Source organism: Micromonospora sp. NPDC000089 (assembly GCF_042899365.1).
In the GTDB taxonomy this organism is placed as follows: Bacteria; Actinomycetota; Actinomycetes; order Mycobacteriales; family Micromonosporaceae; genus Micromonospora.
Genome location: NZ_JBIAZT010000008.1, coordinates 1 through 111,681, shown reverse-complemented (window position 1 = coordinate 111,681; position 111,681 = coordinate 1). Strand labels below are relative to the sequence as shown.

The window sequence follows — 111,681 nt, the reverse complement described above, 5'->3', positions numbered from 1 at the left end:
AGGGTGAACGGCAGGTGGGCGGCGGCCACCCGGGCCAGGTGCTCCTCGACGGCGGGCAGCGCCGACGCCGGGATCTCGGTGGGCCCGAGCAGGGTCACGTGCGCCGGCACGGCCAGCGGGTCGCCCGCCTCGACCCGGCGCCGGGTGAGCAGGGCGCCCCACGGCTCGGGGATGTCCACCGCGATCCCGATCTGGATCGGGTCGGCCGCACCCGGCGCCCCGGCCGCGCTCCGGGCCACCCGCGGGGCCGCCGACCCGGCCCGTCCGTCCTCCACCGGGGCCACTACTCGAAGCGGACCGGCGGGAAGAATCCGATCCGTTCGTACACGTCGCGCAGCGTCGGCGCGGCGACCGCCCGGGCCTTCTCCGCGCCCTGGGCGAGCAGCTTGTCCAGCTGCGCCGGGTCGTCGAGGAAGGTGCGGGTGCGCTCCTGGATCGGGGTGACGAACTCCCGGACCACCTCGCCGAGGTCCTTCTTGAGGTCGCCGTAACCCCTGCCGGCGTACCCGGCGACCAGGTCGTCGACGCCGCGGCCGGACAGCGCCGCGTAGATGGTGAGCAGGTTGGACACCCCGGGCTTCGTCTCGGCGTCGAAGACGATCTCGCGGCCGGTGTCGGTGACCGCGGAGCGGATCTTCTTGGCCGAGCGGGCCGGGTCCTCCAGCAGGTCGACGATGCCGGCCGGCGAGGACGACGACTTCGACATCTTCGCCGTCGGGTCCTGCAGGTCGGTGATCTTCGCGGTGTCCTTCACGATGTGCGGCGCGGGCACGGTGAAGGTCGGGCCGAACAGCGAGTTGAACCGCTGGGCCAGGTCGCGGGAGAGCTCCAGGTGCTGGCGCTGGTCCTCGCCGACCGGGACCGCGTCGGCCTGGTAGAGCAGGATGTCGGCGGCCTGCAGGATCGGGTACGTGAACAGGCCCACGCTGGCGCGCTCGTTGCCCTGCTTCTGCGACTTGTCCTTGAACTGGATCATCCGGCTGGCCTCGCCGAAGCCGGTGACGCAGCCCAGCACCCAGGCCAGCTGCGGGTGCTCGGGCACCTGCGACTGGACGAACAGGGTGCTGCGCTCCGGGTCCAGCCCGACCGCGAACAGCTGCGCGGCGGCCACCCGGGTGCGCTGCCGCAGCACCTTCGGGTCGTGCCCGGCGGTGATCGCGTGCAGGTCGACCACGCAGTAGAACGCGTCGTGGCTGTCCTGCAGCGCCACCCAGTGCCGTACCGCGCCGAGGTAGTTGCCGAGGTGGAACGAGTCGGCCGTCGGCTGGATGCCGGAGAAGACGCGGGGGCGGGCGGGTACGTCGGACATGCCGGCAATTCTGTCAGCAACCCCCGGCGTACGTCATGACGGGCCGGCGGGTCGACGCGCCGCCGGCCCGGCCGGGGCGGTGACCTCGCGTCGTTGCTCCGGCAGCCGGTCCGCGGCGACCGCCAGGCGGGACACCCGACGCCCCTCCAGGGCGAGCACCCGCAGCGACCAGCCCCCGCCGGGCCCGTCGGGCTCGGGGGCGCCGGGCGGCGTGACGGTCACCTCGTCGCCGGCCACCGGCAGCCGGCCCAGCGCGGCCATCACGAACCCGCCGGCCGTCTCGTACGGCCCGGTGGGCAGCTCCACCCCGGTCCGCTCGGCGAAGTCGGCGAGGTTGAGCCGGCCGTCGACCACGGCCGGCAGCCCGGCGTGGGCCGGCTCGGGCGCCGCGTCGTACTCGTCGTGGATCTCCCCGACCAGCTCCTCAATCAGGTCCTCGCACGTGACGATGCCGGCGGTGCCGCCGTACTCGTCGACCACCACCGCCAGGTGGTGTCCCTCCTTACGCATCTCGGTCAGCGCGGCGAGCACCCGCTTGCTGCCCGGCAGCCGCTTCACCTCCCGGGTCAGCTCGCCGACGGTGGTGCACGGGTCCAGGTCGGGGCGCAGCAGCACGTCGCGCAGGTGGACGAAGCCCACCACGTCGTCGTGGGTGCCGTCGATTACCGGGTACCGGGTGTGCGTCTCGGCCCGGACCAGCCGCCCGGCCTCGGCCAGGCTCAGCCCGGCAGCGAGGAAGACCACCTCGGTCCGGGGCATCATCACCTCACGGACCAGGCTGGCCCCGGCCACCAGCACCTCGTCGATGATCCGCCGCTCGTCCGGGTCCAGCACGGTGTTGGCGGCGACCAGATCGCGCAGCTCGTCCTCGCTGATCCGCTCCCGGCCGGCGGCCGGGCTGGCGCCGAGCAGGTGGGTGACCAGCCGGGTGGCGCCGTCGGCGGCGCGGACGACCAGTCGGGCCACGCCGCGGGCCGCCGGCCCGGGGGCCCGACGGGGTCGCCCCGGAGCGCGCCTCCGGGGCCCGGGACCACCCGCCTCCCGCACAGCTCCGATGGTAGAGGCACGGGCCAGGGTCGGTGGCCAATGTTTGGATCTGTTCAATCCTGAGTCTTTATGATGGAATGGCCGGCGGGGACGACGCCGAGCGTGGCCCCCGAGCGGCGGCCGTAGGGTGATCACGAACGGCCGCGGCGGGAGCGGCCGAGTCAGGAGGACGCGACGTGAAACTGCTCGTCACCGGGGGTGCCGGCTTCATCGGTAGCGTGGTGACCCGGATGCTGCTGGACAACGGCCACGACGTGACCGTCCTCGACGACCTGCGCACCGGTCACCGGGCGGCGCTCGCCCCGGAGGCGACCCACGTCGACCTGCCCGTCGACCAGGCCGCCCGGGTGCTCACCCCGGACGCCGGCTTCGAGGGTGTGCTGCACTTCGCCGCGCTGATCGCCGCCGGCGAGTCGATGGTCAAGCCGGAGCTCTACTGGCACGGCAACACGGTCAGCTCGATCGCCCTGATCGACGCGGTCCGGGCCGCCCGGGTGCCCCGGATGGTCTTCTCCTCCACCGCCGCCGTCTACGGCAACCCGGTCGAGCTGCCCATCCCGGAGACCGCGGTCAAGGCCCCCACCAACACGTACGGGGCCACCAAGCTCGCCGTCGACCACGTGCTCACCTCCGAGGCGATCGCGCACGACCTGGCCGCCGTGTCACTGCGCTACTTCAACGTCGCCGGGGCGTACCTGCGCGACGGGCTGGCCATCGGCGAGCGGCACGACCCGGAGACCCACCTCATCCCGATCGCGCTGGACGTCGCCGCCGGCCGGCGGGAGAAGCTCCAGCTCTTCGGCGACAACTACCCCACCGTCGACGGCACCTGCGTGCGCGACTACATCCACGTCGAGGACCTGGCCCGGGCGCACCTGCTGGCGCTCACCGCGGCGGTGCCCGGCAAGCACCGGATCTACAACCTGGGCAACGGCGCCGGCTTCACCAACCGCCAGGTCGTCGACGTGGTCCGCGAGGTCACCGGCCACCCGCTGCCGGTCGAGGTCGCGCCGCGCCGCGAGGGCGACCCGGCCGAGCTGGTCGCCTCCTCCGCGCTGGCCCGCGAGGAGCTGGGCTGGGTGCCGGAGAAGCCGACCCTGCACGACATGGTCGGCGACGCCTGGGCGTTCTACCGGGCGCACGTCCTGGAGCGGTCGTGACCGACGTCGCGGCCCGCGCCACCGCGCTCTTCTCCGCCGAGTACGGGGCAGAGCCCGCGGGCCGCTGGGCGGCTCCCGGCCGGGCCAACCTGATCGGTGAGCACACCGACTACAACGACGGCTTCGTGCTGCCCTTCGCGCTGCCGCTGCGCACGGTGGCCGCCGCCGCGGGTCAGGACGGCGAGCGCTGGACGGTGCGCTCCGAGCTGGCCGACGACCCGGTCTCCTTCGCCGCCGACGAGCTGGCCGAGCCGGGCCGGGTCACCGGCTGGGCGGCGTACGTGGCCGGGGTGGTCTGGGCGCTGCGCGAGGCCGGCCACGCCGTGCCCGGCGCCCGGATCGCGATCGCCTCGGACGTGCCGGTGGGCTCCGGGCTGTCCTCCTCGGCCGCGATCGAGGCGGCGGTGCTCGCCGCCCTGGTCGACCTCGGCGGACTGGACCTGCCGCCCGAGCAGCGACCGCGACTGGCCCAGCGGGCCGAGAACGCCTACGTGGGCGCGCCCACCGGGATCATGGACCAGTCCGCGGTGATCCGCTGCCGGGCCGGTCACGCGCTCTTCCTCGACTGCCGGGACGAGTCGATCGAGCAGATCCCGTTCGACCTGGACGCCGCCGGGCTGGCCGTACTGGTGGTCGACAGCCGAGCCCCGCACCGGCACGCCGACGGCGAGTACGCGGCCCGCCGCGCCTCCTGCGAGCGGGGCGCGGCGGCGCTCGGCGTGCCCGCGCTGCGCGACGTCGAGGTCGCCGACCTGGACGAGGCGCTGGGCCGGCTGGACGACGACGAGACCCGCCGGCGGGTCCGGCACGTGGTCACCGAGGACCAGCGGGTGCTCGACACCGTCGCCCTGCTGCGCGCCGGCCGGGTCCGCGAGATCGGCCCGCTGCTGACCGCGTCGCACGCCTCGATGCGGGACGACTTCGAGATCACCGTGCCGGAGATCGACCTCGCGGTCGACGCGGCGCTCGCGGCCGGGGCGTTGGGCGCCCGGATGACCGGCGGCGGCTTCGGCGGCTGCGTGCTGGCCCTGGTCGAGGCGGACCGCGCCGACGAGGTGTCCGCCGCCGTCACGGCCGCGTACGCCGACCGCGGCTTCACCGCCCCCGCCACGATCCCGGTCCTCCCCGCCGCCGGCACCACCCGCCTGGACTGAGGCTCTGCCGCCCAGGGCTCTCGCGCAGCCCCACTCCCCGGCGAGGCTGCGGGTCCGCCCCCGGGGCGGCGCGCCCGCAAGATCACGCTTCAACATGGATGTAGTGGCCTCGCCTTCACGGCGAGGCCACTACATCATGGATCGAGCGTGATCTTGGTCGTCGTGCCGAGAGCGGACGCGGGGCGGGCGGTCGGGGGTGGGGTCAGGCGGTGTCGACGATCATGCCGGCGCCGACCGTGCGGTTGGTCGTCTCGTCGATGATCACGAAGCCGCCGGTGGTGCGGTTGCGGCGGTACTCGTCGGCCAGCAGCGGCACCGTGGTCCGCAGCCGCACCCGGCCGATCTCGTTGAGCTTCAGCTCGCCGGCCGCCTCGTCCCGGTGCAGCGTGTTGATGTCCAGCCGGTAGTGCAGCCCGCGCACGATCGCCCGGGCCGACCGGGTGGTGTGCTTGATCGCGTACTTCCCGCCGACGCGCAGCGGGTTGGTCTCGTCCATCCAGCAGACCATCGCCTCGATGTCCTGCGAGACCGCCGGGGCGTTGTTCGGGCGGCAGATCAGGTCGCCGCGCGAGACGTCCAGCTCGTCCGCCAACCGGACGGTGACCGACATGGGCGGGAACGCCTCCGCCACCGGGCCGTCCGCCGTCTCCACCGCGGTGATCCGGCTGGTGAAGCCGGACGGCAGCACCATCACCTCGTCCCCCGGCTTGAGCACGCCGGACGCGACCTGACCGGCGTACCCGCGGTAGTCGGTGACCGTGGTGGACTGCGGGCGGATCACGTACTGCACCGGGAAGCGCACGTCGACCAGGTTCCGGTCGGACGCGATGTGCACCCGCTCCAGGTGGTGCAGCAGCGACGGGCCCTCGTACCAGGGCATGTTCTCCGAGCGGGAGACGATGTTGTCGCCGCGCAGCGCGGAGATCGGCACCACGGTCAGGTCCGGCACGTCGAGCTTCGCGGCGAACGCGGTGAACTCGTCGGCGATGGCCTCGAAGACCTCCTGCGACCAGTCCACCAGGTCCATCTTGTTCACGCAGAGGACCAGGTGCGGCACCCGCAGCAGCGAGCAGAGGAAGGCGTGCCGGCGGGACTGCTCGACCAGCCCCTTACGGGCGTCCACCAGGATCAGCGCCAGATCGGCGGTGGAGGCGCCGGTGACCATGTTGCGGGTGTACTGGATGTGCCCGGGGGTGTCGGCGATGATGAACTTCCGCCGCGGGGTGGCGAAGTAGCGGTACGCCACGTCGATGGTGATGCCCTGCTCCCGCTCGGCGCGCAGGCCGTCGGTGAGCAGCGCCAGGTTGGTGTACTCGTCGCCCCGGGCCGCACTGACCGCCTCGACCGCGGCCAGCTGGTCGGTGAAGAGCGACTTGGTGTCGTACAGCAGCCGGCCGATCAGGGTCGACTTGCCGTCGTCCACGCTGCCGGCAGTGGCGAAGCGCAGCAGGTCCATCGGTCGGGCCCCCGGCCCGGAGCCGGCCGGGGCCACGGTCTCGGTGCTCATCAGAAGTAGCCCTCCCGCTTGCGATCCTCCATGGCGGCCTCGCTGACCCGGTCGTCGCCGCGGGTCGCGCCGCGCTCGGTGATCCGGGTGGCGGCCACCTCCTCGATCACCCGCTCCACCGTGTCGGCGTCCGAGCGGACGGCCGCGGTGCAGGAGGCGTCGCCCACGGTGCGGTACCGCACCCGGGCCTTGAACCGCTCCTCGCCGGCGCGGGCGGGGAAGAACTCGTTCACCGCGTAGAGCATGGCGTCCCGCTCGACGACCTCGCGCTCGTGCGCGTAGTAGATCGACGGCAGCGGGATCCGCTCCCGGGCGATGTAGTGCCAGACGTCCAGCTCGGTCCAGTTGGACAGCGGGAAGACCCGGATCGACTCGCCCGGGTGGTGCCGGCCGTTGTACAGCGACCACAGCTCCGGCCGCTGGTTCTTCGGGTCCCACTGGCCGAACTCGTCGCGGAAGCTGAACATCCGCTCCTTGGCGCGGGCCTTCTCCTCGTCGCGGCGGGCGCCGCCGAAGAGCGCGTCGAAGCGGTGCCTCTCGACCGCGTCCAGCAGCACCGGGGTCTGGATCCGGTTACGCATCCCGTCGCCGGACTCCCGGACCAGCCCGCTGGCCAGCGCCTCGGGCACGCTCGCCACGATCAGGTGCAGGCCCAGCTCGACCACCCGCTGGTCGCGGTACTCCAGGACCTCCGGGAAGTTGTGCCCGGTGTCCACGTGCAGCACCGGGAACGGGATGTTCGCCGGGGCGAACGCCTTCTGCGCCAGCCGGAGCATGACGATGGAGTCCTTGCCGCCGGAGAAGAGCAGCACCGGGCGCTCCATCTCGGCGACCACCTCGCGCATGACGAAGACGCTCTCGGCCTCCAGCGCGTCAAGGTGGGAGACGCGGTAAGCCGCGGGGGCGGTCACGACGGGGTTCCGCTCATGAGATTCCAGACCTTTCCGGTCGGATACATCAAGAAGTGCGCCCAGGCTACCCGGAATGCCTCTGCAGCGCTGCAAGCAACCGACTGGCGAGATCCTTGCGGCAGACCAGCAGGTCAGGCAGGCGCGGATCCGCCTCGTTGTATTTCAGCGCAGAACCGTCGATCCGGGAAGCGTGCAGCCCGGTGGCCGTCGCCACAGCGACCGGCGCCGCCGAGTCCCACTCGTACTGGCCGCCGGCGTGGATGTAGGCGTCCACCTCACCGGTCACCACCGCGGCGATCTTCGCCCCCGCCGACCCCATCGGCACCAGCTGCGCCCCCACCTCGTCGGCCAGGTCGGTCAGGAACACCGGCGGCCGGCTGCGGCTCGCCGCCAACCGGATCGTCCGCCCGTCGCCCGCGGTCGCCACTCGCATCGGCGGGTACGCCGGCGGAAAGTCGGTGCCCAGCACCCGGTGCTGCGCCGGCAGGCCCACCGCCCCGGCGGTCAACCCGTGCGGGCCCGGCACGTGCCGCGCCCAGAGCGCGACGTGCACCGCCCAGTCGGTGCGGCCCTCCTCGGCGAACTCCCGGGTGCCGTCCAACGGGTCGATGATCCACACCCGGTCCGCGGTCAACCGCGACACGGCCCCGGCGTTCACCTCCGCCGCCCAGGCCAGCCGGGAGCCCTCGTCCTCCTCGGAGAGCACCGCGTCCCCCGGCCGCCACCGGGCCAGCTCCGTCCGGATCAGGTCGTGCGAGACCTTGTCCCCGGCCGACTTCAGCGCACCCGCGTCGGCGAAGCCCAGCTCGGCCCGCAGATCCAGCAGCGCCTGCCCGGCCCGCTCCGCCAGCCAGCGGGCGAACGCGCCGTCGATCATCGGAGGACTGCCCACGTACTCGCTCCCGTCGCCTCGCCGCGACCCACGTCGCCGCGATCGCCTCGCCGCGACCCGCGTCGCCGGCCGCGCCACGCCAGAAGCCGGAGCCTACCGGCCGGACCGCACGCCCCGGGCGTGCCCCGCCCGGTCAGGGCGCGTGGTACGCGTTCTGGGTGGGCTCCACGCCTTTGACGACCACCGATTCGACCACGTCGGCCGCCCGGTCCACCAGGAACTCCAGCTCCTTGCGCTCCGCGCCGCCGAAGTCCGACAGCACGTAGTCCGCCGGATCCTGCCGCCCCGGCGGCCGGCCGATGCCGAACCGCACCCGCACGTAGTCCTTCGTGCCCAACGACTTCGACATCGACCGCAGGCCGTTGTGCCCGCCCTCACCGCCGCCGATCTTGACCCGCAGCTGCCCGTACGGGATGTCCAGCTCGTCGTGTACCGCGATCACCCGGTCGGCGGCCACCTTGTGGAACTGGGCCAGGCCGGCGACCGGACCACCGGAGAGGTTCATGTACGTCAACGGCTTGACCAGCACCAGCTTCGGCCCGCCGAAGCCCAACCGCCCCTCGGCCACCTCGGCCACCGCCCGCTTGTGCCGGCCGAACCGCGCGCCCAGCCGGCCGGCGAGCAGGTCGGCGACCATGAAGCCGACGTTGTGCCGGTTGCCGGCGTACTCCCGACCCGGATTTCCCAGGCCGACCACCAGCCACGGCCCCGCCTCGTCCGTCACCTTCCCCACCTTCCCGCTCACGCCATCAGTGTCCCCGATACGCCGCAGGCGCCCCCGGGGAGTCCCCGGGAGCGCCCGCGTACGAGAATTCGAGCCGTCAGGCCTCGGTCTTGGCCTCGGCGTTCTCCTCGCCCTCGGCGGCGGCCGGAGCCTCCTCGCCCTCGGCGGTCTCCTCGCCCTCGGCGGCCTCCTCCTCCGGCGTCTCGATCTCCGGCAGCGTAGCCTCCAGCTGCTCGGCGGTCGGGGCGGCGGTCACCGCAGCCACCGGGGTGGACCCGTCGGTCGCCAGCTCCACGCCCGAGGGCAGCTCGACGTCGGCGGCGGTGACCTGGTTGCCGGCCTCCATGCCGTCGATCGACACCTCGAGGTGGTCCGGCACCTTGGTGGCGTCGGCGGTCACCGAGAGGGTGTCGTGCTCGTGCACGATCAGGGTGTCCCGCGCGGCCTCACCGGTCAGCTGGATCGGCACCTCGACGGTGACCTTCTCGCCGCGGCGCACCAGCAGCAGGTCCACGTGCTCGAAGGTGTCCCGGATCGGGTCACGCTGGATCGCCTTCGGCAGCGCCAGCACCTGGGTGCCGTCGCTCACCTCGATCGCGAACAGCTGGTTGGCGCCACCCTTACGGATCGCGGCGGCGAACTCCAGGGCGGGCAGCGCGATGTGCTTGGGCTTCTCGCCGTGGCCGTACAGCACGGCGGGCACCTTGCCGGCCCGGCGGGTACGGCGGGCACCACCCTTGCCGAACTCGGTACGGGGCTCGGCGCTGATCTTTACCTCGGACACGGGGAAACTCCTGATGCTTCTTCGCTGCGGCGGCTTGTCGACTGGCGGTGCTGGGGCGAGGGGCTCGCAGGGGCTCAAGCGTCATGAACGACTGCCCGGAGCACCGCGTCGATCACGGTGCCTCCGGTACAGGCGCTTCTCAGCAAGCCCGCCGGGCACCCTCGCCGTGGCAACCGCACCAGTCTACCCGAGCCGATTCAGCGCCCTCCAGCAGTCCCCACCATCACCGTTCCAGCACGCGCCCAGCGCGAAAAGAGACGCCCGGAACACCGGGGTGTCCCGGGCGTCCCGCTCAGCTCAGGCCACCGAACAGGGTGGTCACCGAGCCGTCGTCGAAGACCTCGCGGATGGCCCGGGCCAGCAACGGCGCGATCGACAGCACGGTCAGCTTGTCGAGCTGCTTCTCCGGCGGCAGCGGCAGTGTGTTGGTCACCACCACCTCGCTGATCGGGCTGTTCTTCAGCCGCTCGGTCGCCGGGTCCGACAGCAGCGCGTGGGTGGAGGCCACCACGATCTCCGCCGCGCCCGACTCCTTGAGGATGTCGGCCGCCTTGCTGATCGTCCCGCCGGTGTCGATCATGTCGTCGACGATCAGGCAGACCCGACCCTCGACCTCGCCGACCACCCGGTTCGCCACCACCTGGTTCGGCTTCATCGGGTCCCGGGTCTTGTGGATGAACGCCAGCGGGCAGCCGCCCAGCCGGTCGGTCCACCGCTCGGCCACCCGCACCCGGCCGGAATCCGGCGCCACCACGGTCATCGGCCGCCCCGCGTACCGGTGCTCCACGTACTCGGCCAGCACGTCCATCGCGAAGAGGTGGTCCACCGGGCCGTCGAAGAAGCCCTGGATCTGCGCGGTGTGCAGGTCGACCGTGAGGATCCGGTTCGCACCCGCGGTCTTCAACAGGTCCGCGACCAGCCGGGCCGAGATCGGCTCCCGGCCGCGGTGCTTCTTGTCCTGCCGGGCGTACGGGTAGAACGGCAGCACCACGGTGATCCGCTTGGCGGAACCCCGCTTCAGCGCGTCGATCATGATCAGGGTCTCCATGACCCAGGTGTTCACCCCGTGCGTGACGGACTGCACCACGAAGGCGTCCGACCCACGCACCGAGTCCTTGAAGCGTACGAAGATCTCGCCGTTGGCGAACTCGTACGCGTCGGCCGGCGTCGGCGCCACGCCGAGCACCTCACCGATCTCCTTCGCCAGCTCCGGAAAACCCCGTCCGGAGAAGAGCATCAGGCTCTTGCGGTTTTCGGCGACGATGCTGCCCATGGGCCCGTCTGCTCCCGTTGGTAAGTGGTGCCCGGCGGCGGTGGAGCCGGGGAAGAACTATTCGGTTGCAGTATCTCTCGCCCCGGCGGAGCCTCCCACGTTCCCGGCACCCCCGTGCGCTGGCTCACCCTCGCCCGTCGACGCGTCGCCCTCGGCCGCGCGCAGCGCCCGCTCGGCCGCCGCGGCGGACACCGTGCCGGGCCGCTTGCGGGCCACCCAGCCCTCGATGTTGCGCTGTGGAGCGCGGGTCACCCCCAGCGCGCCCGGCGGCACGTCCTGGGCGATCGCGCTGCCCGCCGCCACGTACGCCCCGGGGCCCACCTCGACCGGGGCGATCAGGCTGGTGTCGCAGCCCACGAACGCGCCCTCGCCGACCACCGTGCGGTGCTTGTTGACCCCGTCGTAGTTCACGAAGATCGTGGCCGCGCCGATGTTCGCCTTCGCGCCGATCGTCGCGTCACCCACGTACGTCAGATGCGGCACCTTGGCGCCCGCGCCCAGCTCGGAGTTCTTCACCTCGACGAACGTGCCGACCTTCGACTTCTCGGCCAGCCGGGCGGCCGGCCGCAGGTACGCGTACGGCCCGACGCTGGCGCCCGCGCCCACCTCGGCGCTCACCGCGTGGCTGCGCAGCACGGTCGCGGCCGGGCCGACCACCGTGTCGATCAGCGTGACGTCCGGCCCGACCACCGCCTCGGCGCCCACCGAGGTGGTGCCGCGCAGCTGGGTGTTCTGGTCGACCACCGCGTCCCGCTCCAGGGTGGCGGTGACGTCGATCCAGGTGGTGTCCGGGTCGAGGATGCTCACACCGGTGCGCATCCAGGCCTCGTTGACCCGGTCGCGCAGCAGCCGGCGCAGCCCGGCCAGCTCCACCCGGTCGTTGCAGCCCAGCGTCTCCACGTGGTCGGCCGCGACATGCACCGCGACCGGCTCGCCGGCGTCCCGGAGCAGGCCGAACACGTCGGTGAGGTACTCCTCACCCTGGTCGTTGTCGGTGGACAGCTTGCCCAGCGCGTCGCGCAGCCGGGCCACGTCGAACGCGTAGATGCCCGCGTTGATCTCGCGCAGCGCCCGCTGCTCCGGGGTGGCGTCCCGCTCCTCGACGATCTGCTCCAGCCGGCCGGCCGCGTCCCGGACGATCCGGCCCAGCCCCTTCGGGTCCGGCACCTCGGCGGCGAGCACCGTCGCCGCGGCCCGCTCCCCCTCGTGCGCCTCGACCAGCGCGGCCACCGTCTCGGCACGCAGCAGCGGCACGTCCCCGTTGATCACCACGACGGTGCCGGACGCCTCGGGCACCGCCTCCAGCGCCATCCGGACCGCGTGCCCGGTGCCGAGCTGCTGGGCCTGCAGCACCGGGGTCGCCTCGGGGGCGATCTCGGTGAGGTGCGCGCGGACCTGCTCCGCGCCGTGCCCGACCACCACCACGGTGCGATCCGCGGCCAGCGGCGCGGCGGCGGTCAGCACGTGGCCGAGCAGGGTGCGACCGAGCAGCGGGTGCAGCACCTTGGGCAGCGCCGACTTCATCCGCTTTCCCTCACCGGCAGCGAGCACGACGACGGAACGGAGGTGGGGCTGGGGCACGACGTGGCTCCCGTCGAGAAGGTGACTGTCTCGCGGTCATGCTAACCAGACTGCGCGGGCAGGTCGCCGCATACCCCGATCGGCGGTAAGCGGGACAGATGGCTCGGCCGCCAGGGTTCGAACCTGAAACACGGGTACCAAAGACCCGGGTGTTGCCAATTACACCACGGCCGAATGTGACGACAGACAGCTTAGCGTCTACGCCGGGTGTCCAACCCTACGTGATCTCCTGGGTCATGGCCGCCACGATCCCCTCGATCTTCCAGTACAGCTCCCGACTTCGTGGCACATCGATCACCAGACATCCCCGGTAATCGTCCCCGGTGTGGTGCCGAGTGGTCGGCCGGTGCCGTTTGAGCGTCGCCCGCCGGAACCGGTCACCCGGCAGATCGAGGGTCTCGGCCCACCACTGCTCGGCCGCCGTGGCATCGGCCGACTCGTGGATGCTCACCCGGTAGGTGGGCACGCTCCGATCGAACCCGCACAGGTCGAGAAATCGGAGGAACAGCCGCAGCAGTCCGGCGTCACTGTTCACGAACTGCACGTGGTCGTGCCGCCGCCAAGGCTTGGACTTGGTGCCCTCGCACCAGTAGAGGGCTGCGCCGAGTAGCAGCACTTCGCGGCCGGCGAGTGACCCCACCATTCGTCGCGTCTCCGCCCGCACCGCTGCCTGCGCGGCATCACGCTCCTGACGGTGGGCCGCCCACCGGGCGTCCGTCATCACCTTCGAGTGGGCTCGCCGCCGGGCGGCGGCCTCGTCGTCGGCGGCGAGCGGCAGGTGCCGGACCCACTGGTACGCGGTCGACTTCGCCACCCCGAGCCGGTCGGCGATCTCGTTCACCGTGCGGCCCTGCCCCCGCAGCTCGACGGCCGCGGCCCGCAGCTCGTCCTTCGCGTTCGGCCGCCGGGTCCACTCCGGCGGCGGCACCCCGCGCAGCAGCGCGTACACCCGGTTGCGGCCGAGCCCGGTGCGGGCCCGGATCTGCGCGACGGAGAGCCCCTCCCGCGCACGCAGTCGTCGCACCTCGTCGGCCATCGGATCGGTCACCGGGCGAGATTAGAACACCGGTACGACAGAACCGGGCAGTAACATCGTTGCGCGTGCTGGCAGGATGGCGCTGTGGCCGATCGGACGGCACGGCGGGCAGCACCATTCCACGACAGGGCGTCACCGCGCGCCGGCAAGGTGACGACATGACGGAGAGCCAGGGCGGCGACGGGCGGCGGCGCGCGACCCCGGCCGCCAAGCCCTCCCGGGTACGGATGTCCGCGGCGCAGCGGCGCGAGCAGTTGATCTCCATCGGGCGTCAGGTCTTCGCCGAGAGGGGCTTCGACGCCACCTCCATCGAGGAGGTGGCGTCCCGGGCAAAGGTCTCCAAGCCGGTGGTCTACGAGCACTTCGGCGGCAAGGAGGGGCTCTACGCGGTGGTGGTGGACCGCGAGGTCCGCGCGCTGCTGGAGCGGATCACCACCGCGTTGACCGCCGGGCACCCGCGGGAGCTGCTGGAGCAGGCGGCGATGGCGCTGCTGACGTACATCGAGGAGGAGACCAGCGGCTTCCGGGTGCTGGTCCGCGAGTCGCCGTTGATGTCCTCGACGGGCAACTTCAGCAGCGTGATGAACGACGTCGGCCACCAGGTGGAGCACATCCTGGGCGCCGAGTTCTCCAGCCGGGGGTACGACGCGAAGCTGGCCGAGCTCTACTCGCAGGCGCTGGTGGGGATGGTGGCGCTGACCGGGCGCTGGTGGCTGGAGGTGCGTCGGCCGCGTAAGGAGACGGTGGCGGCGCACCTGGTCAACCTGGCGTGGAACGGGCTGTCGCACCTGGAGGCGAAGCCCGGCCTGATCACCGCCCGCAAGCGGGCCTGACGGCCCGGGTCAGCGCGCGCCGGCCCCCGAGACCGGGTGCTGGCGGTTGGCCCGCTCGGCCTCGGCGTGCTCGTCGGTGCCGATCTTGTCGTACAGGCCGGTGGCGAGCAGGAGCAGCCCGAACAGCAGCGAGACGATCACCGTGGACATCGAGAAGTTGAGGAAGTTCGCCTGGGTCTGCAGCACGCACATCATGGCGATGCCGGTGACCATGAAGACCACGCCGGCGGTCAGGTTCATGTGGTGGCCCAGGTTGCCCCGGCGCGAGGCGCCGACGATCAGCACGATCCCGAACAGCACCGAGACCAGCGAGAACGCCAGGTTGGTGCGCAGCCCGAGCACCCAGTTGTTGTTCCGGTCGAACAGCGGGTCGCCGAGGGTCTGGACGACACCCCAGACGCCGAAGACGAGGATGTAGAGCCCGACCAGCCCGGCGAAGATCCGGTAGAGCGGCCGCGCCGGGTGGTTGACCGGGAAGTGCGCCATGACCCCTCCGTCCCGTAGGAGCAATTCAGGGCAATTCTCCCCCGGCCGGGCGGCGGCTGTCGGGCAAACGGCGGACGGCCCGGCACGAGGCCGGGCCGTCGGGCGGAGCCGTCGGAGGTCAGAGCACCAGGCGGGCCTTCTCCCAGGCGGACTTCTCCTCGTCGGTGCCGACCTTGCCGTACATGCCGGCGACCAGCAGGACGAGGCTGAGGGTCAGGAACACGATGACCGTCATGATGCTGAAGTTGACGATGTTGGCGTCGGTGCGGATGAACGCCAGCCCGGCCAGCCCGATCGCCATCATGGCGTACGCGAGCCACTGGTTGATCGCGACGTCGAGGTTGCGGCCGATCACGGTGCCCGCCACGACGGCGCCGCCCAGCAGGATCGACAGAATCGAGAAGCCGAGGTTCGTCCCCTGGCCGAACACCTTGGTGTCGTCCCGGGCGAAGATGTCGTTGCCGGCGCTCGCGACGATGCCGAGCACACCGAAGACCACCAGGTACAGACCGACGAGCCCGCCGATCGCCCGGTAGACCGGCCGCGCGGGGTGGTTGACGGGGGTGTGGGCCATGACTGTGTCTCCAACGCCGTACGGATGAGAGGTCACCGACGATTCTCCCGTACGCGGCGATGTGACGCCGCACACGGGGTACCCGGCGCCGGCGTCAGACCGGCGGGATCTCGTCGGCCAGGGCCAGCCAGCTCTCCTCGGTGCGCTCCCGCTCGGCGCGCAGCTCCTTGAGCTGCGCGTCGAGCTCGGCGACCCGGGCGTAGTCGGTGGCGTGCGTGGCGAGCTGGTCGAGCAGCCCGGTCTCCTTCTGCTCCAGCTTGGCGATCTGCCGCTCCAGCCGGCTGAGCTCCTTGCGCGCCTGCCGGGCCTCGGCGGCGGACATGCCGCCGCCGGTGTCGGGCTGCGCGCCGGTGGGGGCGGTGGCCGTCCGAGCCGGCTCCGCGCCGCCGGCCCGGGCGAGGTACTCGTCGACGCCGCCGGGCAGGTGCACCAGCCGCCCGTCGCCGAACATCCCGTACGCGGTGTCGGTGACCCGCTCGATCAGGTACCGGTCGTGGCTGGCCACCACGATGGTGCCGGGCCAGGAGTCGAGCAGGTCCTCCAGCGCGGCGAGGGTGTCGGTGTCCAGATCGTTCGTCGGCTCGTCGAAGAGCAGCACGTTCGGCTCACCGGCCAGCAGCCGGAGCATCTGCAGCCGCCGGCGCTCGCCGCCGGAGAGGTCGCCGACCGGGGTCCAGAGCCGCCGGTCGTCGAAGCCGAACACCTCGGCGAGCTGGGCGGCGGAGATCTCCCGGTCGCCGAGCTGCACCCGCCGGGCGACCTCCTCGACCGCCTCCAGCACCCGCAGGTGGCCGGGGAGTTCGGCGAGTTCCTGGGAGAGGAACGCCGGCTTGACCGTGGAGCCGGTGTGGAACCGGCCGCCGTCCGGGCCGGTGATGCCGGCGAGCATCCGCAGCAGGGTGGTCTTGCCGGCGCCGTTGCGGCCGAGGATCGCGATCCGGTCGCCGGGGCCGACCTGCCAGGTGGTGTCGTGCAGGATCTCCTTCGGCCCGGCGTGCAGCCGGACGTGCTCCAGGTCGTACACCTGCTTGCCGAGCCGGGCGGTGGCCATCCGCTGCAGGGACATGGTGTCCCGCGGCGGCGGCACGTCGTCGATCAGCGCGTTGGCCGCGTCGATCCGGAACTTCGGCTTGGAGGTACGCGCGGGTGGGCCGCGGCGCAGCCAGGCGATCTCCTTGCGGAGCAGGTTCTGCCGGCGCGCCTCGGTGGCGGCGGCGACCCGTTCCCGCTCGGCCCGGGCGAGCGTCCAGGCGGCGAAGCCGCCCTCGTACGCCCGGACGGTCTGGTCGGCGACCTCCCAGGTGGTGGTGCAGACCGCGTCCAGGAACCACCGGTCGTGGGTGACCACGACCAGCGCGCCCTTGCGGCCGACCAGGTACTTGGCCAGCCAGTCGACGCCGCCCACGTCGAGGTGGTTGGTGGGCTCGTCGAGGATCAGCAGGTCGGATTCGCGGACCAGCAGGGCGGCCAGCGCGACCCGGCGGCGCTCGCCACCGGACATCGGGCCGACCGGCTGGTCGAGGCCGAGGTGCGGCATGCCGAGGCCGTCGAGGATGCCGCGGACCCCGGCGTCGCCGGCCCACTCGTGCTCGGCGCCCATGCTCTCGCCGAGCCAGGCGGTGCCGAGCACCACGTCCCGGACGGTGGCCTCGGGGGTCAGGGTGAGGTTCTGCGGAAGCCAGAGCACCCGCAGGTCGCGGCGGTGGGTGACCCGGCCGTCGTCCGGCTCCTCCTGCTTGGTGAGCATCCGCAGCAGGGTCGACTTGCCGGCGCCGTTGAGCCCGACCACCCCGATCCGGTCGGCGTCGTCCAGACCGAGCGACACCTCGGTGAGCAACGGCCCCGCCGCGCCGTACCCCTTGGACACCCGGTCCAGGTTGACGATGTTGGCCATGTGCTCACCTCCCACGATGAAGGCGCCCGGGTGCCGGCCGCACCCGTGGACGCCGGGCCAAGGGTACGCGGGGCGGCGGACCCGTCCGGGTGGGGCGTGCGGTCAGACGACCCGGGCGCCGGCCACCGGGCCGTGGGCGACGCGGGCCTCCCGGCAGACGTCGGCGGCCTCCAGTTCGGCGGCGATCCGCTCGGCGTCGGCCGCGTCGGCGGCGAGGAAGACGCAGGTCGGGCCGGAACCGGAGACGATGCCGGCGAGTGCGCCGGCCGCCTCGCCCGCCTTGAGGGTGTCCGCGAGCGCGGGACGCAGCGACAGGGCGGCCTCGGTGAGGTCGTTGCCGAGGGTGGCGGCGAGCACCCGGGGGTCGCGTTGGCGCAGCGCGCCGAGCAGGGCGTCGGTGCTGCCCAGCGGCTCCGGGGCGGCCCCGGTGTCGCGTAGCCGGTCCAGTTCGCGGTAGGCGGCCGGGGTGGAGATCCCGCCGTCGGCGATCGCCACCACCCAGTGCCAGGAGGTGGGCCGGGCCAGCACCGGGCTGACCGCCTCGCCCCGGCCGGTGCCGAGCGCGGTGCCGCCGTAGATCAGGAACGGCACGTCGGAGCCGAGGTCGGCGGCGATCCGGGCCAGCTCGTCGCGGGACAGCCCGGTGCCCCAGAGCACGTCGCAGGCGACCAGCGCGGCGGCCGCGTCGGCGCTGCCGCCGGCCAGCCCGCCGGCGAGCGGGATGTGCTTGCGCAGGTGCAGCCGGGCGTGCGGCGGGACGCCGGCGTACCCGGCCAGGGCGTGCGCGGCCCGGATCACCAGGTTGGTGTCGTCCAGGGCCAGCTCGCCGGTGCCCTCGCCCTCCATGGTCAGGGTGAGCGTGTCGCCGCGGCGGGCGGTCAACTCGTCGTGGATCGAGATCGCGTGGTAGACGGTGTCCAGCTCGTGGTAGCCGTCGCGGCGCAGCGGCCCCACCCCGAGGTGCAGGTTGACCTTGGCGGGCACCCGGACCTTCACCGGCCCGCTGGCCCCACGTCGCAGCTGCTCGTCCTCGTCGTCCGGTCGCCAGGCCTCGGTCACGGGGCGATGTCCCGCACCCGCAGCCGGATGTCGAACGGCTTCTCCACGATCAGCTCCTCGGCGGAATCGGCGACCAGCTCGTATCGGCCGTCGACCAGGTCGTACGCGTACACGTGCAGCGGGTCCTGCTCGATCCGCCAGTAGTGCGGGATGCCCGCGTCGGCGTAGTCGGCGGGCTTCTCCAGCCGGTCCCGCCGCCGGGTACCGGGCGAGACGACCTCGACGGCGAGCAACACCTGCTCGGCCTCGAAGTAGTGGTGGTCGGCAACGACCGGAAGCTTCAGCAGGAGCACGTCGGGTTCGAAGGTGTTGCGATTGTTGATCGCCACCCCGACGGCGGTGGCCGGCGCGAACTCCGCGGGGGCGTGCTGCCGCAGCCATGTCCAGAGCAGGTTGCCGATGGTCTGGTGGCCGAACGTGGGGGAGGGAACCACGACAAGGACTCCGTCACGCAGTTCGACGCGGGGGGCGTCGTCGGGCAGGGCGAGCACGTCCTCGATGGTGTGGTTGGCCAGCCGCTGCCGGACGGGGTCGGGGCTCCACATGCCGTGGGCGGCGGGATCGATCGGCTGCGCGGTCACTCGTACACCTCCTCGGCGGGCACGGCGTCAGCCTAACCGGCGGCGGGTGCGGCGGCCGGGGCCGACGCGGCGATCGCGGCGAACTGCTCCACGGTGAGCGACTCGCCGCGGGCGCCCGGGTCGACGCCCGCGGCGGTGAGCGCGGCGGCGGCCCGGTCGGGGCCGCCGGCCCAGCCGGCGAGCGCCGCGCGCAGGGTCTTGCGGCGCTGCGCGAAGGCGGCGTCCACCACGGCGAAGACCCGTTCCCGGGGCACCTCGGGGCGGGGCGGTTCCCGGCGGGTGAAGGCGACCAGGCCGGAGTCGACGTTCGGCACCGGCCAGAACACGTTCGGCGGCACCTTCCCGGCCGCTCGGGCGCGGGCGTACCAGGCGAGCTTCACCGACGGGATGCCGTACACCTTGGAGCCGGGACCGGCGACGAGCCGGTCGGCGACCTCCTTCTGCACCATCACCAGGCCGTGCCGCAGGCTGGGCAGCTCGGCGAGCAGGTGCAGCACCACCGGCACGGCCACGTTGTACGGCAGGTTGGCCACCAGCGCGGTCGGCGCGGGATCGGCCAGCTCGGCGGCGGTGACCCGCAGCGCGTCGGCCCGGTGCACGGTGAGTCGGGCGGCGTCGGCGCCGGCGAACCGGGCGGCGGTCTCCGGCAACGCGCCGGCCAGCACCGGGTCGATCTCCACGGCGTGCGCGTGGGCGACCACCGGCAGCAGGGCCAGGGTGAGCGAGCCGAGCCCGGGCCCGACCTCCAGCGCGACGTCGTCCGGGGTCAGCCCGGCCGTGGTGACGATCCGGCGGACCGTGTTCGGGTCGTGCACGAAGTTCTGGCCGAGCTTCTTGGTGGGGCTGACGCCCAGCCGGGCGGCGAGTTCCCGGATCTCCGCCGGGCCGAGGAGACCGGTCACGCCGGGCATCCTCTCACCACGGACCGAAGGCGCGGTCGCCGGTCGCCGAGATCGCGGCGCAGAGCTCGTCCAGGTCGGCGCCGGTGGCGGCGGCGAGCGCCCGGACGGTCAGCGGGATCAGGTACGACGCGTTGGGCCGCCCCCGGTACGGCGTCGGGGTCAGGTACGGCGCGTCGGTCTCCACCAGCAGCTGGTCGATCGGGGTGAGCGCGGCGGCCTCGCGCAGCGCGGCGGCGCTGCCGAAGGTGACGGTGCCGGCGAAGCTGAGCAGGTAGCCGCGGCGCACGCACTCGCGGGCGAAGTCGGCGTCGCCGGAGAAGCAGTGCAGCACCACCGTGTCCGGGGCGCCCTCGTCGTCGAGGATCCGCAGCACCTCGGCGTGCGCGTCCCGGTCGTGGATGACCAGCGCCCTGCCGTGCCGCTTGGCGATGGCGATGTGCGCGCGGAAGCTCTCCTCCTGCGCGGCCCGGCCCTCGTCGCCGGTGCGGAAGAAGTCCATCCCGGTCTCCCCGACGCCGCGGACCCGGTCCCGGCCGGCGAGCGCCTCGATCCGGCGCAGCGCCTCGTCCAGGTCGGCCAGCCGGGGCGCCTCGTTGGGGTGCAGCGCGACGGTGGCCAGCACCGAGGGGTACCTCTCGGCCACGTCCGCGCCCCACCGGGAGGAGTCGACGTCGACGCCCACCTGGACCAGCCGGTCCACGCCGGCCGTCGCGGCCAGGTCGATCAGCCCCGCCACCGGGTCGCCGCCGGCGCCGGCCGGGGTGCCGTCTGCTCGCGACTGCGGGGCTCGCAACCCCGGCTCACTCCTCGCGCTTCGCGCGGGCACGCCGGCCTCACCGACGGTGATGTCCAGGTGGGTGTGGCTGTCCAGCACGGGGCGGGGCAGCGCCTCGGGGGCCGGCGGGAACTCCCCGGCCCGGCGGGCGGCGCGCTGCTTGCGGGATTCGGTGGGCTCGCTCATCGCGGCCAGCATCACACACGCTCACAGGGTCACGTTCCCCGACCGCCATCGACTGTTCATCAGTTCGGCACAGGGGGCGCTTAGCGTCCCGGGACGTGAGCGTCACCCCCCAGACCAGCGGCGCCGCGTCCGAACGGACCGGCCTGCACGTGACGTACGACGGGGCGGTGTACCCGGCGGAGGAGCACGCCCGGGGCGCCGCGTACGAGCTGTTCAGCGCGGACGAGGTGGCCGGCTTCGAGTGGGCGCCCCGGCAGCGGACGGCGCTGCCGTGGCGGAAGTTCGTGCACGTCACCGAGGTGAGCGTGGTGCACGGCGGGCAGGATCCGGCCGAGGAGCCGGAGGCGCCGCTGATGATGCCGGTGCACCGGGACCACGGCTGGCCGCAGGTGCACCAGCTCAGCCAGCAACCGGCGGCGGCCGGCGACCCGACCCTCGCGGCGGTGCGCCGTTCCGCCGTGATCCGGCGCGGCACCCGGATGGTCAAGGTGCTCTCCGCCCGGCAGCTGGCCGGCTACGTGCGGGGTTGGCTGCCGCACGGCTTCTGCTACCGCGAGCACGACGTGGCCCACCTGCGCACGCCGGCGTCGCTGGCGGTGCTGCGCGGCGACGGAACCGGCGGCCGGGACGGCACCGACATCGCGTACGTGCTGCGCTGGCGCGCCGCCGACCCGGCCGACTACGAGGTGCCGACCGGCGAGGCGCACCGGGGCCTGACGGCGTTGCCGCCGCGGGACCGGCTCGGCCCCCCGGTGTTGGGCACCGGCTTCGTGCCGAGCTCGGCGCAGCTGATCCCGGAGTACGTCACCCGGGACTTCGCGGACCTGCCGATGCCGGCGAACGCCACCCTGCTGGCCTACACGGCCGACGGGATGGAGGTCGTGCTCTACACGTACCAGGCGGAGCAGCGGGGTTGGCTGCGGATGGTGGGCGGGCAGTGGCGGCACCTGCTGGCCGCGGTGCCCGGCCTCTCCCCCGACCAGGAGTACGTGCCGACCGGCGACGCGCCGCGCTCGACCCAGCTGGTCGGCGGGTACGGCGGCAACGAGTACGAGGCGGTGGGCGACCTGCCCGGCGGGTTCCGGGTGCTGGCGATGACCCGGGCCGCCCGCTACCCGGTGGACTCGGTGGCCCGCCGGCTGCGGTACGCGTCCTGGCGGGGCGTGCCGTGCCTGGTGTTGCGGGAGGAGGCGGGCTGGCTGCGGATGCGGCTGTGCCGGCCGGATCCGGACGCGGTGGCGAACACCGGGGCGCAGTGCCACGAACGGGGCGTCTACGAGACCTGGGCACCGGGCACCGAGGTCACCGACGACCGGGTGGTGGACCTGCCGTACGCGCTGTAGACCGGTGGCATATCCGGGGGCGCCTCGGGAAAGCGCGGGCGGACCGATTCCCCACGCCTCAGGAGTACCGATGCCTTTCGTCACCGTCGGGGTGGAGAACTCCGCGCCCATCGACCTGTACTACGAGGACCACGGCTCCGGGCAGCCGGTGGTGCTGATCCACGGCTTCCCGTTCAACGGCGCGACGTGGGAGAAGGAGAGCAGGGCCCTGCTCGAGGCGGGCTACCGGGTGATCACGTACGACCGGCGGGGTTTCGGCGCGTCCAGCCAGCCCGCGTCCGGGTACGACTACGACACCTTCGCGGCCGACTTCGACGTGCTGATGACCGAGCTGGACCTGCGGGACGCGATGATCGTGGGTCACTCGATGGGCACCGGCGAGGTGACCCGCTACCTGGGCACGTACGGCTCGAGCCGGGTCAGCAAGGCGGTCCTGGCCGCTCCGCTGGCGCCGTTCCTGCTGAAGACGCCGGACAACCCGGAGGGCCTGGACAAGAAGCTGTTCGACGGCTTCCAGCAGGCCATCAGGGCAGACCGGTTCGCCTACCTGACCACCTTCTGCGACGCGTTCTTCAACTACTCGGAGAACAAGGGCAAGCTGGTCAGCGAGGACGCCTACCGGGGGCACTGGAACATCGGCGCGATGGCGTCGGCGAAGGCCACCCACGACAGCGTGGACGCCTGGCAGACCGACTTCCGCGGTGACCTGCCGAAGATCGACGTGCCGGTGTTGATCATCCAGGGCGACAAGGACAACGTGTTGCCGTACCCGGCGACCGGGCAGCGGTTGCAGCACATGCTGCCGAACTGCGAGCTGATCACCCTGAAGGGCGCCCCGCACGGCACGCCCTGGACGCACGCCGACGAGCTGAACAAGGCGATGCTGAACTTCTTCGGTCAGCGGCAGATGGCTCGCGCCTGACGCCCCGATCCGGCGACGGCGCGGCCCCGGTCCGGGGTCGCGCCGTCGCGGGCGTACGGGCTCAGCCGGCCAACCGGGCCAGCTCCTCCTCGACGATGGACGGGTCGAGCTTGCGGAACACCGGCTTCGGCGCGGCCAACGGCCGGCCCGCCTCGATCGGCACCGACTCCCAGCGCGCGCCGACCGTGTAGTCGCCGGTCAGCACCGGGTACGCCGGCCCGCCGTCCAGGTCGTCGACCTCCTCGAGCACCGGCATCGGGGCGTGCACCCCGACGCCGCCGAGCAGCTCGTGGATCTGCTGGGCGGAGTGCGGCAGGAACGGGGTGAGCAGCGTGTTGGCGTCGCTGACCACCTGCAGGGCGACGTGCAGGATGGTGCCCATCCGGGGCTTGTCGTCCTCGCCCTTGAGCTTCCAGGGCGCCTGGTCGGACAGGTAGCGGTTGGCCTCGGCGACCACCCGCATCGCCTCACCGATGGCCTGCTTCTGCCGGTGCCGGGCGATCAGGTCGCCCACCGTCGCGAAGCCGGCCTTCGCGGTCGCCAGCAGCGCCTCGTCCGCCTCGGTCAGCCCGGCCGGGTCGACCGGCGGGATCGCGCCGAAGTTCTTCGCCGCCATCGAGACCGACCGGTTGACCAGGTTGCCCCAGCCGGCGACCAGCTCGTCGTTGTTGCGTCGGAGGAACTCGGCCCAGGTGAAGTCGGTGTCGTTGCTCTCCGGGCCGGCGACGGCGATGAAGTAGCGCAGCGCGTCGGCGTCGTACCGCTCCAGGAAGTCGCGGACGTAGATGACCACCTTGCGGGACGAGGAGAACTTGCGCCCCTCCATGGTCAGGTACTCGCTGGAGACCACCTCGGTGGGCAGGTTCAGCCGGCCCAGCGCGCCCGGCTCCCCGTCGCGGGAGCCGTCGCCGGAGTAGCCGGACAGCAGCGCCGGCCAGATCACCGAGTGGAAGACGATGTTGTCCTTGCCCATGAAGTAGTAGGCCGGGGAGTCCTTGCCCTCCCCGTCGGTGGACCACCACCTCCGCCAGGCCTCCGGGTCACCGCTGCGGCGGGCCCACTCTATGGACGCCGACAGGTAGCCGATCACCGCGTCGAACCAGACGTAGATCCGCTTGTCGGTGCGGTCCCGCCAGCCCTCCAGCGGGATCGGCACGCCCCAGTCCAGGTCCCGGGTGATCGCCCGGGGCTGCAGGTCGTCCAACAGGTTGCGGGAGAACCGCAGCACGTTGGGCCGCCAGCCCTCCCGGGTGTCCAGCCACTGCCGCAGCACGTCCGCCAGCGCCGGCAGGTCGAGGAAGAAGTGCTCGGTCTCCACGAACTCCGGCGTCTCGCCGTTGATCTTCGACTTGGGGTTGATCAGGTCGATCGGGTCGAGCTGGTTGCCGCAGTTGTCGCACTGGTCGCCGCGGGCGCTGTCGTAGCCGCAGATCGGGCAGGTGCCCTCGATGTAGCGGTCCGGCAGGGTGCGCCCGGTGGAGGGGGAGATCGCCCCGGTGGTGACCTTGGGGACGATGTACCCGTTGCGGTGCAGCCCGGCGAAGATCTCCTGCACCACCGCGTAGTGGTTGCGGGTGGTGGTCCGGGTGAACAGGTCGTACGACAGGCCCAGCGCGCGCAGGTCCTCGGCGATCACCCGGTTGTACCGGTCGGCCAGCTCGCGGGCGGTGACCCCCTCGGCGTCCGCCTGCACCTGGATCGGCGTGCCGTGCTCGTCGGTGCCGGAGACCATGAGCACGTCGTGACCGGCCATCCGCATGTACCGGGCGAAGACGTCGGAGGGAACGCCGAATCCGGATACGTGGCCGATGTGGCGCGGGCCGTTGGCGTAGGGCCAGGCGACCGCGGCGAGAACGTGACTCATGGTCAGCAAGCCTAGTGACCGGCCCGGGGTGACCGCGAACCAATAGGCCGGGTCGCTCCGGGCGGGCGGGGAGTGGGCCGTTCGTCCGATTTGTCGCCGACACGCGGGCCGAGCTGCCGGAACCGTACTCCCGGCCGGTGTCCAATGACTGTCGTGACGGGCAGACGAGCGGGCCGCGACGAGCCGACCCCCGGTGCCGCACCGGGGTCCACCGGCGACCCGGACGCCGCCCGGGCCGGCGCGGTGGCCCCGCGCCGCCGCCGACCCGAGGCCGGCGAGGCGCCCGTCGAGGTCGAGCCGACCACCGGGGCGCCGGTCGACGCGGTGCCGCGCCGGGTCCCGCTGCGCCGGCCGCGCGGCGCACGTGCCGACCGGCCCACCGACGAGGGTACGTCCGGCGACCCGTTCTTCTGGGCGCCGATCGAGGAGGTGCACTGGGACGGCACGCCGCTGCGTGAGGAAGCGCGCCGCCGGCAGCGGGAACCCGAGGCGCCCGCGCGCCGTCGACCCCGACCGGTCCGGCCACCCGACCCGCGGCGGGGGCTCGCCGTGCTGCTGGCCCTCGGCCTGGTCGCGGCGTTCTTCGCCTGGGTGAGCGCCGCCCCGCTCTGGCTGGCCGTCGGGCACGGCACGACGGGCACGGTGACGCTCACCGACTGCACCGGGAGCGGGCTGGCCCAGCGCTGCCGGGGCATCTTCGCCGCGGAACGGGACCGCTTCCTGGTCCACGGCGTACGGGTCAGCGGGGTGCCGGCCGACCGGAACACCGCCGGCACGGCGCTGCCGGCGCGGATGACCGGCGACGGCGCCACCACCGCGTACGTCGACACCGGCGTGGGGCGGCACCTGCGCTGGCTGCTCGGCCTGGTGGCGGTGCTCGGCTGCGGTGCCGGGATCACCCGGTGGACCGGCGCGACCCGGCTGGCGGACCCGGTGCACCGGCGCTGGGCGGTGGCCGGCGGGTACGCCGGGCCACTGCTGCTCACCCTGGGTTTCCTGGCCGCCGCCTGGTGAGGACCGCGTCAGGTCGCGAGCCGACGGGCGCCCCGGGTCAGCTGTGCACGATCGTGTACACCTCCCGGCGGCGCAGCCCGTAGCCGGTGGCGACGTCACTGATCGCGTCCCGGCGGGACATCCCGGCGGCCTCCCGCTCGGCCACCGCCGCGCGCAGCGTGTCGTCGTCCGGCCGCTCGTCCGGGGTCTCCGGCGCCCCGGCCACCACCAGCGTGATCTCGCCGCGGGGCTGGACCGCCGCGGCCAGGTCGGCCAGCTCGCCGAGCGGCCGGCGGACGACCTCCTCGTACGTCTTGGTCAGCTCGCGGCAGAGCGCGGCCGGGCGGTCCGGACCGAACGCGGCGGCCAGGTCGGCCAGCGCGCCGGTGATCCGGTGCGGCGCCTCGAAGAAGACCAGGGTGCGCTCCTCGGCGGCGAGGGCCCGCAGCCGGGACCGCCGGCTGCCGGGGGTGCGGGGCAGGAAGCCCTCGAAGCAGAACCGGTCGCAGGGCAGGCCGGACAGCGCCAGCGCGGTGGTGACCGCGCTCGGCCCGGGGGCGGCGGTGACCGGCACTCCCGCGTCGACGGCGGCCCGGACCAGCCGGTAGCCGGGGTCGGAGACGCTCGGCATGCCGCCGTCGGTCACCAGGGCCACCAGGTAGCCGGCGGTGAGCACCTCGACCAGCTCCGGCGTACGCCGCTCCTCGTTGCCCTCGAAGTAGGAGACGATCCGCCCTCCGACGGTGACGTCGAGGTCCCGGGCCAGCCGGGTCAGCCGGCGGGTGTCCTCGGCGGCGACCACGTCGGCGCTGCCCAGCACCTCGCGGAGCCGGGCCGAGGCGTCCGCCGGGTTGCCCAGCGGCGCACCGAGCAGAACCAGCCGCCCAACCTCCGACATTTCGCCCACTATCGTGCACTCCTTCATCGACGGCTGTACCAATCTCGGGGACGGCGGGCGCCACCGGGCACCTCCGCAGCCTACGATCGCCGGGTGACGAGTGCGTCGACAGCGCAGAGCGCCCACGCGGACCGGCCCGACCAGGTGACGCCGCCCCCGGCCGGTGGCGGCGTCCCGGCGGTGGTGCGGCGACGGCTCGCCACCGTCGAGGCGCGGTTGGACGTCAACTCCTGGGTGGCCACCGCCGTGGTGGTGGGGATCGCCGCGGTGCTGCGGCTGGTCGGGCTGAGCTGGCCGAGGGGCAAGGTCTTCGACGAGATCTACTACGCCCGGGACGCGTACGGCCTGATCGACAAGGGCGTCGAGTGGAACTACAAGGACAACAACGCCTCGTACGTGGTGCACCCGCCGCTGGGCAAGTGGCTGATCGGGCTCGGTGAGTGGGCCTTCGGCTACTCCGACCAGGAGCTGAACATCTCCGTCCCCGGCCACCTGGTCACCCTCGACCCGGAGATCGGCTGGCGGATCGTGCCCGCGCTCGCCGGCATCGTCTCGGTGCTGATGCTGACCCGGATCGCCCGGCGGATGTTCCGCTCCACCACGCTGGGCTGCGCCGCCGGCCTGCTGCTCGCGCTGGACGGCTTCCACCTGGTGCTGTCCCGCACCGCCCTGCTCGACATCTTCCTGCTGCTGTTCGTGCTCGCCGCGTTCGGCGCGCTGGTGCTCGACCGGGACGCCCGGCGGCGGCGGTGGAGCGCCGCACTGGCGGCCGGGCTGGACCCGACCGCGCCGGGGCGGGCCGGGCGACCGGCCGGCGGCTGGCGGACCTGGCCGTGGTGGCGGCTGGCCGCCGGGGTGCTGCTCGGCTGCGCCTGCGCGGTGAAGTGGAGCGGGATCTACTTCGTCCCGGCGTTCGCGCTGCTGGCGCTGCTGTGGGAGGTGGGCGTGCGGCGCTCCGCCGGGGCACGCCGGCCGTGGCGGGACGCCCTGCTCGACGAGCTGCCCTGGTTCGCGCTCGCCGGGCTGCTGGTGGTCGGGACGTACCTGGTGAGCTGGTCGGGCTGGCTGCTCACCGACGACGGCTACTACCGGCTGGCCTCCCGCTACTCGACCACCCCGCAGCTGAGCGACACCCCGTTCCTCGGGGCGCTGAACAACCTGTACCAGTACCACCGGGCGGCGTTCGACTTCCACACCGGCCTGGAGACCCCGCACAAGTACCAGTCCTGGCCGTGGCAGTGGTTGCTGCTCGGCCGGCCGGTCGCCTTCTACTATTCCCCCGACGGCAACTGCGGGGCACCCACCTGCGCCTCGGAGGTCCTGCTGCTGGGCACCCCGCTGCTGTGGTGGTCGTTCCTGCCGGCCCTGGCGGGGCTGGCCTGGCTGGGTCTGGCCCGGCGGGACTGGCGGGCCGGCGCGATCCTGCTCAGCGTGGCCGCCGGCCTGCTGCCCTGGTTCTGGTTCGCGCTCGACGGCCGGACGATGTTTTCCTTCTACGCCGCCCCGGCGCTGCCGTTCCTGGTGCTGGCCGTGGTCTACGTGCTGGGCGCGCTGGTCACCCCGACCGCGCCGGCCGGCCCGGGGTCGAGCGGCCTGGCAGCCACCGGCCCGGTGTCCACCGACGCGACGGACGCCGGGCGGGAGGCGGTGGCCCAGCGGAGCGCCGACCGGCGGCTCGTCGGCGGCCTGGTCGTCGGGGCGTACGTGCTGCTGGTGGCGCTCTGCTTCGGCTACTTCTACCCGATCTTCGTCGGCCACCTGCTGCCGTACGACGACTGGTCGGCCCGGATGTGGCTGGACGGCCGCTGGATCTGAGCGGCTCGGGACCGGGTCGGGACATCGGAGACCGGGGCCGGCCGGGGCCGGGACAAAGGACCGGGAAATAGGGCGCGCCCCGATCGCCTGCCACGGGGGAAGCGGGCGATTGGGGCGCGCAAGAAGAGCTTAACCACGTCGCGCCACCCGCACAACGGGTGGAGTTGAGTCAGATTTCCGACCGATGCCCCAGGGTGCAAAGGTTTACATCCGGCATCTAACGGACGGTCATCCCGGCCGAACGGTGAGCCGCGCCGAGGGGCCGCCGACGCCCGCCCGAGGTCGCCCCGCCCGGCCCTCCACTATGGAGATCACTACACTTCGCGCCGTGATCAACCAGAGAAGATCAACAGCCGCGCTGATCGGGCTGCTGGCGACGACCGTGCTGGCCGGTCCCGCACCGGCCCGGGCGGACGACGAACCCCCCGCCGAGCCGCCCAAGGTGGAGCTGGTGCTCGACGTCAGCGGGTCGATGCGCGCCCGGGACATCGACGGTCGCAGCCGGATCTCCGTGGCCCAGCAGGCGTTCAACGAGGTGGTCGACGCGCTGCCCGAGCAGACCCAGCTCGGCATCCGGGTCCTCGGCGCCACCTATCGGGGCGAGGACAAGAAGCAGGGCTGCCGGGACACTCAGCAGATCGTGCCGGTCGGCCCGGTGGACCGTACCCAGGCGAAGGCCGCCGTGGCCACGCTCCGGCCGACCGGCTTCACCCCGGTCGGGCTGGCGCTGCGCGCCGCCGCCGGAGACCTGGGCACCGGCGCCACCGCCCGGCGGATCGTGCTGATCACCGACGGCGAGGACACCTGCGCGCCGCCGGACCCGTGCGACGTGGCCCGCGAGCTGGCCGCCCAGGGCACCAAGCTGGTGGTTGACACGCTCGGCCTGGCGCCGGACGAGAAGGTACGCCGGCAGCTGCTCTGCATCGCCGGGGCGACCGGCGGCACCTACACCGCGGCGCAGAGCGCCGACGAGCTGACCGGCCGGATCAAGCAGCTGGTCGATCGGGCGAAGGACACCTACACCGCCGCGCCGGCCGTGGTCGCCGGCCGACCGGAGTGCGCGGCGGCGCCGCTGCTGGGCCCGGGCGTCTACCGGGATCGGGAGGCGTTCTCCGAGCACCGCTGGTACCGGGTGCCGGTCGGGCCCGGTCAGGAGCTGCGCGCGTCGGTGAGCCTGGCGCTGGACCGCCCGGTCAACCCCGACCTCGGGGTGCTGCTGCGGGCCACCGCCGCCGACGGCCGGGAACTCGTCCGCGGGGTGGACGCCGCGAGCGGCCGTACCGACGTGGTGTCGGCGGGCCTGCGCTGGTCGGCCACCGAGGACGGCAAGGACGACCAGGGCGGCAAGGACGACCAGGGCGGCACGGACGGGGGTACGCCGAGCCCCGAGGCGAGCCGGCCGGCCGGCCCGGCCGGCACGGTCTGCCTGGTGGTCAGCAACTCGTTCGCGCCCCGGGCCGGCACCCGGGCCACCCCGGGCATGCCCGTCGAGCTGACCGTCGACGTGGTGGCCTCCTCCCCCGCGCCGGCCGCCCCGGACCTCGGGCGCGGCTGGGTGCTGCTCGCCCTGCTCACCGTCGCCGGCCTGGTCACCGGGCTGATCGTCGGCCTGCTCACCCGCTGGTGGGTCGCCACCTGGAGGCAGCACTGATGCGTACCCCGATCATCCGCGCCGCGGCGGCGCTGGCCGCCGCCGCACTGGCCCTGCTGGTCGCCCCCGCGCCGGCGTCGGCCACCGCGCCCACCCCGTCGCCCGGCGCCACCCCGGTCACCCGGGCCGGTACGTCGTTCCTCACCGCCACCGGCATCGCCGCCGGCCAACCGGTCCGGGTCGGCGCGTCCACCGGCGACTTCCTGTACTGGTCGTTCCCGGCGTCGGCCGGTCAGCGGCACGAGATCACCGCGAGCGTGGCGCTGCCGAAGGCGCGTACCGGCGCGGCGACCTGGACGGTGGAGGTCTTCGACGGGCTGCGCCGGCGGCAGGCCTGCACGGCCGGCGCGCAGACCCCCACCGTGGACGCCACCGCCGGCACGGTCGCCCTCGGCTGCACCCTGCGGCAGGTGCGCTCCTGGGCCGAGCCCTGGTCGGCCGACCCGCTGCCCGGCACCTACTACGTCCGGCTCTCGGTGACCGACGTGCCGGAGGCAGACCTCGGGCTCCCGGTCGACGTGGACCTGCTGGTCACCGCCGCGGGCGACGGGTCGCGCGACGACGGCGAGCTGCGGGCGCCGCTGGTGCCGAACACCAGGGCCGGGACGGTGCTCACCGGCGAACCGGCCGCCGCGCCGGCGGACGAGGACGAGGACGACCGGTTCGGCTGGCTGCCCGCGCTCGGTTCCCGCTGGGCGTGGAGCGCCGTGGGCGGTGTGTTGGCCGCCGTGGCCGGCGTGGTCGGCTTCGGGCTGACCCGCCGCCCGGGCCGGCCCTGATCGACACCGGTGGCCCGTCCCGAGGCGGGGCGGGCCACCGGCCGGCTCAGGACGTCAGCGGCCGGCGGGGCAACCAGCCGATGAACCGGCCACGCAGCGACGCGCCCTGCGCCGCCGGCAGGTCCGCGCTCGCCGCGGCCAGGCACGAGCCCAGGTAGACGCTGAGCGAGCCGCGGTCGGCCCGGTACTCGCTGAGCAACCGGGACCGCTTCGTCGCGCAGGGCCACTCGTCCCCGCAGGACCCGCAGGTCCAGCAGGGCGTAACCGGGACGTGCTCGTCGGGACCGGCCGGGAACGGTTCGGCGTCACCGATCATCGTCAGTTCCTCTCCAGCGTCTCCGGCCGCCGGGTGGCGAACCGCCCCCCGGCTGGCCCGGTGACCGGCAGGGCGCCCGGTCGGCTGTCCCGCGACGAGGTCGCGGAACCTTCGCATGTCACCTCGGTGCGGTACCTTGACCAGCCATGGCCCTGCCCCACCTCACCGTCGACCAGGTGCCGGCCCGGCCCTGGTCCCGTCAGCTGTCGCACCGGCCGCCCGGCGTCGACCCCGTCGGTGTGGTCGGCCGGCCGGTGGGGGTGAGCACGCAGGTCACCCCCGCCGCGCGGGCCGTCACCGTCGGGCAGCCTACGCCGCGAACCGGCGCCACCGGGGCCACACTCGCCGCCGAAACGCCGGTGCGAACCGGACGACGCGGAGCCGCCGGGTGCCCGAGGGTGAGCCGCCGACCGGAGCCGCCGGGGTCGGCCGACCGACTCGGCGCCGACACCGAGCGACCGTCGTCGTACCCGACGGGAGCGGGCGATGCGTGATCTGCTGCCGCCACCGGTCGTGGTGGTCGAGGCCGGGCCGGCGGACTGGGTCGGGGCGCTGCTGCCGGCGGAGGCGGCGGGGATCGGCGAACGGGCGGTGCAGGGCCGGCGCCGGGAGTTCACCGCCGGCCGGGTCTGTGCCCGGCGGGCGATGGCGGCGCTCGGGCTGCCCGCCGCGCCGGTGCTCGCGGCGGCGGACCGCTCACCGGTGTGGCCGGCCGGCGTGGTCGGCGCCATCACGCACACCGCCGGGTACTGCGCCGCCGCGGTGGCCCGCGACACCGACGTGCGGTCGGTGGGGATGGACGCCGAGCGGCACACCGCGCTGAGCCCCCGGGTACGCCGGGTCGTGCTGCGGCCCGAGGAGGAGGAACACCTGGCCCGGCTGCCGGGCGGGGCCGATTGGGCGGCCGTGGTCGTGTTCAGTGTCAAGGAGACCGTCTACAAGGTCTGGCACCCGGTGGTCCGGTCCTGGCTGGGCTTTCAGGACGCCACCGTGGAACTCGACCCGGACGCCGGCACGTTCACCGCCCGGATCAACCCGCAACGGGTCGCCGCGGCGGCCGTCACTGAGCCGCCGGCACTGGTCACCGGGCGGTTCGCGGTGGCCGACGGCCTGGTCCGTACGGCCGCGGTGCTGCCCCTCCGCTGACCGGTTGCGGGCACCCACTAGCGTCCAGGAGTTACCGACCTGTCGACGTGCCGAGGAGTACGGTGAGCCAGCCCCAGCCCCCCTACGGGCCGCAGGACCCCGACCAGCAGCCCGCGGAGCCCACGGAGCCGTTCCCCGCGGCCCCCACGCAGCCGTTCCCGGCGGCCCCCCGCCGCGCAGTCCCCGGCCGACCCGACGGCGCCCCTGCCCCCGGTCCCGGCCCCGCCGCAGAACCCGTACGCGCCGCAGAACCCGTACGCGCCGCAGAGCCCGTACGCGCCGCAGAGCCCGTACGCGCCGGCCGAGCCGACCGCTCCGCAGCCGCCGGTCTCCGGCGCGCCCCAGCAGCCGTACCCGCCGCAGAGCCCGTACGCCCCGCCGCCGGTGTCCGGCGCGCCGTACCCGCCAGCGGCCGGTGGGACGTACCCGCCGGTCTCCGGCGCGGGCTACCCGCCGGTCTCCGGGGCCGGCTACCCGCCGCCGCAGGGTGGGCCGTACCCGCCGGCGCCCGGCGCCCCGCTCCCCCCGGGATATCCGCCGGCCGCGCCGAAGTCGAACCGGAAGACCTGGATCATCGTCGGCGTCGTGGTGGCGGTGCTGGTGCTGCTCTGCTGCGGCGGCCTCGTCACGGCCGCGTTCGTGGGCGCGCACCGAGCCTCGGAGGCCGCCGACGAGGTCGAGCGGTCGCTGCCCAGCCCGCGCGGTGTGCCGGTCCTGCCCAGCGCGGGGCCGGCCACGGCGAAGCCGGACACCAACGGCGAGACGTTCAACATGAAGCCGGGCGAGACCCTGCGGATCGAGGACGAGGAGGGCACGATCGAGATCACCGTCCGGAAGTTCAGCACCTCGACCAAGGGCTGCCGCTCCTACGCGCCGGCACCCGACCGGGGCCTCTACCTGATCGCCGACGTGACGGCCACGGTGACCAAGGGCAAGGCGTCGATCAACCCGTTCTACTTCCAGTGGGTGGCCGAGGACGGCACCACGGTCAACGGGCTGGCCGGCGCGCTCTCCGGCTGCGGCGGCGACATGCTCGACTCCGGCAGCGGCATCCGGGCCGGCGGCAAGCGCACCGGCGCGGTGGTCTTCGACGTCAAGGACAAGAACGGGGTCGTGGAGTACCAGCACGACTTCGAGGCGGCCGGCTCCTGGAAGCCGTGACCGACGCCTGAACGCGGGCCGGCCCCCTCGACCGGGGGCCGGCCCGCGCTACGGCGGTGGGCCGCCCACGTGCAGCGGGCGACGCGGACGATCGGGTCGCCCTATCTGAGCGAACGGTCGGACGAGAGGGCGGGGACGGGTGGCGATCGGCGGTGCCGGATCTGGTCGGCCGACTGGGTGACGGTGAGTCGTTCGATGCCGTCGTCGGCGACTGAGCGCCGTCAACGACCCAGTGGCGACTGGGCGCCGTCAACGACCCAGCGGCGACTGGGCGCCGTCAACGACCCAGCGGCGACTGGGCGCCGTCAACGACCCAGCGGCGACTGGGCGCCGTCAACGACCGGAGCCGGCGCGGCGAAACCGGTGGCAGGTTGCGGACCGGCTCGCGACCCGCGTGGGGGCACTCCTTTCCGGACCGGCCTCAGACCCAGTAAGTGTCGTGCTCCACGAAGAACGCCGCCCGCTCGTCGTCGCTCATCGCGGCCAGGCCGGCCAGCCCCTCGAAGTACGCCTCGCGCGGCGCTCCCGGTGCGAACAGCAGCAGCATCGAGGCGGGCTCGCCGGACTCGTTACGGAACCCGTGCACCCCGCCCTCCGGCACGTACAGGAAGTCACCGGCGGTGGCGTCGACCCAGCGCTCCCCGTCGTAGAGGCGGACCGTGCCGGAGAGAACGAAGAACGACTCGGAGATGGACCGGTGGAAGTGCGGCGACGGGCCGCTGGGCGGCCCGGTGAAGTCCCACCGGTAGAGACCGAACCGGCCCGCCGTGCTCTCGCCGGTGGCCAGGTAGCTCGCGACACTCGCGGTCATCGGCAGCTCGGGCACCTGGTCGGCCCGGCGGACCCACGCGCTGACCTCGCCGTCCGCGCCGTGATAGCTGGCCGGTGGGTACGACATCCGTCCTCCTTCGCATCGGCGGGGGCGGTTGTCGCAGCGGACAGCTGGTCCCACCCCGCTGCGGTGGACGGTAGACCAGCCCACCGACAGGCGCGGGCGCCCGCGTACCCGGCGGTGTCCAGACCCGGCCGGTGTTTGGCGCGGCGGGTCAAGCGGTATCAGGTCCATCGAGAGGTCTCAGCCGCCAGCGCGGGACGGGGGACGGCATGGATTCCACTGTGCACGACGGAGCGCCCGGGCCGGACGGCCGGCGCCGCTGGACGCCCGCCGCCTCGCTGGCGCTGGCGGCGGTCTCGGTGGCCGTCGCGGTCGTCGGGGCGTACCTGCTCCGCCGGCCCGACGAGCTCGGTCGGTTCACCGGCCCCACGCTGTACGTGCTGGCTCAGCTGGGCCTGGCGTACGCCATGAACCGGGCGACCATGGCCAGGGCCGGCCGTTTCGCGGCCCTGGGAGTCCCGACGGCGTGGACCCGTCCGCCGGTGCGCGGGGTGGTGGATCCAGAGCTGCGCCGGTGGGAGAACACGATCCGGGGGCTGCGGCAGCCGGTCCAGGACGACGTCGACCTGGTCGTGACCGCGGCCCGGGCCCGGGCCGAGGGGCTGTCGCCCATCCTCGTTCCCGGCCTCCTCTCGGTGCCGGTGGGCGTCGTGGGACTCGCGCTCGGGCTGCGCGACGCCGCGGCGACGCTGTCGGCCCTACTGTTGCTCAACGCCGCCATCGGCGTGCTGCTGGGCGTGGCGACGGCACGCTACGGCGTGGACGGGCGGCGCGCCCGGGCCTACCTGGCCCGGCTCGCCCCGGACGGCACCGGGGTCGGCCCGAGGAGTTGATCAGCCACCCGGGCCGCGCCGCCGCAGCGGATCGCAAAAGGCCGTCTCCGACGAGCGGAAACGGCCTTTGAACTGGGTGGAGTTGAGGGGATTCGAACCCCTGACCCCCTCGATGCGAACGAGGTGCGCTACCGGACTGCGCCACAACCCCTCCGCCGGCGAACCGGCTTCGGTCCCACCCGGCTTTCACCGGGCGGGCCGGCGCCAAGACTAACAGCCCACCCGCGCTCCCGGCCAATCACCCCACCCTCCCCCGCCGATCTTGCGCTCCCCGACCCAGCGAAACGGACAGAACGCCCACCGGGCGCGTGATTCGTTTACGTCATCAGCTCCGTAGCGTCCCGAACAGGTGCCCAGCCGACGACCGCCCGGGGCCGGCCCACCCGGGCCAGACCACCCGGGCCGGACCACCCGGGCCGGCCAGCGGCGGCCCAGGGCGGGCGCGCCCAGGGGGCGGACCGACCGGCGGCGACCCGTGCCGGGCCAGCCGGCGGAGCCCGGCAGGACCGGACGCCGGGCGGGTCAGGCGGAGCCCGGCAGGACCGGACGCCGGGCGGGTCAGGCGGAGTGCGGGTTGCGGCCCGACTGGTACGGCCGCCCGCGCAGCCCACCGGAGCGCCGGTAGGAGACCGAGCCACCGTTGGCCGCGGCCGGCAGGTCGGCCGGGCGGTCCAGGCCCATCGCGGAGCGGCGTACCGCCTCACGCTGGGCCGCCAGCCGACGCTGCGCCTCCCGGCGGGCCGCCGCCCGACGGGCCTGCTCCCGCCGCACCTCGGCCTGCCGGGCCGCCAGCCAGGCCGCCTCCCGGGCCTGCACCCGCCGCCGCCGGCGCTCCTTCAACGCCCGGCCCCGCAGGTGTACGACGTACGCCACGAGCAGCGCCGCGGTCACCGAGAAGCCGATCCAGAACCCGGGGCTGACCACGATCACGCCGATCAGCTCGACGAGGTTGAGCAGCATCAGCGCGGCGAGCACCCGCCGCCGGCGGTAGACGGCCGGGGTGTGCCGGCTTGGCGGGGGCCGGCGGCGCGCCCGGCGGGAGGCCGGCGGGACCGCGCGCAGCCGGGCCGAGCGGCGGGCCGGGGCGGGCGGCGCGGAGACCGGCGCCCGGAGGTCACCGGCCGAGTTCTCGCTGAGGGTGACCACCAGCGACCGGGACGGGTTGACCGGTCGCCGTCCCGGGACAGTACGAGCCCGTCGACGGCGCTGGAGCACCCGCGCCGTCGACTGCGCCCGCTCCGCCACCAGCCGCTCGGTGGCGTCGTACCGGCGGACCAGCGCCGGGGCGAGGGCGAGCAGGCCGGCGGCGGCGAGGACGGCGAGGAGCACCGAGGTCGGCACCCTCACCCCTCCCGTCACCGAGTTCGGAGCAAGCACCAGAATGCCGCAGGATCTTCCCCGAATCGTCGCTCGGGGCGCAGATCCTGCGGTCGGGCAGCGCTTGCCGCAGCTTGCAGTTACTTGAGGTTACGGGCCGCCGACCGGGATCCCGACACGCCGCGCCGATCCCGCTCGTGGGACGGCTCACCCGGCGGCGCGGCGGATCCGGTGCCAGCGGGCCAGCAGACCGCCCTCGGCGGCCACTTCCTCGCTGGTCATCGCGTATCCGATGTGGTCCCGCCACGCGCCGTCGATGTGCATGTACCGCGCGTGGTACGCCTCCTCGCGGAAGCCCAGCTTCTCCACGACCCTCCGGGAGGGACGGTTCTCCGGCCGGATGTTGACCTCCACCCGGTGCAGCCCCCCCGGGCCGAACGCGTGGTCGACGGCGAGCGCCATCGCGGTCGGGATCACGCCCCGACCGGCCACCCGGGAGTCCACCCAGTACCCGACGTACCCGGAGCAGAACGCCCGGCGGACGATGCTGCCCACGTTGAGGTGCCCGACCAGCCGCTCCCGGCCGTCCTCGTGCAGGCAGACCGCGAACGGCATCCCCTCACCGGTACGCGCCGAGCGGCGCTGGTCGCGGTGCACGTAGCGGAACGCGGCCGGTGAGTTCGTCTCGTCCCAGCTGCCCGGCAGGTGCGCCTCCCACGGCGACAGCCAGGCCCGGTTGGCGCGCCGCACCTGCGACCAGGCCGCCGCGTCCGAGCGCCGGTACGGCCGCAGCACCACCGGCCCGTCCACCAGCACCACCGGCCACCCCGGCGGACTCCCGAACCAGCTCATTCGGTAGACCTTCCGCCCGAGACAGCGGCGGCGCAAGCCCTCACCGGCGGCGGTCCAGCAGCAGCACGTCCACCGTGGAGCCGGCCGCGGCGGTGGTCACCCGCTCGCCGAGCACCATCAGCCCGTTCGCCTCGGCCAGACCGGAGAGGGTGAACGGCCCGCCGGGCAGCGGCTGCACCGTGTACCCGCCGCCGCGCCGCTCCGCCACGTGCGCCGGCCGGAACTCGCGCAGCCCGCCGGGTGACGAGATGGTCTCCAGCAGGTGCGCGCGGACGCTGGGCCGGAACACCGGTTCGGCCCCGGCCAGCAGCTGGATCGCCGGCCTGGCCAGCACCTCGAAGCCGATCAGCGCGGCGCCCGGCTCGCCGGGCAGGCACACCACCGGCACCTCCTCGGCGCCGACCGTGCCGAAACCCAGCGAGGTGCCCGGGTAGAGCGCCACGTCGGTGAAGGTGACCGGCCCGGCCCGGCCGCCGTCGCGCCGGGAGAGGATCCGGCGCACCATGTCGCCCGGCCCGGTGCCGGTGCCGCCGGTGGTGACGATCAGGTCGGCGCGCAGCGTCTGGTCCTCCAGCAGGCCGCGCAGCCCCTCCGGGTCGTCGTCGCAGATGCCCACCCGGTACGCCAGCGCGCCCACCTCGGCGGCGGCCGCGGTCAGCGCGTGCGAGTTGGCGTCCACCACCTGCCCCGGCTGGCTGCCCCGGCCCACGTCGACGAGCTCGTCGCCGGTGGCCACGATGACCACCCGGGGGCTGGGGCGGACCACCACGTGCCCGATGCCGGTGGCGGCGAAGACGGCGACCAGCGCCGGGGAGACGTACGTGCCGGCCCGGGCCAGCAGGGTGCCGGCCGGCAGCTCCTCGCCCGCGCGGCGGACGCCGTACCCCCGCTTGGGGGTGCGGAAGATCTCCACCGCGGCCATGCCCTGGTCGGTCCACTCCACCGGCACCACCACGTCGGCGGCGACCGGCAGCGGCGCCCCGGCGGCCACCGAGAAGCACGAACCGGGGGTGAGCCGCACCGGCCGCCAGCTCGCCGCGCCCAGGTCACCGACTACGTTCAACCGCACGGTACGGCCGCCCGGCCCCCCTTGCGAGGGGACCGGGCCGTACCCGACGAGGTCCTCCCAGCGCGCGGCGTACCCGTCCACCGCCGCCTGGTCGAAGGCGGGGAACGCGTGCGGGGCGACGACGTCCTCGGCGAGGACGTTGCCGTGCGCCTGGGTGAGGTCGAGGTCGAGCGGAGGCAGCGCGCGCAACCTGCGCAGCACGCTGCCCAGGTAGTCGGCGAGCGGCGTCAGCTCGTTCGCGGCCGCCTCGGCGTCGGCCGTCGCGGTCATGTACGAGCGCCGCCCGCCGCGTCGGAGTTGACGAACTCGGCCAGCCACTTGCGGAACTCGGTGCCCAGATCCTCGCGGTCGGCGGCGATCTGCACCACGGTCTGCAGGTAGCCCAGCGGCTGCCCGGTGTCGTAGCGGGTGCCCCGGTAGACGATGGCGTGCACCGGCACCCCCTCGGTGCGCAGCAGCTCCATCGCGTCGGTCAGCTGGATCTCGCCGCCGCTGCCCGGCTGCGTCCGGCGGATCGCGTCGAAGATCCGGCCCGGCAGCACGTACCGGCCGAGCACGGCCAGGTTGCTCGGGGCGTCCTCCGGCTTGGGCTTCTCCACCATGCCGGTGACCCGGACCACCTCGGCGACGTCGCCGAACTCCGCCTCGGCGGGCTCCACCGACGCGATGCCGTACCGGCTGGTCTCGGCCGGGTCGACCTCGAAGAAGGCGAGCACCACGCCGCCGGTGCGGGCCTGCAGCTCGATCATGGCCGGCAGCAGCGGCTCGGACGGCTTGACGAACTCGTCGCCCAGCAGCACCGCGAAGGGCGCGTCACCGACGTGCGCCTCGGCGAACCCGACGGCGTGGCCGAGACCCAGCTGCTCGGGCTGCCGGACGGTGTGGACCGCGGCCAGGTCCTCGGTGCGCTTGACGGCGGCCAGCAGGTCCGGCTTCTTCGCCAGCCGCTCCTCCAGGTCGGGCCGGCGGTCGAAGTGGTCGACCATCGCCGTCTTGCCGCGACCGGTGATCAGCAGGACGTCGTCCAGGCCGGCCTGGACGGCCTCCTCGACGATGTACTGCAGCACCGGCCGGTCGACCACCGGCAGGAGCTCCTTCGGCACCGCCTTGGTGGCCGGCAGGAACCGGGTGGCCAGGCCGGCGGCGGGGATGACGGCCTTGACCGCGCGGGAACGACCGGTCGCGGCGGCCGTTGAGGGGTTCGCTGAGTGCTCCGACATGCCGCGAGACTATCGGCCACGGCTCTGCCGCGGCGGGTGAGGACCGGAAGACGCGCCGCCCGGCTGCGTCACACCGGCGGCGTGCCGGCCGCCCGGCGGCTCCTCGTCCGGCTCGGCCGCACCCCGGGCCGCCACGCCGGCCGGCCCGGCCCGGGGCAGCCCGTCGTCCGGGCTGACCGCCACGGCCGGCACGGCGATCTCGCACACCGCCGGGCCGGCCCGGGCGGCGGCCACCCGGTACCCGTCCCGGCCGGCGGCCTTGGCCGCGTACAGCGCCTCGTCCGCCGCGTCCAGCACCTCCTGGCCGGTGCTGGCGTGGTCGGGGTAGACGGCGATGCCGATGGAGACGCTCACCGGCACGGCGACCGGTCCGGCGTGCCCGTCGGCCCGGATCGGGGTCTCCCGGACCGCCGCGCCGAGCCGCTCGGCGACGATCGCCGCGCCCCGGGCGTCGGTCTCCGGCAGCAGCACCACGAACTCCTCGCCGCCCTGCCGGAAGGCCAGGTCCACCTCACGGATCTCGGCGCGTACCCGGCGGGCGAACTCGGCCAGCACCGCGTCCCCGGCGGTGTGCCCGTACGAGTCGTTGACGTTCTTGAACCGGTCCAGGTCGAGGGCGAGGATGCTGAGCATCCGGCCGAACCGGTTGGCCCGCTCGACCTCCCGGCGCAGCGACTCGCGCAGGTAGCGGTAGTTCCACAGCCCGGTCAGCGGGTCGGTGAGCGACAGCCGTTGGGCCTCCTCGTGCACCCGCACGTTCTCCACCGCCACCGCCGCGTGCCCGGCGAAGGTGCGCAGGGTGGCCAGGTCGTCGTCGTCGAACCCGTCCCCGCCCAGCCGGTCGTAGAGGGCCAGCACGCCGACCGCCGGCTCCCGGCCGGCCGGCTCCGCGCCGGGCCCGCGCGGCGCGCTGAACGGCACCGCCACGTAGGTCTCGCAGCGCGGCTCATCGCTCGGCGGGGAGGTGGTCGGGTGCCGCCCGCGCAGCGGCTCGCCGGTCGCCGCCACCGCGCCGATCACCCCGGCGCCGACCGGCACCCGCAGCGCGTCCGGCCCCGCCCCGGCCAGCAGCCGCCCGTCCAGCCCCTCGGCGCACTGCCCGACGAGCACGCCGGCCGGATCGAGCAGCAGCACCGCGCCGGCCCGCGCCCCGGTCGTGGCGATCGCGCTGTGCAGGATCACCCGCAGGATGCGCTGCAGGTCGTGGGTGCTGGCCAGGGTGTCGCCGAGCACCGCGAGATGCCCCCGCAGCTGGTCCCGGCTGGTGGTCAGGGCCGCCACGTAGCCGGCGGTCTCCCGGGTCATCCGGTTGAACGCGGCGGCCAGCCGGCCGATCTCGTCCCGGCTGCGCACCGGCACCCGGGCGGTCAGGTCGCCCCGGGCCACCCGGTCCACCGCGCCGGAGAGCTCGGCCAGCGGCCGGGCGGTGACCCGGGCCAGTCGCCCGGCGGCCACCACGGCGAGCGCGGCGGCGAGCAGCACCGCCCCGAGCAGGACGACGGCCAGCCCGGCGGGCCGCTCCCCGGCCACCGAGAGGACCAGGGGCAGCGGCTGCCCGACCGACGGGTCGAGCCGCCGGACGAACCGGCCGTCCGGCGTCCGGGTCACCCGGGTGCCGTCGGCGGTGCCCGCGGCCGCCAGCACCGCCTCGCGTACCCCGTTGGTCTCGGTGGTGTGGGTGACCCGCCGCGGCGCCGGCCCGGCGTCGAGCAGGGTGACCGCCACCCCGGTCGCGGCCGCCAGCCGGGTCACGAACGCCGGGTCGACGGCGAGGGCGGCGGCCACCGTGCCCAGCGCGGTGCCGCCCGGAGCACGCACCTCGACCCGGGCGCTCAGCGCCCGCACCGGTCCGTCCGCGGCGCGCGGCGCCGCGCAGTCCTGCCAGGGGGTGGCCGGCGCGCCGGGGCTGAGGTACGTGGGGTGGCCGGTGACGTCTTTGATCAGCACGGCCTCGGCGAGCCCCCGGCCGACGACCTGGTCGGCGGCGACGCTGCGGGCGGCGGCGTCGGTGCGCAGCGCGACCGCGTCGGCGGCGGCGCGCAGCTGCTGGCAGAGCGCGTCGATCGAGGTCCGCACGGCGGAGGCGGCGAGGCCGAGCCGCTCGGTGGAGCGACCGCGGTCTACGGCGGTCAGGGTGGTGCCGACGAAGACCGCGCCGAGCAGCACCGGGCCGAGCACCACCACGAGGAAGGCCGCCGTCAACCGCCCGCGTAGCGACACCGCTGCTCCCTGGGAGTTCCGCGCCCGTTCCTGCGATGCTGACACAGAGCCACCGCGGTACGAGCGATGCGTCAGGAGTGTTGCGTGCCGGATTTTTCTGATGGGGCGAACGCGACGCACGAGGCGAAACGCGAGACCCGGGTCGCGCTGCTCGCCCGCCGCCGGTCGCTGCCGGCCGCGGACCGGGCGGCCGCCGCGGCGCGCGTCCAGGCCGAGCTGACCGCCCTGGTACGCCGGCTGCGACCGATCCGGATGACCGGGTACGTCCCGGTCGGCTCGGAACCGGGCGGCCCCGAGCTGCCCGAGGTGCTGCGGGCCGCGTTGCCGGCCGACGCCGAGCTGCTGCTGCCGGTGCTCCGCGCCGACCTGGACCTGGACTGGGCCCGGTACGCCGGCCCGGGGTCGCTGAGGGCGGCCGGCCGTGGACTGCGCGAGCCGACCGGAGCGCCCCTCGGCCGCTCGGCGGTGGCCGGGGCGCGGCTGGTGGTCGTACCGGCGCTCGCGGTGGACCGGCACGGCCGGCGGCTGGGCCGGGGCGGCGGCTCGTACGACCGGGCCCTGGCCCGGGTGCCGGCCGGAACGCTGACCGTGGCGCTGCTGCACGACGGCGAGCTGGTGCAGGCGCTGCCCGCCGAGCCGCACGACCGCCCGGTGGGCGCGGTGCTCACCCCGTCGGGTGGCCTGCGTACGCTCGGCGACGCGCCCGGTGTCGCTCGCCACACGTCCGCTGGACGAACCCGGGCCCGATGACGCACCATTGGCACTCGAAGACGACGAGTGCCAACCCGGCCGTGCCAGATCCGGAGGAGAACGTGCCCACGTACCAGTACGCCTGCACCACGTGCGGTCACCAGCTCGAGGCGGTGCAGTCCTTCTCCGACGAGCCGCTGACCGAGTGCCCCGCGTGCGAGGGGCGGCTGCGGAAGGTGTTCAACTCCGTCGGCGTCGTGTTCAAGGGCTCCGGCTTCTACCGGACCGACTCGCGCTCCTCGGGTGGCGAGAACGGCAAGTCCGCCAAGCCGGCGGCCGCGTCGCAGGGCTCCTCCGGCGGTGACTCCTCGTCGAGCGCGAAGCCGTCCGGCGGTGGCTCGGGCTCGTCCGGCTCCGGTTCGTCCGGCTCGGGCTCGTCCGGCGGCGGCTCCGGGTCGTCCACCAAGGCCTCGGCCGGCAGCTCGTCCGGCTCCTGATCCCGTACGACCTCCGCCCCCGCCGCCTCACCGGCCGCGGGGGCGTTCGGCTTTCCGGCCGTGGCCGTAGCACGCCCGGCGGCTCAGCGGAGGTTTTCCACAGGCCCGGCGGTTGTCCACAGGCCCGGCCCGGCGACCTCGCCCCCGGGTGCCCACCCGCCTAGCGTGCGACGTCGAGATGCCGGGGCGGCCGGTGGTGACGCGGGGGTGGGGCGTGACGAGCGATGGTCGAGCGGGCACGCGGGCCCTACGGCCGGTGCGCTGGCCCCGCCGCCCGAGCGGCGGCACGCTGCTGCGCGCGGGGCTGGTGGCCGCGCTGCTGGGCCTGGCGGTGCTGATCCTGGACGCGCCGCCCGGCTGTCCCGGCCCGGACCCACGCTCCTCCGTCGGCGCCGGCTCGAACCCGACGACGGCACCAGGCCCGGCGAGCCGGACCGGTCCGCCGCGGGACGTCGCGCCGACAACGGGCGGCGGACCAGGGGCGGAGTCGGCGGCCGGGGGCGCGGCGCGGTCGGCGGCGCTACCGCTGCCGGCTGGCGCGGTCGGGCTGCCGGTGCGGCTGGCCGAGCCGGCGGCGCTGGCGGTGCTCCGGCCCGGGGCACGGGTCGACCTGCTGGTCGTACCGGCCGGGCGGACGGCCGCCGAGGCGACCCTGCTCGCCGCCGGCGCGCAGGTGCTCGACGTGCTGGGCGGGGACGGCACCGACGGGTCGGCCGCGCTCTACCTCGCGCTCCGGCCCGATCAGGCGCGGCGGGCGGTCGGCCAACCGGAGGGCAGCCGGTTCGCCGTGGTGGTACGCGGGTGACGCCGGCTGGTCAGTCCCAGTGCGGGGGGCGCTCGTCGAGCAGCCAGTCGTCGTTGCCGCCGGCGCGCTCGCCCCAGCCGTGGTCGGTGTCGTCGACCGTCTGCTCGGGCAGCACCACGAAGTCTTCACTCAGGTCGACGGCGCGGTCGTCGTCGCCGCGTACGTCGTCCGGGACCAGGTTCTCGGTGCTCACGAGCGGCAAGACTATCCCAGTCGGGGCCCGGGCCGCGGGATCGACCGCCGCCGCGTCGGCCGGCCGGAGGCGGCGCACGTTGGTAGCGTCGGACGGCGTGACGACGCCCCGCGACAGCGCCCCGGAGGACGACTACTGGCGACGCCCGGCCGATCCCGCCGGAGTCGGGGGCCGACCCGCCCCTGATAGCGAGGAGCGCCCCCCGCCCCCCGGGAACCCACCGGGCACCGAGCGTGCGCAGGGCGCCGGGGGCACGCCGGGCATCGGGAACCCGCCGGGCATCGGGAGCCCACCGAGCACCGCGAGCGCGCCCGCCACCGACGATCGTCCCGACGTCGGGGCCTCGCCCCGCGTCGACAGCCCGCCCCCTCCGGACAGCCGGGGTGCCGCCGCTCCCTCGCCGTGGGCGGCGCCGGCCGGCGTACCCGGCAGGCCGGTGACCGGTCCGGGGCCGGCGGGGACGGGCGGCGGCTATGCCGGACCGCCGCCGACCACCCCGCCGCCGGCCGGCTGGCGCACCCCGGTGCACCTGCAGCCGGCCCCGCCCCGGACGCTGCCACCGCAGGACATGACCGCGCTGGACGCCGCCGAGCAGCGCGCCCAGCGGCTCACCTGGACGGTCGGCGCGGTCGCCGGGGCGGTGCTGCTGGGGCTGTTCTGCCTGCTCTGCTCCCGGGTGCTCTTCTGACCGGGGGGCCGGTCGACCGAGCCGCTACCGGCGGCTCCGGCCGGCACGGTCAGAGCGTGTTGCCCCAGACCGCCTGCGCCCCGCTGTCGCCGGTCAGGTACGCGTAGACCAGCGCGAGGACGGCGAGCACCACGACGATGCCAATGAGCACCCAGGTGACCCAGACGGGCAGCTCGGGGGTGCGGATCCGAGGGCTGGTCAGCGCCAGCAACAGCAGCGCCGCCACGGCGAGCCCGACGGTGAACCAGAGCAGTTTGTCGCCGTACTCGGAATGTTCGTGGATCTTGGCGAGCAGCTCGGGCGGGTAGCCCTTCTTCTCCAGCGCCTCCTGGAACGCCTCGCCGGACTGGGTGGCCACGAAGGCCAGGATCGGGGTCACCACGGCGAGGATGGCGACCGCCCAGTCCAGCCGGTGCCGCCAGCGGGGCGCCAACCCGTACGCGGCGGACAGCACCGCCAGCAGCGGAACGAACACCACCACGGCGTGCACGATCAGGACATGGCCCGGCAGGCCGTTGATTTCCTTGAACACCGACACCTCCGACTGTGGAACCGCTGTTCCGCGACAAGCAGCGTACGACGGCTCGGGCCCGTGACAAGCCGCCAAACCGGTACACGCGCCCCGGACCGGTCCGGTTCACCGCGGCCCGGCGCGGGGCGCCCGTGGCACTCTTGGGGGGTGGACACCGACGACACCGGCCTGTTCGGTCCCGGCTCGGTCACCTGGAAGGTGCACGACGAACCGGTCCTGATCGTGGCCGGCCTGCGTTCGCTCTACCTGCAAGCCCTGCACCCGTTGGCAATGGCCGGGGTGGCGCAGAACAGCCGGTACAAGTCCGACGCCTGGGGGCGGCTGGTCCGGACCGCCACCTACGTCGGCACGGTCATCTACGGCAGCACGGCCGAGGCCGAGGCGGCCGGCCGGCGGCTGAGCGCCCTGCACGCCCGGCTGCGCGCCACCGACCCGGCCACCGGGAAACGGTTCCGCATCGACCGGCCGGACCTGCTGCGCTGGGTGCACGTCACCGAGGTGGAGTCGTTCGTCAGCACCGCCCGGCGGGCCGGCCTGTCGCTGACCGACGCGGAGGTGGACGGCTACTACGCCGAGCAGCGACGCGCCGCCGCCCTGGTCGGGCTCGACCCGGCCGAGGTGCCGGGCAGCGCCGCCGAGGTGGCCGAGTACTACCGGACGGTCCGCCCCGAGCTGCGGATGACCCGGGAGGCGGCGGAGACCGCGCTGTTCCTCACCGCCCCGCCGATCCCGTGGAAGCTCAGCACCCCCGCGCGGCTGGGGCTCAGCCTCGGGCCGCCGCGCTGGGCGTACCTGGGCGTGGCCGGCACCGCGCTCGGGCTGCTGCCGCCCTGGGCGCTGCGACTGTACGGCGGGCTCGGGCTGCCCACCACCGCGCTCTCGGCGGACCTGAGCGTGCGCGCCCTGCGCCTCGCCCTGGCGGCGTTGCCCCGCGACTGGCGGGAGGGGCCGATGCAGCAGGCCGCCAAGGCACGCGCCGCCCGGCTCACCGCCGAGACGACCGCCTGAGGTCGGTCACTCCTCGACCGGTACGGCGGGACGGTCCATCGCGGCCCACGGGTCCCGGCCTGGCGTCTGGGAGCCGGTCGGGCAGACGCGGCGGTAGTCGCACCAGCCGCAGCGCGGGCCGGCCACCGTGGGGAACGCCTCGTCCGGGTCGGCGCCGTCGGTGACGGCCCGTTCGGCGGCCATGATGTCGCGGGCGGTGTCCTCCGCCCGGGCGAGCTGGCGGGCCAGCGACTCCTCGGTGTGGTCGTGCCCGGCGACCGTCCCGGTGGGCAGGTGGTGCAGCTCGACCCGCCGGCACGGCCGGCGGAACGTCCGCTCGGCGGCGTACGCGTAGAGGGCCAGCGCCTGGGAGCCCCGGGCGTCGTCGCCGTCCAGGCCGGTGCGCCCGGTCTTGTAGTCGACGATGACCAGCTCCGGCCCGCCCGGCCCGGGGCGGGAGTCGATCCGGTCGGCCCGACCGTTGAAGGCCAGCACGGCCGTCCGGACCGCGACCACCCGCTCCACGCCCAGCGGGTCGGCGCCCGGCTCCAGGGTCGCGACGTACCCCTCCAGCCAGCTGAGCGCCCGCCGGTAGGCCGCCCGCTCCTGGTCGTCGTCGCGGTAGCCCTCGCGGACCCAGACGCCCTTGAGCAGGGCGGGCAGCGCCTCCGGCCGGCGCCGCTCGGCGGGCAGCGCGTACCAGTTCTTCAGGGCGGTGTGCACGCTCGCGCCGAGCGAGTTGTGCGCCCACGGCGGCCCCTTGGGCGGGGCCGGCCGGTCGACGTACGAGTAGCGGTAGCGGCGCGGGCAGTCGGCGTAGGCGCCGAGCTTGCTGGGCGTGCAGACGAAGAGCCGCTCGGGCATGCCCTCGAAGCCGAGCTGCTCGGGCTGGCCGGCACGGGGGCGGGGTGGGCCCGCGGATCGTCGCACGGTCCCGATCCTGCCATCCGGCTACGACATCCCCGGGCCGCCCCACGCCCGCCGAGGTCAGGCGGCGTTGATGTACTGGGTGACGAAGGCGGCCACCGCGTCGGCGATCAGCTGCACCGCGATCGCGGCCAGCAGCAGGCCGGCGATCCGGGTCAGCACCTCGATGCCGCCGGGGCGGAGGATCTTGACGATCCCGCCGGAGAAGCGCAGCACGACCCAGACCGCGACCATCACCGCGACGATGGCGACGGCGATCGCGGAGAACTGGTCGAACCCGTCGGCCCGCTGCACGAACAGCATGGTCGCGACGATCGCGCCCGGGCCGGCGAGCAGCGGAGTGCCCAGCGGCACCAGGGCGATGTTGGAGGTGACCTGCTGGCTGGGGTCGTCCGCCTTGCCGGTCAGCAGCTCCAACGCGACCAGCACCAGCAGCAGACCGCCGGCGGCCTGCAGGGCGGGCAGGTCCACGTGCAGGTAGTCCAGCAGCGTCTGACCGGCCACCGCGAAGACCACGATCACGCCGAGCGCCAGCGCGACCGCCTGCCAGGCGGCCCGGTTGCGGTCCCGGGCGGGCAGCGGCCCGGTCAGGGCGAGGAAGATGGGCATCATGCCCGGCGGGTCGACGATCACCAGCAGGGTCACGAAGACCTCACCGAAGAGCTTGAGATCCACCGGCCCACCGTAGTCGGGCCGCCGAGGTCGGATCAGCTGGAAGCGACCGGCGTCACCCCGGCGGCAACGATCCGCTCGTACGCCTCTTCAGAGGTGGTATGAGCACCCAGCCGGACGGTCTTGTGCGTGCCGTGGAAGTCCGACGAACCGGTCACCAGCAGGCCCAGGTCGGCCGCGAGCGCACGCACGTGCGCCGCCTCGGCCGGCGTGTGGTCCTCGTGGTCGGCCTCCAGCCCGGCGAGCCCGGCGGCGGCCAGCTCGGCGATCAGCTCATCCGGCACGATCCGTCCCCGCCGGCTCGCCCGGGGATGGGCGAAGACCGGTACGCCACCGGCGCCGCGGACCAGCGCGACCGCCCGGAACACGTCGATGTCCTCCTTGGGCAGCCGGTACCGCTCGCCCAGCCAGTCCGGCCCGAACGCCTCCGTGGTGGTGGCGACCAGGCCGGCGCGGATCAGCGCCGCGGCGATGTGCGGCCGGCCGACCGTGCCGCCGCCGGCCGCGGTGATGATCTCCGGCCAGCTGATGTCGATCCCGTCGGCGTTGAGCAGCCGCACGATCCGCTCCCCGCGCACCTCCCGGGCCGCCCGCACCCGGGCCAACTCCGCCACGAGTTCCGGCTCCGCCGGGTCGAAGAGGTAAGCGAGCAGGTGCAGCGGCACCGCCGGCTCCACGCCGTGCCAACGGCAGGAGATCTCCGCCCCGCGGACCAGGTCGAGCCCGGCCGGCAGGGCGGCGACCGCCTCGTCCCAACCGGCGGTGGTGTCATGGTCGGTGATCGCGACGACGTCCAGCCCCGCCCCGGCGGCCGCCCGGACCAGCTCGGCGGGGCCGAGCGTGCCGTCGCTGGCGGTGCTGTGGGCGTGCAGGTCGATCGTCGGGCGTGGGGTCATCGCCCGACGCTACCGGGTCGGCGCCGGCCGACGCCCGCGCCGGTCAGGACGCGAAGGCCACCACCACCGGCCGGCCGGCCCCGGCGACCAGGGTGGACGAGGCGCGCTCGCCGACCGGCACCCGGTCGGCCCGCAGCCGGGCCACCGCGCCGCTCCGGTCGACCCAGGTGGCGACCTGCCCGCCGTTCCAGGCCACGTCGCCGGTGATCGTCGGCCCGGCCGCCCAGGCGGTGGGGGTCGCCGGGGCCAGGTCGACCAGGACGGCGCCGTCGGCGCCGCCGATCCGCCCGTTCGCCAGCAGCCAGCGACCGTCCACCGAGACCTCACCGCGCCCGTCGGCCGCCAGCCGGGGGCCGCAGCGGGTGGTGACCGGGGTCAGGTCGGTCGAGAGCAGCGCGAGGCAGCCCTGCCCGCCGGCGACGCGGACCAGCCCGACCGCCCGGCCGTCGGGCCGTACCCCGTAGACGGCCAGCACCTCGGCGTGGCCGGCGCCCGGGGCCGCGCCCGGCCCCGGTCTCCACAGGGCGAATCCGGTGCGCCCGGCGCCCGCCGTGACCAGCACCCGGTCGCCGACGAAGCGGACCGGCGCCACGCCGGCCGGAGCGGTCACCTTGACGGTGGCGACGAGCTGGCCGCCGATCAGGCCGGCGGCGAACAGCCGGCCGTCGTCCCGCCAGGCCACCTGCCGGCCGTCCGGGGCGAGGGCGATCTCCTCCGCGCCGGCGAGCAGCGCCCGCGGGGTGCCGCCGGTCGGCACCAGCCAGAGGCTGCGGCCGGCGGGGGTGGGCGCGCCCACCAGCAGCCAGCCGCCGCCGTCGCGCAACCGCTGGGCCCGCTCGACCGGGCCGACGCCGAGCTCGTACCGCTGCCCTCCGGCCACCAGCGCGCCGTCCACCAGCAGGTCGGCGGTGTCCTCCTCGGGCCGGGCCGGCGGGGCGGGCGCCACCGGCCAGGCCGAGGCGGTGGTGTCCTCGTCCGGGTCGCCGATCACCACGACCGGCGCCCCGGTGCGGCCCGACTGGCCGCTCAGCTGGGCCATGCCGGCGGTGACCCCGACGGTGGCGACGCCGGCCAGGGCGAGGCCGGCCAGCGCCCGCCGGCGCCGCGTCCGGCGGGCCCGCCGGACGGCCGCACCGGCCGGGTCGGCGGCCGGCGGCGGGGGCACGGCGACCCGGCGGGAGAGGGTCTCCCGCAGCGCCCGCTCCAGGTCGTCCGGCGTCACTGCCATTGGACGCTCGGGGCCGTCGGTCCGGTTGTCGGACGTGGCGCCGTTCATCGGCTCTCCGCCGCGACCGCCGGGCCGGGCGTCGCCCGGGCCGTCCGGGGCCGGACCGCGGCGGGCCGGCCGACCGGCGGGGTGGTCGCGTCCGGTCCCGCCGGAGTGGACGGCCGGCTCGGCGCGGCCCGGTCGCCGCCCGGCGTCCGTCCGCCCGGCGCGGCCGTGGCCGCCCGTCCCCGACCGGCGGTACGCCCCGACGACTCGGGCCCCTCCGCCACGTCGAGCAGCGGCTGACCGCCGATGCGCCGGCGCAGCGTGGCCAGGGCGCGGGAGGTCTGGCTCTTCACCGTGCCGGGCGAGATCTCCAGCAGGGCGGCGGTCTGCGCCTCGGACAGGTCCTCGTAGAAGCGCAGCACCAGCACCGCCCGCTGCCGGGCGGGCAGCGCCGACAGGTGCCGCCAGAGCGCGTCCCGGTCGAGTTGGCGCTCGATCTCGTCCACCCCGGCCCGCTCGGGCAGCACCTCGGTCGGCCGTTCACCGTGCCAGCGCCGCCGCCACCAACTGGTCGACGTGTTGACCATGACCCGCCGGGCGTACGGCTCGATCGCCTCGATCCCGCCCAACCGCTTCCAGGCGAGGTACGTCTTGGTGAGCGCGGTCTGCAGCAGGTCCTCGGCGGTCGCCCAGTCCCCGACGAGCAGGTACGCGGTGCGCAGCAGGGCACCGGAGCGGGCCGCGACGAACTCGCGGAACTCCTCCTCCAGCGGATCCCGGCCGGCCACCGCTCACCTCCACCCCGTCCTGCCTGGCAGGGTGCCACGGCTGTGGCCTCCGGTCGACGGTGAAAGGTGTGCTGTGCATCCGATGAACGGACAGAAACCTTCAGGCGCCGTCGTCGGCCTTGGCCTCGTCCGCCTCCTTGCCCAACCGCGCCTCGACCGCCTGCGGCTCGTACATCTCCTCGACCACGCGCAGGTAGAGCTCGTTGGGGTTGGGCAGGTTCTTCACCTCGCGGAGCGCCTGCTCCTGACCGGCGGACTCCAGCACGAAGGTGCCGTAGTTGAGCGCCCGTCCGGTCGGGGTCTGCTCGTACTTCATGTCGGTGACCCGGACCAGCGGCATCATGGCGACCTTGCGGGTGACGATGCCGTTGACCACCATGACCCGCTTGTTGGTCAGGATGAAGCGGTCGTACCACCAGTCGGCGACCCGCCAGGCCACCCAGCCCATCACGGCGAACCAGAGCAGCACCGCGACCGTGGTGAGCGCCCCGACGTCCCGCCCGGCGAGGAAGCCGGAGAGATAGCCGAGGACGAAGGTGGCGCCCACGCCGACCAGGATCGGGGTGGACAGGTGGATCCAGTGCCGCTTCCACTCGCCGCGGTAGCGCTCGGTGGGGAACAGGTAGCGGGCGACCAGCGAGCTGGGCTCGTCCTCCAGCGGCAGCACCCGACGCGGGCCCAGCGGCATGCCGGAAGCGTCGACGCGCAGGCCGGCCAGCTCCTCCTCGGAGATCTGGTTGCCCTGGGGGCCAGCCTCCGGGTCGCGCACCCAGGACCGCCCGGGACGCCCCTCGCCGGCGTACCCGGGGCCGGCGCCGTAACCGGCGTCGTCCGACAGGGACGGGCCGTCGGAGAGACCCGGGCCGGTGCCGAGACCCGGCCCGTCGTCGGACCGGTAGCGCGGGATCGGCTCGGTGTCTCGCTCCCGGCGCTCCCGGTCGGGGTCGTCCGGGTCGAAGGGAGGACCGGCGGGGCTGCCCATCGCCGGGTCAGGCGACGAGGCTGGTGAAGAAGTCGCCGAAGCCCTGGGCGATGTCCATGATGCCGCCGCCGAGCGACTTGAACACGTCCGCCGCGGAGTTGGGCCGGTAGGCGACGAAGAAGATCAAGAACGCGACGAGGGCCCAGGTAAGGACCTTCTTGACCATAGCGGGCCATCCTCTCGCGCGGCGCCGGGTCCGTTTACCGCAGCGGCACCCAGAGTATCAGTACGGTGTCGTACAGTGAATATCTCGTCTGCGCCCGTTTCCCCGGCCGACCCGGAAGGGTTTCTCAGGCCCTTCCGTGCAGGTACGGAGACGGCGCGCCGTACACGAGCTCGGGCGGCGTCCACTCGGTGAGGTCGTGCAGCACGACATCTTCCGCGAGGAGGTGACCCGCGCTCGCCGGCCAGGCTATCGCATGGAGCCACATTCCCCGAGCCTCGCCGGCGTACGCGCTTCGATCCGTCGAAGAATTCACCAACCACAGTGGAGTCGGGTGCCCGCCGACCCGGATCCGGGCCGGCTCGACGTGCCCGGCCCGCCCTACGGGCGGCGCGGTCAACGCCTCGACGAGCTGCGGCCCCGGGTCCGGCCCGGGCACCCCGGCGAGCCGGGCGCCCAACCCGACCCCTGGCTCCTCCGCCACCAGGACGAGATCCGCCGGGCCACCACCCAGCGGCGCCGGCCCGGCGCAGGCGATCGCGGTGGCACGGATCCCGGCGGCGTCGTCCCCCGCCCAGGCCACCCCGGTGACCGTCCAGCCGGGAGGGAGCGGCCACGGGCACCACAGCGGCGGCGCCGGCCGCGGCGCCCCCGAGGTGGCGGCGACCCGGTCCACCACGCTCGCCACGATCTGGGCGTCGACGTGCTCGGGCACATGCAGCGGCGCCACCGGCCCGCACCGCACGCACCGCGACTCGCCGTGCATCAGGTCCGGCGGGCGCACCGCACCGGCACACCTCGGACAACTCACCACGACACTCACATCACCACCGTGGCCCCGTCCCGCCGGCCCGTCAAGCGAAAGCCGCCGTTCCCCCGCCGTGGCGACGCGCCGGGTCAGGCCGGTGGCGGCCCGGCGTACGCCCGGATCCAGGCGTGCATGGCGATGCCGCTGGCCACCCCGGCGTTGATCGACCGGGTCGAGCCGTACTGGGCGATCGAGAAGAGCTCGTCGCAGGCCGCCCGGGCCGGGTCGGACAGGCCCGGCCCCTCCTGCCCGAACAGCAGCACGCAGCGCCGGGGCAGGGTGCTGCTCTCCAGCGGCTTCGAGCCGGGCAGGTTGTCGATGCCGACCACCGGCAGCTCCCGGGCGGCCGCCCAGCCGACGAAGTCGGAGATGGTGGGATGGTGCCGCACGTGCTGGTACCGGTCGGTGACCATGGCGCCCCGGCGGTTCCACCGCCGCTGCCCGACGATGTGCACCTCGGCGGCGAGGAAGGCGTTCGCGTTGCGGACCACGGTGCCGATGTTGAAGTCGTGCTGCCAGTTCTCGATCGCCACGTGGAAGTCGTGCCGGCGCCGGTCGAGATCGGCCACCACCGCCTCCCGCCGCCAGTACCGGTAGCGGTCCACCACGTTGCGCCGGTCGCCCGCCGCGAGCAGGTCCGGGTCGTACCGCGGGTCGTCCGGCAGGTCGCCGGGCCACGGTCCGACGCCCACGTCGAGCTGATCGTCGGTCACGGTCAGCAGAGGGTACGGCCCGACCGGCCGCGCCCCGCCCCGGGCCGGTCACGGCAGCCCCAGCGCGTCCCCGAGCCGGCGCAGGAAGCGCAGGTCGGCCGGGGCCGGGGAGAGGGTGAGGGTGACCGGGCCGGTGGCCGGCGCGGCCCGGCACACCCGGACGGCCACCGACTGCACCCACTGCCGGTAGGCGGCCGAGTCCGCCGGATCGGCCCGCCGGCGCAGCACACGCTCGGCGGCCCGGCAGGCGGCCAGCACGTCGACCAGCTCGGCCTCCCGCCACTCCCCGGTGGAGGCGCCGTCGTGCCGGGCGTAGATGGTGGCGACCACGGCGCGCACCAGATCGCTGTCGAAGGCTCGACCGGCGGCCACGGCGTCCAGGCCGGCCAGCCCCGCGGCCACCCCCCGGGCCGGGCGCCCCGGCGCGGGCGAGGCGGCGGCCACCAGCACCCGGCCGGGCAGCGTGGTGAGCAGGTGCCACTCGGCGGCGGGGTAGGCGGCGGTGGTCATCGGCGCGGCGCGACGGCCGGCGGCGGGCGGCTCTCCGGCCAGGGAGTGGCTCATGGCTACCTCCGGCGCCAGCATATGCCGTGACGAGCGCGAAGGGGCCCCGTCCCACCGATGCCGGCGGGGCGGGGCCGAGGTGGTCCGGGCGGGGCGGGACTCAGCGGGGCTCGGGGAAGCTGGGCCGCTCCGGGTCGACGCCGTCGGGCACCGCCGCGGCGGCGTACTCCTGCTTGGGGACCATGACCTTGCGGCGGAAGACGCAGACCAGCGTGCCGTCCTGGTTGTAGCCGCGGGTCTCGACCGCGACCACCCCCCGGTCGGGCTTCGAGGCGGACTCGCGCTTGTCCAGCACGGTGGTCTCGCCGTAGATGGTGTCGCCGTGGAAGGTCGGCGCCACGTGCCGCAGCGACTCGATCTCCAGGTTGGCGATCGCCTTCCCGCTCACGTCCGGCACCGACATGCCCAGCAGCAACGAGTAGATGTAGTTGCCGACCACCACGTTCCGCTTGAACTGGCTCGCCGTCTCGGCGTAGTGCGCGTCCATGTGCAGCGGGTGGTGGTTCATGGTGAGCAGGCAGAAGAGGTGGTCGTCGTACTCGGTGACGGTCTTGCCCGGCCAGTGCCGGTAGACCGCGCCGACCTCGAACTCCTCGTAGTAGCGGCCGAACTGCATCCGGGCCCCCTTCGACTGCGCGGCGGTGACGTTCGGCACAGCATGACCTACCGCCGGGTAACGCGACGATCGGGCCCGGGACGGTGGGGAAATGTCACACCGGTCACATCCGGGGGGAGACGCAATGAGCGGCGGGGCCCTCCCCGGCACCCGCCGCCCACGCTCTGATGCCCAAGATTCTGCCCCACCACCGGGGCTGACGCCCAGAGACCGGGATCACATTTATCTTTTTGTAACATTACTCTTGGTAGTCGTCGCCCAGCCAGCGGGCGATCTCCGCAGGCAGGATAGCTGCTTGTCAACACTCAAGTTACCGAGCGGTATCGGTCAAACGTCCCGATCTCCCTGGAAACGCTCCCATCACTTCTGGTCACGCAATTGCGTCATGCATGTGCGGCCCGCACGGCAGGTCCGGACAGATGTCGCTCGATGGGGTTGATCGCCCACGAGCAGCCCGTCCCGGTTTCGGCCCGACCGGCCCGGGAATTCGACGGGGGCCGACGTGGTTCCACCGGACGAAAGCAACACGCGCTGATCGGAGAGAGCAATGGCAACCCTTGAGCTGACCACGGCCAACTTCGACGAGGTCACCGAGAGCGAAGGCATCGTTCTGGTCGACTTCTGGGCCGAGTGGTGCGGTCCGTGCAAGCGGTTCGCGCCGGTCTACGAGCGCTCCTCGGAGAAGCACCCGAACATCACCTTCGGCAAGGTCGACACCGAGGCGCAGCAGGAGTTGGGCGCCAAGTTCGACATCCGCTCCATCCCGACGATCATGGCGATCCGGGACGGCGTCATCGTCTTCGCCCAGCCGGGCGCGCTGCCCGAGTCGGCGCTGGAGAACCTGATCGAGCAGGTTGAGGCGCTGGACATGGACGACGTCCGCAAGCAGCTGGCCGAGCACAAGCACTGATCCGCACCGACGAACGGCCGGGCCCTCCACGGGGGAGCCCGGCCGTTCGTCATGTCGGCTTGCGCTTCACTCGTACGCATGTTCGAATGAGGGACATGCGCTGGGAGAACCTCTCCGCTCCCCCGGACGAGGGGCATCCCGACGGGCCGGCGCCGGCGACACCACCCCTGCCGCTGGCGCTGCCCGGCGCCATCGCCCGCACCTTCGACACCCCCGACTTCGCCGGCATGACCTTCTACGAGATCCGGGCAAAGTCGATCATCAACCGGGTGCCCGGCGAGTCCCAGGTCCCGTTCCAGTGGACCGTCAATCCGTACCGTGGATGCAGTCATGCATGCCGCTACTGCCTGGCCGCGGAGACGCCGATCCTGATGGCCGACGGGCGGACGAAGCCGATCAGCGAGCTGGAGCCCGGGGATCGGATCTACGGCACCGAGCGCCGCGGGGCGTACCGTCGCTACGTGATCACCACGGTCCTGGCCAAGTGGTCCACCGTCAAGCCGGCGTACCGGTTGACCCTGGCTGACGGGACGACGCTGATCGCCAGCGGCGATCACCGCTTCCTCTCGGACCGGGGCTGGAAGTACGTCACCGGCACGATGCAGGGCACCGGCCAACGCCCCTACCTGACCACCAACAACCGGCTCATCGGCACCGGCCGGTTCGCCGCCGGGCCCAAGGACTCGCCCGACTACCGTCGCGGCTACCTGTGCGGGATGGTCCGCGGCGACGCCCACCTCGGCACCTACCGTTACCCCACCGGGGTCGTGCACCGATTTCGTCTGGCGCTCGCCGACGACGAGGCGCTAAGCCGCACAGAACTCTTCCTCTCGGGTTTCGGCATCTCGACCAGTCGCTTCGCCTTCACGCCCGCCAGCCTGACCAGACGGGCGATGTCGGCCATCCGCACCTCACGACAGCCGGACATCGAGGCCATCACCGAGTTGATCCGGTGGCCTCAGCAACGGAGCGACGACTGGCGGCTGGGTTTTCTCGCCGGGATCTTCGACGCCGAGGGCAGTTGCAGCCAGGGCATCTTCCGCATCAGCAACAGCGACGACGAGATCCTCGGCCAGATCGCGGAGGCGCTCCGGCACTTCGGCTTCAAAGGAGTACTGGAGGACCCAGGCAAGCCAAACCGGGTGCGGCAGATCCGGCTGACCGGTGGGCTTTCCGAGCGCCTGCGGTTCTTCCACCTCACCGACCCGGCTATCACCCGCAAGCGGGACATCGACGGCGCCGCCCTCAAGTTCCAGGCCAATCTGCGGGTCACCGCCATCGAGCCGCTCGGCTTGGAGCTGCCGCTCTGGGACATCACCACCGGCACAGGCGACTTCATCGCCAACGGTGTGGTGAGCCACAACTGCTTCGCCCGCAACACCCACACCTACCTCGACCTCGACGCGGGGGCGGACTTCGATCGCAAGGTGATCGTCAAGGTCAACGCGGGTGAGCTGGTCCGCCGCGAGCTGGCCGCCCCGCGGTGGCGCGGAGCGCACATCGCCATGGGCACCAACGTGGACTGCTACCAGCGCGCCGAGGGGCGCTATCGGCTCATGCCGCCGATCATCGAGGCGCTACGGGACTTCGCCAACCCGTTCTCCATCCTCACCAAGGGCACCCTGATCCTGCGCGACCTGCCGTTGCTGCGGCAGGCCGCCGAGGTCACCCGGGTCGGCCTGTCGTACTCGGTGGGCTTCGTCGACGAGTCGCTGTGGCGCGCGGTCGAGCCGGGCACGCCGAGCCCGCGCCGCCGGCTGGAGGCGGTGCGCCGGCTCACCGACGCCGGCTTCGAGGTGGGCGTGCTGATGGCCCCGATCCTGCCCGGGCTCAGCGACGACGAGGAGTCGATCGACGCCACCGTCGCGGCGATCGCCGCCGCCGGAGCGGCCAGCGTGACGCCCCTGGCGCTGCACCTGCGCCCCGGCGCCCGTGAGTGGTACGCACGCTGGCTGGGTCGGGAGTTCCCGCACCTGGTCCCCCGCTATCGCGAACTCTACCGCTCCGGCGCGTACGCCCCGCAGGCGTACCAGCGGGAGCTGACCGCGCGGGTGCGGATCGCGGCCCGCCGGCACGGCCTGGAGCGCGGCGAGCGCGGCGACAACCGGCGACTGCCGGAGCCACCGGCAGCGCCCGCCGCCGAGCAGCTCTCGCTTCTGTAGCGCGCAGGGGCTAGCGTGCCGGCCATGCGGGGGATCATGGATGCGGCGCTGCGCCGGCAACGGATCGGTCTGGTGGTCGCGGTCGTCGTCGGGCTGCTGACCGGCGTGGCGGACCTCAAGGTGGGCGACATCGGTGGCCCGCTGGTGCTGCTGACCCTGGTGCCGCTGGCCGTCTTCTTCGGGTTCGCGATCCGCGACCTCCTCCGCTCCCCCAGTGCCGAGGAGCTGCGGGTCGACGAGCGGGAGCGGGTCTACTACGCCCCGCCGCGACAGACCATCGGCTTCATGACGGTCTTCGTCGGATTCGCGTTGTACCGGACCGTCGTCAGCGCGGGTGCGCCCGACCGCAGCACGCTCGACGTCGGGCTGGCCGTCATGTTCGCGGCGATCGCGATCTTCTCTGTGCTCCTGGGTTGGTTCGGGCTGCCGGGGATCGAGCTGACCACCGAGGGCATCACCCATAGCCGGCACGAACGACAGTGGTTCGTGCCATGGGCCGCCCTGGGTACCGACGGGCGGGTCGACGTCGGCTGGCGGTCAGGCAACCGGGTGATCTGGTTGCCGGTGGCCCGCCCCGAGCTGGTCCGCGCCGGTCGTGGTTGGGGTCGGGGCAGCAGGAGCGTGGCGGTGCGCGAGGTGGACGCCGCGCCCGCGCTGGTCGCCGGGGCGATCCGGCACTACCTGGCCCACCCGGAGCACCGCGCGGCCATCGGCACCGAGGCGGAGTACGCCCGGCTGCGTGCGGCGCTGCTCAGCGGCGGCTGACCGGCGCGGTTAGAGTCGGGGCGTGCGCAGCGCCCAGCAGATCCTCGCCGACTCCGCCGTGATCGCCGTCGTGGGCGCGTCCCGCGACCCGCGCAAGGCCGCGCACAGCGTTCCCTTCCAGATGCAGCGGTACGGCTGGCGGATCATCCCGGTCAACCCGAGCATCGACGAGCTGTTCGGCGAGCGGGCGTACCCGTCGCTGGCCGACATCCCGCACCCGGTGGACCTGGTCGACGTGTTCCGCCCGGCCGCGGACGCCGTGCAGGTGGTGCGGGACGCGGCGGCGATCGGCGCGCCGGCGGTCTGGTTGCAGCTCGGCATCGTGTCGGCCGAGGCCCGGCGGATCGCCGAGCAGGCCGGCATGGACTACGTCGAGGACCGCTGCCTGATCATCGAGCGCGCCGCCGGCAACCTCAGCCGCCTGCCCTGACCGCGGGTCGACCGCGCGTGACGGGCCCCACGCCGAGTCCGTTGTCGAGCCGGCGGGGTGTCTCAGATCAGTTGAGGGTCCAGAGCCAGATCTTGAGTGCGGCGGTCAGGGGCATCCAGACGAGGTAAGGCAGCAGCCATGCTGCCGCGGGACGGCTGTAGCGAGAGAACAGCCATGCCAGGGCGTAGACAGCGATCACGCCGTTGAGGTCCATCAGGGTCAGCACGCTGGGTTCTCCACCGACGAGCGAGGCGATCGGCAGGAACAACGCGCTGGAGATGTTCATGAGGGCGAAGGCGGTCAGCGCACCGCGCACGTCCGCGACGTGCCGCTGCTGCCACAGCCGCCAGGCAGCCATCCCGGATGCCGGATAGATGATCAGCCAGATGCCCGCGAACACCCAGTCGGGCGGCCACCACGCGGGGTAGGCCAGGCTGCCGTCGACGGACGGGTTGCCGCCGGTGACGGCAAAACTGATGGCGGCCGCGCCGGCTCCGACGGCGGTCACGGCGGCGACGAATCCCACCGGCGCGGCAGCGCGACGGATCCAGCTCGAGGTGGCGGCCGCCCGCGCGGGGTCGGCCGCGAAGGGCTTGTGCTGACTGAGGTCGCTGCTCATGGAATTCTCCCGATCACCACGTGTTTTGAACACTCGTTCAAGAGCTACCATGGCACGAGTTGTACGACCGTTCAAGTGCGAGAGAGGCGAGTCACGATGGCGCAGGCGAACGCAGCACAAGCGCCGGGTACGCGGGCCAGAGCGGCGTTGATCCAGGCCGCGGTGGACGCGATCGTGGCCGAGGGCTGGCAGGCGGCGGGGAGCCGATCGGTCACCTCCCGAGCCGGCGTCCCCCTCGGGGCGCTGAACTACCACTTCGGCAGCAAGGAAGGGTTGTTCCGACATGCAGCGATGCTCGAGATACAGGCCATGTTCGCGACGCCCTGGGCGTTGATCGCCGGCAGTCGGAGCATCGACGGGCTCGTCGAGGCGCTACTGCGGTGGAGCCGATCCCCGGACGTCAGCAGCCGCCAGCAGGCATTGTTGTTGGAGGCGATGGCGCAGTCGAAACGCGACGCCGACCTCGCGACCGCGCTGCAGGGCGGCCTGAGCGCCTTCCGCGACCAAGTGGCAGCAGCGCTGCATCGGCTCGGTGTCGTCCCAACCACGACAGAGCCGGAACCGACAGCGGAGGCCGCCGCCCTGGCCGCCGCCTTCACCGCCCACTGCAACGGACTGTGGTTGCAGTACGTCACCGAACCTCAAGCCCCCCACGAACCCGCAGCGGAACATGCCATCCGCGCCTGGCAGACAGCATTCCGACGGAGCGGCCCAGAACCCCGGACGCCGCTGCCGTAGGCGCGCGGTCGCGCCTGGGGCGGGACGGGTGGCAAGGGGTCCGTACCCTGCCGCCATGCCGCTGCTGCCCACGTTTCGCGTTCCCTCGGCCGGTGACGGGCTCTGGGGGCGGCGGTTGCTCGCCCTGACGGCGGCCGTGGCGGTGACCGTGCCGCTGGCGGCCGGGCTGCTCACGGTGCCCCGGGTGGCCTTCCACAGTGGTGGGCAGATCGTCGTCTGGCTGTTCGCCGGCGGCCGGTTGCTCACCGAACGGTGGCGGCCGCGGCGGGACGCCCGCCTGGTGTGGCGGCCGAGGATCGCGGGCCGGGACGCGGTGGAGCCGGGGTTGCTGGCCCGGCGGTCCCTCGCCGGCTGGGTGGATCTGCTGGCCGACCTGGTCGCGCTGACCGCGCTGGGGTTGGCGCTGACCAGCCTGCTTCCCGACGAGCCGCGCTGGGTCCGGGTGCTGCGGGTGGTGCTGATCGTCGCGATGGCGGCCGGCGCCGGCCGGAGCGTCTACCACGAGCTGCGGTTCACCGGGCGGCTGGCGATCACCGCGAGCGGCGTCCGGTACGGCCGGTACCGGTACCCGTGGGCGGACATCGACCGGGCCACCGTGCACCGTCGGGACGGCCGGGTCGACGGGGTGCGGCTGCGCCCGGTGCGGTGGGTGTCGCTGCGGCAGCCGCCGATGGTCGGCGGCCGGGACACCGCGGTGCCGGAGGAGCGGCTGGTCGCCGCGATCGAGGAGTTCCGAACCCGCCCGCACGTGCTGGCGGGCGGGTCGGTGACCGCGCCGGAGCCGACCGTCGAGGCGGCCGGCGGCTGAGTCAGAGCTTGTACTCCTTGAGCAGGCCGCGGGAGATGATGGTCTTCTGGATCTCCGAGGTGCCCTCGCCGATGAGCAGGAACGGCGCCTCGCGCATCAGCCGCTCGATCTCGTACTCCTTGGAGTAGCCGTAGCCGCCGTGGATCCGGAACGCCTCCTGGACGACCTCGGCGCAGTACTCCGAGGCGAGCAGCTTGGCCATCCCGGCCTCGACGTCGTTGCGCTGGCCGGCGTCCTTGAGCCGGGCGGCGTTGACCATCAGCGAGTGGGCCGCCTCGATCTTGGTGCCCATCTCGGCCAGCTTGAAGGCGATCGCCTGGTGCCTCGCCAGCGGCTGGCCGAAGGTCTTGCGCTGCTGGGCGTACGCGACGGCCAGTTCGAAGGCGCGGATCGAGATGCCGCAGGCGCGGGCGGCGACGTTGACCCGGCCGACCTCGATGCCGTCCATCATCTGGTAGAAGCCGCGGCCGACCTTGTCCTCGCCGCCGAGCACGGCGGAGGCGGGCACGGTCACCCCGTCGAGCACCATCTCGGTGGTCTCGACGCCCTTGTAGCCCATCTTGTCGATCTTGCCGGGGATGGTCAGGCCGGGCGCGGTCTCGCCGAAGCCCGGCTCCTTCTCCAGCAGGAAGGTGCTCATGTTGCCGTAGACCGAGTCGGCGCCGGTGTCGGTCTTGACCAGGGTGGCCACCACCGAGGAGTACGCCCCGTTGGTCAGCCACATCTTCTGGCCGTTGAGCACGTAGGTGTCGCCGTCCCGGACCGCCCTCGACTTGATCGCCGAGACGTCGGAGCCGCACTCGGGCTCGGACATCGAGAAGGCGCCGCGCACCTCGCCGGTCGCCATCCTCGGCAGCAGCCGCGCCTGCTGCTCCGGCGAGCCGTGCTGAGAGATCAGGTACGCCACGATGAAGTGGGTGTTCACGATCCCGGAGATCGACATCCAGCCCCGGGACAGCTCCTCGACCACCAGCGCGTACGTCAGCAGGGACTCGCCGAGGCCGCCGTGCTCCTCGGCGATGGTGAGGCCGAACAGGCCCATCTCGCGCATCCCGTCGAGGATGTCGGTGGGGTACTCGTCGGCGTGCTCCAGCCGCTGGGCGTGCGGGATGATCTCCTTGTCGGCGAACTCCCGGACCGTTTCCAGGATCGACCGCTGCACATCGGTCAGACCGGGCGTCTGGGCGAGTCGGGCCATCTCAGCCTCCGGGGATCGGCGCATTACTCATGGGTAACTGAACGCTCGGTCAGTATCGGCCTCCCGGCCGGCCCCGCCAAGGTGACCAGTCCACACAACCGCTGTGAAAAGGTTCACCGCTGCGGGTAGCGTCCGCAAGTGAGACCGAGATCCACCTGCGGCGGAGGGGGCGAACGACCGTGAGCCAGCCACCATCGGGCGACCCGGAGCAGCCGCCGTCGCCGTACGAGCGGCCGTCCGGCGACCAGTCGCAGTGGGGCCAGACCGGCGACCAGCCGCAGTGGGGGCAGCCGGGCGGGCAGCCGCAGTGGGGGCCGGGCGGTGACCAACCCCAGTGGGGGCAGCAGAGCGGGCAGCCCGGCGAGCCGTCGCCGTGGGGGCAGCAGAGCAGTACGGGGCAGCACGGTGCGGGGCAGCACGGCGAGCAGCCACGCTGGGGGCAGCCCGAGCAACCGCAGTACGGGCAACAGCCGCCCTACCCGCCGCAGGGCCCGTACGGGCAGTACGGCCCCCCGCCGGGCGGTGGCCCGAACATCATGGCGATCCTGTCGCTGGTCTTCGCCTTCGTCTTCGCCCCGGCCGGCATCGTGCTCGGCCATCTGGCCAAGCGGCAGATCCAGCGCACCGGCGAGGAGGGCGAGCAGCTCGCCACCTGGGGACTGATCCTCAGCTACGTCTTCACCGTGCTCGGCCTGCTGGCCTGCTGCGGCTGGCTCGGCTTCGCCATCTGGGCCGGCAACGACAACGGCACCCGCTACTGACCGCTCAGCGGTACTGCGCCTCGCGGACGCTGTTGCCGCCGTCCACCACCAGCATCTGCCCGGTGATGTACGACGCGGCCGGCGAGCAGAGGAACGCGATGGCGGCGGCCACCTCGTCCGGCATGCCGGGGCGGCCCACCGGCGTGCCCAGGCCTTGCTTGATCTCGGCCATCGTGGACGCGGCGGTGTAGATGGTGCCCGGGGCCACCGCGTTCACGGTCACCCCGTCGGCGATCATCTCCATCGCCAGGGCCCGGGTCAGCCCGACCACGCCCGCCTTCGCCGCCGCGTACGCCGCCTCGGTGGGCAGCGCGTTCACCGGGCCGGAGGTGGCCGCCAGGTTGACGATCCGCCCCCAGCCGCGCTCCGACATGCAGCTGATGAAGGCCCGGCTGCACAGGAACGCGGTGGTCAGGTTGCGGTCGATCTCGCCGCGCCACTCGTCGTGGCTCAGCTGGGCCACCGGTCGCAGCACCTCCGGGCTGGCCCGGCTGGCCAGGCCGGCGTTGTTCACCAGCACCTCGACGTCGCCGAGCTGCTCGGTGACCGCGTCGGCGAGCGCGCCGACCTCCGACTCGTCGGTCAGGTCCGCGACGAAGCCGGTCACCCCGAGTTCGCCGGCCCGCTCGTGGATCCGCCGGGTGGTGGAGACGATCGCGACCCGGGCACCCAGGTCGGCCAGCCGCCGGGCGGTCGCGTACCCGATGCCGTCCGGGCTGCCGGCCCCGGTGACCACCGCGACCTTCCCGTCCAACCGCATGGTGACCGGCTCGAACACCGGCGCCGGTTGGTCCTGGTCGCCGCGGGAGCGCCGGTCGGGCACATCCCGTCGTTGTCCGCCGGTACGCTCCGCGCCGCGCGCGTCGATAGCCATGCCGCGATCCTGCCCGGTCGAGGCGGTGTGGGCAACGCACCACCACGGGGGATTCGCCGCTGGCCCGCGCTGACTACCCTGACGGCGCACCCCCACGCGACGGAGAAGACGCATGACATATCCCCCGCCCTCCGGTGGCTGGCAGGACCCGGCTGCCGACCCGACGCTGCCGGTCAGCGGCCACCCGATCCCCGCCCAGCCCACCGGCGCCGACCCGTACGCCCCGGTCGACCCGTACGCCGGGCAGTCGGCCGCCACCGCCGACCCGTACGCCGCGCCGGGTTACCCGGCGGCCGGCGGCTACCCCCAGGCCGGCGGCTACCCGGCGGCCACGCCCGGCTATCCGGCCGGCGGGTATCCCGGATACGGCTATCCGGCGCAGCCGAAGACCAACAGCATGGCGATCGTCGCGCTGGTGCTGTCCCTGGTCGGCATCGCGTCCTGCATCACCGCGCCGGTCGGCGCGATCCTCGGGCACGTGGCGCGCAAGCAGATCCGCGAGACCGGTGAGGGCGGCGAGGGCATGGCGAAGGCGGCGATCATCGTCGGCTGGATCCTCACCGGCCTGATGCTCGCGCTGATCGCGGTCTACGTGGTGGTCATCGTGTTCGCCATCGCCGACTCCAGCAGCGGCAGCGGCAGCACCGGCACCTTCTGACCCGACGGGCCGCCGCCCCGGCCTCGCCGGGGCGGCGCCCGCTCACTCCGCGGGCGGGGTGAACGTCGAGGTACGGGTCATCCCGGCAGCCCGCCCCTTGGCCGAGATCACCAGCGCCATCTTGCGGGACGCCTCGTCGATCATCTCGTCGCCGAGCATCACCGCGCCGAGCTTGCCGCCCGCCTCCGAGGTGTAGTGCTCGTACGCGTCGAGGATCAGCTCCGCGTGGTCGTAGTCGGCCTGGGCCGGCTGGTAGACCTCGTTCGCCGCGTCGATCTGCCCCGGGTGCAGCACCCACTTGCCGTCGAAGCCGAGCGCCGCCGAACGCTTCGCCACCTCGCGGAACGCGTCCACGTCGCGGATCTGCAGGAACGGCCCGTCGATGGCCTGCTTGTCGTGCATCCGGGCGGCCATCAGGATCCGCATCAGGATGTAGTGGTACGGGTCGCCCGGGTAGTCGGGGATCAGCGCGCCGACCACCAGCGACTTCATGTTGATCGAGGCCATGAAGTCGGCCGGGCCGAAGATGATGGTCTCCACCCGGGGCGAGGCGGCGGCGATCGCGTCGACGTTGACCAGCCCGGCCGCGTTCTCGATCTGCGCCTCGATGCCGATCCGGCCGACCTCCAGGCCCAGGGTCCGCTCGATCTGGGTGAGCAGCAGGTCCAGCCAGTGCACCTGCTCGGCGTTCTGCACCTTGGGCAGCATGATGCAGTCCAGGTTCGCGCCGGCGCCCTCGACCACCTCGATCACGTCCCGGTAGGTCCACGGGGTGGTCAGGTCGTTGACCCGCACCACCCGGGTCTTGCCGGCCCAGTCGCCGTCGTTCAGCGCCGCCACGATGTTCTTGCGGGCGTCCGGCTTGGCCAGCGGGGCCACCGCGTCCTCCAGGTCGAGGAAGACCTGGTCGGCGGGGAGGCCCTGGGCCTTGCCGAGCATCTTGACGCTGGAGCCCGGCACGGCCAGGCAGGACCGGCGGGGGCGACCGACAGCGGCCATGGATGCGCTCCTTCCGGCGTCCGGCGGGCACGCCGACGCCACCTGGACATGACGGAAACTTAACGATCCCAAAGGGCGTCGTGGCCACACGGTAACCTCGTGCCGTGACCGGGGTGAATGGACCTGTGGAAGATCTCACTGGGCGGCGGACCGTGGTGGTGACCGGCGCCAGCTCCGGCATCGGGCTGGCCGCCTCGGTGGCCCTGGCCCGGCGGGGCGACCGGGTCGTGCTGGTCGGCCGCGACCCGGCCCGCCTGCAGGCCGCCGGCGACCGGGTACGCGAGGCGTCCGGCGAGCGCCCCGAGCTGTTCCGCGCCGACTTCGCCGTGCTGGACGACGTACGCCGGCTCGCCGAGCTGCTGCGCGCCGCGTACGACCGGATCGACGTGCTGGCCAACAACGCCGGGGCGATCGTGCTGCACCCGGTCACCACGGTCGACGGCTTCGAGCTGTCCATGCAGGCCAACCACCTGGCCCCGTTCCTGCTGAGCAACCTGCTGGCCGACCGGGTCGGCCGGATGGTGGTGACCGCCTCCGGCGCGCACCGCAGCGGCGTGCTGGACCCGGACGACCTCAACGCCACGCTGCGCGGCTACCGGTCGATGCGCGCGTACGGCACCAGCAAGCAGGCGAACATCCTCTTCACCGCCGAGGCGGCCCGGCGCTGGCCGGACGTGCCGGCGTACTCCTTCCACCCGGGCGTGGTTCGGACCCGGTTCGGCGCGGACAGCCGGCTGGTCGCCTTCGGCATGCGGTTCCTGCCGTTCCGCAGCCCGGAGCGGGGTGCCGAGACGCTGGTCTGGCTGGCCAACCAGGATCCGTCGCGGCTGGTGAACGGCGCCTACTACTACGACCGGCGGCTGCACCGACCGTTCCGCAAGGCCGCCGACCCGGCGCTCGCCGCCCGGCTCTGGGCGGCCAGCGCCAGGGCCGTCGGCCTGGCCGGCTGAGCCGATCGCTCCGAGGTGTCGACGCGGTGGCGGCGGCCGACCGGCTCGGGATCCGGGTCGTCCGGGTGGACGGCAGCCGGAGCGCCGACGAGGTCACTTCAGTGGTGGAGGAGCACTTCGCCGCGTTCCTCAGCCGGTGAGGTGCACCGGCACGCTGGTCACCACCACCCCCGGCAACGCCCGCAGCGCCCGCCGCAGCCGATGCTCGGTGCGACTGTGCAGCGGCCGGTGCCAGCGCCGGCGCAGCACCACCTCCGGCACGATCACGGTCAGCACCAGCTCCGGGGCGGTGTCCCGCAGCGCCTCCAGGTAGTGGGCGAGCGGGCCGATCACCGCCCGGTACGGCGAGACGATGGTCTCCAACCGGACGTGGTCGCCCCACGCCTGCCACTGCTCGCGGAACCGCTCGGCCTCCGGCTCCTCCGGCGCGATGTGCAGGGCCAGCGTCGGCCGACCCAGCGACACCGCGTACGCCAGGGCCCGCAGCGAGGCCCGATTGAGCCGGGCCACCGGCACCACCACCAGGTGCCGTACCTGCTGCGGCAGCTCCTCGCCCTCGGTCGGCGTGGGCGTCCCGGCGGCGATCGACGCGGGTGGGGCCCGCAGCGCCAGCGCGGCGTGCAGGGTCCGGTAGTGCCGCTGCACCCGGTGGAACAGCAGCACCAGCAGCGGCACCGCGATCACCACCACCCAGGCGCCCTCGGCGAACTTGGCGACCGCCGCGGTGAGCAGCACCAGCCCGGACAGCGCAGCTCCCACCGCGTTGACCGTCGCCCGGCGCCGCCAGCCCGGCCCGCGCCGGCGCCGCCAGTGCACCACCATGCCCGACTGGGAGAGGGTGAAGGCGAGGAACACCCCGACCGCGTAGAGCGGGATCAGCGACTGGGTGTGGCCACCGAAGGCGACGAACACCACCGCCGCGGTGCCGGCGAGCGCGACCAGGCCGTTGCTGAAGGCCAGCCGGTCCCCCATGTGCAGGAAGCGGCGCGGCGCGTGCCCGGCCCGGGCCATGAAGAACAGCAACCGGGGGAAGTCGTTGAACGCGGTGTTCGCCGCGAGCAGCAGGATCAGAGCGGTGGCGGCCTGGATCAGGGCGTACCAGGGGCCGGTGGGAAAGGTCGTCCGGGCCAGTTGGGACAGCACGGTCTCGCCCTGTCGTGGCGCCAGTCCGTCGAGGTGGATCAGCACGACCAGCCCGGCGAAGAGCACCACCAGCATGCCGACCATCCAGCCCAGCGTGGTCCGCGCGTTGCGCCACTCGGTGGGGCGGAACGCCGGGACCGCGTTCGACACCGCCTCGATGCCGGTCATGGACACCGCGCCGGAGGCGAACGCCCGGAGCACCAGCAGCAGGCCGAGCCCCTCCGCGGCGGGCAGCGGTGGCGGCGGCACCGGCGCGAAGCCCCGGCCGGCGGCGCGCAGGTAGCCCACCGCGAGCAGGGCGGCCAGCGCGACCACGAAGGCGTACGTGGGGAGCACGAAGAGGTTGCCGGCGGTGCGTACCCCGCGCAGGTTGCCGGCGAGCAGGGCCACGATCACCAGCACCCCGAGCGGCACGGTGAGCGGGGTCAGCCCGGGCAGCGCCGAGGTGATCGCGCCGACCCCGGCCGCCACCGACACCGACACGGTCAGCACGTAGTCGAGCATCAGCCCGGCCGCGGCGGTCAGCCCCGCTCCGGTGCCCAGGTTGTCCCCCGCCACGATGTACGACCCGGCGCCGTGCGGATACGCGGGGATGGTCTGCCGGTAGGAGACGCCGACCGCGATCATCAGCAGCACCAGCCCGGCGGCCAGCGGCAGCGAGAGTCCCAGCGCGCCCCCGCCGGCCAGCACCAGCACGGTGAGCATCGCCTCCGGCCCGTACGCCACCGAGCTGAGCAGGTCGGACGAGAGGACCGGCAGCGCCACCAGCTTGCGCATCCGCTCGTAGAGCACCGCCGCGCTGCTCAGCGGCGGCCCGAGGACAACCCGGCGCAGCCGGTGCCGGGCCCGACCGGGCCGGCTGGCGGACTGGTTCGCCGGTTCCGTGGCGACCAGTTCGTCGGGCTCGGCGCGGCGGAACAACGCGATGGGGGCGAGCCGTCCGAAACGGGTGGGGGCGGGGCGGGCGCCGGACCGGCCGAGGGCCGGATCGACCGGCAGCTCACCCGCGGGCCCGACCCGCCAGCGTTCGCCGATCCGACGCAGCGTGCCCAGCTCGGCCGGGTCGAGCGGCGGGAACTCGGCCGATGGGGTGACGACCGTGCCGGTGTCCGGCTCGTGCTGGTCACGCCCCGCCATCGCCCCACCTTTCCCTCCCCCGCACTCTCACGTGACCGGGACGGTCGCGGCGGTGGAATCGGCGTACTCACGCCGAAGGAGCCCGACCGGCGCGGGCCGCGCCGCCACCGCGGACGCCCGTCGCGGCGGTCCCGGGCGGGGTCCCCGTGGGCGGGGCCGCCGGGCTACGTCCGCCCGGACCGGTAGGGACGTCGGTCGCCGGGTGGGGCGGCGTCCGCCGGGGAAGGGGCCGTCAGTCGGTGGGTGGAGCGGCGTCCGGGGGCACCGGGGCCGGGGTGGCGCGGGAGCCGCCGAGCACCACCACGGCCACCCCGACCAGCAGCAGCGTCAACCCCGGCAGCGCCCACGGCCGGGGCAGCTGACCGAGCCAGGCCCAGGCGATCAGCGCGGCGCCCGGCGCCTCGAGCAGGATCAGCACGCTGACCGTGGTCGCCGAGACCCGGTGCAGGGCGTAGTTGAACATCGAGTGCCCGAGCAGCTGGGCGCCGGCCACCAGGGCCAGGATCGCCAGCCAGGTGCGCGGGTCGTAGCCGTGCAGCCGCACCCCGCCGACCAGGCAGACCACCAGCAGGATGGCGGCGCACACGCCGTAGCAGATGGTGGTGTAGGTGGCGGTGCTGATGGTGGCCCGGGCCCGCTCGCCGAAGGCGGTGTAGATCGCGGCGAACATCCCGCCGGTCACCGCCAGCAGGTCCCCGGCGAACGCCCGGCCGGAGACCGCGACGTCCGCGCCGGAGGCGAGCGCGGCGCCGGTCACCGCTACGCCGATGCCCACCCAGGCCTGGTACGGCAGGTGCCGGCCCTGCCACCGGGCGATCAGCCCCTGCCAGACCGGCTGGGTGGCGCCCAGCGCGGTGGCGGCGGCCACCGAGGTGAGCTTGGCGCTGGGCATCCAGGTGGCGAAGTGCGCGGCCAGCGCCACCCCGGACAGCGCGCAGTAGAGACCCTCCCGGCGGCCGGCGCCGACGGTCAGTGACCGGAGTTCGGGCCGCCGGCGGGCCAGCGAGAACGGCCCCAGCACAGCGGTGGCGAGCAGGTTACGCCAGAACGCGATGGCCAGCGCCGGAGCCGCCGCGAACGCCACCAGCGGGGCCGACGACGACACCGCCGCGACGGCCAGCACCAGGATGCCGGCGGTCAGCGGATCCACCGAACGGTGCTGCGGAGCAGGAGACACGGAGAGCAATCCTCACACATCGGGGGGCGGCACGGACGGTGGCGGTGCGGTTACGATCACGTGCGTCCGCGCCGACGACCCTCGACGTCCGGAGGCGCCATCCGCATGCCCCGTTTCCAGGCGGTGCTGTTCGACTTCTTCGGCACCCTCACTCAGGGTGTCCGTCGGGGCGCCGCCCACCGCGCCACGGCCGAGCTGCTCGGCTGCCCGCTCGATGCCCTCGCCGCGGTGCTCGACCGCAGCTACTACCAGCGGGCCGCCGGCCGCTACGGCACCGCCGAGGCGACCCTGCGCTGGGTCTGCGCCCAGGCCGGCGTGCATCCCTCCGACGAGGCGTTGCGCGCCGCGGTCGCCTCCCGTCACCGGGCGGTACGCGCCGACACCCGACTGCGCGCGGACGCCGTACCCACGCTGGCCGCGTTGCGCGCCCGGGGCGTCCGTACCGCCCTGGTCAGCGACTGCACCCACGAGCTGCCGGCCTTCCTGCCGCAGCTGGCGATCGCCCCGCTGCTCGACGCGCGGGTCTTCTCCGTCCAGGTGGGCCGGTGCAAGCCCGACCGGGCGCTCTATCTGGCCGCGTCCCGTCGGCTCGGTGTCGCCCCGCGCGCCTGCCTCTACGTCGGCGACGGCGGCAGCCGGGAGCTGACCGGCGCCCGCCGGGCCGGGATGACGGCCGTCCGGCTGGCCGCCCCCGATCTGGCCGGACATCTCGTCTTCGACGCGGAACGCGGCTGGGAGGGCCTGGTGGTCCGCTCGCTGGGCGAGGTCGTCGAGCTGGTCGACCCGGTCCCGGCCGGCCGCTGAGGGACGGCCGGCGCGGCGGGTCGGCGGTCAGCCGCGGCGGCGGACCCGGTGCAGCCGGAACGGTTTGCGGGTGGCCCGGACGACCGGGGCGCCGCGCGGCGGCTCGGCCAGCGCGCCGTCCGGCAGGGCGGCGCCCGCGTCGGGGGCGCCGGCCGGCGTGAGCCGGGTGAGCGCGCAGTCGTCGGCCGCCCAGCGGGCCACCAGGTCGGCGGTCGGGCCGGGCGCGTTGAGCCGCTTCGCGGCCACCAGCGGGGCGGCGTTCTCCCAGCCCTCGGTGCCCGGCCGCACCCGGGTCACCCGAGCCGGCCAGCTGACGATCCGGCCGCCGTGGTCGCCCCGCAGGCTCACCCGGGCGTCGGTCGCGTCCGCCAGCCCGGGCGCGGCCTGCTCGCCGGGCCCGCTCACCACGAACAGCGACCCCTCCAGGGGTACGCACCACAGCGCCCGCGCCGGCCCGTCGGCGACGCTCACCCAGGCGATCGCGGCCTTCTTCATCGCCTCGTCGACCAGCGGCGTCGTCTCGGGGGCGTCCAGCTCGTCCGTCACACCGGCATCCTCTCGTACCCGCGCCCGCCCGTCCCGCCGACGACGCGGCTCGCCGGGTGGTGGTCGGCCCCCGGCGCGTGGCCTCACCCGACGAACGGCGGGACCATGATCTCGCCCCGGGCCACCGGCACCACCTGGCCGGCGACGGTGGCGCCGACCGCCGCCCCACCGAGCGCGGTCACCGTGCAGGCCAGGTCGGACGGCCGGTGGATCTCCACCCCCTGACGGACCGCGTACGACGAGGTGCCGTCGCCGGGCAGCAGCCCGCTGGCGACCAGCCAGACGCCCAGCCCGAGGGCGGCCGAACCGGTCGCCGGGTCCTCCGGGACGCCCAGCCCCGGCACGAAGACCCGGGCGTGCGCGGTTTGCGCGTCGGCGTCCCAGGAGAAGACGCTGACGTGCTCCACCCCGTACCGCTCCGCAGCCGCCGCGTTCACCCGGGCGCGGGCCACCGCGTCCGGGCGTACCGGGAGGTAGGGGAACTCCAGCCCGCAGCCGGCCACCCGGGGCGCGGGGCCGGCGTGGTCGGCGGCGGTGAGGCCGGCCATCTCCAGCAGCGGCTCCGGGTCGAGCTCGGGCCCGAGGGTGGGCGAGCCACCGGTCAGCGTGGCGCCGCCGTCGGTCACCTCGATCGGCAGCACCCCCGCGCCGCACTCCTGGGTGATGCTGCCCACACCGAACATCCCGCGCCGGCTCGCGGTGACGGCGGCCCCGACGCTCGGGTGCCCGGCGAACGGCAGCTCGTCCGCCGGGGTGAAGATCCGGGCCCGGTAGGTCGCGCCGACCTGCGTGGGCGGCAGCACGAACACCGTCTCGGACAGGTTGAACTCCAGCGCCAGCGCCTGCATCTGCTCGGTCGCCAGCCCCTCGCCGCCGAACACGACGGCGAGCGGGTTGCCCGCGAACGGGCGGTCGGTGAAGACGTCCACGATCTCGTAGGCCAAGGTCGACATGGTCCTAGACACTAGGCCCTTAGGCTGGTGCCCGTGAGCACGCCGAACCGGGTCTACATCGCACGACTCGCCGGAGTCGCCGTCTTCGACCCCAACGGCGACCAGGTGGGGCGGGTCCGCGACGCCGTCGCCCGGATCCGGCCGACCCAGCGCCCGCCCGAGGTGGTGGGCCTGGTGGCCGAGATGCCGATGCGCCGGCGGATCTTCCTGTCCATCAACCGGATCACCTCCATCGACGCGGATGCGGTCGTGCTCGGCAGCGGCACCCTCAACCTGCGCCGCTTCGAGAAGCGCCCGAACGAGCTGCTCGTGCTCCAGGAGCTGCTGGACCGCCGGGTCCAGCTGGATCCCGGCGGCCAGCCGGGCAGCGTCGTGGACGTGGCGATGGAGTGCAGCCGGGGCGGCGAGTGGTCGCTGGGGCGGGTCGCCGTCCGCGAGCAGGCCAGCCGGCTGACCCGGCGCGGCCACCTGCACCAGGTCGAGTGGGACCGGGTGCGCGGCCTCAGCGGCATCGCCGACAACCGGGGTACGGCCAACCTGCTCGCCGTGCTGGAGGACATGCGCCCGGCCGACCTGGCGAACGCCCTCCAGGACCTGCCGGACACCCGCCGCAACGAGGTGGCCGCCGCCCTCGACGACGAACGCCTCGCCGACGTGCTGAGCGAGCTGCCCGAGCACGACCAGGTGGAGATCCTGGCCGCGCTGGACCGGGAGCGCGCCGCCGACGTGCTGGAGGAGATGGACCCGGACGACGCGGCCGACCTGCTCAACGAGCTGCCGCCGCCGGAGCAGGACGTGCTGCTGGACCTGATGGAGCCGGGCGAGGCCGACCCGGTCCGCCAGCTGCTGAAGTACACCTCCGGCACGGCCGGCAGCGTGATGACCTCGGAGCCGGTGATCCTGCCGCCGGACGCCACGGTGGCGGAGGCGCTGGCCCGGATCCGGGAGGAGCAGCTCTCCCCGGCGGTGGCCGCGCAGGTCTTCGTCACCCGCGCCCCGCTGACCACCCCCACCGGCCGCTACCTGGGCATGGTCCATTTCCAGCGGCTGCTCCGCGAGCCGCCGGCCGACCTGCTCGGCGGTGTGGTGGTCAACGACATCGACCCGCTGCGGGCGGCCACCCCGCTACCCGAGATCACCCGCCGGATGGCCACCTACGACCTGGTCGCCATGCCGGTCGTGGACGGGAACAACCGGCTGGTCGGCGCGGTCACCGTGGACGACGTGCTGGACCACTCGCTGCCGTCGGACTGGCGGGACCGGGACTCCGCCCCGGCGCCGACCACCGACGACGGGGCGGACGACGCGGATGGCTGACCAGCGGCGGGCCGAGCGGCTGGACCAGCCGCGCGAGCCCCGGGGCGTGAGGTTGCCCCGCTTCGACCCGGAGGCGTTCGGCCGGTGGTCCGAGGGCATCGCCCGGGGCATGGGCACGGCGAACTTCATCGTCTACATGACGGTGGTCATCGCCGCCTGGTTCCTGTGGAACACCCTGGCCCCGCCGAACCTGCAGTTCGACCCGTACACCTTCACGTTCCTGACCCTGGTGCTGTCGTTGCAGGCCTCGTACGCGGCGCCGCTGATCCTGCTGGCCCAGAACCGGCAGGCGGACCGGGACCGGGTGTCGCTGGAGGAGGACCGGCGACGGGCGACCATGCAGAAGGCGGACACCGAGTACCTGGCCCGGGAGATCGCCGCGCTGCGGATCGCCATGGGCGAGGTGGCCACCCGGGACTTCCTCCGCTCCGAGCTGGCCCGGCTGGCCGAGGAGCTGGACGAGGCGACGCAGCGCCGGCAGAAGCTGGAGCGCCGGCAGCAGGAGCGCGCCCAGCGCAGCGGGGAACCGCTCGACGAGCCGCGCGACGACCTGGACGGCGACTTCTCCCCCGGCGGCCGGCCGGACGGCCTGGCCCGGGACGGCCGAGCGGAGGGCTGACCCCGGCCCCGGGCGGGCGCGCCGGGTGGTCCGTCCGCGGCCGTCCGGTTCCGCCGGATGGCCGGCGGGCGTCATCGTTTCGCTCACACCGGGTGCCGCCAGCGGCGGGAGCGGATACCGGCCGACGTAGCATTGCGAGCATGTCAGCACCCGTCAGCACCATCTCCGACGCGATTCAGGCCGCCCTGGCCACCGTCAACGACCCGGAGATCCGCCGGCCGATCACCGAGCTGGGCATGGTCCGCTCCGCCGAGATCTCCGACGACGGCGTCGTCCGGGTGGAGCTGCTGCTGACAGTCGCCGGCTGCCCGCTGAAGGACAAGCTGCGCACCGACATCACCGCCGCCGTGGCCGCCGTCCCCGGCGTCACCGGGGTCGAGATCGACTTCGGCGTGATGAGCCCGGAGCAGCGCCAGGGCCTGCAGGCGAAGCTGCGCGGCGGCGGCGCCACCGAGGAGCCGGTGATCCCGTTCGCCCAACCCGGCTCGCGGACCCGGGTGTACGCGGTGGCCAGCGGCAAGGGCGGGGTGGGCAAGTCCAGTGTCACGGTGAACCTGGCCGCCGCGTTGGCCGCCCGCGGCCTCTCCGTCGGCGTGGTCGACGCGGACATCTACGGCCACTCGGTGCCCCGGATGCTCGGCGCGGACGGCCGTCCGACCCGGGTGGAAGACATGATCATGCCGCCGCAGGCACACGGCGTGAAGGTGATCTCGATCGGCATGTTCACCGCCGGCAACGCGGCCGTGGTCTGGCGCGGCCCGATGCTGCACCGGGCGCTACAGCAGTTCCTCGCCGACGTCTACTGGGGCGACCTGGACGTGCTCCTGCTCGACCTGCCGCCGGGCACCGGCGACGTGGCGATCTCGCTGGCCCAGCTGCTGCCGAACTCCGAGATCCTGGTGGTGACCACCCCGCAGGCCGCCGCCGCCGAGGTGGCCGAGCGGGCCGGCGCGATCGCCCTGCAGACCCACCAGCGGGTGGTCGGAGTCATCGAGAACATGTCCTGGCTGGAGCTGCCGGACGGCTCCCGGATGGAGCTCTTCGGCGCCGGCGGCGGGCAGTCCGTGGCCGAGTCGCTGAGCCGGACGATCGGCGCCCAGGTGCCGCTGCTGGGCCAGATCCCGCTGGACACCCGGGTCCGTGAGGGCGGCGACGCCGGCAACCCGATCGTGCTGGCCGAGCCGGAGTCCCCGGCCGCCACCGCGCTGGGCTCGATCGCCGACCGGCTGGCCCTGCGCCGCGAGTCCCTCCTCGGCAAGCCCCTCGGCCTCAAGCCCACCGCCCGCTGACCTCAGCCAACCTCTCTCTGCCGCCGCCCCTCGGGCGCGGGGGGGGGTCAGGTGGCGTCGTCGTAGCTGGGGCGGGGAGCCGGGGCGCTGGGGGCGCCGCCGGTGGTGGTGGCGGGGCGGCGGGGGGTGCCCCGCAGGTTCGCGGCGTCGGCCACCGACTTGAGCTCTCCGTGGACGTCCGTGACGTCGGCCCGGAGGTTGTCGTAGACGCCCTGCAGCGGCTTCCGGATCGCCTGCTCGTCCTCCTCGCTGAGCAGGTGCTTGCGGATGAACGCCTTCGGGTGCAGGTCCTCCAGCTGGATGTCGGTGCCCAGCTCGCGGCTGAGGTCGCCGGTGGCATTGCGGGCCATGTTCCGCAGGTTGCGCACCATCCGGAGCCCGTCATTGATCACCGCGGGCAGCCGGTCACCGAAGATCAGCAGCGCCAGGAGCAGCAGAGCGCCGACCTCCCACATGTTCAGGTTCTCGAACACCGCTGGTCCTCCTCTGGGGGCGTCAGACCAAGACTACGCACGTCGGACGGCGCGCCGGGAGGGGGTGACCGGCCCTCACTTGGCGTCCGCGGCGAGCGTCACCGAGGCGTTTTGCTTGTCCGCGCCGCGGCGGTACTCGATCGTCACCACCGAGCCGGGCGCGTACTTGCGGACCAGGGCGATCAGGTCCGTCGGGTCGGTCATCGGCCGGCCGTTGAGCTTCAGGATCACGTCCCCCGCCCGCAGGCCCGCGCCGGCCGCCGGCCCGGCCGCGTCGACCGACGCCAGGCGTACGCCGGAACCGGCCGTGGTCGCCGACCCGACGCCGCCGACCTGGGCGCCGATCACCGTACGGCGGGCCTTGCCGGTGCCGATGATGTCCTGGGTGACCCGCTTCGCCTGGTTGATCGGGATGGCGAAGGCGAGGCCGATGTTGCCCGCCTCCTGCCCCTCGGAGACCAGCGACTTGATCGTGGAGTTCACCCCGATCACCCGGCCCGCCGAGTCGACCAGCGGGCCGCCGGAGTTGCCGTGGTTGACCGCCGCGTCGGTCTGGATCGCCGCGTAGTACCGCACCGGCCCGCCGGGCTCGCCGGCCTGCATCGTCCGGTCCAGCGCGCTGATGATGCCGGCGGTTACCGTGTTCGCCAGGGACAGCGGCGAGCCCATGGCGAGCACCGGGTCGCCGACCGCGAGCGCGTCCGAGTCGCCGAACTCGACCGGGCGCAGCCCGCTGCGGTTGTTCACCTTGATCACCGCGATGTCCGACTCCGGGTCCTGACCGACCACGGTCGCCGGGGCGGTGCTGCCGTCGTTGAAGATCACCGAGGCCTTGCCGGGGCCGCCGGAGACCACGTGGTCGTTGGTAATCACGTGCCCCTCAGCGCTGACGATGAAGCCGGAGCCCTCGCTGGTGCCGGCCAGACTGGCCACCCGTACGGTGACCACGCTGGGCAGGACCTTCTCGGCGACGCCGGCGAGTGACTCGGGGCGGCGCTGGGCCAGCGCCGGCGCGTCCGTGGGCCGGGCGCCGAGGGCCACCCCACCGGCGGCGCCGCCGCGCACCGCGAAGGCGTACCCGAGGGCGCCGCCCAGGCTGCCCGCGAGCACCGCGACGATCAGCGGGATCACCAGCAGTTGGCGCAGCGGTGGCCGGGTCGCGGCGTCCGGGTCGGTGACCGGCTCCGGCGCGGTGCCGGGTGCCGGGGCGGTCGGCACGACCACCGCGGCCGGCGCGTACGGGTCCCGCCAGGGATCGGCGAGCGCGTCGGACCACCACGGCGAGGACGCCCCGCCCGGAGCACCCGCCGTCGGCGGACCCCCGGTCGGCGGTCCCGCCGATCCCGCGCTGCCGTCGGGCCGGCGCCAGTCCCAGCCGTCGGTCACGTCGGTGCCTCCCACATTCGTCCCCGGCCTCCCCGGTCGCGGCGGCAGGGGAACCGGCGCGGAGCGAGGGGTACCGCATCCAGGATTGCACGGATGCGCCGAGTCGACTCGGCTCTTACCCGGCGTGATCGTCGTCGGTGGACGCGCGGCTGCACGCTGCGGGCGCCGCCTCTAGGCTCATACCGCCAACCCGCCCCTCGCAACACTCCGCCGCCCGGAGGTGTCCCATCGCCACGGTCGCCAGTTCCGGCCATCCGACGGCACAGGCGCTGCAGCTCGCCGAGTCGTACGTCGGCGAGGACCTCGTGCTGCGCACCGCCCGCAGCCTCGCCCGCGAGGTGGGGCTGGAGGCGGTCGCCCCGGGGGCCGGCGCGGCGTTGCGCCTGCTCGCCGCCGCCGGCAACGCCCGCGCGGTGGTGGAGATCGGCACCGGGACCGGGGTGAGCGGGGTCTGGCTGCTGCGCGGGATGCGCGCCGACGGGGTGCTCACCACCATCGATCTGGAGGTCGAGCACCAACGGATCGCCCGCCGGATCCTGCTGGAGGCCGGCTTCCCGCCCGGCCGGACCAGGATCATCACCGGGCGGGCGCTGGACGTGCTCCCCCGGCTCGCCGACGGGGCGTACGACCTGGTCTTCGTGGACGCCGAGCCGGCCGGCTTCGCGGCGTACGTGGACGCCGCGCTGCGGCTGCTGCGGCCCGGCGGGGTGCTCGCCCTGCACGGCATCCTGGCCGGCGGCCGGATCGGCGACCCGGCCGCCCGCGACCCGGACACGGTCACCGTCCGGGAGACGATCAAGGCGCTGCGCGAGTCCGAGCACTGGACGCCGGCCCTGCTGCCGGTCGGCGACGGCCTGCTGGCGGCGGTCAAGTGCTGACCGCCCGGCCGACAGCTCAGTCCAGCGTCGCCAGCCAGCGCAACAGCCCGCGTACGCCCCAGCCGGTGGCCCCCTTCGCCAGCTCGGCGTCGTCGCCGTCGGCCCAGGACGGCGCGGACATGTCGATGTGCAGCCAGCGGTCCCGCAGGTCGCCGGTGAACTCGCGCAGGTAGAGCGCGGCCAGCACCGAGCCGGCGCCCTGGGCCGGCGAGCTGTGCAGGTCGGCCAGGTCGCTGCCGAGGTGCTCGACGTAGTCGGCGGGCAGCGGCATCCGCCAGGCGGCCTCGCCGGCGCTGTCGATCGCGGCCAGCAGGTCGGCGGCGAGCCGGTCGTTCTCGCTGTAGAGGGCGCCGTGCCGCTTGCCGAGCGCGACCGCGTTGGCGCCGGTCAGGGTGGCCAGGTCGACCAGCAGGTCGGGCCGCAGCTCCGCCACGGCGTACGCGAGGGCGTCGGCGAGCACCAGCCGGCCCTCGGCGTCGGAGTTGGTGGTCTCGCTGGTCACCCCGCCGTAGTGCCGCACGACGTCGCCCGGGCGGAACGCCGAGCCGCTGACCATGTTCTCGGCCAGCGGGGCCAGGCAGGTGATCCGCACCGGCAGCCGCAGCGCGGCCGCGCCCAGGGTGGCCGCGACGACCGCGGCGGCGCCGGCCATGTCCTTGCGCATCAGCTTCATCGCCGGCACCGGCTTGATCGAGATGCCGCCGGTGTCGAAGGTGATCCCCTTGCCGACCAGGACCACGTGGGTACGCGCGTCGGCGGGCCGCCACTCCAGCTCGACCAGGCGCGGGGCGCTGGCCGAACCGCCACCGACGGCGAGGATGCCGCCGAAGCCCTCGGCCGCCAGCTCCTCGGGGCCGCGGACCCGCAGGTGCAGGTCGGGCTGGTCGGCCGCGGCGGCCGCCACCTGCTCGGCGAACCACTGCGGGTTCTTCACCGAGGAGGGGGTGTTGGTCAGGTCCCGGGCCAGCGAGGTCATCCGGGCGGTGGCGCCGGCGGCGTCGAGCGCGCCGGCGTACCCGTCCGGGTCGGCGACGAGCAGGTCCACCTCGGCGAGCGCGGGCGGCTCGGCGTCGGTCATCCGGAACCGGTAGCCGCCGAGCAGCAGCCCCTCGGCGAACGCCCGGACGGCGTCCTCACCCAGCCCCGGCGGCAGGGCCACCGTGACCTGCGTCTCATCGGCGGCGGCCCGGCTCAGTGCTGCCCCGGCGGTACGCCAGGCCCGGTCCGCACCGTCACCGACGCCGAGCAGCACCAGCCGGCCGGGGGTGCCGGCCGGGCGGAGGTGGATCAGGGTCTCGCCGGCCCGCCCGGTCGACCGGGCCACCGGCAGCAGCGCGGTGGCCTCGGCCAGCACCTCCGGCGGCACGGCCGGGCCGGTCGACGCCAGCGTGGCCGGAGATTCCCCGGACGCCGTCGCGGAAGAGTCGCCGGACGCGGAGACGGGCAGGACGAGGGTGTCGAGCCGGTCGGTACCGGCCGTCAGACGGATCGCGAGCACGCTGGACCGTACCTCCGGAAATGATCGTGGTGCGGGAGGTCGGCGCTCCCGCGCGGCGTAGGACGGCCCTGAGCCACCGGCCTCAGCCGGTGGCTCAGGGTCTGACGAACCGTCCCTGCGGCGGATGCCGCGTGAACCGTCGATCGCTCAGCCGGCGGCCGCCTTGAGCGCGTCACCGAGCGCGTTGGCCTCGTCGGGAGTCATCTCGACGACGAGCCGGCCACCGCCCTCCAGCGGGACGCGCATGACGATGCCCCGGCCCTCCTTGGTGACTTCCAGCGGACCGTCGCCCGTCCGCGGCTTCATCGCCGCCATGTTGTCTCCCCTCAGACCTGTATCAGGGTCGGTGGGTTGCCCCACAGCCACTTCGTCACGACCACCCGCAAGGTGCACGGAGGTGTCGACCAACGATTTTCCCTGATGAACACCGCCGGACCCAAACCGAAGCAGCATTGATGTAACAGCATCTAGCTTATCTTGGATAGGCCTGTCACAATGTGCGGTCATGCAGGCACGGTCGGCACTCTTCGACCTGTACGGCGACCACCTCCGGTCCAGGGGCGGCCGCGCACCGGTCGCCGCCCTGGTCAAGCTGCTGGCACCGCTCGGGGTGGCGCCCCCGGCGGTGCGCACGGCGGTCTCCCGGATGGTGCGTCAGGGCTGGCTGGACCCGCTCCGGCTGGCCTCCGGACCGGGATATTCGATCACACCCAAAGCGGCCCGCCGGCTCGACGAGGCGGCGGCCCGGATCTACCGCACCGGCCGGATCAGCTGGGACGGCCGGTTCGACCTGTTGGTGCTGCAGACCCCGACCGCCCGCCGGGACCGGCAGCGGCTCGCCGCCAACCTCGGCTTCCTCGGCTACGGCACGCTGGACGAGCACACCTGGGTGGCCACCCGGGCCAGCGAGGACGTCGACGTCCTGCTGGAGGAGGCCGGGGTCAGCTATGAGCGGTTCACCGCCGCGCACGCCGCCGGCACGCCCGGCGCGATGGGCGTCGTCCGCCGGGCCTGGGACCTGGTCGAGATCGGCCAGGCGTACGAGCGGTTCGTCGCCGAGCAGCGCCCGTTGCTGGCCGGGGTGACCGTACGCAGCAGCGACGAGGACGCGTACGCGGCCCGGTTCCGGCTGGTGCACGCGTGGCGTACCTTCCTCTTCCGGGACCCGCAGCTGCCGCCGGCACTGCTGCCCGAGCGCTGGCCCGGCACCGCCGCGGCCAGCTTCTTCGACCGGCACGCGGCCCGGCTGCGGCCGGCCGCCGACCGGTACGTCGAGCAGTGCCTCGACGCCGGCAACCGCCTCGCCCGACAGAAGGGTCGTTAGAACCGTGACCGAGCCGCTGCTCGTCGACCGCACCGACGCCGTGGTCACCCTGACGTTGAACCGCCCCACGGCGATGAACTCGCTCGACGTGCCGCTCAAGGAGGCGCTCCGGGACGCCCTCGCGGAGTTGGAGACCGACCGGTCCTGCCGGGCGGTGGTGCTGGCCGGTGCCGGCAACTCGTTCAGCGCGGGTCAGGACCTGCGCGAGCACGTGCAGACCCTGGAGTCCTCCGCCGCCAACCCGCTGGACACCGTCCGGGCGCACTACAACCCGATCGCCGCCCGGCTGGCGAACCTGCCCAAGCCGGTGGTGGCCGCGGTGCGCGGGATGGCCGCCGGGGCGGGCGCCTCGCTGGCCTTCCTGGCCGACTTCCGGATCGGCGGGCCAAAGACCCGGTTCCTGATGGCCTTCGCCGGGGTGGGGCTGGCCGCCGACACCGGCGCCTCCTGGACGCTGCCCCGGCTGGTCGGCCACGCCAAGGCCGTCGAGCTGCTGATGCTGGCCGAGCCGGTGAGCGCCGAGGACGCCTGCCGGCTCGGGCTGCTGAACACCCTGGTCGACGACGACGAGAAGGTGCTGCCCACCGCGCAGGAGCTGGCCGCCCGGCTCGCCGCCGGGCCGACCGTGGCGTACGGGGCGATCAAGCGGCAGCTGTCCATCGCCGACGCCGGCACCCTGGCCGACGCGCTGGCGGCCGAGGCGCAGGCCCAGGCGATCTGCGGCGCCACCGCCGACCACCGGGCCGCCACGGCGGCCTTCGTGAACAAGCAGAAGCCGGTCTTCGAGGGGCGCTGAACGCGTTCCGCACCGCGGCCTGACACTCCTCGAACATCGGCCGCCTAGCCTCGGCGGCATGACTGACCGGGAAGCGGTGGCGCACCTGCTGCGCCGCGCCACGTTCGGCCCCACCGCCGAGGAGGTCGACGCCGCGCAGCGCGACGGTGTCGACGCCACCCTCGACCGGCTGCTCGCCCCGGTCGGCACCGACCGGGGCGCGGCGGCCACCCCGCCCCCGTCGCTCGGCGCCGACCCGTACGCGAGCCTGCCGAAGCAGCCCAGCCGGGAGGACCGGCAGCGGGCCAACCAGCAGCGGCGGGCGCAGGTGCTGAAGCTGACCGACTGGTGGCTGGACCGGATGGTCGCCGCCGACCACCAGCTCACCGAGAAGCTGCTCTTCTTCTGGCACGGGCACTGGGCGACCAGCGTGCAGAAGGTGAAGTCCGCCGGCCTGATGCTCGGCCAGCTGGAGACGCTGCGGACGCACGCCGCCGGCCCGTTCGGCGCGCTGGTCGCCGCGATGGTCCGCGACCCGGCACTGATCGTCTGGCTGGACGGCCAGAAGAACACCCGCAAGGCGCCGAACGAGAACCTGGCCCGCGAGCTGATGGAGCTGTTCACCCTCGGCATCGGCAACTACTCCGAGGCCGACGTGAAGGCCGGGGCGCGGGCGCTGACCGGTTGGACGGTGGACCGCCGGACCGGGGCGGCCCGCTTCCAGGCCAACCGGCACGACCCGGCACCCGCCACCATCCTCGGCGTGACCGCCCCCTTCGACGCCGACTCGTACGCCCGGCTGCTGGCCGACCGCCCGGAGGCCGGCCGGTTCGTCGCCGCCCGGCTCTGGTTCCGCTTCGCCGGCCCGGCGGCGCCCGCGCCGGACGGGCTGGCCGGCCCGGACACCCGGGCCACCCTGCGCACGGTGCTCACCGCCGGAGCGTTCGGGCAGACCCGCGACACGCTGGTGAAGCAGCCGGTGGAGTGGACCGTCGGCGCGCTGCGCCAACTGGGCATCCGGCCCTCGGCGTTGACCGAGCAGCGCCGCCGGCAGCTGCTCGCCGGGCTGAACGGAATGGACCAGGTGCCGCTGCGGCCGCCCAGCGTCGGCGGCTGGCCGGCCGGCACCGCCTGGCTGAGCACCTCCTCGCTGCAGGCCCGACTGCGCACCGCCAACCTGCTGGCCGCCGCCGTGGCGCCGCCCGTGCTGGCCCGGCTCACCGCCGCCCCGCCCGCCGGCCGGCCGGACGCGCTGGCCCGGCTGCTCGTCGTCGACCGGTGGAGCGACCGCACCCGCGCCGCGCTGACCCCGCTGGCCGGCGAACCCCGCAAGCTGCTCGCCGCCGGGCTGGTCAGCCCCGAGTACACGGTCAGCTGACCGGGAGGGACGACACCGATGGACACCGTGACCCGACGCCGGTTCCTGATCGCCAGCGGGGTGGCCGGCGCGGCCGCCCTCGCCGCCGGGGCCACCGCGTACGGCCTGGACGACCTGCTCGCCACCGCCGGCGACCGGGACCCGGACGCCCGCACCCTGGTCCTGGTCACCCTGTACGGCGGCAACGACGGCCTGAACACCGTCATCCCGTACGCCGACCCCGCGTACCGGGCCGCCCGACCGGAGCTGGCGTACCAGCCGGAGCAGGTGAAGCGGCTGGACGACACCGTCGGCCTGAACCCGGCCCTGGCCGGCCTGCACGGGCTGCACGAGGCCGGCCGGCTCGCCGTGGTCCGCGGCGTCGGCTACCCGAAGCCGGACCGCAGCCACTTCCGGTCGATGGACATCTGGCAGACCGCCCAGCCCGACCGCCCCGGCACCACCGGTTGGCTGGGCCGCTGGCTGGACCGGGCCGGCGGCGACCCGCGGCTGGCCGTCTCGTTCGAGCCGGCGTTGCCGCCGCTGCTGGCCGGGGAGCGCAGCGCCGGCGCCGCGGTGCCGGTGACCGAGCGCAAGGCCGCCAAGGGGCTCACCGACGCCACGCTGGCCGCCTTCGCCGCCGCCGGCGCGGACGACACCCCGGCGCGGGCCCGGGCCGCGGCGTGCTTCGCCGACCTGCGCTCGGTGGACGAGATGATCCGGGACGTCCGCGACGGCGGGGCGGGCGAGCCGGACCCGGACGGCGAGCAGGCGCCGGCCACCGCGACCGGCGGGGCGCGTACCCCGCTCGACGCCCAGCTCGACCTGGTCGCCCAGTGCGTGGAGGCCGGGGTGGCGACCCGGGTGTTCTCGGTCTCGCTGGGCGGCTTCGACACCCACGCCGACGAGCGGCAGCTGCAGGAGGTGCTGCTCGGCCAGCTGGACCGGGCGCTGACCGGCTTCGCCGAGCGGATGTCCCGCACCGAGGCCGGCCGGAAGGTGGTGGTCGCGGTCTACTCCGAGTTCGGCCGGCGGGTGAAGGCGAACGCGTCGGACGGCACCGACCACGGGACCGCCTCGAACGTGCTGCTGCTCGGCCCCGGGGTGCGCGGCGGGGTGTACGGCGCCGCGCCCAGCCTCACCGACCTCGACGACGGCGACCTGAAGTTCACCGTCGACTTCCGGGACGTCTACGCCACCCTGCTGGAGTCGGTGCTGGAGACCGACCCGGGGGCGGTGCTCGCCGGCTGGCGCGGGCGGCTCACCGGCGTGCTGTAGGCCGGGCCGGTCAGTCGTCCTCCTCCGGATCCTGGTTGGCCTCGGCACCGAGCACGAACGCCTGCATCGCCAGCTCGTCGCCGGACGGCGAGACGAAGGCCGGCAGCTCGGCCGGGCCCAGCTCCTGCACGTACGCCCAGAACAGCCGGACGGCCTCGGCCCGCGACTCCGCCTCGATCGGCAGGTCCAGGCTGACCAGCCAGGTGCGGCGCGGGGCGGGCGGGCCGAGCCGCTCGGTCAGCTCGCGGTAGGCGGTCGGGTCGAGCGGGGTGACCGGCCCGGTCAGCTCGACCCGGTCGGCCGGCGCCGGCGCGTCGAAGGACCGCCGGGTGTACGCCACCAGCACCGAATCCGCCCCCGCCCGGGCGACCCGGCCGAGCGCCACCAGCCGGGGCGGCGCCTCGACCAGCACCGCCACCGGGTCGCCCACGCCCGGGCGGGGCCCGTCGGCCGGGGCGGGCAACTCGACGGTGTCGTGGTGGACGAGGCGCTCGGCGTCGTGCCGCCCGGCCGGCAGCAGCACCGCCCAGGCGCCGTCGCCCCGGGTGCCGCCCGCGTCGAGGGTGCCGCCGGTGCGGTGGTCGGTTGCGGTCATGCCCCCATCCCATCACGGGCCGGCGCCGGCGCGACGTGGCAGCCCGCGAGGTGGTCGTCCACCATCCCGGTGGCCTGCATCAGCGCGTACGCCGTGGTGGGGCCGACGAAGCGGAAGCCACGCTTCTTGAGCGCCTTGGCCAGCGCGGTGGACTCCGGGGTCAGGGCGGGCACCTGGGCGAACGCCTCCGGCCGGGCGGCCCGGGGCGGCGGAGCGTACGACCACAGCAGCGCGGAGAGCCCCTCGGGCAGCTCGGCGGCGGCGCGCGCGTTGGCGATCGCCGCCTCGATCTTGGCGCGGTTGCGCACGATGCCCGCGTCGGCGAGCAGCCGGGTCACGTCCGCCTCGCCGTAGCCGGCGACCCGGTCGACCCGGAAGTCGTCGAAGGCCAGCCGGAACGCCGGGCGCTTGCGCAGGATGGTCAGCCAGGACAGGCCGGACTGGAACGCCTCCAGGGTGAGCCGCTCGTAGAGGGCGTCGTCGCCGTGCAGCGGCCGGCCCCACTCCTCGTCGTGGTAGACGGCGTAGTCGGGGGTGCTCGATCCCCAGGCGCAACGGGGCAGGCCGTCGGCACCGGTCACCAGGTCAGTCACGGCGTCCAGGCTAGGCCAGACGGGTGACAGCGAGCCGGCTTCAGGGCAGGCGGCCCTGCTCGACCAGCCGGGCGAACTTCTTCAGCGCCAGCGTCAGGCTGGCCTTGGAGCCGGGCCAGAGCAGCGGCCAGGCCACCCGGCCGGCCGGCCCGCCGGGCAGGTGGAACCACTCGTGCCAGACCACCTGGGTGCGGTCCCGGGCGAGCGGGGTGCAGCGCATCACCCCGGGGCCGCGCAGCAGCTTGCCGCAGTGCACCACACCGACCTCGTACGGCGCGTCGACCCGGACCACCCGCATCTCGTCCCGGACCACGGCCGGCCCGAGCGCGGTGACCGCCTCGACCAGGCTGCCCTCGCCGCCGTCGCCCTCGACCACCCGCACGGTGGTGAACGGGATCCAGTCGGACTGCCGTTCCCAGGCGGTGAGCGCGGCGAAGACCCGGGGCGCCGGGGCGTCGACGATCACCGTGGCGGTGAACTCGCCCGCGCCGGGCTGGGCCGCCTCGTCCAGGCCCTCGCCCTGGCCCGGGCGCTCGCCGGCCGGGCCGGTCACACCGCCTCCGTGCGGGCCACCGCGCCGGGCCGCTCGTCGATGCGGGCGTCCGCATCCTCGTCGTCCTCGTGCTCGGCCCCGGCCGCAGCGGCGTCGCCGGACGCCCCGGCGCCGGGGTGGCCGTCGCGGGCCGGGTCGAGGGCCGGCCGCAGCGGCTCCACGCCGTCCGGCGGGGCCGTCGCCCCGGTGTTGGTGTCCCGGGGAGTGCCGGCATCGACGGCGGGCGCGGCGGCGGCCGGCGGGCGCGGCGGGCGCGGCGGCAACCCGGCCGCCGGATCGGGTCGGGCCGGGCCGGCGTCGAGCTCGGCCGCGTCGCGGGCGTCCGACGAGCCGGTGTCGTCCGTCAGGTCGATCAGCCCGGGCACGCCGCCGGCCGTCGCCGGGGCGGTAACGGCCGCCGGGGCGGGGGTCGGCCCGGCGGCCGCCTCGCGCGCCCGGCGCAGCGCGTCGGCCTCCTCGGCGCGCCCCTCGCGCAGCGCCGCGATCTCCGCCTCCAGCACGCCGATCAGCTCGGACTTGTAGCCGATGTCGTACGCCGCCCGGCGCATCGCCTCGTCGACCTGGGCCATCCGGTAGCCGCGCAGCGCGGTGTCGAAGCGGACGTCCCCGACGTCCGCCTCGCGCAGCGGGCGGGTGCCCGGCAGCGGGACGGCGCGACCGTCCGGCTCGGCCGGCGCCAGCCCGGGATCACGCCCGGACACCAGCACCGTCACCCCGAACACCACCGCCGCCACGGTCAACGCGACGACGAGCACGAGCAGAAGCTGACCCATGGACAGATCGTGGCACGGGGACCGGCCCCGGAGCGACCCCAACGGCTCGGCTCGTCGTCGGTTGCCGGTCACGTACCGCCCGGCCGGCCGCGCGGACCACCGGATAGCGTCGTTCCCGGCCGGGCCAGCCGGCCGGCGACGGGTGGGAGGCGGCATGGCCGGGGTGCTGCGGCTCGGCAGGCGGACGTTCGCGCCGGGCGAGCCGGCGGTGATGGCGATCGTCAACCGGACCCCGGACTCGTTCTTCGACCGGGGGGCGACCTTCGCGCAGGACAGCGCGCTGCGCGCGGTGGAGCGCGCGGTCACCGAGGGCGCGGAGATCATCGACATCGGCGGGGTGAAGGCCGGCCCGGGCGACGAGGTGGACGTGGCGGAGGAGATCCGCCGGACGGTGGACACCATCGCCGCGGTGCGGGCCGCGTTCCCGGATGTGGTGATCTCGATCGACACCTGGCGGGCCGAGGTGGCGGTGGAGGCGGTCGCGGCGGGCGCCGACCTGCTCAACGACACCTGGTCGGGCGCGGACCCGGCGCTCGCCCGGGTGGCCGCCGAGACCGGCGCCGGGCTGGTCTGCTCGCACGCCGGCGGGCTCACGCCGCGGACCAGGCCGCACCGGGCGGCCTTCACCGACGTGGTCGCGGACGTGGTCGCGACGGTGACCGGGCTCGCCGAGCGCGCGGTGGCCCTGGGGGTACGCCCCGACGGCATCCTGATCGACCCGGCGCACGACTTCGGCAAGAACACCCGGCACTCGCTGGAGATCACCCGCCGGCTGGGCGAGCTCACCGACACCGGTTGGCCGCTGCTGGTGGCGCTGTCGAACAAGGACTTCATCGGCGAGACGCTCGACCTGCCGGTGCCGGAACGGCTGGAGGGCACCCTCGCCGCGACTGCGGTCTCCGCCTGGCTCGGCGCCCGGGTGTTCCGCGCCCACCAGGTGCTGCCCACCCGTCGGGTGCTGGACATGGTGGCCGCGATCCGCGGCGACCGCCCGCCCGCCGCCACCCGGCGCGGCCTGGCCTGAGCGCGCGGCGCGGGTCAGGTCCAGCGGAGGATGCGCTTGCGCCAGGCGTAGAGGATGCCGAGGGCGACCACCGCCACGAAGACGGCCATCTCGGCGACCGTGACCAGCCCGAAGCCGGGCCGGTCGAAGACCACCGCCCAGGGGAAGAGGAAGACCGCCTCGACCGCGAACAGCACGTAGAGGTAGGCGTACACGTAGTAGCGGATCTGCATCTGCGCCCAGTCGCCGCCGACCGGGTCGAGCCCGCACTCGTAGCTGCTCCGTTTGCCCGGGGGATCGGCCGGACGGCCGGGACGTAACATCCGGTTGGCCGAGAACGCCGTAACAAAGAAGAGCACGGCGGCGAGCAGCAACAGCCCGAGCGTCGCGTACGAGCCCAGGTAACCGGTCACGGTGGATCAGCCTACCGAACCGGCCTGGAAACCGGACGCGGGCGACCGGAGAACCGAACACGTTACGAAACTGTTTCCGCACCGGACTGGTGCCCCGAGGCGACCGGCACCGAATAATGAAGCCTCGCTCAGAGTCACGGAGGACAGATGGCCCGCGTCGATCCAGGCGCCCCTCGACGGTTCGCGGAGCTGCGCACGTCCTCGCTGATGGCGGCGGCTCTCGCGGTGGGTGTGGCGGTGGCGTCGGCGGTCGCGCCGGGGCTGGCCACGGCGGCGCCCACGGCGACCTCGGTCGTCACCGTGAGTGCCGGGGAGAGCACGCCGGCGGGTGACCCGACGGACCAGAGCACCCCGCCGGTCGTGCCGACCACCTCCGAGCCGGATCCGACCACCGCGCCGCCCACCCTGCCTCCGGATCCCGATCCGACCACCACGACGGTGGCACCCACCACGGCCGCGCCGACGACGACCGCGCCCGCCGACCCGGTGCCGACCACCACCAGCGCGCCGACCACCACCAGGGCGCCGGCCCCGGTGCCGAGGCCCACGACCTCAAGTAGCCGGGTGGGCCAGGCCCCGCCGCCGGTACTGCCCGCGCCGCCGGGCGCGGGCCAGGCGCCCGGCCCGGCCCCGGCCCGCACCGGCGTCCAGGTGACCACCCAGGACGTCGCGCTCACCCCCGCGTACTGGAACGCCGCGACCACGGTGACGAGCCTGCGGGTCACCGTGGCCAACACCGGCGGCGGCACCGAGCAGGTCCGGCTGAGCTACACGCTGCCGGCCGGGCTGACCGACGCCGGCACGCCGGGTTGCGCCGCGTCCGGCGGCGGGCGGTGGCGGTGCGGCGAGTGGACCACCGCGCCGGGCGCGAAGTTCAGCAGCCTGATCCGGGTACGGGTCAGCGACGCCGCCTGGCGGCGGATGCCGCTCAGCGGCGCGGTACGGGTGGTGGCGACCGGCGCGAACGGCGTCGCCGAGGACAACGAGGGCTTCGCGGTGCTGTTTCCGCCCGGCCCGCCGGTGCCGGGGATGACGCTCGGCGCCGGCCAGGTGGCGTTCGACATCGGCGGCGGCCCGAGCACGCTCACGGTGCGGCTGGGCAACACCGGCAGGGTGGACGCCGCCGGCCGGGTCGAGGTGGTCCTGCCTACCGGCGTGACCGTGCCGCAACCGCCCGCCGGTTGCGCGCCGGCCGGGCCGACGCGTACCCGATGCGAGGTGGGCGTCCTGGCGGCCGGCCGGACGGCCACCCTGCGGCTGCCGGTCACCGCCACGCCCGAGGCCCAGCGGGAGGCGCCGCTGGCCGGCGCCGTGGTGGGTCGCCTCGATCCGCGCAGCGGCCCCACCCGGCAGATGCAGATGAGCTTCAAGATCACCGCGGCGGCCGCGTTGGCCACCCCGCCGGTGGCCACCCCGACCCCGACCGGTTCGCAGGGCGTGATCGCGGTGGCCGAGCGGGCCGGCGACGGCGGCGGGCTGAGCTCGGCACAGCGGATCGCGGTCGCCCTGATCGCCGTCTCCGCGCTGCTGGTGGTGCTGGCGCTGACGCTGGCCACCAGCTCGCTGCGGCGCCGGATGGGCGGGCCGGTCATCGACCCCTCGGCCGGCCCGTCGGCGTCCGACTGACCCACCCGACCGCCGGGCTCCGGCTCGAGCCGGCGCGCCGGTTCGAGCCGGAGCCCGGTGATCTGGATTACGGCGGCCGCCATCAAACGCCACACAACGGGACAAAATCTCACCACCTGACTTACTAGTCCTCGGACCTCCACCAAGGATGCCCAACGTCTCGACGTAGGCTCTGAGGTTAGAAACGACCACGGTGGATCGGCGCAGTGGCCGAAGGTGGGTCCCGTCAGCGCGAGGAGTGAGCCGGTTTGCGAGCCCCGCAGTCGCGAATGAAGGTGTCACAGTGACCAAGCAGATCCGTCAGCTCGACCGGGTGGTCATCCGGTTCGCCGGCGACTCCGGCGACGGCATGCAGTTGACCGGCGACCGGTTCACCTCCGAGACGGCGCAGCTGGGCAACGACATCTCCACGTTGCCCAACTTCCCGGCCGAGATCCGGGCGCCCGCCGGCACCCTGCCGGGCGTGTCGAGCTTCCAGGTGCACTTCGCCGACTACGACATCCTGACCCCGGGTGACGCGCCGAACGTGCTGGTGGCGATGAACCCGGCGGCGCTCAAGGCGAACCTGGGCGACCTGCCGCGCGGCGCGGACATCATCGTCAACACCGACGAGTTCACCCGGCGCAACCTGGCCAAGGTGGGCTACGCGACCAGTCCGCTGGAGGACGACTCGCTCGCCGGCTACGTCGTGCACCCGGTGGCGCTGACCTCGATGACGGTCGGCGCGCTGGCCGAGCTGGCGGTGTCCAAGAAGGACGCCGAGCGGGCCAAGAACATGTTCGCCCTCGGCCTGCTGAGCTGGATGTACTCCCGCCCGTACGAGTCGACGCTGCGGTTCCTGGAGCGCAAGTTCGCCTCCCGGCCGGAGCTGGTCGCGGCGAACGTGGCCGCGTTCCGGGCCGGCTGGAACTTCGGCGAGACCACCGAGTCGTTCTCGGTCCGGTACGAGGTGAAGCCGGCGAAGATGCTGCCGGGCACCTACCGCAACATCACCGGCAACGCGGCGCTGTCGCTCGGCCTGGTGGCCGCCGGCGTCCGCTCCGGCCTGCCGGTGTTCCTCGGGGCGTACCCGATCACCCCGGCGTCGGACATCCTGCACGAGCTGAGCCGGCACAAGAAGCTCGGCGTGGTCACCATGCAGGCCGAGGACGAGATCGCCGCGGTCGGCGCGGCGCTGGGTGCCTCGTACGGTGGGTCGCTCGGCGTGACCACCACCAGCGGCCCCGGCGTGGCGCTCAAGAGCGAGACCATCTCGCTCGCGGTGGCGCTGGAGCTGCCACTGGTCATCGTGGACGTGCAGCGGGCCGGCCCGTCCACCGGCATGCCAACCAAGACCGAGCAGGCCGACCTCAACATGGCCCTGTACGGCCGGCACGGCGAGGCCCCGGTCGCGGTGATCGCGCCGAAGTCCCCGTCGGACTGCTTCCACGCCGCGCTGGAGGCGGCCCGGATCGCGCTGACCTACCGCACCCCGGTGCTGCTGCTGTCGGACAACTACGTCGCGAACGGCTCCGAGCCGTGGCTGCTGCCCGAGGTGGACAGCCTGCCCGACCTGCGGGTCGAGTTCGCCACCGCGCCCAACGGCGAGGACGGCACCTTCCTGCCGTACCTGCGCGACCCGGAGACGCTGGCCCGGCCGTGGGCGATTCCGGGCACGCCCGGCCTGGAGCACCGGATCGGTGGCCTGGAGAAGGCCGACAAGACCGGTGACATCTCGTACGACCCGACGAACCACGACTTCATGGTGCGCACCCGGGCGGCCCGGATCGAGGCCATCGGAGTGCCGGACGTCGAGGTGGAGGACCCGGACGGCGACGCCCGGGTGCTGGTGCTCGGCTGGGGCTCCACGTACGGCCCGATCGGTGCGGCCTGCCGCGGCGTGCGCCAGCGCGGGCTGTCGATCGCCCAGGCGCACCTGCGGCACCTGTCGCCGATGCCGGCCAACCTCGGCGAGGTGCTGCGCTCCTACGACCGGGTGGTGATCCCGGAGATGAACCTCGGCCAGCTGGCCCAGGTGATCCGGGGCCGGTACCTGGTCGACGCGATCAGCTACAACCAGGTCCGCGGCCTGCCGTTCACCGCCGCCGAGCTGGAGACCATGCTGGAAGAGGTGCTGAAGAATGTCTGAGCCCGTCGCCCTCAAGCTCACCGCGAAGGACTTCAAGTCCGACCAGGAGGTGCGCTGGTGCCCCGGCTGCGGTGACTACGCGATCCTCGCCGCGATCCAGCAGTTCATGCCGGAGCTGAACATCCCGCGCGAGAACACCGTCTTCGTCTCCGGGATCGGCTGCTCGTCGCGCTTCCCGTACTACATGAACACGTACGGCATGCACTCGATCCACGGCCGGGCTCCGGCGATCGCCACCGGCCTGTCGGTGTCCCGCCCGGACCTGTCGGTGTGGGTGGTGACCGGTGACGGTGACGCCCTCTCCATCGGCGGCAACCACCTGATCCACGCGCTGCGCCGCAACGTCAACCTCAAGATCCTGCTGTTCAACAACCGGATCTACGGCCTGACCAAGGGGCAGTACTCCCCCACCTCCGAGGTCGGCAAGATCACCAAGTCGACGCCGGCCGGCTCGGCGGACGCCCCGTTCAACCCGCTCTCGCTGGCGCTCGGCGCGGAGGCCACCTTCGTCGGCCGGACCATCGACTCGGACCGCAAGCACCTGCAGTCGGTGCTGCGGGCGGCCGCGGAGCACCAGGGCTCGGCCTTCGTGGAGATCTACCAGAACTGCAACATCTTCAACGACGGCGCGTTCGACCAGCTCAAGGAGCCGGCCACCCGGGACGACTACCTGATCCGGCTGGAGCACGGGCAGCCGATCACCTTCGGCGCGCAGGGGCAGTTCTGCGTGGTCCACCCGCCGGGCGGCTTCGGCCTGGAGGTGCGGGAGACCGCCGCCACCCCTTCCGGTGACATCGTGGTACACGACGCCGGGGTCACCGACCCGGCGTACGCCTTCGCGCTGTCCCGGCTGCCGGGGCTGGACCTGCGCAACACCCCGATCGGCGTGTTCCGCAAGGTGTCCCGCCCGTCCTACGACAGCGTGGTGCAGGAGCAGGTGGCCGCCGCGAAGGCGACCGTCACCGACACCCCGGAGCAGCAGCTCGCCGGGCTGCTCGCCAGCGGCGACACCTGGACGATCATGTGAGCCGGCACTGACCCGACGGCGGCACCCGCCGAGATCTCGCCTCACTTTCACGTGAAAGTGGGCGGGGGCGGGGCGGGCGGGGCGGGGCGGGGTTAGGACGCCTGCGTGTTGGCGGTGGGGCGGTCATCGCGGACGTGGACGAGCATGTCGCCGGTCTCGATCACCGCGCCCGCCTTGTCCGCCAGGGTGACCACCTTGCCCCGCCGGACCAGCGCGATGACCAGGGACTCCAGCTCGCGGGGGGACTTACCCACCTCGTGCCGGTCGGCGGAGCGCATCGCGAGCGCCATGCCCTGGCCCGGGGTGAGCAGATCCTCCACCACGTCGATCAGCGGCGGCGCGGAGGTGGACAGGCCGAGCAGCCGGCCGGCGGTGGCCGACGAGACGATCACGTGGTGCGCGCCGCTCTGCTTGAGCAGCGGGGCGTTCTCCGCCTCGCGTACCGCGGCGATGATCCGGACCTGGCCGGCGGTGAGCTGCCGGGCGGTGAGCGCCACCAGCACCGAGGCGTCGTCGCTGTCGGTCGCGATGATCACCGCCTTGGCGTTGCGGATGTGCGCCTCCTCCAGCACCGAGGAGCGGGTGGCGGAGCCCTCGATGGCGACCAGCCCGGCCGAGGTGGCCTGCCGCAGGGCCGTGCCGCTGCGCTCCACCACCACGATGCGGGACTTGTCCAGGCCGTTCTCCAACAGGGCGGAGACCGCGCTGCGGCCCTTGGTGCCGTAGCCGCAGATGATGACGTGGTCCTTCACGGTCCTCCTCCACCGCGACAGGCGACGGCCGGTCCGGTACTGCTCGGTCAGGACTTCCAGGGTGGTGCCGACCAGGATGATCAGGAAGATCACCCGGGCCGGGGTGATGAAGATGACGTTCACCAGCCGGGCCGACTGCGCGAACGGGGTGATGTCGCCGTACCCGGTGGTGGACAGGGTGACCACTGCGTAGTAGGCGCAGTCGAGCAGGGTCAGGCCGTTCTCGTCGACGTCGCGGTAGCCGTCCCGGTCGAGGTAGACCACCAGGACGGTCAGCAGCACCAGGCCGAGGGCGGCGGCGAGGCGGAGACTCAGGGCGCTGAGCGGACCCCGCCGCTGCGCCGGGAAATGGATCACCGTCGGTTCCGCTCCGCCTGGGTCGCCTGCACGACCACAACATAGCGGTTGGCGGCGCCACCGCACTTCCAGGCCGGTGCGCCGGGCCCGGACCGGGCATGATGGAGAGGTCCGGGTACGCCGACCGCGAGGAGGCCCGCATGTCGCTGCTGCGCCGGGTGATCGGTGGCGTGCTGCGCCGGGTACGCCTGCGCCAGGGCCGGACCCTGCGCGAGGTGGCCGAGGCGGCCGGAGTGTCGCTGCCGTACCTGTCCGAGGTCGAGCGTGGCCGCAAGGAGGCCTCCTCGGAGGTGCTCGCGGCGATCTGCCGCGCCCTCGGGATCAGCCTCTCCGAGCTGCTCGAACAGGCCCGCGACGACCTGCGTCGGGTCGAGCCGCGGATCCCCACCGCGCCGCGCGCCGCGCTGGCCCGGCTGGACCGGCTGCCCACCGCCCGCGCCGGCAGCGGCCCGACCGCCCGGACCGGCCCCCGAATCGTGCCCACCAGCCGGACCAGCGCCACCGGCCGGACCGCCCCGACGATCCGGATCGGCTTCCACCCCCAGGACGGCACCGAGCCGGTGACGGCAGCCGTCGATCCGATCGTGGTCGGGCACGCGACGGCGCCGCTGCTGCGGCTGGGCGGGTCGATCCTGCACGTCGGCGGTCCGACGTCGCCAGTCGGGTCGACCGTGGGCGGGGTGGGGCTGCGGGTCCGGCTGGTCGCCTCCGCCCCGGCCGGGCGCCCCGGCCCGCGTACCGCCAGGATGCTGGCCCGACGACGGGCCCGGGCGGGCCGGCGGCGGCTGACCGCCGGCTAACCGGGCCGGTTCTGCCCACGGCCGATCTGCCGGCGGCAGAAACGTGCGGGCCGCCGGGCCGCGTGGGCGCAGGCTGGAGCCGCCGGTCCCCGGGCGTCGTGGTCGCCCGCCGGCACGCGGAGGGCGGTGGCCATGAGCGGGTACGGCGTGTGGATGCTCGAGGGCGGGCAGCCGTCGTTCGGCGACCAGGTGTTCGAGCGGCTGCTGCGGGAGCGGATCGTCTTCCTCGGCACCGAGGTCACCGAGGCGAGCGCGAACCAGATCTGCGCCCAGATCCTGCTGCTGGCGGCGGAGGACGACGAGCGGGACATCTTCCTCTACATCAACTCGCCGGGCGGCTCGGTGAGCGCCGGGATGGCGGTCTACGACACCATGCGGTACGTCAAGAACGACGTGGCGACGCTGGCGCTCGGTTTCGCCGGCTCGATGGGGCAGTTCCTGCTCTGCGCCGGGGCGGCCGGCAAGCGGTTCGCGCTCCCCCATTCGCGGATCATGATGCACCAGCCGTCGGGTGGGATGGGCGGCACGGCCGCCGACATCACCATCCAGGCGGAGAACATGCTGCATGTGAAGCGGACCATGCAGGAGCTGATCGCCCGGCACGCCGGCCGGACCCTGGAGGAGATCCAGCGCGACTGGGACCGGGACCGCTGGTTCACCGCCGAGCAGGCTCGCGACTACGGCCTGATCGACGAGGTGATCAGCCGCGCGGACCAGCTCGGCGGGTGACAAGACGGCGGCCGGCGGGACGGATCCCGCCGGCCGGCGCTCGCGCGTCGGGTCGGGGCAGGTCGACGAAGGCCGCCGAGGCCCCGCGCGCTGTGGAGACAACGCGGCACGGCATGCCGGACGCGCCCCCTCGATCGCGTCCGGCCAGGTCACGGCCCCCCGTGACCCGGGGCCCTCGACACACGGGCAGCCTATGCCGGCCGGCGTGGGGCGGGTGGCCCGCGACGGCGCAGCGCTTTCCGACGAATTCTCGTTACATCGCGGTGCGGCGACCGCCCGCCGGCGGCCGCCGCACCGCATCGGGCTCAGGCCGGGTACTCGACCACCGGGCTCGTGCCGTAGCCGCCGACGACCGGGGTGCCGGCCTCGTTGATCGTCCGCTCGATGCCACCGCTGCCGTCGAGGAAGACGGTGACCATGTCGTGGAAGCGCACGCCCGGTCGGCGCGGCGCCTCGATCGCCCGGTCGCAGCGGATGTCCACGCCCTGGTTGAAGTACGAGTACACGCCCAGCCCCCACGCCTCGTGGGTGGCGACCCGATCCTCCACCTTGTACGACGCCCAGCCGCGCCCGGTGGGGCTGGTCCAGGCGGCCTGGCTCGGCGGGTCGTAGGGCAGTTCGCTCTGGTAGAAGATCGTCCGCCCCCGCTGGCCGACCCAGACGGTCTGGTACCGCTGGTAGTGCTCGACGAAGAGCCCGTACGCGGTGACGTCGTCGCCGGTGACCAGCACGCCGGTGTCGGCGGTGTTGACCGTCCAGCCGATGCCCTGGCCGTGGTCGCCACGCCAGGCCCAGGCGTTGTCGATCAGCGTGTGGTCGCTGTGCACCGCCAGGCTGGTGCGGGCCCGCCCGACTCCCGGGCCGCCGACCCGGATGAAGACGTCCTGCACCGAGATCGGGTCGTGGGCGTGGCCGCGGTGGGCGTGCTCCGTGCCGATCTCCACCAGCACCCGCGACTCGCGCTCACCGGCGTCGACCAGCACGCCGGCGATGCGTACCCCGTCCACGTCGGCGACCCGCAGCGCCGCGTCGCCGCCGGTCGGGGCGAGGCTCGGCATGCCGAGGCCTAGCACCACGGTGCCCGGGCGGTGCACCCGCAGCGCCCGGTCCAGCCGGTAGACGCCCGGGGTGAGCAGCAGGTGGCGGCCGCGGGCCAGCTCTCGGTTGATCCGCTGGGCGTCGTCGGTCGGCCTGGCGATGAAGAAGTCGCGCAGCGGTAGCGACCGGGTCGGGGCGGCCCCGTCCGCCCAGGTGGTGCCCGCGGTGTTCCGGCGCAGGCCGGGCACGGCGACCCGCCAGCGGCCGGCGGCGTCGACGAAGAGGTACGGCTTCTCCCGGACGACCGGGCTGGTCGGCAGGGTGGTGTACGGCGGGTTCGGGAAGCCCTGCGCCGGGGCACCGAGCACGCCGGAGAAGACCTGGTTCCACACCCCGTTGGTCCAGTCGCCGCCGAGTTCGCTGTCCCGGGTCAGCCACTGCTGCTGGGAGCCGTTGATGGTGATGCCGTCCACCTTGGAGTCGGCGATGAAGCCGCCGCTGGAGTAGCCGCCGTTGCCCGGCTCCAGCCAGAGGATGCCCTTGACGTGCACCCGGCGCATCGGCGACGCCTGGGAGACGGCCCACTGGTTCGACCAGTCGGTGGGGGTGATGGCGAGGTTCTCCACCGAGCGCCAGAAGTTGGTCAGCGCGGAGACCCCGGCCGGGGAGTTCGGGTCGGGCTGACCGACCACCCGGACCGCGCCGTGGATCTCCACGTCGTCCGGGTGCTCGCCGAGGCCGGCGACGGTGGTGTAGTAGCCCAGCCGGGCGTTCACCTCGTACCGGCCGGGCTTGAACAACACCGCGTACCGGTCGGCGCCCATCTCGTTGCGCTCCTGCCGGGTGAAGAGCCGGTCCACGGTGGACTGGATCTCGGCGGCCGGGGTGCTCGGGTCGTAGACGAAGACGTTCGGGCCGAAGTCCGGCTTCTCGTCGTGCTCCTCGGGTCGGGCGGGCGCGGCGGAGGCGGCGGTCGGGGCGAGGCCGGCGGCGGCGACGGCGCCGGCCGCCAGGGCGAGCAGTTGCCGGCGGGACGGGTGGAGTTCGGAGGTCATGGGGCCTACCTGTCGGCTGGTGGGCTGCCCGCCGCGGGCCGGGAGAGCGCTCTCTCGATCACGTGGCGGGCGGTCCGGGTGACGTGCCAGGGGAATGACCTGTTTCTACCCCGCCGCGGCCGTTAACGCCAGAGTGCGACCCGGCGTCGTGGGCCCGGCCGGGCCGCAGCGCTCAGCCCAGTTCGACGTCCGCCCAGATGGCGGCGTGGTCGGAGCCGGCGTGCACGGCGGCGGTCATCGTGTCGTACACCGGCCAGAGGGTGCCCCGGCGTCCGCCCCACACCCCGGTCCGGAAGATGCCGCCCGCAGTGACCCGGCGGAACAGCGACGGCGAGAGCAGCACATAGTCGATCTTGCAGCGGGCGGTGCAGTAGCCGTACGTGCCGGGGCGGCCGGCGTCGTCGAAACAGGGGTGCTCGGCGACGTCCCGCAGGTCCGTGTCGCCGAGCAGGGGCGCCAGCGGTGCGCTGTCCGGGGTGTCGTTCAGGTCGCCGAGCACCGCCACCTCGGTCAGGCCCTCGGCGACCAGCCCCCGGTAGATCTCGGCCACCCGCCGGGCCTGCCGGCGACGGATCGCGTCGGAGGCGACCTTCCCGCCGTACCCCTTGCTCTTGAGATGGTTGACCAGCACGACCAGCCGGCCGCCGGCGGGCAGCGCGAAGTGGTACTCCGGGCAGTCCCGGCTGAAGACCCGGCCGACGTCGTCCACGTCATCCACGTGGCTGCGCTGGCGGATCAGCGGATAGCCGGCGGCGGCCAGCACACCGACGTTGATCCCCCGCTCGTCGTTGCCGTCGATCACCATCACCTGCGGATACCGTGGCTCGTCCGCGACCGTCAGGCTGGCCTCGGCGAACCGCTTCAGGGCCAGCCGGCTCTCCGCCTCGACCACGCCCAACAGGTCGGCGGCCACGTCGTTGATCACCCGAGCGGTGTTCAGCATGCCCCGCTCGGCCACCCGGCCGGTGGTCAGCTCCACCCAGCCGATCCAGTCCGCCCGGCCGTCGGCGACCACCTCCACCACGCCGGTGCGCCGCGCCCGCCGCAGCAGCCGGCCGCGGTTCTGCCGCAGGCGCGCGAAGCGGGCCACGTCCCCCCGCAGCAGCCCGAGCCGGCGCAGCTGCCGCAGGATGTCGACCTTTACCTCGGCGGTGTAGTCGGGCTCCTCCAGCAGTTCACAGATCCGCTGGTACGCCTCGAGCACCGGCCGGCCCGCCGACCACGTCCGCTGGTCGAGGGCGCGCGCCCGGTTGAACAGGTTCTCGACGTTGTAACTGGCGATCCGCATGCCGGACTCCCTCGCCTGTCCCCCCATTGTCGACCGACCGTGGGGGTGGCGGACAGCGTGGAGACGAAATCCCGGTGTCGGATTCCCGGGGCGGCCGGGGTGCGGTGTCGGGTGGCCGGTCCACACCCGGCCGATCTTGTAGCCTGTCGCCCCGACGTGAGCATCTGGAGGAGTTGTGCACGAGGGGCCTTACTTCGTGGTCGAGCGGCACGGGCAGGCAGCGATCTCCACCGGAGAGATTCAGTGAATACCGCGGTGGCCGCGCATCGGCAGGTACGAGCTGGCGGTCTTTCCGGAGGCCCTGGCCTTCCTCCACCCCGGCGCGGCACAGGGGCCGCGTGACGAGGGCCAAGGTGGCGAGGCGCCCGGGCTCGGCGCGGGCACGCACGCCCGGAAAGGCGGATCAGTGATCGGTGATCAGTGCTGTGACCTGGTGCCCCCGGCAGGATTCGAACCTGCGACACACGGTTTAGGAAACCGATGCTCTATCCCCTGAGCTACGGGGGCGCGAGGGCCCAGTCTAGCGACCCGGGGGTTCACCTGGGGTGGCAGGGAGTGGCACAGGTTCACCCACGTTCCTCGGACCCCCGTTCGCCCAGCCCAGGACCGCACCCGGAGCACACGAACGCCGGTTTGCGACAGGCGGTCGGTCGCGGTGACCCGCGTTGGCACGGGCTGACCCGGGTTGGCATCCGCTGGAGAGCACACGCCGAGCACATCACGCAAGATCATGACCGGGACCGGACGTCAGTCCAGTCGCCGCGACTTGTCGCCGGAGGACCTGCAGCCCAGCGACTGACCGAAGCTGTTTGAAGTTCAAAGCCGGTGCTGCTCCCAATGCAGGTTGAGTCACCCGCGGGTGTCAGCATCGAGCCGGACGGCCAACTTCGACGCAGGCCGATGGCGGCTGTCGTAATGGTTCCTCAACCGGCCGCGCTCACGCCTCCCGCGCGCCCGGCGAATACGACCCCTTGAAGGGGCGGGCGCGACCCGGATGGCGGGGTCGGGAGCGGCAGGCGGGACCGCTCGCGCGGTGCCCACCTGCCGCATCGACCCATGTCGGTCACCTGATGTTTATCGGTTCGCTCACGGATTCAGGTACAGGTATCCGTTGAGGGCGTTGTTGCCCTCGTTGCTCTCGACGACCGCGCTGGCGTAGTCAGCGACAAAGTTGTAGGAGTACTGACCGGCGGGAAGCGCTGACGGGTAGAAGAAGACCGTTGCCGTGCCTCCCGGCGCCAGACCGTAGAACGTTGCCGGGCCGATCTCGTGCCACTGACCGCCATAGTTGAGCTTGGCGCTGACGAGGAAGCCGGGAGCATTCGCGGTGCCCTGGTTCTTGATCTTCCCCTCGATCCTCTTGCTGCCCTCGTTCCAGGTCAGGCCGCCGTCCCATGCGAGGTCCGGCTTGGGCGTCGGAGCCGGCGGAGTCGGGGAGGTCGGGGGCACCGGGGGCGTCGACGGGGGCGGCGTGGGCTTGGGACCAGCCTCCTCGACGTAGTACAACATGAACTGCTGGTTCCATGCCCCCGTCAGCGTCGACTTGGGGTAGATGACCACTGGCGCACCGGCCTCGACCGAGTTCCAGGAGATGTCCCAGACACGATTGGAACCCTTGGCACGCCACGCCCACCACCCGTCCGCCTGATGCTCCGGCCAGAAGAGGAAGCGGTCGTCGATGGGGTCCGTGAACGGGCTGGTCGGCCACGAGTAGCAACCGTCCAGGACGAGGTTCCACGTGAGGGAAGGCCGATGATCGGCGGCCAGACACTGGCTGTAGGCGCCCTTGCGATGGAACGTGTAGTACTGGACGCCGTCGGCGAACCTGTCGAGCACCGGGCGCCAGAGCTGATTGGCGCCGCCGTGATAGGGCCACTGACCGATCTGGACCTGGTTGCCGGAGTAGGCGTTCTCGCCGTTGGGGATGTCCAGGACACCACCGGAGTTCCTGGCGATGATCTTGTAATAGGCGTCATCCCGCCACAGCGGAGTGTACGGATTGGTCCACGAGGTGGAAGCGGCCTCCGGAGCGACCGATGTCGCTCCAGCCGAAGCGGAAGCGGCCGCTGCGGCCGGTGACACCCCGCCGCCGACAGACAATGCGGCGAGTAGACCCATCATGGTCAGGATTTGCCAGCGCGAACGTTTGTTCACTCGTCAGTTCCTTCCGATTGACTGATGTCCAGCGAGACGACAGGCCAGCCGCACCGACCCTCCGGGGCGTCCGGTGGCCGTCGTTCAAGCTGTTAAGCGATACGTCCACACGTAGCCGACCGGTTCTCCGGCGCCTCTCCGGCCCGAGGCTGGCCCCGGAGGCCCTCGACACAGGGACGATGACTCGGACGCGCTCGGACGCGCCACCGGTTCGGAGAGGTTGTCGATTGGCGAGAGTGATCATGATGGCGGATTTTTCGGGCCGGGCTTCGTAGTCGCGGACGAAGCGGCGGTGGTAGACGACACTGTTCTCGCTGCCGCAATGCCCTACGAGCCGACGTCCGGTCGGACCACCCGTCGGCGGGGTGGACGTCATGGCGCTGCCGCGGCTGGCCGTGCGTCGGCAGATCGCGTAACGACAGCGGTTGGCGATCGGCCGCGCGCTGCTGCGTGACCCACGGGTCTGCTGCTCGACGAGATGACGGCGCATCTCGACGCCCGCGGTTAGGAGAAGTTGCTGCGCGTCATCACCGAGGCATCCGCCAACCGCGCAGTTCTGTTGTCGCGCACCGACTCTCCACCGTTACGATGGCCGACCAGATCGTCGTGCTGGAGGACGGTCGGGTGCACGCCATCGGTCGACACGACGATCTCCTGGAGACCGACAGCCTCTACCGCAAGCTGGCCAGGACGCAGCTCACTCCGGCCGAGAACACGTTCGAGCACATCAGCCGTGACCGACATGCGGGCCCCGATCGACATCTCGATCGAGACGGCTGACGACCCGGTGACCCTGGTTGCCCGCGACTCGCACGCCGAGCACACCGCCGAGGTACGGCGATCCCGCAGGGGGAGGTGGTCCGGCACGTCCCCATCGGCAGCAGGTCCCGTGAGCACCTCACGATGCTGCTGGAGGGCGGCCCATCGAACTCCACCCCGGCCCCGGCAAGCTGACCCGGCGCCAATCGCGGCTCAACTGCGCACGAGCAGGTCGGAGGAGCCCACGTGGACACGGTAGGTGTGCGGTCCGGCCACCTGAATGTTGCCGACAGCAGCATGCCTGCTCTGTCGCTGCAGCGACGTGACGGTGACGATCTCCCCGCTTTCGCCGAGCAGCCGGTAACCGACGCGGAGCTCTGCCGCCGCGCTCCACCCTCCCCGATCGGCCACCCAAAACTGATGGTGGGCCGTCGCCGTCACGTACCCGGTGTCCGTGCCTACCCGAACGATTTCCTTGATTCCATTTCCGGTGACGATCCCCAGGACAGGCTGTCTCGATGCGACTCCCGTCTGCGGGTCTGTTCCGATCACCTCGTCTCCCGCCCGGACCTCGCCGATGGATCGGTAGGTCCGGTCCGCCATCAACACCTGCGTCTCGAGGGTGAAGCTGTTGCTGCCGCCGGGGAAGCAGGTACCGGTCGGGCAGGCTCTCGCTATCGAGCTCGCCTCACCGGTGCTCACTGCCGAGTGCAGGCCAGCGGCGAGGGCGGCGACAGCGGCCAGCGCCGCGTATGCCATCCGATGACGATGCTTGGGCATGGACACTCCTGTTCTCAGCACGCGATCAGGTCGACGATCTCCGTGTTGCTTCCGGTCAGCATTACGCCCCGCTTCGCTGATCGGTTCGGCGGCTATGGAGTTGATCTTCTCCTGACGAATCACAGGCCATCCTTGTACCCGAGCCTGCTCCATCGGTAGGGCTGATGATGCCCGACAGAACAGAACCGAAGATGTTCTGACGTACGTACCGCAGGAGAGCCACCGCCAGCACCTCTTGGAGGAGAACCTTATGAGTGAGCATCTCCCCGGTTCGGTCGTGGATCCCGCGCTGGTCGCCGAGGCGGTCGAGGTCGCGGCGCATGATGCCGGGTTCTCCGGTGTGGCTTCAGTCGATCTGGATGGCGAGTCGGTCTACCGGGCCGCATTCGGGCTGGCCCAACGTGGGCATGAGGTGCCGAACTCGGTCGACACCCGTTTTGCCGTAGCCAGCGGCGGCAAAGGCTTCACCGCCCTGGCCGTGGTGCGCCTGATCGAACAGGGCCGGCTCACACGGGACACCACCGTCCGTTCGGTGCTCGGTGCCGAGCTGCCGCTCATCGCCGACGATGTCACCGTCGAGCACCTGCTGGCGCACCGCTCCGGCATCGGCGATTACCTGGACGAGGAGACCCTAGACGACGTCGCCGAATACGTGCTCACGGTGCCGGTGTACCGGCTGGCCGAGACTGAGGCGTTCCTCGCCGAGCTGGACGGTCGTGCGACCAAGTTCCCCGCCGGGACCGACTTCAGCTACTGCAACAGCGGTTACGTCCTGCTGGCCCTGATCGCGGAACGAGTGACCGGCACCGGCTATCACCAGCTCGTCGACGAACTGGTGTGCCGGCGTGCCGGGTTGGTGGACACGGGGTTCCTTCGTTCGGACCAGCTGCCCGCCCGCACCGCTACCGGTTACCTCGTTCGTGACGGGCAGTGGCGCAGCAACGTCCTGCACCTACCGGTGCGGGGCAACGGCGACGGCGGCATCTACACCACCGCCGCCGACATGAGCAGGTTCTGGCGGGCCTTCATCTCCGGCCGGATCGTCAGCGCGGAATGGGTCGCCGAGATGACCCGCCCGCACAGCCTGGTCCCTGCCGAGAAGCTACGGTACGGCCTCGGGTTCTGGCTCGACGAGACCGGCCCCCAGGTGATTCTGGCCGGCTTCGATGCTGGCGTCTCCTTCAACAGCACCCATGATCCTCGCACCGGTCTGACCTGCACCGTCTTGGGCAACACCGACGACGGGGCGTGGCCGGTGGCACGCGCCGCCCGCTCCCTACTGAATCTTTCCGGGCTCTAGGAGTTCCTGACGAGGTCGTACGAGGTGTCGGTGCTCGATGATGCAGACGGCGAAGCCGAGGAAGGCTTCATGCATGGGCATCCCGGCATTCCCACCGGATGGGTAGCCGGTCGGGGCGCAGGAGGGGTGGTCCGGGCCCGCCGCCGATGGCCGGATCGGCATTGCCGCCGGCCAGCGTGACCGCGAGGGGATCCCACCGGCGTCGGTGACGACATGGTGTTTCGAGCTCGGTCGGCGGGGGGTGTTTCTATGGGTTTCGTCAAGCGGGGACGAGGCTGGTTGGGCGTGGTTAGTAGGGGATCTTGTCGCGGAGCATGGCGAACAGGACGTCGCAGCGGCGTCGGGTGAGGCAGATGAGGGCGGCGTTGTGGCGTTGCCTTCGGCGCGTTGCGGTCGTAGTAGGCGCGGCTGCTGGGATCGGCAGGGGCATCGAGGTCAGGACAGGGGCAAGAGGGTGCGCATCATGCATCCCCTCGACCTCTTTGGCGACCTGGTGGCGCTGGCGCAGGACGTCGCGGAGGCTGTCGGCCAGGCGGGGCAGGATCGTCTCCGCAGCCTGAGCGCCGGGAACGGTGACGGTCTGCTCGTCGAGAGCGGTCTTGATCTGCTCGACCAGCCGCTCACCCATGTGGGGCGCTTGGGCGCGGACGCGCTGCATATCCAGCGCGAGCAGGCCCGCTGGCTGGTCGAGAAGAAGTTTCGGTCGTCAAAGGTAACCAGAAACGTTTATACCGGCAGGTCAAAGCCTTGCCATGGGCGAAGATCCCCGTCCTAGACCAGACCCACGACCGTGGGCACGGCCGTCACGACATCCGCCGACTGCAGACGGTCGCCCGCCTCGGCCCCTCACCCTGGACCTCCCGCACGCCACTCAAGCCCTACGGATCCGACGCCGCCGCTACAACCCGGCCGCCGATCGCTGGTCCGCCCGTCACCGTCTATGCCATCACCAACGTCACCGCCGAGCAGGCCGGACCCGGCTGAACTGCGCGACCTTGGGAACCGGTCTGGAGTATCCCGCCGTATCGCATCGCAACGGGCGATGCCTGGACCGCTCATATGCAGAAAGGGCCTGTATAAATGATTGACAACGGCATGTCGCGGCGGTTGCTCCTCAAGGGAGGTGCGGCGGCCGCGGCGGGTCTCGGCATCGCTGCGGCGGGAGGCATGGGCTCGGTGCCCGCACATGCGGCAGGAGACCTGCCGATCTGGACGATCAACGCAGGAGGATGGCCCCTCGAGATGGCCTTCTACAGGCGGATGCCGGGCCCCAGAAGCGACCTCGGGCCGACAAGCCCGACCGGTGGGTTCTTCGCCAACGTCCGCAATGCGGGCACGGGCGCATGGGAACCCGTTCTGGCATTTCAGGACAAGGAGGCCGGGCTCAACTTCTGCCGGGTCATTCTCTTCGCCGACGGCACACTGGAGAAGTTCCAGATCTACCGGACGGGTGCCATCGGTCCGAAGGGGCCGAAGGGCTATTGGTTCGAGATCTTCCCCCTGAGCAGCGGCAGTAACGCGTTCCGCCTCGGCTCGAGCTATCCCTGGGAGGTCACCGGTGGGTGGAGCCCGACCGGAGGCGCCTGGAACGTCACGATCGACTTCGAGAAGAGGTGGCTGGTGAACCGGGGATCCCTGGCCGCGGGCCAGAAGATCAACAGCTGGAGCGTGTATACCGACGACCAGCACCCCGGAGGGACGATCTCCAACTTCTCAGAATACCACTGGTACACGGCCGGCTCGCTCAGGCAGACGTGGATGGCCACGAATCTAGGCGGGCTGCCGACCGAGGCCTCGGCCGTCGGCTGGACCCGCGCCGGATTCAGCAAGTACGGAGTCATCGCCAGCGACGGCCGCTGGCGCAACAACTACTGGCAGCGGCCGCTGTCCTTCGTGCGGGCGCTCGACCACCGCTTCTACAAGTTCGAGTACTACACCGGCAACGACAACGTCGACTGCTGGACGAACGGCTCGAACTCGTCGACCGTGCACTGGTACTCCGACACCGCCGGATACATCGGTCAGGGATACTTCGAGGACAACGACCACGTGGCGGTCTGGTGGCGGCAAGGCACTGCGGTCCGGATCGACGCGGTGAAGTTGCCCCCGCTGGGCAACGACCAGGGTCAGTTCTTCTCCTGGCGGACCAACGCCTACCGCGACACCCCCGGTTCTCTCACCAACATGTTCGACTCCGCCAACTACAACCGCCTGCAGCGTCCCTGACGAGATCCGTGCGACGGGGGTTGGGCCACGGCCACTGCCGCGACCAGCCCTCTCCGCGCATGACGATCCCGTCACGCGAGACCAGCGCTCGCCGGTCAGGCCCGGTAGCGGAGAGGTCGAAGCGCTCGGCTGCTCTCCGGGAGGACGCCCGTTCGAATCTGGCCAGACACCACTTCGGGTGAATGCGGCAGGCGAGCGTGCGCCTGCCGCATTCACCCGCTGATCGCAGAGCGCCGCCGCCCGCGGTGAGCGTTTCAGCGGCCGCGACTGCGGAGGCGGCGCAACACGCGGACATCGTCGAAGCCGACGGTACGGGCGACCGCCTCGACCGTGACTCCCTGCTCGATGAAGCTGGTCGGCTCGGAAGGTAGCAGTTGGGCCGGTCGACCCGGAGGTGTTTGGCCGAGACTTATCTGCATCCCCGACCCGGGCGGTCACCCCCAGACGGGGCATGAGCACCAGACTCTGCCTCGCCGGTTCATCCCTGATGGTGCTCTTCGATCGCCGGAGATGGCTCCACCAGCGTAATGGATCACCCTGGTCGCTGATGGAGTGCCCGTGCGAGCCGGCCTACTCCACCCAGTCGCCGCCGCACATCACCCGAACCATGTTCAGGTCGTCGCCCAGCAGCCCCAGGTCGGCGCGCAGGCCGGCCCGCAGCGCTCTCAGCCGGTCGCTCAGCCCGGGGGCGCGGGCCGGGGTGGTGGCGGCCATGCGGCAGGCGTCCAGCAGTGTGATGCCCGCGCCGACGGCGTGCCGCAGCGCGGCGTCCATGGTGAGCATGCTGCCGGCGATTACACCGTCCCGGCTGAGCCGGGCCTCGCCGCCGGCCACGGTGACCGCCTGGCCGCCCAGCTCGTAGTCGCCGTCGGGCATGCCGGCGAGGCCCCGAACGTGGTCTGCGAGCTGGTCGCCGACGCGACCTGCGTGTACGCCTGCGGGGGTCTGAACCGCCCCCCGAGGAGGAGTAATGATCGAGTGTGAAACGGTGGGATCGACGGCCAACGCGATTTGCAGCTGGATCCTGCGGCTACTCCCGGACACCAGCAGACCAGAACGGTTGGCGGCCGCCCCTACCGGCGTGGTGGGCGTCGCCGAGGCGGTCCACCTCGCCGCCCACGGCTTCGTACCCGGCCGCTCCGCACACACCTTCGCCGCCCAACCACGCCGCACAGCCGGTCGTCGTCCGGATCGACCTGCTCGCCTTCTTCGCCCACGTCCCCGCCCCCTGGCCTCGTCGCGACTGGGGTATCCCACCAATGCTCGCGGCGTGCCGGGCCCGGCGCAGTCGCCGTGGCGCTGCGGCGCCTGGTCGGGAGTACCGCTGCAGGAAGCGGTGCAGACACCGATGATCCTGGCTGAAGACTGGGCCGCCTCGCGCGTTGATGGGATCTTCTTCGGCCGATCAGGAAGCGACTCCCGGCGCCGGAGCGTGCGAGGAGGCCAGCTCAGGGATCACTCGGCCTGCAATCAGATGGCCCTGTAAGAGGCTGCTCTCCGCGTAGGCGCCGGTGCGCCCTGGTCGCGCGCCTGAAACTCCGCATGATTGACGTAATGCCGGGATCGGGTTCGTGATCCTCGCCTACGTGGTGGTCAACGCCACCATCGCCGCGCTGCGTTTACCACATTCCTGCTACCTGCGCACGACCAACCGTCGGTGCCGCTGCTGCAGCACCGTCGTCAGCGAAGACCTGTGGGCTGGAACCGGCTGAACGCAACGTGCGTGTACGTCTCTGGGATTCTGGACCGTCGCCCCGAGGAGGAGCAATGATCGAGCGTGAAACGGTGGGGTCGACGGCCGACGCGCTCGGCAGCTGGGTCCTGCGACTGCTGCCGGACACCAGCAGAGCGGAGCGGTTGGCAGCCGCCCTGCGGCGCGAACTGGGGCAGGACGTGCAGCCCATCACCGCAGACGGTTGCCGGCGGATCGAACAGGTTTGTCATCGCCACTCGCGGCATCTGACCCTCACGTTCGACGAAGCAGGCTCTTTCGAGCCGGACTGTGACAGACCGACCGGCTGGCCGCCTTACGACGTTTCGTCGATCCAGCAGCGAGGCGGCGGGGTGACCTCTGTGAGCCGTTACGGTGAGGTGGGGGTGCTTCGCATCGATAGCCTGGAGCCCTGGGAACACGCGAGCCACTACGTCCGCTCCGCCACCGGGTTACTGACTGGTTGCCGAGGTGTGGTCCTCGATAACCGGCGAAATGGCGGCGGTGAGATGGACACGCTGGCGGCGTTGGCTGGCGTCATCCTCGGTCAGGAGTCGACGTTCCTGGCCACCGTCACCTCGAAGAACAAGGTCGATCAGTTGTGGACGCCGCTGTTGGGGGATGCGGCGGCACGGGAAGGTCTCCCGGCAGCGGTGGTGATCAGCCAACGGACGTACTCGTCGGGGGAAGCGCTCGCCTACATCCTGCAAAATCGGGGGATTCCTGCGGTTGGTCAGCGAACTCCCGGCGCCGCCGACCACGTCGTGCCGGTCCGGGTCTCACGGCACGTCGAAGCATTGGTTCCGTTTGCCGTCGTTGCTGACCCCGTGACAGACGGCAACTGGGAGGGCGTGGGCGTAGGCCCAGATGTGGAGACCGCGCCGGGCGAGGAGCTTGCGGCGGCGATCGCCCTGGTGGAGTCATCGATCCGCGAACGCGAGTGATCATGCGCCGAGCCCGCGGCGGTCCCATCTATGCACCTCGGGCACATTCCCCCGCAGGACGATCCGGGCCAATGGTGGAACGGGGCCGTGGACGGTGGCCGGGGCGCGTACGCGGCGGGGGCGTTACATCCGGGGCACGCCGATCCGGATCCGCCCCCGCTCCATCGATGAGTTGGCGTTCTACCACTCCGGCGGGCTAATGGTTCTCCGACAGAGCATCCAGATGCGGCGCTATCAGCGATGAGACTCCATCAGCCAAGACCGTCGGAGCACCCGTCAGCGAGGTAGCCCTTCGAGGTACGCCGCGATGAGGCGGTTCGTATCTTGCGGCGCGTGAACGTGCGGCCAATGCCCGACAGTTGGCAGGCTGGCCCCGCGTACGCCTACTGGCAGTCGGTCAAGCTTCATCGGAATGTTCGCCCGTATGTACAACGTAGGCACTGTGAGGGCACGCAAGGGGGTGGCGCTGTCATAGGTGAACGTGCCGCCGACGATTTCCTGCACCGCAGGGCGTGGCACCCGGGCGAGACGGGCCAACACGGTCGTGCGCCACTGCGCGCTGTCCGCGTCGGTGAAAGTCGCGGTGAAGAACCGGCGGATGGCGGCCGGACCTAACGGCGTGCGCAGGATGGCCAGCGGCAGGCGGGCCAGCAGCCGTAGCGGCTTCGGCAGCAGCACGGGCGTGTCGAGTAGGACGAGGCCAGCGACCAGGCCAGGGTGATGCACGGCGAGGGACAGCGCGACGAGGCCACCATGGCTGTGGCCGACCACCCCGCACCGCTCGATGCCCTCTTTGATCAACAATTCGGCCAGCCGGCGCGCCTGCCCGTCCACGCTCAGATCGCCGTCTCTGAACGGCTCGATCGCGCGCACGAGTCGGCCGGGCGAGAAGTGCTCGACCTGGGCAGCGAACTCGTCGACGCTGCCGGCCAGACCGGGCACAAGCACTAGTGGGTATTGGTTCACAAGACTCAGTATAGTATCACTTTACCGAGTATGCTAACGGTATGCCGTCTTCCCTACGTCGCGACCAGGCGTCCATGACCCGCCACCGCGTCATGGACGCTACCTACGCGCTCCTGCTGGAGGCCGGTTACGCCGGGACCACCATGACGGCGGTCGCCGAGCGCGCAGGCGTGGCGGTGCCGACGGTCTACAAGGCCTTTGGCACCAAGGTCGAGCTGGTCAAACGGCTGTACGACCGGGTTCTGGCCGGCGACGGACTCGACATTCCGCTGGCGGCCAGAGTCGAGGCGCAAGACCTCCTCTCCGAGCCCGACCCGAGACGGGCGATCGAGCTGTACGCGGCGTTGGCCAGCACGATCTCGGCGCGCCTGGCCGCACTACTGGCGGTGCTGCTCGGGGCCGCCTCCACCAACCCTGAGCTCCAGGACTTCGTTACCGCCGTTGAGGCCGAACGGCGCTCCGGCAACGAACGCTTCGCCCAGCATTTGTACGACAGGGGCGCACTTCGCATCGACCCCGGACGAGCCACCGACCTGCTGTGGCTGTTCACCGCCCCGGACACCTACCACCGCCTCGTCACGCAACGCGGCTGGACCGACGAAACGTTCCGCGACTGGCTCACCGAGATCCTCAGCGCGCAACTATTGCCCTGAGCAGCTTCAGCTTGCCGCATCCCGCACGCTACCCAGGCTGGGTCTGCTGCACCGACAGGTGACATCCACGATGGCTTGACCCATGGAGTAAGCCAAGCGCGCTTGGCCTAGCGTAATGGGCTGATGGGGCAGGAGTCAGTTCTCCGAGGATGAGCTGCAAGGGGTTGTCTCCAGGTGCGAGGCGACGCGCACGCAGGCGTCGACCGAGCGGGACGAGCAGCTGCGGGCGTTTCGCGCGGCCGGCTGGCGGCCGGTGGAACTCGCCGCGACCCGCAGCAACGCGACGTAGCCGTGGGCCCCTTCCACGAACCGGCTCGCCCGCATGGCCCGCAGATCGAACATCGAATGGCCGCGTACCGAATGCACCTGGTGCCGCAGATCGAAAGCTAAGGCCCTCGCAGATCGAAAGTGCGGCCGTTATGATGACGCTGTGCCCACACCGCGCCTAATCCCCCGCCGCGCCGCCGTGCAGGTCGACGCCGCTCTGGCCGACACCCGCGTCGTGCTGATCAGCGGAGCACGGCAAGCAGGCAAGAGCACCCTGGTGCGCCTCGTTGCCGGCGACCGTCTAGCCGAGCGCCGCGATCTTGATCGGGCTCAGGACCGGGCGGCGGCGATCGCCGACCCGGTCGGGTTCGTGGACTCCCCCGAGCTCCTGGTCATCGACGAGATTCAGCGCGCTCCGGAACTACTGCTGGCCATCAAGGCAGCAGTCGACGAGGACCCCCGTCCGGGCCGGTATCTGCTCACCGGCTCGTCACGGTTGTTCGGCATGGTTGCTGCCCCGGACGCGTTGCCCGGCCGGATGGAGACCGTGGAGCTTTGGCCGTTCTCCCAGGGAGAACTCGACGCTGAGCCGGACGGATTCATCGACGCCGTCTTCACGCTCGGCCCGGACCTACGACACGAATCGGACGTGACCCGCGCCGACTACGC

General features: G+C 73.3%; 112 protein-coding genes, 3 tRNA genes and 3 pseudogenes (1 of these 118 only partly in view). 48 read left to right on the top strand and 70 right to left on the bottom strand.

The features are described 5' to 3' along the window. The 3 genes in view from ACFY3U_RS16920 to ACFY3U_RS16910 are tightly spaced (at most 44 nt apart) and all read right to left on the bottom strand, a layout consistent with a single transcriptional unit that may run on beyond the window. A protein-coding gene (locus ACFY3U_RS16920) for a 2'-5' RNA ligase family protein (protein WP_387202266.1) crosses the window boundary here: on the bottom strand, positions 1–239 show its start. 310 nt of this gene lie to the left of the window's left edge; 239 of the gene's 549 nt are visible here — the first part of the coding sequence; the start codon lies at positions 237–239; the stop codon falls past the left edge of the window. A gap of 44 nt (positions 240–283) precedes the next feature. After that, positions 284–1,309 (bottom strand): tryptophan--tRNA ligase, encoded by a 1,026-nt coding sequence (trpS, locus tag ACFY3U_RS16915; protein WP_387201856.1) that lies wholly within the window; start codon positions 1,307–1,309, stop codon positions 284–286. 33 nt (positions 1,310–1,342) lie between these two features. Then, a complete protein-coding gene (locus tag ACFY3U_RS16910) occupies positions 1,343–2,275 on the bottom strand; it encodes a hemolysin family protein (protein ID WP_387201853.1) in 933 nt (310 codons plus the stop codon). Between the two features lie 257 nt (positions 2,276–2,532). On the opposite strand from ACFY3U_RS16910, the gene galE reads away from it, so the two are divergent. Both galE and galK read left to right on the top strand, forming a co-directional pair. Beyond that, the gene (gene galE, locus ACFY3U_RS16905) at positions 2,533–3,516 is read left to right on the top strand and encodes a UDP-glucose 4-epimerase GalE (protein WP_387201851.1); all 984 of its coding nucleotides are present in this window, start codon (positions 2,533–2,535) and stop codon (positions 3,514–3,516) included. Beyond that, positions 3,513–4,670 carry a galactokinase gene (gene galK / locus ACFY3U_RS16900; protein ID WP_387201848.1) on the top strand — a complete coding sequence of 386 codons (1,158 nt, stop codon included), beginning with the start codon at positions 3,513–3,515 and terminating at the stop codon, positions 4,668–4,670. Before galE ends, galK begins: the two co-directional genes overlap by 4 nt. A gap of 202 nt (positions 4,671–4,872) precedes the next feature. Here the strand turns inward: galK and ACFY3U_RS16895 are convergent, their stop codons facing one another. From ACFY3U_RS16895 to ACFY3U_RS16855, 9 genes are all read right to left on the bottom strand, one after another. After that, positions 4,873–6,177, bottom strand: coding sequence for a sulfate adenylyltransferase subunit 1 (locus ACFY3U_RS16895; RefSeq protein WP_387201846.1), 1,305 nt, complete (start codon positions 6,175–6,177; stop codon positions 4,873–4,875). Continuing rightward, positions 6,177–7,088, bottom strand: a complete 912-nt coding sequence (cysD, locus tag ACFY3U_RS16890) for a sulfate adenylyltransferase subunit CysD (RefSeq protein WP_387201843.1) — start codon at positions 7,086–7,088, stop codon at positions 6,177–6,179. The genes ACFY3U_RS16895 and cysD overlap by 1 nt, the downstream gene beginning before the upstream one ends. A gap of 64 nt (positions 7,089–7,152) precedes the next feature. Next, complete coding sequence (locus ACFY3U_RS16885) at positions 7,153–7,965, bottom strand: inositol monophosphatase family protein (RefSeq protein ID WP_387202263.1); 813 nt, start codon at positions 7,963–7,965, stop codon at positions 7,153–7,155. A gap of 148 nt (positions 7,966–8,113) precedes the next feature. Continuing rightward, a complete protein-coding gene (pth, locus tag ACFY3U_RS16880; protein ID WP_387201840.1) occupies positions 8,114–8,704 on the bottom strand; it encodes an aminoacyl-tRNA hydrolase in 591 nt (196 codons plus the stop codon). 97 nt (positions 8,705–8,801) lie between these two features. Then, positions 8,802–9,488, bottom strand: coding sequence for a 50S ribosomal protein L25/general stress protein Ctc (locus ACFY3U_RS16875; protein ID WP_387201837.1), 687 nt, complete (start codon positions 9,486–9,488; stop codon positions 8,802–8,804). Positions 9,489–9,780: 292 nt separating this feature from the next. After that, positions 9,781–10,761, bottom strand: a complete 981-nt coding sequence (locus ACFY3U_RS16870) for a ribose-phosphate diphosphokinase (protein WP_387201834.1) — start codon at positions 10,759–10,761, stop codon at positions 9,781–9,783. 57 nt (positions 10,762–10,818) lie between these two features. Further along, the gene (gene glmU, locus ACFY3U_RS16865) at positions 10,819–12,342 is read right to left on the bottom strand and encodes a bifunctional UDP-N-acetylglucosamine diphosphorylase/glucosamine-1-phosphate N-acetyltransferase GlmU (protein ID WP_387201831.1); all 1,524 of its coding nucleotides are present in this window, start codon (positions 12,340–12,342) and stop codon (positions 10,819–10,821) included. A 99-nt stretch (positions 12,343–12,441) separates the two neighbouring features. Beyond that, positions 12,442–12,516: transfer RNA gene (locus ACFY3U_RS16860), tRNA-Gln, on the bottom strand. A gap of 43 nt (positions 12,517–12,559) precedes the next feature. Continuing rightward, positions 12,560–13,390 carry a helix-turn-helix domain-containing protein gene (locus tag ACFY3U_RS16855; protein WP_387201828.1) on the bottom strand — a complete coding sequence of 277 codons (831 nt, stop codon included), beginning with the start codon at positions 13,388–13,390 and terminating at the stop codon, positions 12,560–12,562. Positions 13,391–13,536: 146 nt separating this feature from the next. On the opposite strand from ACFY3U_RS16855, the gene ACFY3U_RS16850 reads away from it, so the two are divergent. Then, positions 13,537–14,211: a TetR family transcriptional regulator gene (locus ACFY3U_RS16850; protein WP_387201825.1), complete on the top strand. Its 675-nt coding sequence runs from the start codon at positions 13,537–13,539 to the stop codon at positions 14,209–14,211. Positions 14,212–14,220: 9 nt separating this feature from the next. On the opposite strand, the gene ACFY3U_RS16845 is transcribed toward ACFY3U_RS16850, so the two are convergent. From ACFY3U_RS16845 to ACFY3U_RS16815, 7 genes are all read right to left on the bottom strand, one after another. Beyond that, a complete protein-coding gene (locus ACFY3U_RS16845; RefSeq protein ID WP_387201822.1) occupies positions 14,221–14,697 on the bottom strand; it encodes a DUF4383 domain-containing protein in 477 nt (158 codons plus the stop codon). A gap of 118 nt (positions 14,698–14,815) precedes the next feature. Continuing rightward, positions 14,816–15,271, bottom strand: a complete 456-nt coding sequence (locus ACFY3U_RS16840; RefSeq protein WP_387201820.1) for a DUF4383 domain-containing protein — start codon at positions 15,269–15,271, stop codon at positions 14,816–14,818. A 94-nt stretch (positions 15,272–15,365) separates the two neighbouring features. Next, entirely contained in the window at positions 15,366–17,165 is a 1,800-nt protein-coding gene (locus ACFY3U_RS16835; protein ID WP_387201817.1) for an ABC-F family ATP-binding cassette domain-containing protein, read from the bottom strand. A 102-nt stretch (positions 17,166–17,267) separates the two neighbouring features. Continuing rightward, positions 17,268–18,224 carry a 4-(cytidine 5'-diphospho)-2-C-methyl-D-erythritol kinase gene (locus tag ACFY3U_RS16830; protein WP_387201814.1) on the bottom strand — a complete coding sequence of 319 codons (957 nt, stop codon included), beginning with the start codon at positions 18,222–18,224 and terminating at the stop codon, positions 17,268–17,270. After that, positions 18,221–18,805 carry a Uma2 family endonuclease gene (locus tag ACFY3U_RS16825; RefSeq protein ID WP_387201812.1) on the bottom strand — a complete coding sequence of 195 codons (585 nt, stop codon included), beginning with the start codon at positions 18,803–18,805 and terminating at the stop codon, positions 18,221–18,223. Before ACFY3U_RS16825 ends, ACFY3U_RS16830 begins: the two co-directional genes overlap by 4 nt. Positions 18,806–18,837: 32 nt before the next feature. Next, positions 18,838–19,707 carry a 16S rRNA (adenine(1518)-N(6)/adenine(1519)-N(6))-dimethyltransferase RsmA gene (gene rsmA, locus ACFY3U_RS16820; protein WP_387201809.1) on the bottom strand — a complete coding sequence of 290 codons (870 nt, stop codon included), beginning with the start codon at positions 19,705–19,707 and terminating at the stop codon, positions 18,838–18,840. Positions 19,708–19,720: 13 nt separating this feature from the next. Further along, on the bottom strand, positions 19,721–20,680 hold the full coding sequence (locus tag ACFY3U_RS16815; RefSeq protein WP_387201806.1) for a TatD family hydrolase: 960 nt from the start codon (positions 20,678–20,680) through the stop codon (positions 19,721–19,723). Between the two features lie 83 nt (positions 20,681–20,763). Here ACFY3U_RS16815 and ACFY3U_RS16810 point away from each other — a divergent pair, with 83 nt between their 5' ends. Together ACFY3U_RS16810 and ACFY3U_RS16805 are read left to right on the top strand one after the other, a co-directional pair. Further along, the gene (locus ACFY3U_RS16810; RefSeq protein WP_387201803.1) at positions 20,764–22,011 is read left to right on the top strand and encodes a hypothetical protein; all 1,248 of its coding nucleotides are present in this window, start codon (positions 20,764–20,766) and stop codon (positions 22,009–22,011) included. Positions 22,012–22,081: 70 nt separating this feature from the next. Then, entirely contained in the window at positions 22,082–22,933 is an 852-nt protein-coding gene (locus tag ACFY3U_RS16805) for an alpha/beta fold hydrolase (RefSeq protein WP_387201800.1), read from the top strand. Between the two features lie 61 nt (positions 22,934–22,994). Here the strand turns inward: ACFY3U_RS16805 and metG are convergent, their stop codons facing one another. Then, entirely contained in the window at positions 22,995–24,797 is a 1,803-nt protein-coding gene (metG, locus tag ACFY3U_RS16800; protein ID WP_387201797.1) for a methionine--tRNA ligase, read from the bottom strand. Positions 24,798–24,941: 144 nt separating this feature from the next. Here metG and ACFY3U_RS16795 point away from each other — a divergent pair, with 144 nt between their 5' ends. Continuing rightward, positions 24,942–25,811, top strand: a complete 870-nt coding sequence (locus tag ACFY3U_RS16795) for a hypothetical protein (RefSeq protein WP_387201794.1) — start codon at positions 24,942–24,944, stop codon at positions 25,809–25,811. A gap of 37 nt (positions 25,812–25,848) precedes the next feature. Here the strand turns inward: ACFY3U_RS16795 and rsmI are convergent, their stop codons facing one another. Continuing rightward, on the bottom strand, positions 25,849–26,715 hold the full coding sequence (rsmI, locus tag ACFY3U_RS16790; RefSeq protein ID WP_387201792.1) for a 16S rRNA (cytidine(1402)-2'-O)-methyltransferase: 867 nt from the start codon (positions 26,713–26,715) through the stop codon (positions 25,849–25,851). A gap of 66 nt (positions 26,716–26,781) precedes the next feature. Here rsmI and ACFY3U_RS16785 point away from each other — a divergent pair, with 66 nt between their 5' ends. From ACFY3U_RS16785 to ACFY3U_RS16775, 3 genes are all read left to right on the top strand, one after another. After that, positions 26,782–28,503: a dolichyl-phosphate-mannose--protein mannosyltransferase gene (locus ACFY3U_RS16785; protein WP_387201789.1), complete on the top strand. Its 1,722-nt coding sequence runs from the start codon at positions 26,782–26,784 to the stop codon at positions 28,501–28,503. 328 nt (positions 28,504–28,831) lie between these two features. Next, a complete protein-coding gene (locus tag ACFY3U_RS16780; protein WP_387201786.1) occupies positions 28,832–30,154 on the top strand; it encodes a VWA domain-containing protein in 1,323 nt (440 codons plus the stop codon). Beyond that, positions 30,154–30,933 (top strand): peptidase, encoded by a 780-nt coding sequence (locus ACFY3U_RS16775; RefSeq protein WP_387201783.1) that lies wholly within the window; start codon positions 30,154–30,156, stop codon positions 30,931–30,933. The genes ACFY3U_RS16780 and ACFY3U_RS16775 overlap by 1 nt, the downstream gene beginning before the upstream one ends. Positions 30,934–30,979: 46 nt before the next feature. Here the strand turns inward: ACFY3U_RS16775 and ACFY3U_RS16770 are convergent, their stop codons facing one another. Further along, positions 30,980–31,249 (bottom strand): hypothetical protein, encoded by a 270-nt coding sequence (locus tag ACFY3U_RS16770; RefSeq protein WP_387201780.1) that lies wholly within the window; start codon positions 31,247–31,249, stop codon positions 30,980–30,982. A gap of 486 nt (positions 31,250–31,735) precedes the next feature. On the opposite strand from ACFY3U_RS16770, the gene ACFY3U_RS16765 reads away from it, so the two are divergent. Together ACFY3U_RS16765 and ACFY3U_RS16760 are read left to right on the top strand one after the other, a co-directional pair. Next, a complete protein-coding gene (locus ACFY3U_RS16765; protein ID WP_387201778.1) occupies positions 31,736–32,395 on the top strand; it encodes a 4'-phosphopantetheinyl transferase in 660 nt (219 codons plus the stop codon). 384 nt (positions 32,396–32,779) lie between these two features. Then, complete coding sequence (locus tag ACFY3U_RS16760) at positions 32,780–33,556, top strand: hypothetical protein (protein ID WP_387201775.1); 777 nt, start codon at positions 32,780–32,782, stop codon at positions 33,554–33,556. A gap of 421 nt (positions 33,557–33,977) precedes the next feature. Here the strand turns inward: ACFY3U_RS16760 and ACFY3U_RS16755 are convergent, their stop codons facing one another. Next, positions 33,978–34,454, bottom strand: a complete 477-nt coding sequence (locus ACFY3U_RS16755) for a cupin domain-containing protein (protein ID WP_387201772.1) — start codon at positions 34,452–34,454, stop codon at positions 33,978–33,980. 206 nt (positions 34,455–34,660) lie between these two features. On the opposite strand from ACFY3U_RS16755, the gene ACFY3U_RS16750 reads away from it, so the two are divergent. Then, complete coding sequence (locus ACFY3U_RS16750) at positions 34,661–35,284, top strand: hypothetical protein (protein ID WP_387201769.1); 624 nt, start codon at positions 34,661–34,663, stop codon at positions 35,282–35,284. Positions 35,285–35,361: 77 nt separating this feature from the next. Here the strand turns inward: ACFY3U_RS16750 and ACFY3U_RS16745 are convergent. From ACFY3U_RS16745 to ACFY3U_RS16720, 6 genes are all read right to left on the bottom strand, one after another. Further along, a tRNA-Ala gene (locus tag ACFY3U_RS16745) sits at positions 35,362–35,435 on the bottom strand. Between the two features lie 407 nt (positions 35,436–35,842). Beyond that, the gene (locus ACFY3U_RS16740) at positions 35,843–36,631 is read right to left on the bottom strand and encodes a hypothetical protein (protein WP_387201766.1); all 789 of its coding nucleotides are present in this window, start codon (positions 36,629–36,631) and stop codon (positions 35,843–35,845) included. A 177-nt stretch (positions 36,632–36,808) separates the two neighbouring features. Beyond that, positions 36,809–37,453 (bottom strand): GNAT family N-acetyltransferase, encoded by a 645-nt coding sequence (locus tag ACFY3U_RS16735; RefSeq protein ID WP_387201763.1) that lies wholly within the window; start codon positions 37,451–37,453, stop codon positions 36,809–36,811. A gap of 40 nt (positions 37,454–37,493) precedes the next feature. Beyond that, positions 37,494–38,792 (bottom strand): gephyrin-like molybdotransferase Glp, encoded by a 1,299-nt coding sequence (gene glp, locus ACFY3U_RS16730; protein WP_387201760.1) that lies wholly within the window; start codon positions 38,790–38,792, stop codon positions 37,494–37,496. Continuing rightward, positions 38,789–39,742, bottom strand: a complete 954-nt coding sequence (locus ACFY3U_RS16725; protein WP_387201757.1) for a UTP--glucose-1-phosphate uridylyltransferase — start codon at positions 39,740–39,742, stop codon at positions 38,789–38,791. Before ACFY3U_RS16725 ends, glp begins: the two co-directional genes overlap by 4 nt. Positions 39,743–39,751: 9 nt before the next feature. Next, positions 39,752–41,962, bottom strand: coding sequence for a diguanylate cyclase (locus ACFY3U_RS16720; protein ID WP_387201754.1), 2,211 nt, complete (start codon positions 41,960–41,962; stop codon positions 39,752–39,754). Between the two features lie 84 nt (positions 41,963–42,046). Between ACFY3U_RS16720 and ACFY3U_RS16715 the strand changes: the two genes are divergently transcribed. The 3 genes from ACFY3U_RS16715 to ACFY3U_RS16705 all read left to right on the top strand — a co-directional run bounded on the left by ACFY3U_RS16715 (position 42,047) and on the right by ACFY3U_RS16705 (position 43,954). Then, on the top strand, positions 42,047–42,712 hold the full coding sequence (locus ACFY3U_RS16715; protein WP_387201751.1) for a 5-formyltetrahydrofolate cyclo-ligase: 666 nt from the start codon (positions 42,047–42,049) through the stop codon (positions 42,710–42,712). After that, positions 42,709–43,149: an FmdB family zinc ribbon protein gene (locus ACFY3U_RS16710; protein WP_387201748.1), complete on the top strand. Its 441-nt coding sequence runs from the start codon at positions 42,709–42,711 to the stop codon at positions 43,147–43,149. Before ACFY3U_RS16715 ends, ACFY3U_RS16710 begins: the two co-directional genes overlap by 4 nt. Positions 43,150–43,363: 214 nt before the next feature. Further along, positions 43,364–43,954 (top strand): flagellar biosynthesis protein FlgA, encoded by a 591-nt coding sequence (locus ACFY3U_RS16705; RefSeq protein ID WP_387201745.1) that lies wholly within the window; start codon positions 43,364–43,366, stop codon positions 43,952–43,954. Between the two features lie 10 nt (positions 43,955–43,964). On the opposite strand, the gene ACFY3U_RS16700 is transcribed toward ACFY3U_RS16705, so the two are convergent. Beyond that, positions 43,965–44,147: a hypothetical protein gene (locus tag ACFY3U_RS16700; RefSeq protein WP_387201742.1), complete on the bottom strand. Its 183-nt coding sequence runs from the start codon at positions 44,145–44,147 to the stop codon at positions 43,965–43,967. A gap of 436 nt (positions 44,148–44,583) precedes the next feature. On the opposite strand from ACFY3U_RS16700, the gene ACFY3U_RS16695 reads away from it, so the two are divergent. Further along, the gene (locus ACFY3U_RS16695; RefSeq protein ID WP_387201739.1) at positions 44,584–44,835 is read left to right on the top strand and encodes a hypothetical protein; all 252 of its coding nucleotides are present in this window, start codon (positions 44,584–44,586) and stop codon (positions 44,833–44,835) included. A 49-nt stretch (positions 44,836–44,884) separates the two neighbouring features. Here the strand turns inward: ACFY3U_RS16695 and ACFY3U_RS16690 are convergent, their stop codons facing one another. Then, positions 44,885–45,367, bottom strand: a complete 483-nt coding sequence (locus tag ACFY3U_RS16690; protein WP_387201736.1) for a DUF2231 domain-containing protein — start codon at positions 45,365–45,367, stop codon at positions 44,885–44,887. A 147-nt stretch (positions 45,368–45,514) separates the two neighbouring features. Here ACFY3U_RS16690 and ACFY3U_RS16685 point away from each other — a divergent pair, with 147 nt between their 5' ends. Continuing rightward, the gene (locus ACFY3U_RS16685) at positions 45,515–46,375 is read left to right on the top strand and encodes an oxygenase MpaB family protein (RefSeq protein ID WP_387201733.1); all 861 of its coding nucleotides are present in this window, start codon (positions 45,515–45,517) and stop codon (positions 46,373–46,375) included. 6 nt (positions 46,376–46,381) lie between these two features. Here the strand turns inward: ACFY3U_RS16685 and ACFY3U_RS16680 are convergent, their stop codons facing one another. The 11 genes from ACFY3U_RS16680 to ACFY3U_RS16630 form a co-directional block, all read right to left on the bottom strand. After that, positions 46,382–47,218 (bottom strand): RecB family exonuclease, encoded by an 837-nt coding sequence (locus tag ACFY3U_RS16680; RefSeq protein ID WP_387202260.1) that lies wholly within the window; start codon positions 47,216–47,218, stop codon positions 46,382–46,384. A gap of 123 nt (positions 47,219–47,341) precedes the next feature. After that, positions 47,342–47,956 carry a MarC family protein gene (locus ACFY3U_RS16675; RefSeq protein ID WP_387201730.1) on the bottom strand — a complete coding sequence of 205 codons (615 nt, stop codon included), beginning with the start codon at positions 47,954–47,956 and terminating at the stop codon, positions 47,342–47,344. A 32-nt stretch (positions 47,957–47,988) separates the two neighbouring features. Next, positions 47,989–48,849 (bottom strand): PHP domain-containing protein, encoded by an 861-nt coding sequence (locus ACFY3U_RS16670; protein ID WP_387201728.1) that lies wholly within the window; start codon positions 48,847–48,849, stop codon positions 47,989–47,991. Between the two features lie 43 nt (positions 48,850–48,892). Further along, positions 48,893–50,125: a hypothetical protein gene (locus ACFY3U_RS16665; protein ID WP_387201726.1), complete on the bottom strand. Its 1,233-nt coding sequence runs from the start codon at positions 50,123–50,125 to the stop codon at positions 48,893–48,895. Continuing rightward, entirely contained in the window at positions 50,122–50,850 is a 729-nt protein-coding gene (locus tag ACFY3U_RS16660; RefSeq protein ID WP_387201723.1) for a SigE family RNA polymerase sigma factor, read from the bottom strand. Before ACFY3U_RS16660 ends, ACFY3U_RS16665 begins: the two co-directional genes overlap by 4 nt. 100 nt (positions 50,851–50,950) lie before the next feature. After that, the gene (locus tag ACFY3U_RS16655; RefSeq protein WP_387201720.1) at positions 50,951–51,832 is read right to left on the bottom strand and encodes a PH domain-containing protein; all 882 of its coding nucleotides are present in this window, start codon (positions 51,830–51,832) and stop codon (positions 50,951–50,953) included. Between the two features lie 7 nt (positions 51,833–51,839). Continuing rightward, a complete protein-coding gene (locus ACFY3U_RS16650) occupies positions 51,840–51,998 on the bottom strand; it encodes a hypothetical protein (protein WP_387201717.1) in 159 nt (52 codons plus the stop codon). A gap of 124 nt (positions 51,999–52,122) precedes the next feature. Next, on the bottom strand, positions 52,123–52,806 hold the full coding sequence (locus ACFY3U_RS16645) for a DUF6758 family protein (RefSeq protein WP_387202257.1): 684 nt from the start codon (positions 52,804–52,806) through the stop codon (positions 52,123–52,125). Positions 52,807–52,892: 86 nt separating this feature from the next. Beyond that, positions 52,893–53,516, bottom strand: a complete 624-nt coding sequence (locus ACFY3U_RS16640) for a TrmH family RNA methyltransferase (protein ID WP_387201714.1) — start codon at positions 53,514–53,516, stop codon at positions 52,893–52,895. A gap of 48 nt (positions 53,517–53,564) precedes the next feature. Continuing rightward, a complete protein-coding gene (locus tag ACFY3U_RS16635; protein ID WP_387201711.1) occupies positions 53,565–54,080 on the bottom strand; it encodes a hypothetical protein in 516 nt (171 codons plus the stop codon). A gap of 100 nt (positions 54,081–54,180) precedes the next feature. Beyond that, positions 54,181–54,696 carry a MaoC family dehydratase gene (locus ACFY3U_RS16630; protein WP_387202254.1) on the bottom strand — a complete coding sequence of 172 codons (516 nt, stop codon included), beginning with the start codon at positions 54,694–54,696 and terminating at the stop codon, positions 54,181–54,183. 547 nt (positions 54,697–55,243) lie between these two features. Between ACFY3U_RS16630 and trxA the strand changes: the two genes are divergently transcribed. The 4 genes from trxA (at position 55,244) to ACFY3U_RS16610 (ending at position 58,963) form a co-directional block, all read left to right on the top strand. Then, positions 55,244–55,606 (top strand): thioredoxin, encoded by a 363-nt coding sequence (trxA, locus tag ACFY3U_RS16625; RefSeq protein ID WP_387201708.1) that lies wholly within the window; start codon positions 55,244–55,246, stop codon positions 55,604–55,606. Positions 55,607–55,701: 95 nt separating this feature from the next. Beyond that, on the top strand, positions 55,702–57,768 hold the full coding sequence (locus tag ACFY3U_RS16620) for an intein-containing Rv2578c family radical SAM protein (RefSeq protein WP_387202252.1): 2,067 nt from the start codon (positions 55,702–55,704) through the stop codon (positions 57,766–57,768). Positions 57,769–57,792: 24 nt separating this feature from the next. Beyond that, positions 57,793–58,533, top strand: a complete 741-nt coding sequence (locus ACFY3U_RS16615; protein ID WP_387201705.1) for a hypothetical protein — start codon at positions 57,793–57,795, stop codon at positions 58,531–58,533. 22 nt (positions 58,534–58,555) lie between these two features. Continuing rightward, entirely contained in the window at positions 58,556–58,963 is a 408-nt protein-coding gene (locus ACFY3U_RS16610; RefSeq protein WP_387201702.1) for a CoA-binding protein, read from the top strand. Positions 58,964–59,030: 67 nt separating this feature from the next. Here ACFY3U_RS16610 and ACFY3U_RS16605 read toward each other — a convergent pair whose 3' ends face one another. Then, positions 59,031–59,582, bottom strand: a complete 552-nt coding sequence (locus tag ACFY3U_RS16605) for a tryptophan-rich sensory protein (RefSeq protein WP_387201699.1) — start codon at positions 59,580–59,582, stop codon at positions 59,031–59,033. Between the two features lie 96 nt (positions 59,583–59,678). On the opposite strand from ACFY3U_RS16605, the gene ACFY3U_RS16600 reads away from it, so the two are divergent. Both ACFY3U_RS16600 and ACFY3U_RS16595 read left to right on the top strand, forming a co-directional pair. Further along, positions 59,679–60,320: a TetR/AcrR family transcriptional regulator gene (locus tag ACFY3U_RS16600; protein ID WP_387201696.1), complete on the top strand. Its 642-nt coding sequence runs from the start codon at positions 59,679–59,681 to the stop codon at positions 60,318–60,320. A 55-nt stretch (positions 60,321–60,375) separates the two neighbouring features. After that, positions 60,376–61,128: a hypothetical protein gene (locus ACFY3U_RS16595; RefSeq protein WP_387201693.1), complete on the top strand. Its 753-nt coding sequence runs from the start codon at positions 60,376–60,378 to the stop codon at positions 61,126–61,128. Position 61,129: 1 nt separating this feature from the next. On the opposite strand, the gene ACFY3U_RS16590 is transcribed toward ACFY3U_RS16595, so the two are convergent. Further along, entirely contained in the window at positions 61,130–62,326 is a 1,197-nt protein-coding gene (locus ACFY3U_RS16590; RefSeq protein ID WP_387201690.1) for an acyl-CoA dehydrogenase family protein, read from the bottom strand. A gap of 179 nt (positions 62,327–62,505) precedes the next feature. Between ACFY3U_RS16590 and ACFY3U_RS16585 the strand changes: the two genes are divergently transcribed. Next, a complete protein-coding gene (locus tag ACFY3U_RS16585; RefSeq protein WP_387201687.1) occupies positions 62,506–63,087 on the top strand; it encodes a DUF4190 domain-containing protein in 582 nt (193 codons plus the stop codon). 4 nt (positions 63,088–63,091) lie between these two features. On the opposite strand, the gene ACFY3U_RS16580 is transcribed toward ACFY3U_RS16585, so the two are convergent. Next, on the bottom strand, positions 63,092–63,961 hold the full coding sequence (locus ACFY3U_RS16580) for an SDR family NAD(P)-dependent oxidoreductase (RefSeq protein WP_387201684.1): 870 nt from the start codon (positions 63,959–63,961) through the stop codon (positions 63,092–63,094). A gap of 112 nt (positions 63,962–64,073) precedes the next feature. Between ACFY3U_RS16580 and ACFY3U_RS16575 the strand changes: the two genes are divergently transcribed. Continuing rightward, entirely contained in the window at positions 64,074–64,619 is a 546-nt protein-coding gene (locus tag ACFY3U_RS16575; protein WP_387201682.1) for a DUF4190 domain-containing protein, read from the top strand. A gap of 42 nt (positions 64,620–64,661) precedes the next feature. Here ACFY3U_RS16575 and ACFY3U_RS16570 read toward each other — a convergent pair whose 3' ends face one another. Beyond that, positions 64,662–65,618, bottom strand: coding sequence for an HpcH/HpaI aldolase/citrate lyase family protein (locus tag ACFY3U_RS16570; protein ID WP_387201679.1), 957 nt, complete (start codon positions 65,616–65,618; stop codon positions 64,662–64,664). A 125-nt stretch (positions 65,619–65,743) separates the two neighbouring features. Between ACFY3U_RS16570 and ACFY3U_RS16565 the strand changes: the two genes are divergently transcribed. Further along, positions 65,744–66,568 (top strand): SDR family NAD(P)-dependent oxidoreductase, encoded by an 825-nt coding sequence (locus tag ACFY3U_RS16565; protein WP_387201676.1) that lies wholly within the window; start codon positions 65,744–65,746, stop codon positions 66,566–66,568. Positions 66,569–66,697: 129 nt separating this feature from the next. On the opposite strand, the gene ACFY3U_RS16560 is transcribed toward ACFY3U_RS16565, so the two are convergent. Together ACFY3U_RS16560 and ACFY3U_RS16555 are read right to left on the bottom strand one after the other, a co-directional pair. Then, a complete protein-coding gene (locus ACFY3U_RS16560) occupies positions 66,698–68,848 on the bottom strand; it encodes an APC family permease (protein ID WP_387201673.1) in 2,151 nt (716 codons plus the stop codon). Between the two features lie 232 nt (positions 68,849–69,080). Further along, the gene (locus tag ACFY3U_RS16555; protein WP_387201670.1) at positions 69,081–70,034 is read right to left on the bottom strand and encodes a DMT family transporter; all 954 of its coding nucleotides are present in this window, start codon (positions 70,032–70,034) and stop codon (positions 69,081–69,083) included. A 96-nt stretch (positions 70,035–70,130) separates the two neighbouring features. On the opposite strand from ACFY3U_RS16555, the gene ACFY3U_RS16550 reads away from it, so the two are divergent. Then, positions 70,131–70,829, top strand: coding sequence for an HAD family hydrolase (locus ACFY3U_RS16550; RefSeq protein ID WP_387201667.1), 699 nt, complete (start codon positions 70,131–70,133; stop codon positions 70,827–70,829). Between the two features lie 27 nt (positions 70,830–70,856). Here ACFY3U_RS16550 and ACFY3U_RS16545 read toward each other — a convergent pair whose 3' ends face one another. Both ACFY3U_RS16545 and ACFY3U_RS16540 read right to left on the bottom strand, forming a co-directional pair. Further along, a complete protein-coding gene (locus ACFY3U_RS16545; protein WP_387202249.1) occupies positions 70,857–71,324 on the bottom strand; it encodes a hypothetical protein in 468 nt (155 codons plus the stop codon). 134 nt (positions 71,325–71,458) lie between these two features. Continuing rightward, positions 71,459–72,328 carry a PhzF family phenazine biosynthesis protein gene (locus ACFY3U_RS16540; protein WP_387201664.1) on the bottom strand — a complete coding sequence of 290 codons (870 nt, stop codon included), beginning with the start codon at positions 72,326–72,328 and terminating at the stop codon, positions 71,459–71,461. A gap of 33 nt (positions 72,329–72,361) precedes the next feature. Between ACFY3U_RS16540 and ACFY3U_RS16535 the strand changes: the two genes are divergently transcribed. The 3 genes from ACFY3U_RS16535 (at position 72,362) to ACFY3U_RS16525 (ending at position 75,553) form a co-directional block, all read left to right on the top strand. Further along, positions 72,362–73,645: a magnesium transporter MgtE N-terminal domain-containing protein gene (locus ACFY3U_RS16535; protein WP_387201661.1), complete on the top strand. Its 1,284-nt coding sequence runs from the start codon at positions 72,362–72,364 to the stop codon at positions 73,643–73,645. Further along, positions 73,638–74,264, top strand: a complete 627-nt coding sequence (locus ACFY3U_RS16530; RefSeq protein WP_387201657.1) for a DUF1003 domain-containing protein — start codon at positions 73,638–73,640, stop codon at positions 74,262–74,264. The genes ACFY3U_RS16535 and ACFY3U_RS16530 overlap by 8 nt, the downstream gene beginning before the upstream one ends. A gap of 140 nt (positions 74,265–74,404) precedes the next feature. Continuing rightward, positions 74,405–75,553 carry an Mrp/NBP35 family ATP-binding protein gene (locus ACFY3U_RS16525; RefSeq protein WP_387201654.1) on the top strand — a complete coding sequence of 383 codons (1,149 nt, stop codon included), beginning with the start codon at positions 74,405–74,407 and terminating at the stop codon, positions 75,551–75,553. A gap of 47 nt (positions 75,554–75,600) precedes the next feature. Here ACFY3U_RS16525 and ACFY3U_RS16520 read toward each other — a convergent pair whose 3' ends face one another. After that, positions 75,601–76,026, bottom strand: a complete 426-nt coding sequence (locus ACFY3U_RS16520) for a preprotein translocase subunit TatB (protein WP_387201651.1) — start codon at positions 76,024–76,026, stop codon at positions 75,601–75,603. Between the two features lie 75 nt (positions 76,027–76,101). Next, positions 76,102–77,427, bottom strand: a complete 1,326-nt coding sequence (locus ACFY3U_RS16515; protein ID WP_387201648.1) for a trypsin-like peptidase domain-containing protein — start codon at positions 77,425–77,427, stop codon at positions 76,102–76,104. 290 nt (positions 77,428–77,717) lie between these two features. On the opposite strand from ACFY3U_RS16515, the gene ACFY3U_RS16510 reads away from it, so the two are divergent. After that, positions 77,718–78,290: an O-methyltransferase gene (locus ACFY3U_RS16510; RefSeq protein WP_387201645.1), complete on the top strand. Its 573-nt coding sequence runs from the start codon at positions 77,718–77,720 to the stop codon at positions 78,288–78,290. Positions 78,291–78,306: 16 nt separating this feature from the next. Here the strand turns inward: ACFY3U_RS16510 and ACFY3U_RS16505 are convergent, their stop codons facing one another. Together ACFY3U_RS16505 and ACFY3U_RS16500 are read right to left on the bottom strand one after the other, a co-directional pair. Further along, the gene (locus ACFY3U_RS16505; protein ID WP_387201643.1) at positions 78,307–79,788 is read right to left on the bottom strand and encodes a leucyl aminopeptidase family protein; all 1,482 of its coding nucleotides are present in this window, start codon (positions 79,786–79,788) and stop codon (positions 78,307–78,309) included. A 147-nt stretch (positions 79,789–79,935) separates the two neighbouring features. After that, on the bottom strand, positions 79,936–80,103 hold the full coding sequence (locus ACFY3U_RS16500) for a DUF3117 domain-containing protein (protein WP_007455245.1): 168 nt from the start codon (positions 80,101–80,103) through the stop codon (positions 79,936–79,938). Positions 80,104–80,293: 190 nt separating this feature from the next. Here ACFY3U_RS16500 and ACFY3U_RS16495 point away from each other — a divergent pair, with 190 nt between their 5' ends. Genes ACFY3U_RS16495 through ACFY3U_RS16480 form a run of 4 tightly spaced genes read left to right on the top strand, consistent with a single transcriptional unit; the run spans position 80,294 to position 84,522 of the window. Further along, on the top strand, positions 80,294–81,112 hold the full coding sequence (locus ACFY3U_RS16495; protein ID WP_387201641.1) for a PaaX family transcriptional regulator C-terminal domain-containing protein: 819 nt from the start codon (positions 80,294–80,296) through the stop codon (positions 81,110–81,112). 4 nt (positions 81,113–81,116) lie between these two features. Continuing rightward, complete coding sequence (locus ACFY3U_RS16490; RefSeq protein ID WP_387201638.1) at positions 81,117–81,908, top strand: enoyl-CoA hydratase/isomerase family protein; 792 nt, start codon at positions 81,117–81,119, stop codon at positions 81,906–81,908. Positions 81,909–81,966: 58 nt separating this feature from the next. Beyond that, entirely contained in the window at positions 81,967–83,265 is a 1,299-nt protein-coding gene (locus ACFY3U_RS16485) for a DUF1800 family protein (protein ID WP_387201635.1), read from the top strand. Positions 83,266–83,283: 18 nt separating this feature from the next. Then, positions 83,284–84,522, top strand: a complete 1,239-nt coding sequence (locus tag ACFY3U_RS16480) for a DUF1501 domain-containing protein (protein WP_387201633.1) — start codon at positions 83,284–83,286, stop codon at positions 84,520–84,522. A gap of 10 nt (positions 84,523–84,532) precedes the next feature. Here the strand turns inward: ACFY3U_RS16480 and ACFY3U_RS16475 are convergent, their stop codons facing one another. The 4 genes and pseudogenes from ACFY3U_RS16475 to ACFY3U_RS16460 all read right to left on the bottom strand — a co-directional run. Beyond that, complete coding sequence (locus ACFY3U_RS16475; RefSeq protein WP_387201630.1) at positions 84,533–85,117, bottom strand: hypothetical protein; 585 nt, start codon at positions 85,115–85,117, stop codon at positions 84,533–84,535. Next, on the bottom strand, positions 85,114–85,710 hold the full coding sequence (locus ACFY3U_RS16470) for a DNA-3-methyladenine glycosylase I (protein WP_387201627.1): 597 nt from the start codon (positions 85,708–85,710) through the stop codon (positions 85,114–85,116). Before ACFY3U_RS16470 ends, ACFY3U_RS16475 begins: the two co-directional genes overlap by 4 nt. A gap of 40 nt (positions 85,711–85,750) precedes the next feature. After that, on the bottom strand, positions 85,751–86,263 hold the full coding sequence (locus ACFY3U_RS16465; protein ID WP_387201624.1) for an SRPBCC family protein: 513 nt from the start codon (positions 86,261–86,263) through the stop codon (positions 85,751–85,753). A gap of 367 nt (positions 86,264–86,630) precedes the next feature. Continuing rightward, positions 86,631–87,036: pseudogene (locus ACFY3U_RS16460) on the bottom strand (DivIVA domain-containing protein); the annotation flags it as partial. Between the two features lie 154 nt (positions 87,037–87,190). On the opposite strand from ACFY3U_RS16460, the gene folP reads away from it, so the two are divergent. After that, positions 87,191–88,060, top strand: a complete 870-nt coding sequence (gene folP, locus ACFY3U_RS16455; protein WP_387201620.1) for a dihydropteroate synthase — start codon at positions 87,191–87,193, stop codon at positions 88,058–88,060. Between the two features lie 14 nt (positions 88,061–88,074). Here the strand turns inward: folP and ndhC are convergent, their stop codons facing one another. Next, positions 88,075–88,452, bottom strand: a complete 378-nt coding sequence (gene ndhC, locus ACFY3U_RS16450) for an NADH-quinone oxidoreductase subunit A (protein WP_387201617.1) — start codon at positions 88,450–88,452, stop codon at positions 88,075–88,077. Between the two features lie 134 nt (positions 88,453–88,586). Beyond that, positions 88,587–89,129, bottom strand: a complete 543-nt coding sequence (locus tag ACFY3U_RS16445; RefSeq protein WP_387201614.1) for a hypothetical protein — start codon at positions 89,127–89,129, stop codon at positions 88,587–88,589. On the opposite strand from ACFY3U_RS16445, the gene ACFY3U_RS16440 reads away from it, so the two are divergent. From ACFY3U_RS16440 to ACFY3U_RS16430, 3 genes are all read left to right on the top strand, one after another. Beyond that, positions 89,104–90,078 carry a hypothetical protein gene (locus tag ACFY3U_RS16440; RefSeq protein ID WP_387201611.1) on the top strand — a complete coding sequence of 325 codons (975 nt, stop codon included), beginning with the start codon at positions 89,104–89,106 and terminating at the stop codon, positions 90,076–90,078. The two genes, ACFY3U_RS16445 and ACFY3U_RS16440, sit on opposite strands and share 26 nt — an antisense overlap. A gap of 283 nt (positions 90,079–90,361) precedes the next feature. Beyond that, a complete protein-coding gene (locus ACFY3U_RS16435; protein WP_387201608.1) occupies positions 90,362–92,206 on the top strand; it encodes a 2-oxoacid:acceptor oxidoreductase subunit alpha in 1,845 nt (614 codons plus the stop codon). Beyond that, a complete protein-coding gene (locus tag ACFY3U_RS16430) occupies positions 92,199–93,233 on the top strand; it encodes a 2-oxoacid:ferredoxin oxidoreductase subunit beta (protein ID WP_387201605.1) in 1,035 nt (344 codons plus the stop codon). Before ACFY3U_RS16435 ends, ACFY3U_RS16430 begins: the two co-directional genes overlap by 8 nt. A 92-nt stretch (positions 93,234–93,325) precedes the next feature. Here the strand turns inward: ACFY3U_RS16430 and ACFY3U_RS16425 are convergent, their stop codons facing one another. Further along, a complete protein-coding gene (locus ACFY3U_RS16425; RefSeq protein WP_387201602.1) occupies positions 93,326–94,342 on the bottom strand; it encodes a potassium channel family protein in 1,017 nt (338 codons plus the stop codon). Between the two features lie 140 nt (positions 94,343–94,482). Between ACFY3U_RS16425 and ACFY3U_RS16420 the strand changes: the two genes are divergently transcribed. Beyond that, on the top strand, positions 94,483–95,142 hold the full coding sequence (locus ACFY3U_RS16420) for a helix-turn-helix domain-containing protein (RefSeq protein WP_387202246.1): 660 nt from the start codon (positions 94,483–94,485) through the stop codon (positions 95,140–95,142). A 132-nt stretch (positions 95,143–95,274) separates the two neighbouring features. Next, on the top strand, positions 95,275–95,871 hold the full coding sequence (locus ACFY3U_RS16415) for a ClpP family protease (protein ID WP_387201599.1): 597 nt from the start codon (positions 95,275–95,277) through the stop codon (positions 95,869–95,871). Positions 95,872–96,176: 305 nt separating this feature from the next. Here ACFY3U_RS16415 and ACFY3U_RS16410 read toward each other — a convergent pair whose 3' ends face one another. From ACFY3U_RS16410 to ACFY3U_RS16395, 4 genes are all read right to left on the bottom strand, one after another. Continuing rightward, on the bottom strand, positions 96,177–97,964 hold the full coding sequence (locus tag ACFY3U_RS16410; protein ID WP_387201596.1) for an adenylyl cyclase: 1,788 nt from the start codon (positions 97,962–97,964) through the stop codon (positions 96,177–96,179). Positions 97,965–98,136: 172 nt separating this feature from the next. Further along, on the bottom strand, positions 98,137–99,252 hold the full coding sequence (locus tag ACFY3U_RS16405) for an endonuclease/exonuclease/phosphatase family protein (protein ID WP_387201593.1): 1,116 nt from the start codon (positions 99,250–99,252) through the stop codon (positions 98,137–98,139). 431 nt (positions 99,253–99,683) lie between these two features. Then, positions 99,684–99,759, bottom strand: a tRNA-Arg gene (locus ACFY3U_RS16400). 579 nt (positions 99,760–100,338) lie between these two features. Continuing rightward, positions 100,339–101,406: an RICIN domain-containing protein gene (locus tag ACFY3U_RS16395; RefSeq protein WP_387201590.1), complete on the bottom strand. Its 1,068-nt coding sequence runs from the start codon at positions 101,404–101,406 to the stop codon at positions 100,339–100,341. A gap of 588 nt (positions 101,407–101,994) precedes the next feature. On the opposite strand from ACFY3U_RS16395, the gene ACFY3U_RS16390 reads away from it, so the two are divergent. Further along, the gene (locus ACFY3U_RS16390) at positions 101,995–102,186 is read left to right on the top strand and encodes a hypothetical protein (protein ID WP_387201587.1); all 192 of its coding nucleotides are present in this window, start codon (positions 101,995–101,997) and stop codon (positions 102,184–102,186) included. Positions 102,187–102,378: 192 nt separating this feature from the next. Here the strand turns inward: ACFY3U_RS16390 and ACFY3U_RS16385 are convergent, their stop codons facing one another. Further along, on the bottom strand, positions 102,379–103,068 hold the full coding sequence (locus ACFY3U_RS16385; RefSeq protein ID WP_387201585.1) for a polymorphic toxin-type HINT domain-containing protein: 690 nt from the start codon (positions 103,066–103,068) through the stop codon (positions 102,379–102,381). A 127-nt stretch (positions 103,069–103,195) separates the two neighbouring features. Between ACFY3U_RS16385 and ACFY3U_RS16380 the strand changes: the two genes are divergently transcribed. Then, positions 103,196–104,245: a serine hydrolase domain-containing protein gene (locus tag ACFY3U_RS16380; RefSeq protein ID WP_387201582.1), complete on the top strand. Its 1,050-nt coding sequence runs from the start codon at positions 103,196–103,198 to the stop codon at positions 104,243–104,245. A 289-nt stretch (positions 104,246–104,534) separates the two neighbouring features. Here ACFY3U_RS16380 and ACFY3U_RS16375 read toward each other — a convergent pair. Next, positions 104,535–104,927 (bottom strand): annotated as a pseudogene (locus tag ACFY3U_RS16375) (IS110 family transposase); the annotation flags it as partial. 398 nt (positions 104,928–105,325) lie between these two features. Here ACFY3U_RS16375 and ACFY3U_RS16370 point away from each other — a divergent pair. Further along, positions 105,326–106,471 carry a hypothetical protein gene (locus ACFY3U_RS16370; protein ID WP_387201578.1) on the top strand — a complete coding sequence of 382 codons (1,146 nt, stop codon included), beginning with the start codon at positions 105,326–105,328 and terminating at the stop codon, positions 106,469–106,471. Positions 106,472–107,041: 570 nt separating this feature from the next. Here the strand turns inward: ACFY3U_RS16370 and ACFY3U_RS16365 are convergent. Beyond that, positions 107,042–107,353, bottom strand: a pseudogene (locus ACFY3U_RS16365) (amidohydrolase family protein); the annotation flags it as partial. A gap of 689 nt (positions 107,354–108,042) precedes the next feature. On the opposite strand from ACFY3U_RS16365, the gene ACFY3U_RS16360 reads away from it, so the two are divergent. Together ACFY3U_RS16360 and ACFY3U_RS16355 are read left to right on the top strand one after the other, a co-directional pair. Next, the gene (locus tag ACFY3U_RS16360) at positions 108,043–108,183 is read left to right on the top strand and encodes a hypothetical protein (RefSeq protein ID WP_387201575.1); all 141 of its coding nucleotides are present in this window, start codon (positions 108,043–108,045) and stop codon (positions 108,181–108,183) included. A 55-nt stretch (positions 108,184–108,238) separates the two neighbouring features. After that, entirely contained in the window at positions 108,239–109,126 is an 888-nt protein-coding gene (locus ACFY3U_RS16355; protein WP_387201572.1) for a S41 family peptidase, read from the top strand. 276 nt (positions 109,127–109,402) lie between these two features. Here ACFY3U_RS16355 and ACFY3U_RS16350 read toward each other — a convergent pair whose 3' ends face one another. Beyond that, positions 109,403–110,092 (bottom strand): alpha/beta fold hydrolase, encoded by a 690-nt coding sequence (locus ACFY3U_RS16350; RefSeq protein ID WP_387201569.1) that lies wholly within the window; start codon positions 110,090–110,092, stop codon positions 109,403–109,405. A 74-nt stretch (positions 110,093–110,166) separates the two neighbouring features. Here ACFY3U_RS16350 and ACFY3U_RS16345 point away from each other — a divergent pair, with 74 nt between their 5' ends. After that, positions 110,167–110,745 (top strand): TetR/AcrR family transcriptional regulator, encoded by a 579-nt coding sequence (locus tag ACFY3U_RS16345; protein WP_387201566.1) that lies wholly within the window; start codon positions 110,167–110,169, stop codon positions 110,743–110,745. A gap of 135 nt (positions 110,746–110,880) precedes the next feature. Here ACFY3U_RS16345 and ACFY3U_RS16340 read toward each other — a convergent pair whose 3' ends face one another. Beyond that, positions 110,881–111,087, bottom strand: coding sequence for a hypothetical protein (locus ACFY3U_RS16340; RefSeq protein WP_387201563.1), 207 nt, complete (start codon positions 111,085–111,087; stop codon positions 110,881–110,883). An 88-nt stretch (positions 111,088–111,175) separates the two neighbouring features. Here ACFY3U_RS16340 and ACFY3U_RS16335 point away from each other — a divergent pair. Then, the coding region (locus tag ACFY3U_RS16335; RefSeq protein ID WP_387201560.1) for an ATP-binding protein at positions 111,176–111,681 on the top strand (506 nt) is incomplete at its 3' end.

Coding starts and splice junctions, on each gene's coding strand:
- ACFY3U_RS16370 (WP_387201578.1), top strand. CDS start 105,326: ATGATTGACAACGGCATGTCGCGGCGGTTGCTCCTCAAGGGAGGTGCG.
- ACFY3U_RS16475 (WP_387201630.1), bottom strand. CDS start 85,117: ATGACCGCAACCGACCACCGCACCGGCGGCACCCTCGACGCGGGCGGC.
- glp (WP_387201760.1), bottom strand. CDS start 38,792: ATGACCGCGACGGCCGACGCCGAGGCGGCCGCGAACGAGCTGACGCCG.
- trpS (WP_387201856.1), bottom strand. CDS start 1,309: ATGTCCGACGTACCCGCCCGCCCCCGCGTCTTCTCCGGCATCCAGCCG.
- ACFY3U_RS16815 (WP_387201806.1), bottom strand. CDS start 20,680: ATGCTGGCCGCGATGAGCGAGCCCACCGAATCCCGCAAGCAGCGCGCC.
- ACFY3U_RS16795 (WP_387201794.1), top strand. CDS start 24,942: ATGACTGTCGTGACGGGCAGACGAGCGGGCCGCGACGAGCCGACCCCC.
- ACFY3U_RS16620 (WP_387202252.1), top strand. CDS start 55,702: ATGCGCTGGGAGAACCTCTCCGCTCCCCCGGACGAGGGGCATCCCGAC.
- ACFY3U_RS16355 (WP_387201572.1), top strand. CDS start 108,239: ATGATCGAGCGTGAAACGGTGGGGTCGACGGCCGACGCGCTCGGCAGC.
- folP (WP_387201620.1), top strand. CDS start 87,191: ATGGCCGGGGTGCTGCGGCTCGGCAGGCGGACGTTCGCGCCGGGCGAG.
- ACFY3U_RS16765 (WP_387201778.1), top strand. CDS start 31,736: ATGCGTGATCTGCTGCCGCCACCGGTCGTGGTGGTCGAGGCCGGGCCG.
- ACFY3U_RS16850 (WP_387201825.1), top strand. CDS start 13,537: ATGACGGAGAGCCAGGGCGGCGACGGGCGGCGGCGCGCGACCCCGGCC.
- ACFY3U_RS16485 (WP_387201635.1), top strand. CDS start 81,967: ATGACTGACCGGGAAGCGGTGGCGCACCTGCTGCGCCGCGCCACGTTC.
- ACFY3U_RS16885 (WP_387202263.1), bottom strand. CDS start 7,965: ATGATCGACGGCGCGTTCGCCCGCTGGCTGGCGGAGCGGGCCGGGCAG.
- ACFY3U_RS16725 (WP_387201757.1), bottom strand. CDS start 39,742: ATGTCGGAGCACTCAGCGAACCCCTCAACGGCCGCCGCGACCGGTCGT.
- ACFY3U_RS16735 (WP_387201763.1), bottom strand. CDS start 37,453: ATGAGCTGGTTCGGGAGTCCGCCGGGGTGGCCGGTGGTGCTGGTGGAC.
- ACFY3U_RS16710 (WP_387201748.1), top strand. CDS start 42,709: ATGACGCACCATTGGCACTCGAAGACGACGAGTGCCAACCCGGCCGTG.
- ACFY3U_RS16595 (WP_387201693.1), top strand. CDS start 60,376: ATGCCGCTGCTGCCCACGTTTCGCGTTCCCTCGGCCGGTGACGGGCTC.
- ACFY3U_RS16845 (WP_387201822.1), bottom strand. CDS start 14,697: ATGGCGCACTTCCCGGTCAACCACCCGGCGCGGCCGCTCTACCGGATC.
- ACFY3U_RS16840 (WP_387201820.1), bottom strand. CDS start 15,271: ATGGCCCACACCCCCGTCAACCACCCCGCGCGGCCGGTCTACCGGGCG.
- ACFY3U_RS16480 (WP_387201633.1), top strand. CDS start 83,284: ATGGACACCGTGACCCGACGCCGGTTCCTGATCGCCAGCGGGGTGGCC.
- ACFY3U_RS16580 (WP_387201684.1), bottom strand. CDS start 63,961: ATGGCTATCGACGCGCGCGGCGCGGAGCGTACCGGCGGACAACGACGG.
- ACFY3U_RS16670 (WP_387201728.1), bottom strand. CDS start 48,849: ATGACCCCACGCCCGACGATCGACCTGCACGCCCACAGCACCGCCAGC.
- ACFY3U_RS16635 (WP_387201711.1), bottom strand. CDS start 54,080: ATGAGCCACTCCCTGGCCGGAGAGCCGCCCGCCGCCGGCCGTCGCGCC.
- rsmI (WP_387201792.1), bottom strand. CDS start 26,715: ATGAAGGAGTGCACGATAGTGGGCGAAATGTCGGAGGTTGGGCGGCTG.
- ACFY3U_RS16665 (WP_387201726.1), bottom strand. CDS start 50,125: ATGAACGGCGCCACGTCCGACAACCGGACCGACGGCCCCGAGCGTCCA.
- ACFY3U_RS16530 (WP_387201657.1), top strand. CDS start 73,638: ATGGCTGACCAGCGGCGGGCCGAGCGGCTGGACCAGCCGCGCGAGCCC.
- ACFY3U_RS16405 (WP_387201593.1), bottom strand. CDS start 99,252: ATGCGGATCGCCAGTTACAACGTCGAGAACCTGTTCAACCGGGCGCGC.
- ACFY3U_RS16655 (WP_387201720.1), bottom strand. CDS start 51,832: ATGGGCAGCCCCGCCGGTCCTCCCTTCGACCCGGACGACCCCGACCGG.
- ACFY3U_RS16430 (WP_387201605.1), top strand. CDS start 92,199: ATGTCTGAGCCCGTCGCCCTCAAGCTCACCGCGAAGGACTTCAAGTCC.
- ACFY3U_RS16540 (WP_387201664.1), bottom strand. CDS start 72,328: ATGTCGACCTTGGCCTACGAGATCGTGGACGTCTTCACCGACCGCCCG.
- ACFY3U_RS16340 (WP_387201563.1), bottom strand. CDS start 111,087: ATGTTCGATCTGCGGGCCATGCGGGCGAGCCGGTTCGTGGAAGGGGCC.
- ACFY3U_RS16390 (WP_387201587.1), top strand. CDS start 101,995: ATGGCCGACCAGATCGTCGTGCTGGAGGACGGTCGGGTGCACGCCATC.
- ACFY3U_RS16345 (WP_387201566.1), top strand. CDS start 110,167: ATGACCCGCCACCGCGTCATGGACGCTACCTACGCGCTCCTGCTGGAG.
- ACFY3U_RS16380 (WP_387201582.1), top strand. CDS start 103,196: ATGAGTGAGCATCTCCCCGGTTCGGTCGTGGATCCCGCGCTGGTCGCC.
- ACFY3U_RS16560 (WP_387201673.1), bottom strand. CDS start 68,848: ATGGCGGGGCGTGACCAGCACGAGCCGGACACCGGCACGGTCGTCACC.
- ACFY3U_RS16630 (WP_387202254.1), bottom strand. CDS start 54,696: ATGCAGTTCGGCCGCTACTACGAGGAGTTCGAGGTCGGCGCGGTCTAC.
- ACFY3U_RS16525 (WP_387201654.1), top strand. CDS start 74,405: ATGTCAGCACCCGTCAGCACCATCTCCGACGCGATTCAGGCCGCCCTG.
- ACFY3U_RS16895 (WP_387201846.1), bottom strand. CDS start 6,177: ATGAGCACCGAGACCGTGGCCCCGGCCGGCTCCGGGCCGGGGGCCCGA.
- ACFY3U_RS16415 (WP_387201599.1), top strand. CDS start 95,275: ATGAGCGGGTACGGCGTGTGGATGCTCGAGGGCGGGCAGCCGTCGTTC.
- ACFY3U_RS16600 (WP_387201696.1), top strand. CDS start 59,679: ATGGCGCAGGCGAACGCAGCACAAGCGCCGGGTACGCGGGCCAGAGCG.
- ACFY3U_RS16650 (WP_387201717.1), bottom strand. CDS start 51,998: ATGGTCAAGAAGGTCCTTACCTGGGCCCTCGTCGCGTTCTTGATCTTC.
- ACFY3U_RS16805 (WP_387201800.1), top strand. CDS start 22,082: ATGCCTTTCGTCACCGTCGGGGTGGAGAACTCCGCGCCCATCGACCTG.
- ACFY3U_RS16500 (WP_007455245.1), bottom strand. CDS start 80,103: ATGGCGGCGATGAAGCCGCGGACGGGCGACGGTCCGCTGGAAGTCACC.
- ACFY3U_RS16835 (WP_387201817.1), bottom strand. CDS start 17,165: ATGGCCAACATCGTCAACCTGGACCGGGTGTCCAAGGGGTACGGCGCG.
- ACFY3U_RS16575 (WP_387201682.1), top strand. CDS start 64,074: ATGACATATCCCCCGCCCTCCGGTGGCTGGCAGGACCCGGCTGCCGAC.
- ACFY3U_RS16775 (WP_387201783.1), top strand. CDS start 30,154: ATGCGTACCCCGATCATCCGCGCCGCGGCGGCGCTGGCCGCCGCCGCA.
- ACFY3U_RS16870 (WP_387201834.1), bottom strand. CDS start 10,761: ATGGGCAGCATCGTCGCCGAAAACCGCAAGAGCCTGATGCTCTTCTCC.
- ACFY3U_RS16420 (WP_387202246.1), top strand. CDS start 94,483: ATGTCGCTGCTGCGCCGGGTGATCGGTGGCGTGCTGCGCCGGGTACGC.
- ACFY3U_RS16615 (WP_387201705.1), top strand. CDS start 57,793: ATGCGGGGGATCATGGATGCGGCGCTGCGCCGGCAACGGATCGGTCTG.
- ACFY3U_RS16545 (WP_387202249.1), bottom strand. CDS start 71,324: ATGAAGAAGGCCGCGATCGCCTGGGTGAGCGTCGCCGACGGGCCGGCG.
- ACFY3U_RS16550 (WP_387201667.1), top strand. CDS start 70,131: ATGCCCCGTTTCCAGGCGGTGCTGTTCGACTTCTTCGGCACCCTCACT.
- metG (WP_387201797.1), bottom strand. CDS start 24,797: ATGAGTCACGTTCTCGCCGCGGTCGCCTGGCCCTACGCCAACGGCCCG.
- trxA (WP_387201708.1), top strand. CDS start 55,244: ATGGCAACCCTTGAGCTGACCACGGCCAACTTCGACGAGGTCACCGAG.
- ACFY3U_RS16410 (WP_387201596.1), bottom strand. CDS start 97,964: ATGACCTCCGAACTCCACCCGTCCCGCCGGCAACTGCTCGCCCTGGCG.
- ACFY3U_RS16605 (WP_387201699.1), bottom strand. CDS start 59,582: ATGAGCAGCGACCTCAGTCAGCACAAGCCCTTCGCGGCCGACCCCGCG.
- ACFY3U_RS16590 (WP_387201690.1), bottom strand. CDS start 62,326: ATGGCCCGACTCGCCCAGACGCCCGGTCTGACCGATGTGCAGCGGTCG.
- ACFY3U_RS16680 (WP_387202260.1), bottom strand. CDS start 47,218: ATGCCCGAGCGGCTCTTCGTCTGCACGCCCAGCAAGCTCGGCGCCTAC.
- ACFY3U_RS16570 (WP_387201679.1), bottom strand. CDS start 65,618: ATGGCCGCTGTCGGTCGCCCCCGCCGGTCCTGCCTGGCCGTGCCGGGC.
- ACFY3U_RS16770 (WP_387201780.1), bottom strand. CDS start 31,249: ATGATCGGTGACGCCGAACCGTTCCCGGCCGGTCCCGACGAGCACGTC.
- ACFY3U_RS16495 (WP_387201641.1), top strand. CDS start 80,294: ATGCAGGCACGGTCGGCACTCTTCGACCTGTACGGCGACCACCTCCGG.
- ACFY3U_RS16755 (WP_387201772.1), bottom strand. CDS start 34,454: ATGTCGTACCCACCGGCCAGCTATCACGGCGCGGACGGCGAGGTCAGC.
- ACFY3U_RS16750 (WP_387201769.1), top strand. CDS start 34,661: ATGGATTCCACTGTGCACGACGGAGCGCCCGGGCCGGACGGCCGGCGC.